110 protein-coding genes, 1 tRNA gene and 1 riboswitch are annotated in these 110,778 nt (G+C 72.1%); of the genes, 57 read left to right on the top strand and 54 right to left on the bottom strand.

Features of this window, described 5'->3' with window-relative positions; all coding sequences use genetic code 11:
• The first annotated feature begins 3 nt into the window (after positions 1-3).
• Positions 4-852 carry an alpha/beta fold hydrolase gene (locus ACIHAD_RS09950; protein ID WP_397353996.1) on the top strand — a complete coding sequence of 283 codons (849 nt, stop codon included), beginning with the start codon at positions 4-6 and terminating at the stop codon, positions 850-852.
• An 84-nt stretch (positions 853-936) separates the two neighbouring features.
• Here the strand turns inward: ACIHAD_RS09950 and ACIHAD_RS09945 are convergent, their stop codons facing one another.
• On the bottom strand, positions 937-1,650 hold the full coding sequence (locus tag ACIHAD_RS09945) for a PaaI family thioesterase (protein ID WP_397353995.1): 714 nt from the start codon (positions 1,648-1,650) through the stop codon (positions 937-939).
• A 445-nt stretch (positions 1,651-2,095) separates the two neighbouring features.
• Between ACIHAD_RS09945 and ACIHAD_RS09940 the strand changes: the two genes are divergently transcribed.
• The gene (locus tag ACIHAD_RS09940; RefSeq protein WP_397353994.1) at positions 2,096-2,689 is read left to right on the top strand and encodes an AAA family ATPase; all 594 of its coding nucleotides are present in this window, start codon (positions 2,096-2,098) and stop codon (positions 2,687-2,689) included.
• Positions 2,690-2,734: 45 nt separating this feature from the next.
• Positions 2,735-3,079: a YciI family protein gene (locus ACIHAD_RS09935; RefSeq protein WP_397353993.1), complete on the top strand. Its 345-nt coding sequence runs from the start codon at positions 2,735-2,737 to the stop codon at positions 3,077-3,079.
• A 26-nt stretch (positions 3,080-3,105) separates the two neighbouring features.
• On the opposite strand, the gene glnA is transcribed toward ACIHAD_RS09935, so the two are convergent.
• Positions 3,106-4,467, bottom strand: a complete 1,362-nt coding sequence (glnA, locus tag ACIHAD_RS09930; RefSeq protein ID WP_397353992.1) for a type I glutamate--ammonia ligase — start codon at positions 4,465-4,467, stop codon at positions 3,106-3,108.
• A gap of 152 nt (positions 4,468-4,619) precedes the next feature.
• Here glnA and ACIHAD_RS09925 point away from each other — a divergent pair, with 152 nt between their 5' ends.
• Entirely contained in the window at positions 4,620-5,165 is a 546-nt protein-coding gene (locus tag ACIHAD_RS09925; RefSeq protein ID WP_397353991.1) for an EF-hand domain-containing protein, read from the top strand.
• Between the two features lie 8 nt (positions 5,166-5,173).
• A complete protein-coding gene (locus ACIHAD_RS09920) occupies positions 5,174-6,154 on the top strand; it encodes a terpene synthase family protein (RefSeq protein ID WP_397353990.1) in 981 nt (326 codons plus the stop codon).
• Positions 6,155-6,173: 19 nt separating this feature from the next.
• On the opposite strand, the gene ACIHAD_RS09915 is transcribed toward ACIHAD_RS09920, so the two are convergent.
• Entirely contained in the window at positions 6,174-7,139 is a 966-nt protein-coding gene (locus tag ACIHAD_RS09915) for a DUF5937 family protein (protein WP_397353989.1), read from the bottom strand.
• Positions 7,140-7,198: 59 nt separating this feature from the next.
• On the opposite strand from ACIHAD_RS09915, the gene ACIHAD_RS09910 reads away from it, so the two are divergent.
• The 4 genes from ACIHAD_RS09910 to ACIHAD_RS09895 all read left to right on the top strand — a co-directional run bounded on the left by ACIHAD_RS09910 (position 7,199) and on the right by ACIHAD_RS09895 (position 13,711).
• Positions 7,199-8,392 (top strand): MDR family MFS transporter, encoded by a 1,194-nt coding sequence (locus ACIHAD_RS09910; RefSeq protein WP_397353988.1) that lies wholly within the window; start codon positions 7,199-7,201, stop codon positions 8,390-8,392.
• Between the two features lie 117 nt (positions 8,393-8,509).
• Complete coding sequence (locus ACIHAD_RS09905) at positions 8,510-10,390, top strand: sensor histidine kinase (RefSeq protein WP_397353987.1); 1,881 nt, start codon at positions 8,510-8,512, stop codon at positions 10,388-10,390.
• Positions 10,391-10,439: 49 nt separating this feature from the next.
• Positions 10,440-11,906 carry a BTAD domain-containing putative transcriptional regulator gene (locus ACIHAD_RS09900; RefSeq protein WP_397353986.1) on the top strand — a complete coding sequence of 489 codons (1,467 nt, stop codon included), beginning with the start codon at positions 10,440-10,442 and terminating at the stop codon, positions 11,904-11,906.
• A gap of 32 nt (positions 11,907-11,938) precedes the next feature.
• Positions 11,939-13,711, top strand: a complete 1,773-nt coding sequence (locus ACIHAD_RS09895) for an NAD+ synthase (RefSeq protein ID WP_397353985.1) — start codon at positions 11,939-11,941, stop codon at positions 13,709-13,711.
• A 192-nt stretch (positions 13,712-13,903) separates the two neighbouring features.
• Here ACIHAD_RS09895 and ACIHAD_RS09890 read toward each other — a convergent pair whose 3' ends face one another.
• The 3 genes from ACIHAD_RS09890 to ACIHAD_RS09880 all read right to left on the bottom strand — a co-directional run bounded on the left by ACIHAD_RS09890 (position 13,904) and on the right by ACIHAD_RS09880 (position 17,516).
• Positions 13,904-14,521, bottom strand: a complete 618-nt coding sequence (locus ACIHAD_RS09890; protein ID WP_397353984.1) for a TetR/AcrR family transcriptional regulator — start codon at positions 14,519-14,521, stop codon at positions 13,904-13,906.
• A gap of 7 nt (positions 14,522-14,528) precedes the next feature.
• The gene (locus tag ACIHAD_RS09885; protein WP_397353983.1) at positions 14,529-16,070 is read right to left on the bottom strand and encodes an MFS transporter; all 1,542 of its coding nucleotides are present in this window, start codon (positions 16,068-16,070) and stop codon (positions 14,529-14,531) included.
• Between the two features lie 219 nt (positions 16,071-16,289).
• A complete protein-coding gene (locus ACIHAD_RS09880; RefSeq protein WP_397353982.1) occupies positions 16,290-17,516 on the bottom strand; it encodes an MFS transporter in 1,227 nt (408 codons plus the stop codon).
• 135 nt (positions 17,517-17,651) lie between these two features.
• Between ACIHAD_RS09880 and panB the strand changes: the two genes are divergently transcribed.
• The gene (gene panB, locus ACIHAD_RS09875; protein ID WP_397353981.1) at positions 17,652-18,479 is read left to right on the top strand and encodes a 3-methyl-2-oxobutanoate hydroxymethyltransferase; all 828 of its coding nucleotides are present in this window, start codon (positions 17,652-17,654) and stop codon (positions 18,477-18,479) included.
• A gap of 81 nt (positions 18,480-18,560) precedes the next feature.
• Here the strand turns inward: panB and ACIHAD_RS09870 are convergent, their stop codons facing one another.
• Complete coding sequence (locus tag ACIHAD_RS09870; protein ID WP_397353980.1) at positions 18,561-19,496, bottom strand: serine/threonine dehydratase; 936 nt, start codon at positions 19,494-19,496, stop codon at positions 18,561-18,563.
• A 48-nt stretch (positions 19,497-19,544) separates the two neighbouring features.
• On the bottom strand, positions 19,545-20,717 hold the full coding sequence (locus ACIHAD_RS09865) for a trans-sulfuration enzyme family protein (protein ID WP_397353979.1): 1,173 nt from the start codon (positions 20,715-20,717) through the stop codon (positions 19,545-19,547).
• A gap of 60 nt (positions 20,718-20,777) precedes the next feature.
• Here ACIHAD_RS09865 and ACIHAD_RS09860 point away from each other — a divergent pair, with 60 nt between their 5' ends.
• The 6 genes from ACIHAD_RS09860 to ACIHAD_RS09835 are packed head-to-tail and all read left to right on the top strand — an operon-like array spanning position 20,778 to position 26,295.
• Positions 20,778-22,214, top strand: a complete 1,437-nt coding sequence (locus tag ACIHAD_RS09860) for a PLP-dependent aminotransferase family protein (protein ID WP_397353978.1) — start codon at positions 20,778-20,780, stop codon at positions 22,212-22,214.
• A gap of 13 nt (positions 22,215-22,227) precedes the next feature.
• Entirely contained in the window at positions 22,228-22,941 is a 714-nt protein-coding gene (locus ACIHAD_RS09855; protein ID WP_397353977.1) for an alpha/beta hydrolase, read from the top strand.
• Positions 22,942-22,987: 46 nt separating this feature from the next.
• Complete coding sequence (locus ACIHAD_RS09850) at positions 22,988-23,869, top strand: ABC transporter ATP-binding protein (protein WP_397353976.1); 882 nt, start codon at positions 22,988-22,990, stop codon at positions 23,867-23,869.
• Entirely contained in the window at positions 23,866-24,585 is a 720-nt protein-coding gene (locus ACIHAD_RS09845; protein ID WP_397353975.1) for an ABC transporter permease, read from the top strand. Before ACIHAD_RS09850 ends, ACIHAD_RS09845 begins: the two co-directional genes overlap by 4 nt.
• 19 nt (positions 24,586-24,604) lie before the next feature.
• Positions 24,605-25,693, top strand: coding sequence for a sensor histidine kinase (locus ACIHAD_RS09840; RefSeq protein ID WP_397353974.1), 1,089 nt, complete (start codon positions 24,605-24,607; stop codon positions 25,691-25,693).
• Positions 25,690-26,295 carry a DNA-binding response regulator gene (locus ACIHAD_RS09835; protein ID WP_397353973.1) on the top strand — a complete coding sequence of 202 codons (606 nt, stop codon included), beginning with the start codon at positions 25,690-25,692 and terminating at the stop codon, positions 26,293-26,295. The genes ACIHAD_RS09840 and ACIHAD_RS09835 overlap by 4 nt, the downstream gene beginning before the upstream one ends.
• On the opposite strand, the gene npdG is transcribed toward ACIHAD_RS09835, so the two are convergent.
• Positions 26,292-26,945: an NADPH-dependent F420 reductase gene (gene npdG / locus ACIHAD_RS09830; protein WP_397353972.1), complete on the bottom strand. Its 654-nt coding sequence runs from the start codon at positions 26,943-26,945 to the stop codon at positions 26,292-26,294. The genes ACIHAD_RS09835 and npdG overlap by 4 nt on opposite strands.
• 101 nt (positions 26,946-27,046) lie before the next feature.
• On the opposite strand from npdG, the gene ACIHAD_RS09825 reads away from it, so the two are divergent.
• Positions 27,047-27,625 carry a hypothetical protein gene (locus ACIHAD_RS09825; protein ID WP_397353971.1) on the top strand — a complete coding sequence of 193 codons (579 nt, stop codon included), beginning with the start codon at positions 27,047-27,049 and terminating at the stop codon, positions 27,623-27,625.
• Positions 27,626-27,645: 20 nt separating this feature from the next.
• On the opposite strand, the gene ACIHAD_RS09820 is transcribed toward ACIHAD_RS09825, so the two are convergent.
• Positions 27,646-28,587: a LysR family transcriptional regulator gene (locus ACIHAD_RS09820; protein WP_397353970.1), complete on the bottom strand. Its 942-nt coding sequence runs from the start codon at positions 28,585-28,587 to the stop codon at positions 27,646-27,648.
• A gap of 73 nt (positions 28,588-28,660) precedes the next feature.
• Here ACIHAD_RS09820 and ACIHAD_RS09815 point away from each other — a divergent pair, with 73 nt between their 5' ends.
• Both ACIHAD_RS09815 and ACIHAD_RS09810 read left to right on the top strand, forming a co-directional pair.
• Positions 28,661-28,912 carry a hypothetical protein gene (locus tag ACIHAD_RS09815; RefSeq protein WP_397353969.1) on the top strand — a complete coding sequence of 84 codons (252 nt, stop codon included), beginning with the start codon at positions 28,661-28,663 and terminating at the stop codon, positions 28,910-28,912.
• Positions 28,909-29,556, top strand: coding sequence for a cyclase family protein (locus ACIHAD_RS09810; protein WP_397353968.1), 648 nt, complete (start codon positions 28,909-28,911; stop codon positions 29,554-29,556). The genes ACIHAD_RS09815 and ACIHAD_RS09810 overlap by 4 nt, the downstream gene beginning before the upstream one ends.
• Before the next feature lie 7 nt (positions 29,557-29,563).
• Here ACIHAD_RS09810 and ACIHAD_RS09805 read toward each other — a convergent pair whose 3' ends face one another.
• Positions 29,564-29,740 (bottom strand): hypothetical protein, encoded by a 177-nt coding sequence (locus tag ACIHAD_RS09805; RefSeq protein WP_397354668.1) that lies wholly within the window; start codon positions 29,738-29,740, stop codon positions 29,564-29,566.
• 32 nt (positions 29,741-29,772) lie between these two features.
• Here ACIHAD_RS09805 and map point away from each other — a divergent pair, with 32 nt between their 5' ends.
• Entirely contained in the window at positions 29,773-30,621 is an 849-nt protein-coding gene (map, locus tag ACIHAD_RS09800) for a type I methionyl aminopeptidase (protein ID WP_397353967.1), read from the top strand.
• A gap of 24 nt (positions 30,622-30,645) precedes the next feature.
• On the opposite strand, the gene ACIHAD_RS09795 is transcribed toward map, so the two are convergent.
• The 4 genes from ACIHAD_RS09795 to ACIHAD_RS09780 form a co-directional block, all read right to left on the bottom strand.
• Positions 30,646-31,035: a sensor histidine kinase gene (locus ACIHAD_RS09795; RefSeq protein ID WP_397353966.1), complete on the bottom strand. Its 390-nt coding sequence runs from the start codon at positions 31,033-31,035 to the stop codon at positions 30,646-30,648.
• A gap of 206 nt (positions 31,036-31,241) precedes the next feature.
• Positions 31,242-33,218 (bottom strand): cytochrome c oxidase assembly protein, encoded by a 1,977-nt coding sequence (locus ACIHAD_RS09790; RefSeq protein ID WP_397353965.1) that lies wholly within the window; start codon positions 33,216-33,218, stop codon positions 31,242-31,244.
• The gene (locus ACIHAD_RS09785; RefSeq protein WP_397353964.1) at positions 33,215-33,802 is read right to left on the bottom strand and encodes a copper resistance protein CopC; all 588 of its coding nucleotides are present in this window, start codon (positions 33,800-33,802) and stop codon (positions 33,215-33,217) included. Before ACIHAD_RS09785 ends, ACIHAD_RS09790 begins: the two co-directional genes overlap by 4 nt.
• A gap of 44 nt (positions 33,803-33,846) precedes the next feature.
• Positions 33,847-35,127 (bottom strand): helix-turn-helix domain-containing protein, encoded by a 1,281-nt coding sequence (locus tag ACIHAD_RS09780; RefSeq protein ID WP_397353962.1) that lies wholly within the window; start codon positions 35,125-35,127, stop codon positions 33,847-33,849.
• 61 nt (positions 35,128-35,188) lie between these two features.
• Between ACIHAD_RS09780 and ACIHAD_RS09775 the strand changes: the two genes are divergently transcribed.
• From ACIHAD_RS09775 to ACIHAD_RS09760, 4 genes are all read left to right on the top strand, one after another.
• A complete protein-coding gene (locus ACIHAD_RS09775; RefSeq protein WP_397353960.1) occupies positions 35,189-35,323 on the top strand; it encodes a hypothetical protein in 135 nt (44 codons plus the stop codon).
• A 253-nt stretch (positions 35,324-35,576) separates the two neighbouring features.
• Positions 35,577-38,375, top strand: a complete 2,799-nt coding sequence (locus ACIHAD_RS09770) for a BTAD domain-containing putative transcriptional regulator (RefSeq protein WP_397353959.1) — start codon at positions 35,577-35,579, stop codon at positions 38,373-38,375.
• On the top strand, positions 38,372-40,363 hold the full coding sequence (locus tag ACIHAD_RS09765; protein WP_397353957.1) for a BTAD domain-containing putative transcriptional regulator: 1,992 nt from the start codon (positions 38,372-38,374) through the stop codon (positions 40,361-40,363). The genes ACIHAD_RS09770 and ACIHAD_RS09765 overlap by 4 nt, the downstream gene beginning before the upstream one ends.
• Positions 40,254-41,036: a tetratricopeptide repeat protein gene (locus ACIHAD_RS09760; RefSeq protein ID WP_397353955.1), complete on the top strand. Its 783-nt coding sequence runs from the start codon at positions 40,254-40,256 to the stop codon at positions 41,034-41,036. Before ACIHAD_RS09765 ends, ACIHAD_RS09760 begins: the two co-directional genes overlap by 110 nt.
• Positions 41,037-41,038: 2 nt before the next feature.
• Here the strand turns inward: ACIHAD_RS09760 and ACIHAD_RS09755 are convergent, their stop codons facing one another.
• Complete coding sequence (locus ACIHAD_RS09755) at positions 41,039-42,676, bottom strand: PucR family transcriptional regulator (protein ID WP_397353953.1); 1,638 nt, start codon at positions 42,674-42,676, stop codon at positions 41,039-41,041.
• A gap of 95 nt (positions 42,677-42,771) precedes the next feature.
• Between ACIHAD_RS09755 and ACIHAD_RS09750 the strand changes: the two genes are divergently transcribed.
• Genes ACIHAD_RS09750 through ACIHAD_RS09740 form a run of 3 tightly spaced genes read left to right on the top strand, consistent with a single transcriptional unit; the run spans position 42,772 to position 46,644 of the window.
• Complete coding sequence (locus ACIHAD_RS09750) at positions 42,772-44,985, top strand: xanthine dehydrogenase family protein molybdopterin-binding subunit (protein ID WP_397353952.1); 2,214 nt, start codon at positions 42,772-42,774, stop codon at positions 44,983-44,985.
• Positions 44,969-45,202, top strand: a complete 234-nt coding sequence (locus ACIHAD_RS09745; RefSeq protein WP_397353951.1) for an EF-hand domain-containing protein — start codon at positions 44,969-44,971, stop codon at positions 45,200-45,202. The genes ACIHAD_RS09750 and ACIHAD_RS09745 overlap by 17 nt, the downstream gene beginning before the upstream one ends.
• A gap of 59 nt (positions 45,203-45,261) precedes the next feature.
• Positions 45,262-46,644: an NCS2 family permease gene (locus ACIHAD_RS09740; protein ID WP_397353950.1), complete on the top strand. Its 1,383-nt coding sequence runs from the start codon at positions 45,262-45,264 to the stop codon at positions 46,642-46,644.
• Here the strand turns inward: ACIHAD_RS09740 and ACIHAD_RS09735 are convergent.
• A complete protein-coding gene (locus ACIHAD_RS09735; RefSeq protein ID WP_397353949.1) occupies positions 46,641-47,597 on the bottom strand; it encodes an excalibur calcium-binding domain-containing protein in 957 nt (318 codons plus the stop codon). The two genes, ACIHAD_RS09740 and ACIHAD_RS09735, sit on opposite strands and share 4 nt — an antisense overlap.
• Positions 47,598-47,763: 166 nt before the next feature.
• Between ACIHAD_RS09735 and ald the strand changes: the two genes are divergently transcribed.
• Positions 47,764-48,879 (top strand): alanine dehydrogenase, encoded by a 1,116-nt coding sequence (ald, locus tag ACIHAD_RS09730; protein ID WP_397353948.1) that lies wholly within the window; start codon positions 47,764-47,766, stop codon positions 48,877-48,879.
• An 86-nt stretch (positions 48,880-48,965) separates the two neighbouring features.
• Here ald and ACIHAD_RS09725 read toward each other — a convergent pair whose 3' ends face one another.
• On the bottom strand, positions 48,966-49,667 hold the full coding sequence (locus ACIHAD_RS09725) for a DUF3105 domain-containing protein (RefSeq protein ID WP_397353947.1): 702 nt from the start codon (positions 49,665-49,667) through the stop codon (positions 48,966-48,968).
• A gap of 120 nt (positions 49,668-49,787) precedes the next feature.
• On the opposite strand from ACIHAD_RS09725, the gene ACIHAD_RS09720 reads away from it, so the two are divergent.
• Together ACIHAD_RS09720 and ACIHAD_RS09715 are read left to right on the top strand one after the other, a co-directional pair.
• Positions 49,788-50,417, top strand: a complete 630-nt coding sequence (locus ACIHAD_RS09720; RefSeq protein WP_397353946.1) for a DUF305 domain-containing protein — start codon at positions 49,788-49,790, stop codon at positions 50,415-50,417.
• Between the two features lie 56 nt (positions 50,418-50,473).
• The gene (locus tag ACIHAD_RS09715) at positions 50,474-51,895 is read left to right on the top strand and encodes a phytoene desaturase family protein (RefSeq protein ID WP_397353945.1); all 1,422 of its coding nucleotides are present in this window, start codon (positions 50,474-50,476) and stop codon (positions 51,893-51,895) included.
• A 7-nt stretch (positions 51,896-51,902) separates the two neighbouring features.
• Here the strand turns inward: ACIHAD_RS09715 and ACIHAD_RS09710 are convergent, their stop codons facing one another.
• The 6 genes from ACIHAD_RS09710 to ACIHAD_RS09685 all read right to left on the bottom strand — a co-directional run bounded on the left by ACIHAD_RS09710 (position 51,903) and on the right by ACIHAD_RS09685 (position 59,629).
• Positions 51,903-52,952, bottom strand: a complete 1,050-nt coding sequence (locus tag ACIHAD_RS09710; RefSeq protein ID WP_397353944.1) for a threonine aldolase family protein — start codon at positions 52,950-52,952, stop codon at positions 51,903-51,905.
• The gene (locus ACIHAD_RS09705; RefSeq protein ID WP_397353943.1) at positions 52,949-53,578 is read right to left on the bottom strand and encodes an SDR family NAD(P)-dependent oxidoreductase; all 630 of its coding nucleotides are present in this window, start codon (positions 53,576-53,578) and stop codon (positions 52,949-52,951) included. Before ACIHAD_RS09705 ends, ACIHAD_RS09710 begins: the two co-directional genes overlap by 4 nt.
• Positions 53,575-55,638: a DUF6421 family protein gene (locus tag ACIHAD_RS09700; protein ID WP_397353942.1), complete on the bottom strand. Its 2,064-nt coding sequence runs from the start codon at positions 55,636-55,638 to the stop codon at positions 53,575-53,577. Before ACIHAD_RS09700 ends, ACIHAD_RS09705 begins: the two co-directional genes overlap by 4 nt.
• Positions 55,639-55,708: 70 nt before the next feature.
• Positions 55,709-56,365 carry a response regulator gene (locus ACIHAD_RS09695; protein WP_397353941.1) on the bottom strand — a complete coding sequence of 219 codons (657 nt, stop codon included), beginning with the start codon at positions 56,363-56,365 and terminating at the stop codon, positions 55,709-55,711.
• 70 nt (positions 56,366-56,435) lie between these two features.
• Positions 56,436-58,166, bottom strand: coding sequence for a serine/threonine protein kinase (locus tag ACIHAD_RS09690; protein ID WP_397353940.1), 1,731 nt, complete (start codon positions 58,164-58,166; stop codon positions 56,436-56,438).
• Positions 58,166-59,629, bottom strand: coding sequence for a hypothetical protein (locus ACIHAD_RS09685; protein WP_397353939.1), 1,464 nt, complete (start codon positions 59,627-59,629; stop codon positions 58,166-58,168). Before ACIHAD_RS09685 ends, ACIHAD_RS09690 begins: the two co-directional genes overlap by 1 nt.
• Positions 59,630-59,731: 102 nt before the next feature.
• Between ACIHAD_RS09685 and ACIHAD_RS09680 the strand changes: the two genes are divergently transcribed.
• Positions 59,732-61,762: a hydantoinase/oxoprolinase family protein gene (locus tag ACIHAD_RS09680; RefSeq protein WP_397353938.1), complete on the top strand. Its 2,031-nt coding sequence runs from the start codon at positions 59,732-59,734 to the stop codon at positions 61,760-61,762.
• On the top strand, positions 61,759-63,459 hold the full coding sequence (locus tag ACIHAD_RS09675; protein WP_397353937.1) for a hydantoinase B/oxoprolinase family protein: 1,701 nt from the start codon (positions 61,759-61,761) through the stop codon (positions 63,457-63,459). Before ACIHAD_RS09680 ends, ACIHAD_RS09675 begins: the two co-directional genes overlap by 4 nt.
• Here ACIHAD_RS09675 and ACIHAD_RS09670 read toward each other — a convergent pair.
• The 9 genes from ACIHAD_RS09670 to ACIHAD_RS09630 form a co-directional block, all read right to left on the bottom strand.
• Entirely contained in the window at positions 63,402-64,040 is a 639-nt protein-coding gene (locus ACIHAD_RS09670; protein ID WP_397353936.1) for a Uma2 family endonuclease, read from the bottom strand. The two genes, ACIHAD_RS09675 and ACIHAD_RS09670, sit on opposite strands and share 58 nt — an antisense overlap.
• Entirely contained in the window at positions 64,037-64,675 is a 639-nt protein-coding gene (locus tag ACIHAD_RS09665) for an adenosylcobinamide amidohydrolase (protein WP_397353935.1), read from the bottom strand. Before ACIHAD_RS09665 ends, ACIHAD_RS09670 begins: the two co-directional genes overlap by 4 nt.
• Positions 64,672-65,448 carry an ABC transporter ATP-binding protein gene (locus tag ACIHAD_RS09660; protein ID WP_397353934.1) on the bottom strand — a complete coding sequence of 259 codons (777 nt, stop codon included), beginning with the start codon at positions 65,446-65,448 and terminating at the stop codon, positions 64,672-64,674. Before ACIHAD_RS09660 ends, ACIHAD_RS09665 begins: the two co-directional genes overlap by 4 nt.
• Complete coding sequence (locus ACIHAD_RS09655) at positions 65,445-66,491, bottom strand: FecCD family ABC transporter permease (RefSeq protein ID WP_397353933.1); 1,047 nt, start codon at positions 66,489-66,491, stop codon at positions 65,445-65,447. Before ACIHAD_RS09655 ends, ACIHAD_RS09660 begins: the two co-directional genes overlap by 4 nt.
• Positions 66,492-66,493: 2 nt before the next feature.
• Positions 66,494-67,459 (bottom strand): ABC transporter substrate-binding protein, encoded by a 966-nt coding sequence (locus ACIHAD_RS09650; protein ID WP_397353932.1) that lies wholly within the window; start codon positions 67,457-67,459, stop codon positions 66,494-66,496.
• 71 nt (positions 67,460-67,530) lie between these two features.
• Positions 67,531-67,638, bottom strand: a riboswitch (cobalamin riboswitch).
• Between the two features lie 69 nt (positions 67,639-67,707).
• Positions 67,708-68,565, bottom strand: a complete 858-nt coding sequence (locus tag ACIHAD_RS09645; protein ID WP_397353931.1) for a Gfo/Idh/MocA family protein — start codon at positions 68,563-68,565, stop codon at positions 67,708-67,710.
• A 346-nt stretch (positions 68,566-68,911) separates the two neighbouring features.
• Complete coding sequence (locus ACIHAD_RS09640; protein WP_397353930.1) at positions 68,912-70,105, bottom strand: cytochrome P450; 1,194 nt, start codon at positions 70,103-70,105, stop codon at positions 68,912-68,914.
• A complete protein-coding gene (locus ACIHAD_RS09635) occupies positions 70,102-71,058 on the bottom strand; it encodes a phosphotriesterase (protein WP_397353929.1) in 957 nt (318 codons plus the stop codon). The genes ACIHAD_RS09640 and ACIHAD_RS09635 overlap by 4 nt, the downstream gene beginning before the upstream one ends.
• Positions 71,043-71,810 (bottom strand): phytanoyl-CoA dioxygenase family protein, encoded by a 768-nt coding sequence (locus ACIHAD_RS09630; protein WP_397353928.1) that lies wholly within the window; start codon positions 71,808-71,810, stop codon positions 71,043-71,045. The genes ACIHAD_RS09635 and ACIHAD_RS09630 overlap by 16 nt, the downstream gene beginning before the upstream one ends.
• Before the next feature lie 59 nt (positions 71,811-71,869).
• Between ACIHAD_RS09630 and ACIHAD_RS09625 the strand changes: the two genes are divergently transcribed.
• Both ACIHAD_RS09625 and ACIHAD_RS09620 read left to right on the top strand, forming a co-directional pair.
• Entirely contained in the window at positions 71,870-72,796 is a 927-nt protein-coding gene (locus tag ACIHAD_RS09625; RefSeq protein ID WP_397353927.1) for a TIGR03621 family F420-dependent LLM class oxidoreductase, read from the top strand.
• The gene (locus tag ACIHAD_RS09620; RefSeq protein WP_397353926.1) at positions 72,789-73,373 is read left to right on the top strand and encodes a histidine phosphatase family protein; all 585 of its coding nucleotides are present in this window, start codon (positions 72,789-72,791) and stop codon (positions 73,371-73,373) included. Before ACIHAD_RS09625 ends, ACIHAD_RS09620 begins: the two co-directional genes overlap by 8 nt.
• A gap of 99 nt (positions 73,374-73,472) precedes the next feature.
• On the opposite strand, the gene ACIHAD_RS09615 is transcribed toward ACIHAD_RS09620, so the two are convergent.
• Genes ACIHAD_RS09615 through ACIHAD_RS09600 form a run of 4 tightly spaced genes read right to left on the bottom strand, consistent with a single transcriptional unit; the run spans position 73,473 to position 75,697 of the window.
• Entirely contained in the window at positions 73,473-74,255 is a 783-nt protein-coding gene (locus ACIHAD_RS09615) for a hypothetical protein (RefSeq protein WP_397353925.1), read from the bottom strand.
• 43 nt (positions 74,256-74,298) lie between these two features.
• Complete coding sequence (locus ACIHAD_RS09610) at positions 74,299-74,580, bottom strand: hypothetical protein (protein ID WP_397353924.1); 282 nt, start codon at positions 74,578-74,580, stop codon at positions 74,299-74,301.
• A gap of 58 nt (positions 74,581-74,638) precedes the next feature.
• Positions 74,639-74,875, bottom strand: a complete 237-nt coding sequence (locus tag ACIHAD_RS09605; RefSeq protein ID WP_397353923.1) for a DUF397 domain-containing protein — start codon at positions 74,873-74,875, stop codon at positions 74,639-74,641.
• A complete protein-coding gene (locus ACIHAD_RS09600) occupies positions 74,876-75,697 on the bottom strand; it encodes a helix-turn-helix transcriptional regulator (RefSeq protein ID WP_352323686.1) in 822 nt (273 codons plus the stop codon).
• Between the two features lie 232 nt (positions 75,698-75,929).
• On the opposite strand from ACIHAD_RS09600, the gene ACIHAD_RS09595 reads away from it, so the two are divergent.
• Positions 75,930-76,424, top strand: a complete 495-nt coding sequence (locus ACIHAD_RS09595) for an ATP-binding protein (protein ID WP_397353922.1) — start codon at positions 75,930-75,932, stop codon at positions 76,422-76,424.
• A gap of 77 nt (positions 76,425-76,501) precedes the next feature.
• Entirely contained in the window at positions 76,502-78,919 is a 2,418-nt protein-coding gene (locus tag ACIHAD_RS09590; RefSeq protein ID WP_397353921.1) for a helicase-associated domain-containing protein, read from the top strand.
• Here the strand turns inward: ACIHAD_RS09590 and ACIHAD_RS09585 are convergent.
• Entirely contained in the window at positions 78,913-79,929 is a 1,017-nt protein-coding gene (locus ACIHAD_RS09585; RefSeq protein ID WP_397353920.1) for an ABC transporter substrate-binding protein, read from the bottom strand. The genes ACIHAD_RS09590 and ACIHAD_RS09585 overlap by 7 nt on opposite strands.
• An 84-nt stretch (positions 79,930-80,013) precedes the next feature.
• Here ACIHAD_RS09585 and ACIHAD_RS09580 point away from each other — a divergent pair, with 84 nt between their 5' ends.
• Genes ACIHAD_RS09580 through ACIHAD_RS09570 form a run of 3 tightly spaced genes read left to right on the top strand, consistent with a single transcriptional unit; the run spans position 80,014 to position 82,900 of the window.
• Positions 80,014-81,087 carry a FecCD family ABC transporter permease gene (locus ACIHAD_RS09580; protein ID WP_397353919.1) on the top strand — a complete coding sequence of 358 codons (1,074 nt, stop codon included), beginning with the start codon at positions 80,014-80,016 and terminating at the stop codon, positions 81,085-81,087.
• Positions 81,084-82,091 (top strand): FecCD family ABC transporter permease, encoded by a 1,008-nt coding sequence (locus ACIHAD_RS09575; protein ID WP_397353918.1) that lies wholly within the window; start codon positions 81,084-81,086, stop codon positions 82,089-82,091. Before ACIHAD_RS09580 ends, ACIHAD_RS09575 begins: the two co-directional genes overlap by 4 nt.
• On the top strand, positions 82,091-82,900 hold the full coding sequence (locus ACIHAD_RS09570) for an ABC transporter ATP-binding protein (RefSeq protein ID WP_397353917.1): 810 nt from the start codon (positions 82,091-82,093) through the stop codon (positions 82,898-82,900). Before ACIHAD_RS09575 ends, ACIHAD_RS09570 begins: the two co-directional genes overlap by 1 nt.
• Here ACIHAD_RS09570 and ACIHAD_RS09565 read toward each other — a convergent pair.
• A complete protein-coding gene (locus ACIHAD_RS09565; protein ID WP_397353916.1) occupies positions 82,897-83,577 on the bottom strand; it encodes a TetR/AcrR family transcriptional regulator in 681 nt (226 codons plus the stop codon). The two genes, ACIHAD_RS09570 and ACIHAD_RS09565, sit on opposite strands and share 4 nt — an antisense overlap.
• A gap of 50 nt (positions 83,578-83,627) precedes the next feature.
• On the opposite strand from ACIHAD_RS09565, the gene ACIHAD_RS09560 reads away from it, so the two are divergent.
• Entirely contained in the window at positions 83,628-83,774 is a 147-nt protein-coding gene (locus ACIHAD_RS09560; RefSeq protein ID WP_397353915.1) for a hypothetical protein, read from the top strand.
• Positions 83,775-83,783: 9 nt separating this feature from the next.
• Here ACIHAD_RS09560 and ACIHAD_RS09555 read toward each other — a convergent pair whose 3' ends face one another.
• A complete protein-coding gene (locus tag ACIHAD_RS09555) occupies positions 83,784-85,037 on the bottom strand; it encodes an ArgE/DapE family deacylase (protein ID WP_397353914.1) in 1,254 nt (417 codons plus the stop codon).
• Between the two features lie 20 nt (positions 85,038-85,057).
• On the opposite strand from ACIHAD_RS09555, the gene ACIHAD_RS09550 reads away from it, so the two are divergent.
• Together ACIHAD_RS09550 and ACIHAD_RS09545 are read left to right on the top strand one after the other, a co-directional pair.
• Positions 85,058-86,023: an endonuclease/exonuclease/phosphatase family protein gene (locus ACIHAD_RS09550; RefSeq protein WP_397353913.1), complete on the top strand. Its 966-nt coding sequence runs from the start codon at positions 85,058-85,060 to the stop codon at positions 86,021-86,023.
• A gap of 74 nt (positions 86,024-86,097) precedes the next feature.
• Positions 86,098-86,418, top strand: a complete 321-nt coding sequence (locus tag ACIHAD_RS09545; RefSeq protein WP_397353912.1) for a GroES family chaperonin — start codon at positions 86,098-86,100, stop codon at positions 86,416-86,418.
• Here the strand turns inward: ACIHAD_RS09545 and ACIHAD_RS09540 are convergent.
• Both ACIHAD_RS09540 and ACIHAD_RS09535 read right to left on the bottom strand, forming a co-directional pair.
• Positions 86,413-87,342: a hypothetical protein gene (locus ACIHAD_RS09540; RefSeq protein ID WP_397353911.1), complete on the bottom strand. Its 930-nt coding sequence runs from the start codon at positions 87,340-87,342 to the stop codon at positions 86,413-86,415. The genes ACIHAD_RS09545 and ACIHAD_RS09540 overlap by 6 nt on opposite strands.
• A gap of 72 nt (positions 87,343-87,414) precedes the next feature.
• Positions 87,415-87,870 (bottom strand): TIGR02611 family protein, encoded by a 456-nt coding sequence (locus ACIHAD_RS09535; protein WP_397353910.1) that lies wholly within the window; start codon positions 87,868-87,870, stop codon positions 87,415-87,417.
• Between the two features lie 148 nt (positions 87,871-88,018).
• Here ACIHAD_RS09535 and ACIHAD_RS09530 point away from each other — a divergent pair, with 148 nt between their 5' ends.
• The 3 genes from ACIHAD_RS09530 (at position 88,019) to ACIHAD_RS09520 (ending at position 91,098) form a co-directional block, all read left to right on the top strand.
• Positions 88,019-88,924, top strand: a complete 906-nt coding sequence (locus ACIHAD_RS09530) for a phosphotriesterase (RefSeq protein WP_397353909.1) — start codon at positions 88,019-88,021, stop codon at positions 88,922-88,924.
• Between the two features lie 267 nt (positions 88,925-89,191).
• The gene (locus ACIHAD_RS09525) at positions 89,192-90,319 is read left to right on the top strand and encodes a histidine kinase (protein ID WP_397353908.1); all 1,128 of its coding nucleotides are present in this window, start codon (positions 89,192-89,194) and stop codon (positions 90,317-90,319) included.
• 128 nt (positions 90,320-90,447) lie between these two features.
• Complete coding sequence (locus tag ACIHAD_RS09520) at positions 90,448-91,098, top strand: response regulator (protein ID WP_397354643.1); 651 nt, start codon at positions 90,448-90,450, stop codon at positions 91,096-91,098.
• A gap of 62 nt (positions 91,099-91,160) precedes the next feature.
• Here ACIHAD_RS09520 and secY read toward each other — a convergent pair whose 3' ends face one another.
• Positions 91,161-92,450, bottom strand: coding sequence for a preprotein translocase subunit SecY (gene secY / locus ACIHAD_RS09515; protein WP_397353907.1), 1,290 nt, complete (start codon positions 92,448-92,450; stop codon positions 91,161-91,163).
• 85 nt (positions 92,451-92,535) lie between these two features.
• Here secY and ACIHAD_RS09510 point away from each other — a divergent pair, with 85 nt between their 5' ends.
• Positions 92,536-93,132, top strand: a complete 597-nt coding sequence (locus tag ACIHAD_RS09510; RefSeq protein ID WP_397353906.1) for an AAA family ATPase — start codon at positions 92,536-92,538, stop codon at positions 93,130-93,132.
• On the opposite strand, the gene ACIHAD_RS09505 is transcribed toward ACIHAD_RS09510, so the two are convergent.
• Positions 93,074-93,694 (bottom strand): TetR/AcrR family transcriptional regulator, encoded by a 621-nt coding sequence (locus ACIHAD_RS09505; RefSeq protein WP_397353905.1) that lies wholly within the window; start codon positions 93,692-93,694, stop codon positions 93,074-93,076. The two genes, ACIHAD_RS09510 and ACIHAD_RS09505, sit on opposite strands and share 59 nt — an antisense overlap.
• Positions 93,695-93,745: 51 nt before the next feature.
• Between ACIHAD_RS09505 and ACIHAD_RS09500 the strand changes: the two genes are divergently transcribed.
• The gene (locus ACIHAD_RS09500; RefSeq protein ID WP_397353904.1) at positions 93,746-96,019 is read left to right on the top strand and encodes an excinuclease ABC subunit UvrA; all 2,274 of its coding nucleotides are present in this window, start codon (positions 93,746-93,748) and stop codon (positions 96,017-96,019) included.
• Here ACIHAD_RS09500 and ACIHAD_RS09495 read toward each other — a convergent pair.
• Positions 95,928-96,707: a putative hydro-lyase gene (locus ACIHAD_RS09495; protein WP_397353903.1), complete on the bottom strand. Its 780-nt coding sequence runs from the start codon at positions 96,705-96,707 to the stop codon at positions 95,928-95,930. The genes ACIHAD_RS09500 and ACIHAD_RS09495 overlap by 92 nt on opposite strands.
• A gap of 76 nt (positions 96,708-96,783) precedes the next feature.
• On the opposite strand from ACIHAD_RS09495, the gene ACIHAD_RS09490 reads away from it, so the two are divergent.
• Both ACIHAD_RS09490 and ACIHAD_RS09485 read left to right on the top strand, forming a co-directional pair.
• The gene (locus ACIHAD_RS09490) at positions 96,784-98,415 is read left to right on the top strand and encodes a sodium:solute symporter family protein (protein ID WP_397353902.1); all 1,632 of its coding nucleotides are present in this window, start codon (positions 96,784-96,786) and stop codon (positions 98,413-98,415) included.
• Positions 98,412-98,573, top strand: a complete 162-nt coding sequence (locus tag ACIHAD_RS09485) for a hypothetical protein (RefSeq protein ID WP_397353901.1) — start codon at positions 98,412-98,414, stop codon at positions 98,571-98,573. The genes ACIHAD_RS09490 and ACIHAD_RS09485 overlap by 4 nt, the downstream gene beginning before the upstream one ends.
• A gap of 118 nt (positions 98,574-98,691) precedes the next feature.
• Here ACIHAD_RS09485 and ACIHAD_RS09480 read toward each other — a convergent pair whose 3' ends face one another.
• Positions 98,692-98,934, bottom strand: coding sequence for a hypothetical protein (locus ACIHAD_RS09480; protein WP_397353900.1), 243 nt, complete (start codon positions 98,932-98,934; stop codon positions 98,692-98,694).
• On the bottom strand, positions 98,934-99,149 hold the full coding sequence (locus ACIHAD_RS09475; RefSeq protein ID WP_260477503.1) for a DUF6158 family protein: 216 nt from the start codon (positions 99,147-99,149) through the stop codon (positions 98,934-98,936). The genes ACIHAD_RS09480 and ACIHAD_RS09475 overlap by 1 nt, the downstream gene beginning before the upstream one ends.
• Before the next feature lie 105 nt (positions 99,150-99,254).
• Here ACIHAD_RS09475 and ACIHAD_RS09470 point away from each other — a divergent pair, with 105 nt between their 5' ends.
• Positions 99,255-100,187, top strand: a complete 933-nt coding sequence (locus ACIHAD_RS09470; protein WP_397353899.1) for a LysR family transcriptional regulator — start codon at positions 99,255-99,257, stop codon at positions 100,185-100,187.
• Between the two features lie 303 nt (positions 100,188-100,490).
• On the opposite strand, the gene ACIHAD_RS09465 is transcribed toward ACIHAD_RS09470, so the two are convergent.
• A complete protein-coding gene (locus ACIHAD_RS09465) occupies positions 100,491-101,018 on the bottom strand; it encodes a histidine phosphatase family protein (protein WP_397353898.1) in 528 nt (175 codons plus the stop codon).
• Positions 101,019-101,256: 238 nt separating this feature from the next.
• On the opposite strand from ACIHAD_RS09465, the gene ACIHAD_RS09460 reads away from it, so the two are divergent.
• Positions 101,257-101,330: transfer RNA gene (locus ACIHAD_RS09460), tRNA-Ile, on the top strand.
• Between the two features lie 424 nt (positions 101,331-101,754).
• On the opposite strand, the gene ACIHAD_RS09455 is transcribed toward ACIHAD_RS09460, so the two are convergent.
• Together ACIHAD_RS09455 and ACIHAD_RS09450 are read right to left on the bottom strand one after the other, a co-directional pair.
• Positions 101,755-102,246 carry a tyrosine-type recombinase/integrase gene (locus tag ACIHAD_RS09455; RefSeq protein WP_397353897.1) on the bottom strand — a complete coding sequence of 164 codons (492 nt, stop codon included), beginning with the start codon at positions 102,244-102,246 and terminating at the stop codon, positions 101,755-101,757.
• Between the two features lie 661 nt (positions 102,247-102,907).
• Positions 102,908-103,207, bottom strand: coding sequence for a hypothetical protein (locus ACIHAD_RS09450; protein ID WP_397353896.1), 300 nt, complete (start codon positions 103,205-103,207; stop codon positions 102,908-102,910).
• 257 nt (positions 103,208-103,464) lie between these two features.
• On the opposite strand from ACIHAD_RS09450, the gene ACIHAD_RS09445 reads away from it, so the two are divergent.
• The 3 genes from ACIHAD_RS09445 to ACIHAD_RS09435 all read left to right on the top strand — a co-directional run bounded on the left by ACIHAD_RS09445 (position 103,465) and on the right by ACIHAD_RS09435 (position 106,726).
• Positions 103,465-103,905 carry an integrase core domain-containing protein gene (locus tag ACIHAD_RS09445; RefSeq protein WP_397353895.1) on the top strand — a complete coding sequence of 147 codons (441 nt, stop codon included), beginning with the start codon at positions 103,465-103,467 and terminating at the stop codon, positions 103,903-103,905.
• Positions 103,906-104,238: 333 nt separating this feature from the next.
• Positions 104,239-104,700 carry an RICIN domain-containing protein gene (locus ACIHAD_RS09440; RefSeq protein ID WP_397353894.1) on the top strand — a complete coding sequence of 154 codons (462 nt, stop codon included), beginning with the start codon at positions 104,239-104,241 and terminating at the stop codon, positions 104,698-104,700.
• A 787-nt stretch (positions 104,701-105,487) separates the two neighbouring features.
• The gene (locus ACIHAD_RS09435) at positions 105,488-106,726 is read left to right on the top strand and encodes a hypothetical protein (protein WP_397353893.1); all 1,239 of its coding nucleotides are present in this window, start codon (positions 105,488-105,490) and stop codon (positions 106,724-106,726) included.
• Positions 106,727-106,779: 53 nt separating this feature from the next.
• On the opposite strand, the gene ACIHAD_RS09430 is transcribed toward ACIHAD_RS09435, so the two are convergent.
• Both ACIHAD_RS09430 and ACIHAD_RS09425 read right to left on the bottom strand, forming a co-directional pair.
• Positions 106,780-107,268 carry a M1 family aminopeptidase gene (locus ACIHAD_RS09430; RefSeq protein WP_397353892.1) on the bottom strand — a complete coding sequence of 163 codons (489 nt, stop codon included), beginning with the start codon at positions 107,266-107,268 and terminating at the stop codon, positions 106,780-106,782.
• Positions 107,153-107,470, bottom strand: a complete 318-nt coding sequence (locus ACIHAD_RS09425; RefSeq protein WP_397354642.1) for a hypothetical protein — start codon at positions 107,468-107,470, stop codon at positions 107,153-107,155. The genes ACIHAD_RS09430 and ACIHAD_RS09425 overlap by 116 nt, the downstream gene beginning before the upstream one ends.
• Between ACIHAD_RS09425 and ACIHAD_RS09420 the strand changes: the two genes are divergently transcribed.
• Entirely contained in the window at positions 107,403-107,564 is a 162-nt protein-coding gene (locus ACIHAD_RS09420) for a hypothetical protein (protein ID WP_397354666.1), read from the top strand. The two genes, ACIHAD_RS09425 and ACIHAD_RS09420, sit on opposite strands and share 68 nt — an antisense overlap.
• 213 nt (positions 107,565-107,777) lie before the next feature.
• Here ACIHAD_RS09420 and ACIHAD_RS09415 read toward each other — a convergent pair whose 3' ends face one another.
• Together ACIHAD_RS09415 and ACIHAD_RS09410 are read right to left on the bottom strand one after the other, a co-directional pair.
• The gene (locus tag ACIHAD_RS09415; RefSeq protein ID WP_397353891.1) at positions 107,778-107,981 is read right to left on the bottom strand and encodes a hypothetical protein; all 204 of its coding nucleotides are present in this window, start codon (positions 107,979-107,981) and stop codon (positions 107,778-107,780) included.
• A gap of 13 nt (positions 107,982-107,994) precedes the next feature.
• Positions 107,995-109,689, bottom strand: coding sequence for an RHS repeat domain-containing protein (locus ACIHAD_RS09410; protein WP_397354641.1), 1,695 nt, complete (start codon positions 109,687-109,689; stop codon positions 107,995-107,997).
• 21 nt (positions 109,690-109,710) lie between these two features.
• Between ACIHAD_RS09410 and ACIHAD_RS09405 the strand changes: the two genes are divergently transcribed.
• Positions 109,711-110,193: a transposase gene (locus tag ACIHAD_RS09405; RefSeq protein WP_397353890.1), complete on the top strand. Its 483-nt coding sequence runs from the start codon at positions 109,711-109,713 to the stop codon at positions 110,191-110,193.
• A 40-nt stretch (positions 110,194-110,233) separates the two neighbouring features.
• Positions 110,234-110,778: helix-turn-helix domain-containing protein (locus tag ACIHAD_RS09400; RefSeq protein ID WP_397353889.1), on the top strand; the 545-nt coding region annotated here is incomplete at its 3' end.

Below are 110,778 nucleotides of genomic sequence, written 5' to 3'. Positions count from 1 at the left end.
GCTATGAGATTCGACGAAGTGGACGGGCTGCGCGTCGCCACGTTCGGCACCGGCCCCCGCAAGGTCATCGCGGTCCACGGCATCAGCGCCTCGCTCATGGCCTGGGGCGCGGTCGGGCGGCGGCTGCCCGAGGAGTGGTCACTGATCGCGATGGACCTGCGCGGCCGCGGGCACAGCGCCTCCCTGCCCGGCCCGTACGGGCTGCCCCGGCACGCCGAGGACGTCCTGCGCGTCGCCGAGCACGTCGGCGCGGGCCCGGACGCGGTGCTGGCCGGCCACTCGATGGGCGCGTACGTGGCCGTGCTGGCCGGGGCCGCGCGCGACTTCGCACGGGTCGTCCTGGTGGACGGCGGCCTCCCGCTCCCGCTGCCCGAGGGCGTGGACCCCGACGCCGCCCTGGAGGCCACGCTCGGGCCCGCGCTGGCCCGGCTGCGCCGCACGTTCGCCTCACCGCAGGAGTACGTGGACTTCTTCAAGGCCCACCCGGCCTTCGCCGCCCACTGGAGCCCGGACGTGGAGGCGTACGTGCGCTACGACCTCACCGGCCCCGAGGGCGCGATGCGCTCGCGGGCCGTCGGCGAGGCCGTGATGGCGGACGGGCGCTGGATGCGCCTCGAGAGCGCCGCGATCGGCACCGCCCTGGAGGCGATCAAGGCGCCGACGCACCTGCTCAGGGCGCCGCGCGGCCTGCTCGACCAGGACACCGGCATGCTGCCCGACGAGATCGCCCGGCCGTGGACGGCCCGCCTGCCCGGCCTGCGCGACGAGGTCGTGCCCGACTGCAACCACTACACGATCCTGTTCGACGAGGCGCCGGTGACGACCGTCCTGGCCCGGATCACCGGGTCCTGACCCGCTCCGGCGAGCCGTCCGGGCGTCGCCGCACACGAAGAACGGCCCCCCGAGCCGAGCTCGGAGGGCCGTCGTCGGCACAGGTCAGCGTGGAGCGATCCACGTGGCGCGGGCGGCGGCCACCAGCGTGCCGTCGTCCTCGTAGATGCCGCTCTCGCCGTACATCTTGCGGCCGTCGCGGCCGGTCGGACGGGCCACGACGGAGTAGCGGCCACCCGGCAGCACCGGGCCGTTGATCTGCACGACCAGGCGGCCGAGCAGGGCCGACTCACCGGGGCCGAAGTGCGCCCAGCCGGTGATGCAGTCGAGCACCGCGCCCACGATCGAGGCGGGCACGCCGTCCTCGCCGCTCACCGTGAACGGCACCCGCCACCCGGCGGCCACCAGGTCGGAGCCCTCCACCGGGCCGGGGAAGATGCGCAGGCCGTCGCCGGGCTCACGCAGACCGCAGGCGAAGCACTCGGCGAACGGGTGGGCCTTCAGGCCGACGAACCCGGCCTCGGCGCGGGCGGCGTCGGTGAACGGCACGAAGCCGGGCCCGGCCAGGATCTCGGCGACGGGGATGGCCTCGACCAGGACCTTGTCGCCGTCGGACAGCGAGACGCTGTTGGCGACGTGCTCCAGGCGCAGTTCGGTCTCCAGGGGCGTGGGCGCGTGCAGCGTGACCTCGACCGCTGATCGGCCGCCGTTCAGCGCCTCTGCCATGGTGCCCGCGATCCAGCCGCCGTTGGCGACTCCCACCGGGCCCCGGAAACGCTCGGGAACGGTCAACACGGTCTGCAGGGCAGCCGTCGTCATGCCACACCCTCCAATGTCGCCCTAGAAGGCGAGAAGTCCGGAAATATCGTAAAGAGTAGGCCGATTTTACTGGACTCCCGGATTACCACGATGTTGGGGGTCCCTCAGCGGCGGCCGACTCATGCCATAACGCCACAGGCGTGGCCGAAACTTCCCCGGCCGCCCCCGGCCGTCCCCGCCCAGGGTCGGCGCCGTCCATGGCACGGATGTGACTCGGGGGTGAGGAACAACGAAAATCGGCCCCAACCCGGAGTCGTATCCGTATCCGGGGTGAGGCCGATCAAGGCGTCGCCAGTACCTTATCCCGTGATTTCCCCGCCCCGGGCCCATTCCCGGTGAATCCCGTCGGACCGTTCCGGCCGCCGGGCCCGCTCGCCACGCGCCCGCGCGCCCTATGCTGGCGCGACAGGGGTCGAAAGCGAATCCGATCGGGCGGGGTGGGTCTGTGCAGCGGGCGACGTTACGGTTTCCGCCCGGGTCGCTGGTCGTGCTGACCGGGCTGCCCGGCGCCGGCAAGACCACGCTGCTGCGCCGCCTCTACGGCCTCCACGGCGCCGAGAGCGCGCCCGTCGTCGCCGACGCGGTCGTGGTGATCGACTCCGGGCAGTCCCGGCTCCACTGGGCCGGCCGCATCGCCTGGGCCCCCCGGCCGGTCCGCCGCGCCGTGGTGTTCGCCACCCACGTGAGCCGCATCAGCCGGGCGCTGGCCGAGGGGCGGGCGGTCCTCGCGCACAACCGGGGTTGTGCCACGTACGTGCTGAAGGGGTTCGCCTGGCTGGCCCGCAGGCGGCGTGCCGGCTTCCACCTGCTGCTGCTCGACGCGCCGCCCGAGGCGGCGGTCGCCGGGCAGCACGCCAGGGGCCGGGTGGTCGCGCCCCGCACGTTCGCCCGCCACCGCCGCAACTGGGACAGCCTGCTGGCCCGGGTGACCGGCGGCGACCCGGCGCCGGCCGTCAGCGCGCACGTCGTCACCCGCGCCGAGGCCGGCCTGCTGGAGCACATCGTCTTCGACAGCGCCGACCGCGCCCCCGCCGACTGAGACCCGTTTCACCGAGGAACGCGGACGCACGAGGGAGGACCCGCCATGAAGCAGTACCTGCTCACCCTGTTCGAGCCCGACGGCCCGCCGCCCGAGCCCGCGGTCCTGGAGCCGATCATGCGCGACATCGGCGCGGTCGAGGCGGAGATGCGCGCGGCCGGCGTGTGGGTCTTCTCCGGCGGCCTGGCACCGGCGGAGCAGGCGTCGGTGATCCGGATGCGCGCGGAGGAGACGTTCACCACCGACGGCCCCTACACCGAGGGCAAGGAGCACGTCGGCGGCTTCACCGTCATCCGGGCGCCCGACCTGGACGGCGCGCTGGAGTGGGGGCGCCGGCTCGCGCGCGCCGTGGGCGTGCTCCCGGTCGAGGTGCGCGAGTTCAAGGGCTGAACCGGGCGGGTCTCCCCCGCCCGGCCTCACAACACCGGCAGGTAGCGGCCCAGCTCGAACTCGGTGACCGTACGGCGGTATTCGCGCCACTCGGCCCGCTTGTTGCGCAGGAAGAAGTCGAAGACGTGCTCACCCAGCGTCTCGGCCACCAGCTCGCTGCGCTCCATGACGGCGATGGCCTCGTCGAGCGAGCCGGGCAGCGGCCGGATGCCCAGCGCCCGGCGCTCGGCGCTGGTCAGGGTCCAGACGTTGTCCTCTGCCGCCGGCGGCAGCTCGTAGCCCTCCTCGATGCCCTTGAGCCCGGCGGCCAGCACCAGTGCGAAGGCCAGGTACGGGTTGCACGCCGAGTCGAGCGACCGGAACTCGATGCGGGTCGAGCCGCCCTTGTGCGGCTTGTACATGGGGACCCGGACCAGCGCCGAGCGGTTGTTGTGCCCCCAGCACACGTAGGAGGGCGCCTCGCCGCCCTGCCCCGCGATGGCCTCGGCGCCGCCCCACAGCCGCTTGTAGGAGTTGACCCACTGGTTGGTGATGGCGGTGATCTCGGCGGCGTGCCGCAGCAGGCCGGCGATGAACGAACGGCCGATCTTCGACAGCCGGTAGTCGGTGCCGGCCTCGTGGAAGGCGTTGCGGTCGCCCTCGAACAGCGACATGTGGGTGTGCATGCCCGAGCCCGGGTGCTCGGTGAACGGCTTGGGCATGAACGAGGCCCAGATGCCCTGCTCCAGGGCCACCTCCTTCATGATCAGCCGGAACGTCATGATGTTGTCGGCCGTGGTGAGCGCGTCGGCGTAGCGCAGGTCGATCTCCTGCTGGCCGGGGGCGCCCTCGTGGTGGCTGAACTCGACGGAGATGCCCATCGACTCCAGCATCATGATCGCCTGGCGCCGGAAGTCGTGGCCGGAGCTGTGCGGCGTGTGGTCGAAGTAGCCGCCGGAGTCGATCGGCTCGGGCCGCTGGCCGGCCTCGGGACGGTTCTTCAGCAGGAAGAACTCGATCTCGGGGTGGGTGTAGAAGGTGAAGCCCATGTCGGCGCACTTGGCGAGCGTGCGCTTGAGCACCCAGCGCGGGTCGGCGTGCGAGGGCGTGCCGTCGGGCATGAGGATGTCGCAGAAGATGCGCGCCGCGCCCGGCGTCTCGCTGCGCCAGGGCAGGATCTGGAACGTCGAGGGGTCGGGCTTGGCCAGCATGTCGGACTCGTAGACGCGGGCGAAGCCCTCGATCGCCGAGCCGTCGAAGCCGATGCCCTCGGCGAAGGCGCCCTCCAGCTCGGCGGGCGCGATCGCGACGGACTTGAGGAAGCCGAGAACGTCGGTGAACCAGAGCCGGATGAACCGGATGTCGCGTTCCTCTAGCGTGCGGAGCACGAACTCCTGCTGGCGGTCCAAGGCATCCCCTCGTTGATGACAGTGCGGGTCTTCTATCAGCATGCCGTGCCCGTGTTTCGCACACGTTACGGGGGGTGCCGGTGCGAGCCTCACTGACAAAGGGGCCGCCCAGATCTACTGTGATCACGCAGTGAGTCTCGGGGGAGGCATTGGTGGCTATCGACCTGCTCAATCACAAGCTCGATCGGGCGTTCGACCACATCGACGCGAACGGCAACGGCGTCGTCGAGAGGGAGGACCTGCTGGGGCTGGGCGCGCGCCTGCTGGTGGGTTTCGGGGAGTCCCCCACCTCGGTCACCGGCAACCGGCTCGTCGACAGCTTCGACGGCATCTGGTCGACGCTGTCGCGGGCGCTCGACCGCGACGGCGACTCCGGCATCGCGCGCACCGACTTCCGCGACGGGATGACGGCCGCGTTCGTCACGGGCGACCGCTACAAGCCGGTGTTCCGGCCGGCGACGGTGGCGGTGGCCCAGCTCTGCGACGGCGACGGCGACGGCCTGATCCGGCCGGGCGAGTTCCGTACGATGCTGAGCGCGTTCGGCACCGCCTACGACGACGTGGACGAGGCGTTCGACCGGCTCGACCGGGAGGGCAGAGGCGCGCTCACCGTCGACGGGCTGATCCTCGCGGCCGAGGACTACTACCGCAGCTCAGACCCGAACGCCGCGGGCAACTGGCTCTTCGGTCCGCTGTGAACACCACCGTGAGCACCACCGTGTTCGCCACGGTGCGCACCGCGCTCCGCTCGGTCCTGCACTGGAAGCCGATGCTGCCGCTGCCGCGCAAGGGCGGCTCGCCCGCACTGGCGCTGCTGCCGCTGGTCGAGCGGGTGCCGGCGATGGCGGCGCCCTGCCGGATGCACCCCGCCGTGTACGCCATCGAGGCCGCGGTCATCGACTGGGCCAGGCGGACGGGCCTGCGCGCCGACGCCGGGGTGGGCTTCCACCGCATGGCCGGACGCGCCTTCGCCGAGTTCGACGCCGCCGCGGCCGCGCTGTTCGCCCAGTGGCTGACCTGGCTGTTCCATCTCGACGACGAGCTGGACGAGGGGTCGTGCCCGCTGGACATCTTCGGCGGCATGCTCAACGGCGCCGCCCGGCATCCGCTGGAGGCGGCCTTCGCCGACCTGTGGCGGGTGACCAGCGCGCGGATGAGCGACCACTGGCGGGCCCGTTTCGCGGTCAACCTGCGGCGCCAGGCGGACGCGTGCCGCACCGAGGCCGACAACCGGGCCGCCGGGCGCATGCCGACGCTGGAGGAGTACCCGGCGCTGCGCAGGGGGACGGTGGGCCCCTACCTGTACGACCTGGTGGAGCCGTGCCTGCGGGTCGAGGTGCCGGCCTGGGTGGTCGAGTGCGAGCCGTGGCGGGAGCTGGTGGACGCCTGCAGCGACGTCACGGCCTGGTGCAACGACGTGGCCTCGCGGCCCAAGGAGCGCGGCGACGTGCACAACCTGGTCGTGCTGGCGGTCCGGCAGCTCGGGCTGAGCGAGCGCGAGGCCGTCGCCTGGGTGCTCGACCGGATCGTCGGACGCTGCCAGGACATGAACCGGGCGGCCAGGCGGCTGCCGCTGGACGACCTCCCGCCCAAGGCGGCCAGGGACGTCAGCAAGGTCGCCTGCGCCTACCTGGCCGCGCCGCGCGCCCACCTGGACTGGCTGCTGGAGACGTCCCGGTACACCTGAGCCGGTCAGGGAGAGCCGGTCAGGGGGCGGCGCCGGCGAGCATGTCGCCCGCCGCCGTCCGGCGGTAGACGACCTGCTTGCCGAGGCGCAGGCCCACCGTCAGCCCGCCGTCGCTGAGCACCCCGAGGTGCTGGCTGACCGCGCCCGGGGTGAGCGACATCCGGGTGGCCAGCGCCGAGGTGGTGCTCGGCTCGGCCAGCGCGAGCAGGATCTGCGCCCGGCTGCGCCCGATGAGCGCGGCCAGCGCGCCGGGGGCGGGCGGCGGCCCCTGCTCCCACAGCGTGCCGACACCGAGCACCGGATAGACGAGCATCGACTGGTACGGAGCCGACATCACGGCCACCGACGGCCAGTAGAACGCGCTCGGCACCAGCAGCAGCCCGTCGCCGTGCAGGCCGCCCGCGTGGCACCAGGGCCGGTCGATGAGCAGTCGCTCCCCCGTCCACTCCACGGCGGGGCCGAGCCCGGCGAACAGCTCCCTGGCCCCGCCCTGGGCGAGCTGGCGCGAGCGGCGCAGCACGTCGCGTTCGAGCAGCCCGTAGACGCGCGGCCAGAACTCCTCGAAACACTCCCGCCAGTACGTCTCCAGCGCGTCGGCCACCCGGGCCACGCCCGCCGCCGGGTCGGCCATGAACCGGTCGAGCAGCGCCCGGTCGGTGCCGGCGATGGTCGCGGCCTCCGAGCGGGCGCGTTCGGGGGGCGTGCCGCGGACCATCGCCAGCTCGGCGGCGAAGTCGGGCAGCGGCGTCTCCGGCGGCGGGGTGATGAAGTCGGCCAGGTAGCCGGTCGGCGGCACCAGCGCGAACAACTCGTCGAGGTCGAGCCGGGCCAGCCGGGGGCGTACGGCCTTGATCCACGGCAGGTGGATCGACTGCCTGGAGGGGTCCTGGAGGGTGCGCAGGCTCGCGACCAGCTCCCACATGGGCGAGAACGCGAACCGGATGCGCGCGACGTCCTCCGGCTTCAGGACCCAGGTGACCGCCATGGTTTTAGTCTGCACTAAATCGATGGCGGCTCGGCCACCTGGACACGACCCTTTTATCCGTGTCCAGCACCACTGTTGAGAAGCCCTCTTTCCTTCGTTCCCAGATCGGCGGACTGCCGCGCCCCTTCTGGGCCCTGTGGAGCGGCACCCTGGTCAACCGTCTGGGCACCCTGGTCATGCCGTTCACCGGCGTCTACCTGACCCACTCCCGCGGCATGTCGGTGACCGCCGTGGGCCTGGTCATGGGCGTCTACGGCGCGGGCTCGCTGCTGTCGCAGATCCTCGCGGGCGTGCTCACCGACCGCGTCGGCCGCCGGGTCACGCTGTCGGGCGGCATGCTGGCCACCGCCGCCACCATGCTGGCGCTGGGCTACAGCACCTCGCTGCCGGCGATCGTCGCCTCCATGTTCGTGCTCGGGCTGGTGATCGACATCTACCGGCCGGCGTCCACCGCCCTGGTGGCCGACCTGGTGTCCCCGTCGGAGCGGGCCCGCGCGTACGGGCTGCTGTTCTGGGCGATCAACCTGGGCTACGCGGTCGGCATGACGGCGGGCGGCTGGCTGGCGAGCGTCGGGTTCCTCTGGCTGTTCTGGATCGACGCCGTCTCCTGCCTGGTCTTCGCCGCGCTGGTGTGGCGGGCGGTGCCCGAGACCAGGCCGCGGGCGCGCGAGTCGGCCGGCGGGTTCGGCGTCGTGCTGCGCGACCGGGCGATGGTCGCCTTCACGCTGGTCGTGCTCGGCAACGCGCTGGTCTACCTGCAGACCGTCACCATGCTGCCGGTCGCGATGACCTCGGTGGTGAAGCTGACGCCGGCGCAGTTCGGCCTGGCCATGGCGCTGAACGGGGTGCTGATCGTCGTCGTGCAGCCGCTGGTCTCCGGCTGGCTCGGCCGCAGGGACGCCTCCCGCACGTTCGCGCTCGGGCTGGCGGTCATGGGGGCCGGGTTCGCGATGACGGCCTTCGTCACCACCACGTTCTGGCTGGCCGTCACGATCGCGGTGTGGACCGCGGGCGAGATCATCACCGCGGGCATCTCCGGCACGATCGTGGCCGCGCTCGCGCCCGGCCACCTGCGGGGACGGTACTCGGGGCTGTTCGGGTTCGCCTGGTCGCTGGCCGCGGTGCTGGCGCCGCTGATGGGCGGGCCGCTGCTCGCGGCCGGGTCGCAGGCGCTGTGGTTCAGCGTGGGCGGCGTCGCGCTGGTCTCGGCGGCGGGCATGCTGGCCCTCGGACCGGCGATCAGGCGGCGCTGACCCCCGGCGCGAGGTCGCGGGTGGCGGCACACGGAATCCGCCGCCGTTGAGAGAATTTTGATCGGATGTTGGCTGCTTCCCGATAATTTCCTGCCGATCACGGAAGGAAATGGTGGGATGCGCCACGCAGGCTGGGCGCGCCGGGCGCTGACGAGGCTGGCCACGCCCCGCGTCGCGATCGGGATCGCCACGTTCGCCGTCGTGCTGGAGCTGGCCGACATCTGGGTGACCGCGCAGTTGCCGCCGTCGCCGTACACGCCGTTGCCGTTCGCGCCCGAGGACGTGGCGGGCACGGCCTTCCCCGTCTTCGGCGCGATCCTCGTGCACAGCAGGCCGCGGCTGGTCATCGGCTGGCTGCTGTGCCTGGGCGGGGCGAGCGCGGCGGCCGACATCCTGTCGGCCAACCTCTACCTGCTGCTCGACGGCCGGCCGGGGCCGCGATGGCCGATCGTCAACCTGACCTGGAACGTCTGCGAGCTCACCCTGGGCGTGCTGCTGCCCCTGCTGTACCCGGTGGGCAGGCTGCTGTCGCGGCGCTGGCGGCCGGTGGTCGCGCTGGCCCTTGCCGGGCAGGCGCTGGACTGGGCCGGGCTGCTGACCGGCCGGCCGGAGCTGCGCGAGGCCGGGCACGGCACGCTCTCGGCGAGCATGGTGCTGGCCTTCGCCTCGCTGGTCGTGCGCTTCCGGCGCGGCGACGCGGTCGAACGGCGGCAGCTCCTGTGGCTGCTGGTGGCGCTGCCGGGCCTGCTGGTGCCCTGGATGCTCGGCGAGGACGTCTGGTGGGTGGCCTCGCTGGCCATCCCGCTGATCCCGGCGGCCATCGCCGTGGCGGTGCTGCGCTACCGGTTGTTCGGCATCGACACGCTGATCAGCAGGGCGCTGGTGGGCACCGGCCTGGCCATCGTGATCACCCTCGTGTACGTGGCGGTCAGCGCGGCCCTCAGCGTGTTCCTGTCGGAGGTGGACCGGATCGCCGGGGTCCCCGCGGCCCTGTTCGCCGGGGCGTTCTTCCAGCCGATGCGCCGCGGCCTGCAACGCGGCGTGGACCGCCTGCTGTACGGCAGCACCGGCGTGCCCGGCACGCTGGCCCGGCGGCTGCGTCACCGGCTCCAGCACACCGACCCGGTGCACGGCCTGCTGGCCACGCTGGACGTGCTGCGCGAGGGCCTGTCGGTGACCGGCGTCGCGGTCGAGGCCGACGGCGCGGTCACCACGTCCGGCGTGGTGGACACGGCGGCAAGGACCGTCCCGCTGGTGTGGCACGGCGAGCCGGTCGGGCTGCTGCTGATCGGGCCGACGGACCGGCGCAGGTTCCCCGCGGCCCACGACGAGCGGGTGATCGCCACGATCACGCCGTACATCGCCGACGCCGCGCACGCCGTACGGCTGACGGCGGCGTTGCAGCGCTCGCGCGAGCGCATCCTGACCGCGCGGGAGGAGGAACGGCGGCGGCTGCGCCGCGACCTGCACGACGGGCTCGGCCAGTCGCTCACCGGCATGGCCATGTCGATCAACGCCGCCCGGCTGACCATGCACAGCGCCCCCGAGCAGGCCGACCGGCTGCTGGCCGGGCTGCGCGCCGGCATGGACGCCGTGACCGGCGACATCCGGCAGCTCGTCTACGGCCTGCGCCCGCCCGCCCTGGACGAGCTGGGCCTGGCCGGCGCGGTCGAGGAGCTGGCCGGGACGCCGATCGAGACATCGGGCGAGCTGACCGGCCTGCCCGCCGCGGTCGAGGTCGCCGCCTACCGCATCGTGCAGGAGGCGCTCACCAACGCGCGCAAGCACGCCGCCGCCTCCCGGATCACGGTGGCGCTGCGCCGCGACGACCGCCTGTGCGTCACGGTCGGCGACGACGGGATCGGCCTGCCGCCGGACGCGCGGCCCGGCGTCGGGCTCGGTTCGATGCGCGAACGGGCGGCCGAACTCGGGGGCACCTGCGCCGTACGGGCGGGACCGGGAGGCGGCACAGTTGTCCACGCCGAACTCCCCCTGTGACAATTCGCCATATCCCCGGACGTATTCTCCCTCTACGCTTACCCCTGACATGCTGACATTCACCGCACTGGGACCGTTCCACGCCTGGAGCGACGGCGTCCCCCTCGACCTCGGCGGCCAGCGGCAGCGGGCGGTGCTCGCCCGTCTGCTCGTGGCGGGCGGCCGCGCCGTGCCCGTGCACACCCTCATCGACGAGCTGTGGCCGGGCGATCCGCCCGCGCAGGCCCTGTCCACCATCCAGGGCTACGTCTCGCGGCTGCGGCGCGCGCTGGAACCCGGCCGCGCGCCGCGCGAGGAGGCCGAGGTGCTGGTCTCGGCCGCGCCCGGCTACGCGCTGCGGGCCGCGACCGAGCAGGTGGACTCGTGGCGGTTCGAGAGCCTGGTGAAGAAGGAGGGGCCGCCCCCGCAGGTGTGGGCCGCCATGGAGAGCGCGCTCGGGCTGTGGCGTGGACCGGCGCTGGCCGAGTTCGCCGAGCTGACCTGGGCGGCGACCGAGGCGGGCAGGCTGGAGGAGCTGCGGCTGATCGCCGTCGAGCGGCGCGCCGGCGCCGGGCTCACGCTGGGCCGGGCCACCTCGCTGGTGGCCGACCTGGAGGCGCACGCCTCGGCCCACCCGCTGCGCGAGGAGGCCTGGCGGCTGCTGGCCCTCGGCCTGTACCGGATGGGCCGCCAGGGCGACGCGCTGGCCGCGCTGCGCCGGGCCCGCGCGGTGTGGCGGGACGAGCTGGGGCTCGACCTGTCGGCCGGGCTGCGCCGGCTGGAGGCCGACATGCTGGCCCAGCGGCTGGAGGAGCCGCCGCCCCCGCCGTCCGCCGCTTCGGCTCCGGCCGCCGCCGGGGAGCGGGTGCTGCGCGTGCTGGTGGCCGACGACCAGGCGCTCGTACGGGCGGGGCTGCGCGCCATGCTCGACAGCGAGGACGGCGTGGCGCTGGCCGGCGAGGCGGCCAACGGCGAGGAGGCCATCGCGGGCGTGCGCGAGCACCGGCCGGACGTCGTGCTGCTCGACATCCAGATGCCGCACCTGGACGGCCTGGCCGCCGCCCGCCGGATCCTGGCCGGGGAACGCCCGCCCAAGGTCGTCATGATGACCACGTTCGGCAGCGACGAGAACCTGTACGCGGCGCTGCGCGCGGGCGTCAGCGGCTTCGTGCTGAAGACCTCGGCCCCCGAGCAGTTCCTGGCCGCGATCAGAGCCGCCGCCGCCGGGGACGCGCTCATCGACCCGGCGGTCACCACCCGGCTGATCTCGGCGTTCGCCGGACGTACCGACCCGGCCTCGCCGCCGGCGCTGGCCGGACTCTCCGACGCCCGGCTCGACGTGCTCAAACTCGTCGCGCGCGGGCTGACGAACCGGCAGATCGGCCAGACGCTCGCGCTGCCCGAGGAGGAGGTGTCGGTGCTGGTGAAGTCGCTGCTGGACCATCTCGGGCTGTTCGACCGGGCGCAGCTCGTCATGGCGGCCTACGAGTCCGGTCTGGTCACTCCAGGGGACATGGGGCACTTTTCGTCGCTTTGACGATAAAAATCGGGTAGTACTAGGCTAATGACGTGGCACAACTGCGCATAGCCCTGGCACAGACGAACCCGACCGTCGGCGACCTGGCCGCCAACGCCGAGCGGCTGGTCGCGTGGACCCGTGACGCCGCCGAGCGGGGCGCTCACCTGGTCGTCTTCACCGAGATGTTCCTCACCGGCTATCCCGTCGAGGACCTGGTGCTGCGCACGTCCTTCGTGGACGCCGGCATCAGGACCCTGGAGGAGGTGGCGCGCAGGCTCGACCGCGAGGGACTGGGCGACCTCCCTGTGGTCGTCGGCTACGTCGACCGCGCCGGCCTGGCGCCCCGGGTGGGCCAGCCCAAGGGCGCGCCGCTGGACGCGGCCGCGCTGCTGCACAAGGGCGAGGTCGTCGTCCGCACGGCCAAGCACCACCTGCCCAACTACGGCGTGTTCGACGAGTACCGCTACTTCGTGCGCGGCGACCGGCTGCCCATCGTCCGGCTGCACGGCGTGGACGTGGCGATCGCGGTCTGCGAGGACCTCTGGCAGGAGGGCGGGCCGGTGTCCGTCGTCGGCCAGGCCCGCGCCGGGCTGCTGGTCGTGCCGAACGCCTCTCCGTACGAGAAGGAGAAGGACGACGTACGGCTGGAGCTGTGCGCCCGCAGGGCGCGCGAGGCCGGCTGCGCGCTCGCCTACGTCAACCAGGTCGGCGGCCAGGACGAGCTGGTCTTCGACGGCGACTCGATCATCGTGGACGCCTCGGGCGAGCTGGTCGCGCGGGCCGGCCAGTTCCGCGAGGAGCTGCTGGTCGCGGACCTCGACCTGCCGGTCGCCGACGCCGAGCCCGGCACGTTCCCCTACGACGCGCTCGACGGCACCACGATCACCGTCGAGCGCCGGGTGCTGTCGCAGCAGCCCGTCGAGCCCTACCCGGCGGCGCCCGCCCGCGTCGCCGAGCGGCTCGACCTGCACGCCGAGGTGTACTCGGCCCTGGTGCTGGCGGTACGCGACTACGTGGCCAAGAACGGCTTCCGGTCGGTCATCCTGGGCCTGTCGGGCGGCATCGACTCGGCCCTCACGGCGGCCATCGCCTCCGACGCGATCGGCCCGTCCCGGGTGAACGTCGTGCTCATGCCCTCGCGCTACTCCTCCGACCACTCGCTGGCCGACGCCGAGGACCTGGTGGCCAGGCAGGGCATCAACTCCAGGATCGCGCCGATCGCCGAGATCGTCACCGCCTTCGAGAAGGAGGTCGAGCTGTCCGGCCTGGCCGCGGAGAACCTCCAGGCCAGGGTGCGCGGCATGATCCTCATGGGCCTGTCGAACGAGAACGGCCACCTGGTGCTCACCACCGGGAACAAGAGCGAGCTGGCGACCGGCTACTCCACCCTCTACGGCGACTCCGCCGGCGGCTTCGCCCCGATCAAGGACGTGCCCAAGACGATGGTGTGGGAGCTGGCCAAGTGGCGCAACGCGCACACCTGCGAGGGCTTCCTCATGTCCGTCGAGCAGCCGATCCCGGAGAACTCGATCACCAAGGAGCCCAGCGCCGAGCTCCGCCCCGACCAGCGCGACACCGACTCGCTGCCGCCGTACGAGGTGCTGGACCGGCTGCTGGACGACTACGTGGAGAAGGACATGGGCTCGCAGGAGCTCATCGCGGCCGGGCACGACCCCGCGCTGGTCACGCGGGTGATCAGGCTGGTGGACCTGGCGGAGTACAAGCGCCGCCAGTACCCGCCGGGCCCCAAGATCACGCCGAAGAACTTCGGCCGCGACCGCCGCCTGCCCATCACCAACCGCTGGCGCGAGACGACGACCTGACCCGCCCACCCGCCCGCCCCCGACCACACGGCCGTCCACGGGCTCGGCCATCTGGAGGCGGCGATGGCCACGCTGGCGGCGCTCACGCCATTCCCTCCGCCCGGTCACCACCCGCGACGAGCCGCCGGGGCCGCGCGAGCTCGACGTCATCGTCAACGGCCGCGCGGCGGCCACCGTGCCCTTCGGGGCGTCTCAGGGCCTGGCGCGGTCTCCGGCCAGGCCCTGCAGGACCGTGTCGACCACCCGCTCGGCCAGGTCGGCCGGGAGGTCGCCGGCCGGCCCCCACTTGGACTGCCACATCATCGTGCCGGAGAACAGGGCCATCGCCAGCTCGACGTCGAGGCCGGGCCTGAGCTCGCCGGTGGCGACGCCGCGCTCGATCACCGAGCGCAGCGCCTGCCTGCGCGGCTCGACGGCCCGCTTCACGAAGCGTTCCATCAGCCGCGGATAACGATCGGCCTCGCTCATCGCGATGTTCATCACGCAACGGGTGCGGGCCTGGCCCGCCTCGCTGCGCATCGCGTCGAGCAGGGAGATCAGGTCGTCGCGCACGGAGGTGCCGGACAGCGGCGGGAGCGGCGCCTTCAGCGTGGAGAGCGCGTCGACGACCAGGTCCTCCTTGTTGGACCAGCGCCGGTAGATGGTGGTCTTCCCGACGCCCGCCCTCGACGCGATGGCCTCGATCGACAGCTCCGACACCCCCATGCCCTCACCGATCAGGTCGAGGGTCGCGTCGATGATCGCCTTCTCGGCCTTCTCGCTGCGCGGACGGCCCGCCGGGCGGGCAGTCCCTGAATCCTGGATCGTCATCGCGGCCTCACACTACCGCTGGTTCCTTCTGTTCCGCCTGCTGGACCGGGCGCGCCTTGCCCGGCATCCACTTCGCCACCACCGCGACGCCCACCAGGCCGATCACGGCCGACACCGTCGCCGTGACGTGCATGCCGTCGACGAAGGCGGTGAAGGCGGGCTTCACGAGCGCCTGGCCGCGCTCGCCGAGCTGCCCGGCGAAGGCCATCGTCGCCATGATGGACTCACCGGCGGCGTGCGGGGCGCCGGCTGGCAGCGCCGAGGCGATCTCGCCGCGGTAGCTGCTGGACAGGACCGAGCCGAGCACGGCCACGCCGAGCGCGCCGGCGACCTGGCGGACGGTGTTGCTCATGGCCGAGCCGACACCGGCCTTCTCCCTGGGCAGCGCCTCCATGATGGCGGTGGTCGCGGGCGGCATGATGTTCGCCATCGCCGCGCCCTGGACGAAGAAGATGATCTCGATCAGCACCACGGGCGTGTCCACGTCCATCAGGGCGTAGCTGCCCAGCGCGGCGGTCACCACGAGCATGCTGACCGTGGCCGACAGCTTGGCGCCGAAGCGCTGGTGCACCCGCTGGCTGAGCGGGGCGAAGATGAGCTGCGCGGCGGCGAACGGGATCATCAGGGCCCCCGCCTGGATCGGGCTGAAGCCCAGCACGATCTGCAGGTAGAAGGTCAGGAAGAACATCCCGCCCATCATCGCGAAGAAGACGATGCCCATCATGCCGATGGCCGAGCTGAACCGTACGTTGCTGAAGTTGCGCACGTCGAACACCGGGTTGTCGATGCGCCGCTCCCACCACACGAACACGCCCAGCACGAGCACGCCGACCACCGTCGGGACGATCACTTCCGCGCTCGCCAGGGTGCCCAGGTCGCCGCCGCGGATGATGCCGTAGACGAGCGCCACCAGACCGATGATCGACAGCACCACGCCCACCGGGTCGAGCCTGGACGGCTTCGGGTCACGCGACTCGGGCACGACGACGCCGATGAGCACCATGCTGATCACCACGATCGGCACGTTGACCAGGAAGACCGAGCCCCACCAGAAGTGCTCGATCAGCAGGCCGCCGGTGATCGGGCCGATCGCCACCGCGAGCCCCACGCCACCGGCCCAGATGCCGATGGCCTTGCCACGCTCGCCGGGCGGGAACACGTTCGAGATGATCGCCAGCGTGGCCGGCATGATCGCCGCGCCGCCGATGCCCATCGCCGCCCGCGCGAAGATCAGCTGCATCGGGTCCTGGGAGTACGCGCTGGCCAGCGAGGCCAGGCCGAACAGCGCCATGCCGATGAACAACATGCGCTTGCGACCGGTACGGTCGCCGATCACGCCGAAGGTGAACAACAGTCCGGCGAACACCAGCGTGTAGGAGTTGATCGCCCACTCCAGCTGGCCCTGCGTCGCGCCCAATCCGGCTTGGGGGTCGGCGATGGTCTTCATCGCCACGTTGAGGATCGTGTTGTCCAGCACGACCGCCAGGAGGCTGAAAACCAGCACTCCCAGGATCCCCCACCTGCGTGGATGCCCCGCGTTCGGGTCCATGGAATCATCCTTAATTTCGATACGTCCGAGTTTCGCAACGACACCGTATCGCAAGTCATTCCGATACGCAACGGTCCCGTTTCGTAACTTCCGCCTGACGGACGGAGTGCGCGGAGGGAAACAGCGGGGAAACCCCGGTTCATCCCGCCCACAGGCCGTGGCGGACATCGCTGACAGACCCACCGGCCCCACGACCGGCGGGCTCGAACCGACCCCGGGTCAGCTCTTGGTCACCGCCGGAGGCAGGGCGGGCTCCTCGACCGGGGCCGGCATGACCGCGACCGGCGGACGCCGCCGCCACAGCGGGAGCGCGACCACCACCATGACCACCCCGACCAGCCCCGCCACCACGAACGCCCACGTCGGCCCGCTGCCGTCGATGATCGCCCCGGCGATGGGCGAGGACGCGGCCCCGCCGATGAGCAGGGCGGTGCCGTGCAGGCCCATCGCCTCGCCTCTGGCCGCGGCGGGCACCCAGCGGCTGAGCACGTCGACCGTGGAGGACAGGGCCGGGGCGCACAGCAGGCCGGCCGGCAGCATCGCCAGGATCAGCCACCGCCAGTCGCCCCCGGCCAGGCCCACGGGGATGGTCAGCAGGCCCATGCCCGCGATGAGCACCAGCGGCGAGAAGCCGCGCGACAGCCCGCCGTAGACGAAGCCGCCGACCAGCGAGTAGAGGCACCAGATCGCCACGGCGAGGCCGACCCACTCCGTCTCGCCCGCGGTGTTGATGGTGGCCACCAGCCCCAGCTCGGTCGCCGTGAGGATGAACGTGGCCGCCGCCGTCGTGCCGAGCAGCGCGACGAACCCCGGCGTGAGCCAATTGCGCCGCGGCACCTTCACCACCGGCTGCTCCAGCTCGACCGCCGACCGGGTGGGCGGGTTGAAGGCGATCAGGCCGAGGCCCGCCGCCGTGATGCCGACGCCGATGACGACCAGCGTCGTCGTGCTGCCCAGCGTGGTGATGCCGGCCGCGGCGAGCGCGGGACCGGTCATGTACGACAGCTCGACCAGCATCGAGTCGAGCGTGAACCCGGTACGCCGCTGCTCCGGCGGCACCAGCGCGGCCAGCGACTGCCGGGTCAGGCTGAAGACCGGCAGGTTGAGCAGGCCCGCGACCGCCGCCGCGACGGCCAGCGCGGGCATGGGCAGCGCCCACGCGCACGACCAGAACACCGCCTGGGCCAGGGTGGTGACCACGAGCACGGGACGCACCCCGTGGCGGTCGACGAACCGGCCCGACAGCGGCGAGCCGATCGCCATGCCGACCGTGCTGGCCATGGTCACCACACCCGCCTCGACGTAGCCCAGGTGCAGCCCGAAGACCACGTGCAGGGTGAGCGCCATCCCCATGGCGGTGGCCGGGACGCGCGCGAGCATCCCCACCAGCAGCAGGGTGCGGACGCCTGGGAGCCGGAAGAGCCGGCGGTATTGGTCGAGAGCCATGGTGTGTCGTTTACCTCCGCGTCGATTGTGTCAAGAGGCACCGACAGTTTCGCCACCGGATTTCCCCGCGTGACATCATCGAAGGAGTCCGGGGACGTCACTGGGACGCCTCGAGACGTTTTCTGGAGGTTGTCCATGTCTTCGACCACGCTGTACGGCGGCGTATCCGGGCGCAGGGTCACCGTCCGCGACCTCGCGGCGGCCAAGGAGCGCGGGGAGCGGTGGCCCATGATCACCGCCTACGACGCGATGACGGCCAGGGTGTTCGACCAGGCGGGCGTGCCCGTCCTGCTGGTCGGCGACTCCGCGGCCATGGTCGTCTACGGCTTCGACTCCACCCTGCCGGTCACCCTCGATCATCTCGTCCCGCTCACCGCGGCCGTGGTGCGGGGGTCGTCGCGGGCGCTCGTGGTGGCCGACCTGCCGTTCGGGTCGTACCAGGGGTCGCCGCAGCAGGCGCTGGAGTCGGCGGCCAGGTTCATGAAGGAGGCGGGGGCGCACGCGGTCAAGCTGGAGGGCGGGCGGCGGGTGCTGCCGCAGGTCGAGGCGCTGGTCTCGGCGGGCGTGCCGGTCATGGCCCACCTCGGGCTCACGCCGCAGTCGGTCAACGCGCTCGGCGGCTACCGGGTGCAGGGGCGCGGCCAGTCGGGCGACGAGCTCATGGCCGACGCCAAGGACCTGGAGCGGGCCGGGGCGTTCGCGGTGGTGCTGGAGTGCGTGCCGGCCGATCTGGCGCATCGGGTGACCACGTCGTTGTCGGTCCCCACGGTCGGCATCGGGGCCGGGCCCTCGACGGACGCGCAGGTGCTGGTGTGGCAGGACCTGATGGGGCTGACGCCGACCCCGGCCAAGTTCGTCAAACGCTACTCCGACCTGGCCTCGGAGATGGACCGCGCGGTGCGGGCCTTCGCCGACGAGGTCACCTCGGGCGCCTTCCCGGCGCCCGAGCACACCTACAGCTGACCTCCGGCGCCTACCCGCGCGCCGAACAAGCCCGGAACAAGCCCCGGGCGCCTACCCGCGCCCGGGGCACCTAGGACGGGCTCACCCCGCCGCGCCGGACAGCGTGGCGGGGTCGGTGTTGGAGCCGCAGACCACGACGGCCACCCGCTCCCCCTCCGACGGCCGGTAGGCGCCCGACAGCAGCGCCGCGTACGCCGCCGCGCCCGCCGGCTCGGCCACCAGCCGGTGCCGCTCCCACAGGGCCCGGCGGGCCGCGACGATCGCGTCGTCGTCCACCAGGACGCTCTCCACCCCGCCCCCCGACAGCACCTCGAACGCCAGCCCGCCGAGCTGCGTGGCGCCGAGCGCGTCGGCCGCCACACCGCCCACCCGCACCGGCACCGGACGGCCCGCGCGCAGCGCCTCGTGCAGCGTCGGGATGGCGTACGGCTCCACCGCCACGATCCGCGGCGCGTCGCCCCCGGCGCGGGCCCCCAGGGTGATCCCGGCCGCCAGCCCGCCGCCGCCCACGGCCACCACCACCGTGTCCACGCCTCCGGTCTGCTCCATGATCTCCAGCCCGGTCGTGCCCTGCCCGGCCAGCACCTCGGGCTGGTCGTAGGCGTGCACGGCCAGCGCGCCCGTCTCGGCGGCGCGCTTGGCGGCGGCCTCCGCGGCCTCGGAGTAGATGGCCCCGGTCTGGGTGGTGTGCGCGCCGAGCGCCTTGAGCCCGGCCACCTTCACCGGGCTCGTCACCTCCGGCACGAAGATCTCGGCCCGCACGCCGAGCGCCCTGGCGGCGTGGGCGACGGCCAGCCCGTGGTTGCCGCCGCTGGCCGCGATGATCCCGGCGGGGGGCAGCGCGCCGGCCGACAGGATGCGGTTGAACGCCCCCCGCACCTTGAAGGAGCCGGAGTGCTGCAGCAGCTCCAGCTTCAGGAACAGGCCCGGCGAGATCTCCAGGACGGGCGTGCGCAGCACGTGTCCCTGGATCCGGCCGGCCGCGTCGAGGACGTCCTGATGAGTGACGGCGGTCACGGTTCTCCCTTGGGTCGTACGCCCGCGGTCGGCGAGCATGACCCGACGCTATCCGAGCGCCTGGACGACGTCCGCCCAGAGGTCCTCGGGATGCTCGATGCCCACGGCGAGGCGCACCATTCCCTCGCCCACGCCGTGCCTGGCCAGCTCCTCGGGGCCGAGCGAGCGGTGGGAGGTGGTGGCGGGGTGCATGACGCGGGTCTCGACGCCGCCGAGCGAGGGCGCGAGCTGCGCCAGCCGTACGGACTTCATGAACGCCTCCCCCGCCGCCCGCCCGCCGGTCAGGTCGAAGGAGAACACGCCGCCGAAGGCGGGCAGCAGCTTGCCGGCCAGCTCGTACGACGGATGCGTGGGCAGCCCCGGCCAGTGGACGGCCGCCACGGCGGGGTGCTCGGCGAGCCGGCGGGCCAGGAGGTCGGCGTTGGCGCAGTGGCGTTCCATGCGCAGCGGCAGCGTCTGGAGGCCGCGCAGCGTCAGCCACGCCGTGAACGGCTCGGCCGCGGCCCCCAGCTCGGTGGCGAAGTGCCAGACCTTCCCGTGCAGCCCCGGGTCGGCGAAGACCGCGATGCCGCCGATCACGTCGCTGTGCCCGGACAGGTATTTGGTGGTGGAGTGCACGACGACGTCGGCGCCGTGCTCCAGGGGGCGGCAGAGCACGGGCGTGGCGAAGGTGTTGTCCACCACCGACAGGATGCCCAGCTCGCGGGCCGTGGCGCACATCACGGGCAGGTCGGCGACCAGCGCCATCGGGTTGCTGATGGTCTCCAGGTAGAGCAGCCGCGTCTCGGGCCGCACGGCGGCGCGCAGCGCGTCGGGGTCGTTCTCGGGCACGTGGGTGACGGTCATGCCGAACCTGGCGACCAGGTCGTTGATCATCGTGGCGGTGCCGCCGTACAGGGAGCGCTGGGCGATCAGGTGGTCGCCGGGCTTGAGCAGGGCGAGCAGGACGGTGTTGATCGCGCCCATGCCGGAGGCGGCGGCCAGCGCCGCGGCGCCGCCCTCCAGCCCGGACACCGCCAGCTCCAGCGCGCGGACGGTGGGGTTGGTGTAGCGGCCGTAGACGAAGGCACCGTCGGGGCGGCCCATCGCCGCGCCCATCACCTCGGGGTCGTCGAAGGCGAATCCGGCGCTCTGGTAGATGGGCATGCCGAGCGGCCGGCTGCCCTCGACCGCGGGCTGAGGCAGGTGTACGGCACGCGTCTCGGGGCGAAAATCACTCATGTCGTCAAATATCCCCCGCATTGGTGTCCAACAGCAGAGCCAATACGCAAGAATTGGTCCGTGAAGAGAGCCAATCCCGACGACCTCGTCCACCTGCTGGGCCGGTGGGCCTCCGGACGCGGGCCGCTCTACCTGCTGCTCGCCGCCCGGCTGCGGGCGCTCATCGACGACGGCGTGCTCCCGCCCGGCGAGTCGCTGCCGCCCGACCGGGTGCTGGCCGGCCGGCTCGCGGTCGGCCGCGGCACGGTGGTCGCCGCCTACGAGCTGCTCCAGCAGGAGGGCCGGGTGACGCGCCGCCAGGGCAGCGGCACCCGCGTCGCGCCGGGCGACCCGCCGGCCGCCAGGACCGCCGACGGCGTGGCGGCCAACCCGCTGTTGCTGCACCTCCTGCACGCGCCCGACGACGTCCGGCTGCTGACCTGCGCGGCGCCGGACGACCCGCCCCAGGCGCTGTTCGAGGCGTACCAGGAGGCGGGGGCGCGGGTGGCGGGCCTGCGCGACCTGGGCTACCAGCCGGCCGGCGACCCGTCGCTCCGGGAGGCGCTGGCGGCCTGCTACAGCGCGCGCGGCCTGCGTACCACGGCGGATCAGATCATGGTGACGACGGGCGCGCAGCAGGCGCTCACGCTGCTGGCCGGGCTGCTGGTCGCGCCGGGCGACACCGTGCTGACCGAGTCGCCGACGTACCCGGGGGCGCTGGAGGCGTTCCGGCACGCGGCGGCCGTCGTCAAGCCCGTCGGCCTGGGGGACGACCAGGCGCGGCGGGCGGTGCGCGAGCGGCCCGCGCTGGTCTACTGCGTGCCCACCGCGCGCAACCCCGACGGCGCGATCATGGACGACGCGGCCCGCAGGCGGCTGGCCGCCCTGGCCGCCGAGCACGACGTGCCGCTGATCGACGACGAGGTCTGCGCCGAGCTGTGCTTCTCCGGCGGGACGCCCGCGCCGGTGGCCGCGTTCGGCGGGGGCGAGCGGGTCGTCACCGTCGGCTCGCTGAGCAAGCTGGTGTGGGGCGGGCTGCGGGTGGGCTGGATCCGCGCGGCGGCGCCGCTGGTCTCGCGGCTGGCCAGGCTGCGGGCCGTGCACGATCTCGGCGGCGAGGTCTTCAGCCAGCTCGCCGCCGTCGCGCTGCTGCGCCGCCTCGACGAGGTGCGCGAGGCCCGCGTACGCGCCCTGCGCCGGCGGCACGACCACCTGTGCGCCGAGCTGCGCGCGCGCCTGCCGTCCTGGACGTTCGAGCCCGCCCGCGGCGGCCAGACCGTCTGGGTGCGCCTTCCGCGCGGCGACGCCGGCTCCTTCGCCCAGGTCGCCCTCCGGCACGGCGTCGCGGTGCCGCCGGGCGGCTCCTTCGACCCGCTGGGCGGCCACGCCGACCGGTTGCGCCTGCACTTCCTGTTCCCCGAGGAGGAGCTGACGCGGGCGGTGTCCGACCTCGCGGCGGCCTGGGCGGCCTACGACGGCACCGGCAAACCCGTGTCCCGGCACGCCCTCGTCGTCTGACAGGGTGGAGGCCATGGAAACGACCTTCGTGCTGGTGCACAGCCCTTCCGTCGGGCCCTCGACGTGGGCTCCGGTGGCCGAGTCGCTGGGGCGGCGCGGCCGGGCGGCCGTCGTCCCCGACCTGACCGGCGTGTCCGCCGGCGGGGCGCCTTACTGGCCGCGCGTGGTCGCGGCCGTGCGCGCGGCCGTGCGCGCGGCCGTGCGCGCGGCCGTTCACTCCGACGGGCCGCTCGTGCTGGTGGCGCACAGCAACGCCGGGTTCTTCGTGCCGGTGATCAAGGAGGGGCTGGGTGACCGGGTGGTGGCCTGCGTGTTCGCCGACGCGCACGTGCCGCCGTCCCAGGGGCTGGTCAGGACCGCCGAGGAGGGGTTCCTGCCGTTCCTGCGCGGCCTGGCGGGCCCCGACGGCATGCTGCCGCGCTGGACCGACTGGTGGGACGAGGAGGACATCGTGGCCATGCTGCCCGACCCGGCCCAGCGCGTGCTGGTGACGGGCGAGCAGCCGCGGCTGCCCCTCGACTACTACACGCAGCCCATCCCTGTGCCCGCGGGCTGGGACGCGGTCAGGTGCTCGTGCCTGTGGTTCGGGCCGCCGTACGAGGAGGTGGCCCGGGACGCGGCCGGGCGCGGCTGGCCGGTGACCCGGCTGCCCGGCCTCCACCTGCACCAGGTGCTCGACCCCGAGGGCGTCACGGACGCGCTGCTGAAGCTCTCCAGGAAGTCGTGAATTCTTCACTGTCGGCCCCCTGACCCGTCCGGTCATGGTCGGACACATGATCGAGGTGAACGAGCTCAGGAAGAGTCACGGGACGTTCGAGGCGGTGAAGGGGATCTCGTTCCAGGTGGGCGAGGGCGAGATCTTCGCCCTCCTCGGCAGGAACGGCGCGGGCAAGACCACCACGGTAGAGGTGCTGGCCGGCTTCCAGCGGCCGGACGGCGGCACCGTACGGGTCGCCGGCCTCGACCCCTGGTCCGACCGCGCGGCCGTACGGCAGCGCGTCGGCATCATGCTCCAGGAGGCCGGGTTCTTCCCCGACCTGACGGTGGCCCAGACGGTCGCGGTCTGGCGCGACTTCACCCCCGCGCCGCGTCCGGCCGGGGAGGCGCTCGACCTGGCCGGCCTGACGGACAAGGCCGGGACCAGGGTGCGCCAGCTCTCCGGCGGCGAGAAGCGCAGGCTCGACCTGGCGCTGGCCCTGCTCGGCCGCCCCGACGTGCTGTTCCTCGACGAGCCCACGACCGGCATGGACCCCGAGGCCCGCGCGAACACGTGGGAGGTCGTGTCCGGCCTGGCCGCGCTCGGCACCACGATCCTGCTCACCACCCACTACCTGGAGGAGGCCCAGCGCCTGGCCTCGTCCATGGCGATCATGGACAGGGGCGGGATCGTCGCGGCGGGCGGGATGGCCGAGACGCTGGCCGCGCGGGGCGGACGGGTGACGTTCCGGCTGCCCGCCGGGGTCGTCGCGGACGACCTGCCGCTGCCGGTCACGGTGGACGGCGGCACCGCCGTCTGCCCTGCCGAGGACCCCGACCTGGCCGCGCAGACGCTGCTGACGTGGGCGGCGGGGCGCGGGCTGCGGCTGCCGGGCCTGGAGGTCCGCGCGGCCACCCTCGAAGACCTCTTCCTCGACCTGCCCAGGAGCGCCCGATGAGCCTGACCGCCACCTACCGTCTCGGCACCCGCCTGTTCTGGCGCGACAGGGCCATGCTGGCCGCCTCGGTGATCACCCCGGTCGGGCTGGCCGTGGGCATGCCCGCGCTGATGCGGCAGGTCACCTCGGGCGGGGTGCCGTTCGCCACCGCGGTGTTCCAGAGCTCGCTGGCGATCGTGCTGGCGCTCACGGCGTTCATGAACATCGCGGTCGCCCTGACCAACCGGCGCGACCAGCTCGTGCTCAAGCGGCTGCGGGCCGGGCTGCTGACCGACGGGCAGATCCTGGCCGGCCAGATCGCGAGCACGGCCACGCAGACCTTCCTCGTGATCGTGCTGTGCGCGGTGGCCGTGCGGTTCGCGGCCGGGGTCCCGCTGCCGGAGGACCCGCTGCTGTTCGCCGCCATGACGGCCGCGGGCTCGGCCGTGCTGGCGCTGCTGGGGGCGGCGTACACGGCGGCGATCCCGCGCGGCGAGCTGACCGGCGCGTTCACCATGCCGGTGTTCCTGGTCGCCGGGGTGTCGGCGGGCGCGATGGGGCCGATCCCGCTGCCCTCGTGGCTGAGCCCTGTGCTGGACCTGCTGCCCACCTCGGCCGTGGTGCACGCCGTGAAGACCGGGGAGGCGCTGGTGCCGGCGCTCGTCCTGGCCGGTTGGGCGGTGCTCGGCGTCGTCGCGATCCGGCTGTGGTTCCGCTGGGAACCGCGCCGGTCCTGACTCGGCCATAATCGCAGCTGTGGTGATCTCGTCCTCGGCGCAGAGGCTCGCGCGCGTACTCATCACGGGCGTCTCGGTCGTCTACTCGCTCATCGGGCTGCTCTACTTCATGGGCGGCCCGGCGACCGGGCTGCTCGCGGCGGCCGTGATGGTCGCCGTCGTCTCCACCCACTACGTCAACATGCGGGCCGCCCTGCGCGGCGGGCGCCCGCCGCTGTTCCCGGCCACGCTGCCGCTCCAGGCCGTCGTCACCTACGCGGGCGACCACCTGCTGCCGAGCGGGTGGTCGTCGATCGCCGCCCCGCTGCTGGCCGGGACCCTGCTGGTGTTCGTCGCGCTGCGCTGGGCCGTGCCGCTGGTCGTCCTCATGATGGTGTACGAGGGCGCCAACATGTGGATCGCCCCCGGGCTGGCCGTGGTCACCCTGTTCTACGTGATCACGATTCCCATCACCGGCTCGATGATCTACGTCCTGGTCCGTCTCGTCCGCGTCGCCGCCGACCTGGAGGAGGCCAGGGCCGAGCTGGCCGACGCGGCCGTGCTCAAGGAACGCCTGCGCATCTCCCGCGACCTGCACGACGGACTCGGCCGCAGTCTCACCGCCATCGCGCTCAAGGGCGACCTGGCCGCCCGCCTGATGGACCGCGACCCCGCCTCCGCCCGCGGCGAGGTGGGCGAGCTGGTACACGTCGCCCGCGAGGCCGCCCAGGACGTCCGCCAGGTGGCCCGCGGCTACCGCGCGATGTCGCTGACCGGCGAGACCGACCGCGCGGCGGCGCTGCTGGAGTCGTCGGGCGTGAGCTGCCAGGCGCACCTGGCCGACGTGAGGCTGTCCCGCCGGGCGGAGGAGGCGCTGGCCTGGGGGGTGCGCGAGGCGGTCACCAACGTCCTGCGCCACAGCAGGGCCACTACCTGCACGATCACCACGTCGCTGCGCGAGGGCCTGGTCCGCCTGGAGGTGGCCGACGACGGCGTGGCGGGTGAGCCCTGCGAGCCCGGCGGGGGCCTGACGGGGCTGGCCGAGCGGGCCTCCCAGGCGGGCGGCACGTGCTCGGCCGTCCCCACCGACGGCGGCGGTTTCCTGCTGACCATGGAGGTTCCGGCGTGATCCGGGTACTGCTGGCCGAGGACATGCACATGATCCGCGCCGCGCTCACCGCCCTGCTCCGGCTGGAGCCGGACATCGAGGTCGTGGCGGAGGTCGTGCGCGGCGACGAGATCGTGCCGGTGGCCCTCGACGTCCGGCCGGACGTGGCCGTCGTGGACATCGACCTGCCGGTCACCGACGGCATCACCGCCGCCGCCGAGCTGCGCGAACGGCTCCCGTCCTGCCGGATCCTGGTGCTCACGGCCATGGGGCAGCCCGGCCACCTGCGCCGGGCGCTGGCCGCGGGCATCGAGGCGTTCCTGGTCAAGGACGCGCCGGGCGACCGCCTGGCCGAGGCCATCCGGCGCACCGCGGCCGGGCTGCGCGTGCTGGAGAGCGAACTCGTCTCCTCGGCCATGGAGTACGGCGAGAGCCCGCTCACCCCGCGCGAGACCACCGTGCTCAGGCAGACGGCCAGGGGCGCGACCGCCGAGGAGATCGCCGCCCGCCTGCACCTGTCCCCCGGCACGGTGCGCAACTACCTCACCGCGGCGATCACCAAGACGGGCGCCCGCAACAAGATCGACGCCGTCCGCGTCGCCGAGGACGCGGGCTGGCTCTAGACGTCGGTGACGCGCAGCCCGGCGTGGGCCTTGTAGCGGCGGTTGATCGAGATGAGGTTGGCGGTCAGCGCCTCGACCTGGTGGGCGTTGCGCAGCCGGCCGCCGTAGACGCCGCGCACCCCCGGGATCAGCTCGGCCAGCGCCCGCACGGTGTCGGTGGCCTCGCGGTCGTCACCCAGCACCAGCACGTCGAGGTCGACCTTCTCCACGGCCGGGTCCATCAGCAGCACGGCCGACACGTGGTGGAAGGCCGCCACGACCCGGCTCTCGGTGAGCACCGCGGCCGCCTGCTGGGCGGCGCTGCCCTCCTCCACCGGCAGCGCGTAGGCACCCTGCTTGTCGAAGCCGAGCGGGTTGACGCAGTCGACCACGATCTTCCCGGCCAGCTCGGCGCGCAGCGACTCCAGCAGCGCCTTGTGCCCCTCGTACGGCACCGCCACGATCACCACGTCGGCCTCGGCCGCCACGTCGGCGTTGGCCCCGCCGCGCGCGCCCGAGCCGATCGAGCCGGCCGCCTCCTGGGCCCGCTCGGCGCTGCGCGAGCCGATCAGCACCGTGTGCCCGGCCAGCGCGAACCGCCGCGCCAACCCCTTCCCCTGGTCGCCGGTGCCGCCGAGGATCGCGATGGAAAGCCCGTTCACATCTGTCATGGCTCCGATCATGCCAGCCCCGGCCTACCGCGGCGCAGGCCGGGGCGGGCGCCCCTGGCGAATCAACCACTTCGTCCACGTTCCTCGTGCACCATGGAGGCATGGACTCAGGTTCGGTGGCATTCCTGCGCGAGCTCCTGGCCACGACGGGCTGGCTCGAACGCACCCGCGAGCTGGGCCTGGCCCTGCGGACCACCCGCTCACCCGGCGGCCTGCTGCTCGTGGGCCCTCCTGACGACGAGCCGTGGCACGTCACCGCCCACCTCAGCGACGAGGCCAGGTTCTCCGGCCTGCCGCAGCTCTCCCCCACCCTGATCCGCTGGTCGCCGCCCGCCGACGCCCCCGCCCACCTGCGCGTCGGCCTCGACCGTCTGGAGCGGGCGGGCCGTGGCGAGACCCTGTTCGTGCTGTCGGAGCAGGCGGCGCCCGTCCCGCTGCTGGAACGGGTGGACGACGCCCGCCGTACCGGGGCGACCATCCTGGCGATCGAGGGCGCCGACTCCGAGCTGAGCGGGCTGGCCCACGACGCGATCGCCGTGCCGTCCACCGGGCTGATCACCTTCGACGGCGCCCAGCACCTGGTCAGCGCGGCGGCCGGTGAGATCGAGCGACGCGCGGGGCTGCGCGAGCGCCTGGCCCGCCTGCTGGAGAAGGTCAGCGGCCCCCGCCTGTCGGAATAGGGACCGACGGGTTCAGGGGGTCAGGGCTGGGCGGCGAGGCGGGGGCCCAGGGCCGCCCGCAGGCCCTCGGTGGCCTCCTCGATCGCGCCGATCACCACCGCCTGCACCGGGTCCGGCTCGCCCGAGCGCGTCCTGCTCACCCGCGTGACCGCGTCCAGCCGGCGCGCCCCCACCTCCCGTACCTCGCTCACCCGCACCCCGCCCTCCGGCACGTCGAGCAGGGCGAGCGTGGGGACGATCGCCACGCCGTGCCCGGCGGCCACCAGCGCGAGCACCGGCGCGAAGTCGGTGACGACGTGCGTCTTGCGCGGCTCGACCCCGTGGATCCCGGCGAGCCGGTCCAGCGCCTGCCCGCACGCCTGGTCCGGCTCGCCGGCCACCCAGGGCAGGCGCATCAGGTCGGCCGTCGACTCCGGCTCGGGCCAGTCCGGCGGCAGCACGACCCGGAACTCGTCCACGTACAGCGGCCGGACGGTCAGCGACGGCTGCGCCGGGACCGGCAGGCTCATGTCCCGCTCGGTGATGAGCAGGTCCACCGCGCCGAGGCGCAGCTCCTGGAGCGCGGGCTGGCCGTAGACCTCGTGGATGACCGGCGTGATCCGGGGGTGGCGCTCGGCCAGGGAGCGCATCGCGGGCACCAGCATCTGCTTGATGGCCGTGGGGAAGGCGGCGATCCGCACCGGCCCGGCCAGGCGTTCGGTGAACCTGGTCAGCTCCTTCCTGGCCTCGCTGAGCTCCTCCTCGACCCGCTCGGCGTACCCGGCCAGGACGCGGCCCGCCGGGGTGAGCGAGACGCGGCGCTGGGAACGGTCGATGAGCGCCAGCCCGACCTCGCGTTCGAGCTGGGCGAGCTGCTGGGAGACCGCGGAGGGGGTGAGGAAGAGCGCCTCGGCCGCGCGCATCACACCGCCACGCCGGGCGACCTCGTGCAGGACACGCAGGCGTCGAGGATCGATGTCCATGCAGGTCAGCTTACGTCCACCTTTAGCTTTCTTTATTTGTGCTTTAAGCCCAAAAATCCAGACAATATCGGCCATGGATCTCCTCCTCGACGCCGTCGGCTGGGCCGGAGCCGCCCTGCTGCTGGCCGGGTACGCCCTGGTCTCGTCCGCGCGGTTGTCCGGCGACGGCGCGATGTACCAGCTGATCAACCTTCTCGGCGCGCTCGGGCTCATGGTCAACAGCGCCTACAACGCCGCCTGGCCCTCGACCGGCCTCAACCTCGTCTGGGCCGCCATCGGGACGGTCGCCCTCGTCAGACTCGCCCGGGTGGGAGCCGCCAAATGATCGTCGAACTCAGCCACCGCATCACCGAGGGCATGACCACCTATCCCGGCGTTCCCGGGCCGACGCTGGGCACGCACCTGAGCAGGCAGGACTCGCGCAAGGTGTACGCCCCGGGCACCGAGTTCGAGATCGGCGTGATCACGCTGGCCGCCAACACCGGCACCTACCTGGACACGCCGCACCACCGCTACGCGGGCGGCCACGACCTGTCGCAGGTGCCGTTGAGCCGTCTGGCCGACCTGCCCGGCCTGCTGGTGGCCGCCTCAGGAGGGGGCCGTGAGGTGGTGCTCGACACCGCGCTCGACGTACGCGGCCGGGCCGTGCTGATCCACACGGGCTGGGACCGCCACTTCGGCACCGACGCCTACTTCCGCGACCACCCGTACCTGGCGCCGGAGTCGGCGGCGTGGCTGGCCGAGCAGGGCGCGGCGCTGGTCGGCATCGACTCGCTCAACATCGACGACACCCCGCCGCACGGCGAACGCCCCGCCCACACGATCCTGCTGGGGGCGGGGATCCCGCTGGTCGAGCACCTGACGGGCCTGTCGGCGCTGCCCGGGGAGGGCTTCAGGTTCCATGCCGCGCCCCCGATGATCGCGGGCATGGGCACCTTTCCCGTACGCGCCTACGCCGTGGTGCCGTAGGCGGGCGCTACTCGTCCTCGTGCTCGGCTTCGTCCCACGCCTTGTTGCGGTCGGCGGCGCGCTGCAACGCGCCCGCCGCCTCCTGCTCCGAGGCGTAGGGACCCATCCGGTCCTTGTTGGGGCAGCCCTGGTCGGGCTCGACGCGCATGTGCTTGAGACAGAACCACCACTGGCCTTCGCTCACGAGGTCAATTCTGCCCCGTAGACTCGTGTTTCATGACGACACTGCTCCAGCCCGGGCGAGTCTCGCCCGTCCGGAAGGTCCCCGCCAACATCGAGCGGCCGGAGTACGTCGGCAAGAAGCGCCCCACGACCGGCGAGTCCGACGTGAAGACCCCCGAGATCATCGAGCGCATGCGCGTGGCGGGCCGCATCGCCGCGCAGGCCCTTGAGGAGGTCGGCCGGCACATCGCCCCCGGCGTCACCACCGACGAGCTCGACCGCATCGGCCACGAGTTCCTGATCGACCACGGCGCCTACCCCAGCACGCTGGGCTACAAGGGCTACCCGAAGTCGCTGTGCACCTCGATCAACGAGGTCATCTGCCACGGCATCCCCGACGACACCGTGCTGCGCGACGGCGACATCGTCAACATCGACATCACCGCCTACATCGGCGGCGTCCACGGCGACACCGACGCCACCTACCTGGTGGGCGAGGTCGACGAGGAGTCGCGCCTGCTGGTCGAGCGCACCCGCGAGGCGATGACGCGGGCCATCAGGGCGGTCGCCCCCGGCCGCCAGCTCAACGTGGTCGGCCGCGTCATCGAGGCGTACGCCAAGCGCTTCGGCTACGGCGTCGTGCGCGACTTCACCGGCCACGGCATCGGCACGAGCTTCCACTCCGGCCTGATGGTCCCCCACTACGACGACCCGTCGCTGCGGGTGGAGCTGGTGCCGGGCATGACGTTCACCATCGAGCCGATGCTCACGCTGGGCACGATCGACTACGACATCTGGCCCGACAAGTGGACCGCGGTGACCAAGGACCGCAGGCGCACGGCCCAGTTCGAGCACACCATCGTGGTCACCGAGTCGGGCAGCGAGATCCTGACCCTTCCCTGACCGGCCCCGACCCGCCCAGGCCGGTCAGCGCCGCCCGGGGATCGCCCCGCTCACCGTCGTGCCCTCGCCCGGCACGCCGTTGACCGACAGGCTGCCGCCGAGCTCGGCGAACGCGGCCCGCATCCGGGCGATCCCGCGCCCCGCGCCCCCCTCGGCGAACCCCTGGCCGTCGTCGCTGACGGTCAGGCGCAGGCCGCTCGGGCCCGTGGTCACCGCCACCGCGACCGTACGGGCCCGGCTGTGGCGCTCGACGTTGGACAGCGCCTCCCGCATCGTCTCCATGACGCCGGCCGACACCCGCGAGGGCACGTCGGTCCCGGGCAGCGCCCAGGTCTCGACGGCCACCCCCGTCCGCTCCGACCACTGCGCCAGAAGGTCTTCCAGCGCCTCGGCCAGGCTCTGCCCCCCGCGCATGCGTGTCTCTTCCGCCAATGGTTTCGCCTTCCTCGGCACCCCGGGCCCGCGCCGATCCCCACTCCGGCGCCCCGCACGCGTCGCGCAATCCCCCCTCAAGGTCTGCGCACGCTAGCTGATGAGGTTATGCCCATCTCCCCTGTGAGACAGGCTACCTGGCGCTCCTGAGACCTGCGTGAGGAAGATAGGGTGCCATGGCCGAACCGCTACTCGCCCTTGTCAACGCGGTTGAGACGGGCGAGATAGGCGTTGTAGGAGTCGAGTTCGGTGTCGCGTCCGCCGCCCCGGTCGGCCTTGCGATCGTTGCGCCGGGCCTGCCGCTCGTCGTCGCGGTACCACTGCGCGGCGATGGCCAGCAGCACGAGCAACGTCGGGATCTCGCCGAAGCCCCACGCGATGGCCCCGCCGTCCTGCTGGGTCTGCAGGAGGTTGTCGCCCCACGTACGGCCGAGCTGCTCGTACCAGCCGGAGGCGATCACCGAGCCGGTCATCATCAGCGCGATGCCGAAGAAGGCGTGGAAGGGCATGGTGACGAAGAGCATCAGCAGCCGGCCGACGTACGGCAGCCTGCTCGGCCCCGGGTCGACGCCGATGATCACCCAGAAGAACAGCGAACCGCTGAGCAGGAAGTGGAGCGTCATCCAGATGTGCCCCAGATGCTCCTGCATGCCCGACTCGAACAGCGGCGTGAAGTAGAGCGCGTAGGTGGAGGCGATGAAGATGGCCGTCGCCACGACCGGATGGGACAGGACCTTGACCACCCGGCTGTGCAGGATCGTCGTGATCCACTCCCGGGGCCCCCTGTCGCCCCGCTTGGCCGCCGGCCTGAGCGCCCGCAGCGCCAGCGTGACCGGGCCGCCGAGGACCAGGAAGATCGGCACGATCATGGAGAGCGTCATGTGCTCGATCATGTGGACGTCGAACATGACCTTGGCGTAGCGGGCCAGGCCGCTCTGCGTGGAGAACACCAGCAGCGCGATGCCGATGAACCAGGCGGCGGTGCGCCCCCACGGCCAGGAGTCGCCGCGCCGCATCAGCCGGTAGACGCCGGCGCCGTAGAGCCCCGCGAGCACGGCGGCCACCGCCCCGAAGAACAGGTCGAACCACCACAGCGAGAACACGTTCGCGATCGTGAGCTCCGGCGGGACGGGGAAGCCGAGCAGCTCGAAGGCCCGGTCGGCGGGCACGCTGAACTCGGGGGGCGGCGTGCGCGACAGGGCGACGGCCAGCCCGACGGTGGCCAGCATGAGCAGCGTCTCGCCCCCGGCCAGCCGGGTGAACGCCCTGGGCCGGCCGGCCTCCAGGTCGACGAGCGTGCGCTGCCGGTGCCAGTAGCCGACGTAGCCGAGCAGCACGAAGGCGACGATCTTGGCCAGGGCCAGCAGGCCGTACTGGGTGGTCCACAGGTCCGAGACCGCGCCGAGCCGGGCGACCAGGCTGAACACACCGGACAGGCCGACCGCGGCGAAGCACCACAGCGCCATCGTGGAGAACCGGGCGGCGGCCACGGTGAGCTGCGGCCGCCCGCGCATCGCGTGCGCGGCCAGCACGACCAGGCCGCCCACCCACAGGGCGAGCGCGAGCAGGTGCAGCGACACCGCCGAGGTGGCCAGGTCGTGGTTGGGTGAGGAGGAGGTGTGGCCGGTCAGCGGCGGCGGCAACATCGTCACCAGCGCGAACACCAGCAGTCCGGCCGCGGCCCCGGCGGTGATCGCGCCGCGGGAGAACAGCGCGATGGCCACGCCGAACAGCACCACCAGCGTGAGCGCCACGCCCTGGGTGGTCTGGGTGGCGGTGCTGGTCAGGTATTCCCTGTTGAGGATCTGGGGGACCGTGCGGCCCCAGGAGTCGGCCGTGGTGAAGACGATGGCCAGGAACGCCGAGGCGGCCCAGCCGAGCGCCGTCCAGGACGAGGCCCTGACGTAGAGCAGGCCCGGCTTGCCCAGCATGCCCTTGTCGTTGGGCAGCAGCAGGGCGGCCGTCAGCAGCAGGCCGACGGTGAGCACGCCGGAGACGTCCATCAGCAGCTTGGACACCGGCAGGCCCCACCTGACCACCGCCCCGGCGTCGGGCAGCCCGGGGATGATCCTCGGGAAGGCCCTGCCGCCGGCGATCATGCCGATCACCAGGGCGGCGACCGCGGCCACCGCACCCGCGAGCGCGAGACGCGCCGTTCTGCTCATGGCTTCTTCTTCCGCGCGCTGAACAGGAACCCGATGCCGATGCCGACCAGCGCGCCGATCACGATGACCAGCCAGATCGGGAACCCGACCCCCTGCGTGGCCGCCTGCTCGGCCTCGGCGGCGGGAGCGGCCGGGGCGGAGGAGGCGGGAGCGGCCGTCGCCGTCGCCGGAGCCGCAGCAGTGGCCGGATCCGTGGCCGACGCGCTAGGGGAGGACGCCGGGGCCGCCTCGACCGTGAAGGGGATCTCGCCCTCGATCGGGTGCCCGTCGGAGGAGACGACCCGGTAGGCGACGGTGTACTTCCCGCCCGGCAGCGGCCCCTTGACCGCCTGCCGCACCACCGCGCCGTCGACCTCGGGCTTGCCCTCCTGGAAGACGGCCTCCCCCGCGCCCCGGACGATGACGAACGGCATGCGGACCGTGGCGCTGAACTCCAGCCTGACCTCGTCGAGGGCCTTGACCGTGGCGCCCTTGGCCGGGTCGCTGCTCTTGAGTGAGTCGTGGGCCAGCGCCGGCGTGGCGGTGCCGAGCACGAACAGGGCGGCGAGAATCGCGGTGAGTGCCGCGAGCGGGGAACTCTTCATGGCACCACCAAGGCTACCGACGCCACCGCCCGGTCCTGACCTCGCTACAGGCCGGCGCAGGCGAGAGCCCGCTGGTAGGCGTCCACGGCGCCGTCGGAGTCGCCCAGTTTCTCCATCGTCTCGGCGGTGGCGTACCAGGTGGCCGCCGACCGCCGCGAGTCGGGCAACGGCGCCAGCCAGCCGTGCACGGAGGCGACGTGCCGCCTGGCCTCGCCGGTTCGGCCGACCGCTCCGTAAATCCTGCCGAGCAGGAGGTCGGCCTCGGCGCCGAGCGCCGATCCTGACTGCGGCAGCATGTTCTTACCGGTCTTGGCGTGTTCGGCCGCCTCGTCCAGCTCGCCCGTCATGGCCTCGGCGAGCGCCAGCTCCACCAGGACACGGGCGCGGTCGATGGTGCTGGTGGAGGTCTGCTCGTGTTCGACGAAGGCGTGGCGAAGCGCGTCGCGGGCCGCGACGGCCTCGTTCGGCCAGGCCTTGAAGCGCCTCTGGATGAGCGCCACGCGCATGAGCGCGACGCTGCGCGGCTGGCCGTGTTCGAGCTGTACGGCCATGGCGCGCTCGGCGAAGGAGACCGACTCCTCGGCGTGGCCGGTGGAGGCCGCGGTGTTGGAGGCCATCCAGTTGGCGGCCACGAGCGAGCGCGGAGTGCCGAGGGCGTCGGCCGCGTTCAGCAGCTCGGCCGCGAACTGGCGGGCACGCAGCAGGTCGCCGCGCTCCATGTACGCCGCCAGCAGGCTGCCGCCCAGCTCCACGAGCAGATCGTTCCAGGCGGGTCGCGCGGTGCTGAGAACCTGCTCGCCGACCTCGACCGCCTCCGTGAGCCGCTCGCTCTCCCGGTAGGCGCGGCACAGGTGGATCGCGATCTCGACGCGCCGGTCGGGCGGGAGCTCCTCCTCGCGGAGCCTGAGCAGAATGGCGATGGCGCCGTCGAGATCGCCGCTGGCCTGCGTGGCGAGCGCGAGCCCGAATTCGGTGTCTTGACGAAGACCCGTCAACCCTGTCAGGTTATTGTTCGCCAGCAGCTCGGTGAAGCGTGTGCGGGCCTCGGAGACCTCACCGTTCTCGAGCGCGAGACGCGCGTAGCCGAGCGCCAGCTCGATGTCCTCCATCTGCTCGGCGGTCACGCCGTTGATCAGATAGGACAGCGAACAGTCCAGTTTCTGCGCCAGGAGCTCCAGGACCGCGGGGGTAGGGGTACGCTTGCCACTCTCGATCAAGGAGACGTAGCTGTCCGACAACTCGGGGTGTGCCAGCTGGGCCTGTGACAGGCCGCGCTGTCGCCGAACGGTCTTAATACGGAGTCCGACCAGGTCAGTTGTGGTCACAGTCGTTGCTCCCTGAGATGATGAAGTCCGAGCAACCCCACATAGGCGAGGGAGAACCCCCATGCGTATGCGTCTTGCCCTGTCCGCGCTGGCCACCGTGCTGATCGCCGCGGTGTCCGTTGGAGGCAATGTTACGGCCGCAAATGCCGAAACGTCTGCACTCTCCGCAAACCTGGACATGGTTCACTGCTGCTGAGCCCGCTCCTGGCAGGGGGGGCGCATTCGAGCACCTCAGGTTCCGAACCGCACTCGGACTCGCAGGCGCTTGCCCGTCAGGCAGCAGGGCAACGGTGCTCCCCGTCGATGTGCCCCCTCTTCCACCATCTGGCGCCGAGCGTACCCGACGCCGTCTACATTTGATCTACAGTCGTCCGACCGCTTTACCGTTCCAGGATTCTGATTACGCTGCCTTGATGAGGGCGACGTGGGGCCGTGAACGGGGAGGACGCGTGAGCGACGACATCTACATTCGCCTTCTCGGCCCCGTTCACGCCGAACGCGGATTTCAGCCTCTCGATCCCGGCCCGGCCCGTCAGCGCGCCACCCTGGCCATCCTCGCCTCGGCCGCCACCCGTCCCGTCCCCGTGAGCCGGCTCGTCGAGGGGATGTGGGGCGACGAGCCGCCCCGCAACGCCGAGCAGAGCGTCTACACCTACGTCGCCGGCCTGCGCCGCGCCTTCGAGCCGGGCCGCGGGCGGCGCGCCCCGTCGCGGCTGCTGCCGGGCACCGACGCCGGATACGTCTTCAACATCGGGCCCGGCCAGGTCGACTCCCTCTGCTTCGCCACGCGTCTCGACGACGCCCTCCGGTGCCGGCGCGACGGCGACGACCGCCGCGCCGTGCAGATTCTGGACGAGGCCCTGGCGATGTGGCACGGCACCGCGCTGAGCGGCCTGACCGGCCCGTTCGCCGAACGGGAACGCTCCCGCCTGGAGCTGTTACGGCTGACGGCGGTGGAACAGCGCTGCGAGAGCCTGTTGCACCTGGGCCGTCACCACGAGATCACCGACGACCTGCGCGACCTCGTCGTCCGCCACCCGCTGCGCGAGCGCACCCGCGAGCTGCTCATGCTGGCCCTCTACCGCTCGGGCCGCCAGGCCGAGGCGCTGGAGGTCTACGAGGAGGGCCGGCTGCTGCTCCTGGAGGAGCTGGGCCTGACGCCCGGCGAGGGGTTACGGAAGTGTCACCAGCTCGTGCTGCGCGGGGAGCCCGCGCCGTGGCGGGGGGACGGAGTGCCCCGCCAGCTCCCGCGCCACCTGGCCGGGTTCGTGGGCCGCTCGCGTGAGCTGGAGGAGCTGGAAAGGCGGCTGGCCCCCGGCGACGGGCGTCCCCCGACGCCGCTGGTGATCGTCTCGGGGCCACCGGGCGTCGGCAAGTCCACGCTGGCGGCCCAGGTCGCCCACCTGGTCCAGGACCGCTTCCCCGACGGCCAGCTCTTCGTCAACTGCCGTGGCGCGACCCCGGAGCTGCCCGCGCTGACCGCCCTCGACGTGCTCGGCCGGTTCCTGCGCGGCCTGGGGGTGGCGGCCGCCGCCGTGCCCGCCGACCCCGACGAGGCGGCGGCGATGTGGCGCAGCCTCCTGCACGGCCGCAGGGTCCTCGTCCTGCTGGACGACGCCGCCGACCTGGCGCAGATCCGCCCGCTGCTGTCCACCCCCTTCGGCACCGCGCTGCTGGTGACCGGCCGAGAGAGCATGGCCTGGGGCGAGGACTCCTATCAGCTCGAACTCGGCAGGATGTCCCCCGCGGAGTCCGCCGCGATGCTGGCGGGGCTGGCCGGCGAGGAGCGCGTGCGGGCCGGCGCGGGCGACACGGCCGAGCTCGTACGGCTGTGCGAGGGCCTGCCCCTGGCGCTGCGCATCGCGGGGGCACGCCTGGCCGTACGCCCGGACTGGACCATCGCCACCATGGCCGGCCGGCTGGGCGACGAGCGGCGGCGGCTGCACGAGCTCGTCGCCGGCGACCTGGCCGTACGCTCCAGCCTGGCGGCCGGCTACACCGCCCTCGAACGCGGCCCCCGCCCCCTCGACCGGCTGGCCGCCCGCATGCTGTCCCTGCTGGGCCTGCTGCACGTGCCCGAGATCACCGCCGAGGCCGCCGCGGCGCTGCTCGACGCCGACCCCGCGGACGCCGACCTGGCCCTGGAACGACTGGCCGACGCCCACCTGCTGGACCGTCCCCGGCCCGGCCGCTACCAGCTCCACGACCTCGTCCGGCTGTTCGCGGGCGAGCTGCGTCCCCCGGATCCCAAGAAGCCGGTGCTGCGCGCGCTCGCCTACTACACGGCCTCCGCGCGGCTTGCCTGCGGCGTCATGGACCCCCACCGAGTCCAGCGCGGCAGGGCTCCCGAGGCGGCTCCGCACCTGGTCACCGGCCCGGAGGAGGCGACGGCCTGGTTGCAGGAGGAGGAGGGTGTGCTGGAGACCGCGGCCCGCCAGGCGCTGGCCGCCGACGACGACGACATCGCGGCGATGGGGGTGGCGCTCACCCTCGCGCTGGAATGGCCCTGTCAGCGGAGCTTCCGGACGCGGGAGATGATCGAACTCAGCTCGGCGGCGCTGAGGGTGTGCGAACGGCTCGGCGACGTGGAGGGCATGATGCACACGCGGGGCCTGCTCGCCAACACCCTGCGCATGCGGGGGCGGCACGAGGAGGCCGTCGAGCACCTGCGGGCCGAGCTGGCCCTCGCCAGGCGGCTCGGCGACGCCTTCTCCGAGCAGCGCGCGCTGGGCAACCTCGCCAACACCTACTTCAACGACGGCCGGTACGAGCAGGCGATCGTCCTCGCCGGACAGCAGCTCGCGATCGCCGACCTCATCGGCGCGCGGGTCGGCGCCCGGTACGCCATGCTCATCATCGGCGAGGCCCACCAGGCGTGTGGGCGGGCGGAGGAGGCCCGCGAGATCCTCGTCCGGGCCTTGGCCGAGGCCGAAGAGGTGGGCGACAGGACGCACCAGGCGCAGCTGCGCGCCGTCCTCGGCCGGGTGCACCTCGGCCGGGGCGAGCCGGAGCACGCCCTGCCCCACTACCTCATCGCCCTGGAGCTGATCGAGCGGGCCGGTTACCGGGTGGGACGGTTGCGCGACCTCGTCGGGCTGTCGCGCACGTACCGGGCCATGGGCGAGCTGGACCTGGCGCTCGCCCACGTCACCGAGGCGGTGGCCGGGGCCGCCGGACTGGCGGAGTGGGAGACGGAGGCCAGGGAAGAGCAGGCCGCCGTGCACGAGGCCCGCGCGAGGCGCAGGTGATCGGCGGCATCGGCATCCGCCTGCTGGGCCCGGTGACCGGCCTGCTCGACGGCGAAGAGGTCGATCTGGGGCCCGCGCGTCAGCGTGCCGTCATCGCGATGCTCGCCTCTCCCCCGGGCCGGGTCGTCACGATGGGGCAGCTCCTGGAGGGCCTGTGGGGAGAGGGCCCGCCTCCCAGCGCCGAGCAGAGCGTCTACACGTACGTGGCCGGGCTGCGGCGCGCGCTGGAACCGGGGCGGGAGCCCGGCCGGCGTTCGACGGTCCTCGTCGGGGAGGCCGGAGGGTACCGGCTCCTCCTCGCCCTCCGCCATGTGGACTCCTGCCTGTTCACGGAGCTGGTGGACGAGGCGCGCCTCCTCGACGCCGCCCGTGGCGACGAGGCCCTGGGCGTGCTGGACCAGGCCCTGGCCCTGTGGCGCGGCGTGGCCCTGAGCGGCCTGGCCGGGCCCTTCGCCGAGGCCGAGCGCTTCCGGCTGGAGGAACTGTTCCTGAGCGCCGCCGAAGCCCGCGCCGAGACTCTGCTCCGTCTCGGCCGGCCGGGCGAGACCGTCCCCAGCCTGCAGGAGCTGGTCGGACGCCATCCGCTGCGGGAGCGCCTCCACGAGCTGCTCGTCCTGGCCCTGCACGGCTCCGACCGCCAGGCCGAGGCGCTGCTGGCCTATGAGAAGGCCAGGCGCACCCTCGACGACGAGCTGGGCGTCCTGCCGGGCGAGGGCCTGCGCGCGGCGCACAGGCTGGTCCTGTCCGGTTCCGGGGAGCCGTCATCCGCCCGTCCCGCCGTGCCCCGGCAGTTGCCGCGCGATCTCATCGGGTTCGTCGGCCGGTCGAAGGAGGTGGCGCGGCTGAAGTCGCTGCTGGCGCCGGAGGACGGGCCGTCCCATCCGGTGGTGGCCATCTCGGGGCCGCCGGGTGTGGGCAAGTCGGCGCTCGCCGTGCACGTGGGGCACTCCGTCCAGGACCGGTTCCCGGACGGCCAGCTCGCCGTCGGCCTGCGCGGCGGCACGCCGGGCGTCTCCCCGCTGCCGGCGCGCGAGATCGCCGGACGGCTGCTGCGCGGCATCGGCGTGCCGAACGAGGACATCCCCCTCGACGTGGACGAGGCGGCGGCGATGTTGCGCAGCAGGCTGCACGGCAGAAGACTGCTGGTGGTCCTGGACGACGCGGCCGGTCTGGCGCAGATCAGGCCGTTCCTCGGCATGCCGCTGGGCGTCACCATACTCGTCACCAGCAGGGAGTCCTTCACCGCGGGCGACGACTGCGTGCAGCTCCGGCTCCGTCCGCTGCCCGAGCGCGAGGCCGTGGCCATGTTCTCCACGCTGGCCGGCGACGATCGGGTGACGGCCGACGCCCGCCACACCGCCGCCCTGGTCAGCCTGTGCGACGGCCTCCCGCTCGCGCTGCGGATCGCGGGCGCGCGCCTGGCCGACCATCCCGAGTGGACCGTGGGCACGCTTGCCGAGCGGCTCACGGACGAACGCGGGCGGCTGCGCGAGCTGACCGCCGGGGACCTGGCCGTACGCTCCAGCCTCAGCGGAGCGCGCGCTCGACCGGCTGGCCGATGCTCACTTGGTCGACCGGCTCAAACCGGGCCGGTACCAGCTGCACGACCTCGTCAGGCTCTTCGCCGGCGAGCTGCGCCCCGAGGACTGGAAGCGACCGCTGACGCGGACGCTCGCCTACTTCGCCGCCTCCGCGCGGCTGAGCAGCGTCACCATCGATCCGCATCGGGTTCAGCTCGCCCGGCACGTGGACGGGCCCAGGCACGAGTTCACGGACGCCGAGGAGGCGCAGGCCTGGCTGCTGGAGGAGACGCACGTCCTGAGCGCGGCGGCCGTCCAGGCCCTGAACTCGACGGACGACGAGATCGCGGAGCTGGGCGTGACGCTGGCCTTCGCGCTGAAGTGGCACCAGCAGCGAGCCCTCGCGAGCCAGGAGATCGTCGAGCTCAACACGCTGGCGCTGGGGGTCTGCGAGCGGCTCGGCGATGAGGCGGCGGCGCTCATCGCCCATGGCAACATCGCCAACGGCATGCGCCTGACGGGCAGGACCGAACAGGCGGTCGTCCACCTGAAGGTGGAGCTGGAGCTCGCGACCCGCCTCGGTGACGCCTTCGGGGAGCTGCGCGCGCTGGGCAACCTCGCCAACGCCTACGTCACCGGCCAGCGTTTCGAAGAGGCGCTGCCCTACGCCGAGCGCCAGCTCGCCGTGGCGCGCGAGGCGGAGTCGCAGGTGGGCGTCCGCTTCGCCCTGCTCATGCTGGGCATGGCCCATCAGGGCACCGGCCGCGCCCTCGAGGCGAGCCGGGCTCTCACGGAGGGCCTGGCCATGGCCCAGGAAGCCGGGGACACCACCCATGAGGGGCTCTTCCGCCTGTCGCTCGGCGAGGTGCTGGTCGAGCTCGACGACCCCGAGCGTGCTCTGGAGCACATCCGGGCGGCCACCGCCATGCTCTACGCGGGGGGCTACAGGTTCCGGGTGAACGGCCTCGTCAAGCTGTCGAAGGCCTCGCGCGCCCTGGGCAAGCTCGACGACGCGCTGGACTACGTGACGCAGGCCCTGGATCTCACGCGGCGGCACGGCTACACGACCTGGGAGCAGCGGGCCGAGGCCGAGCTGGCGGCCGTGCGCGAGGCGATGCGGACGGCGAGCCGGGAGACGTGAGGTCAGCGGGGCGGGGTGGTGTCGCGGAGGGCGAGGAAGAAGTCGACGCGGTCGGCCATCGACGACAGGTCTCTGCCGGTCAGCTCCTCGATCCTGCGGATGCGGTAGCGGACCGTGTTGACGTGCACGTGGAGCCGTTCGGCGCAGGCGTTCCAGGAGCCGGAGCAGTCGAGGAAGACGTCGAGCGTGCGGAGCAGGCCGGACTGGTGGCGGCGGTCGTAGGAGAGCAGGGGGGACAGCAGGCGGTCGGCGAAGGAGCGGCGCACGTCGCCCGGGACGGTGGCCAGGAGCAGCGCGTGGGTGTAGATCTCGTCGCTGGTGACCACGCCGCCGTCGCGGGCCTCGGCCAGCCGCCTGGCGTGCCCGGCCTCCTCCACGCCGCCCTTGAGCGCGGCGGCGCCGGCCAGCGCGCCGCTCACGCCGACGCTCAGGCGGAGGCCGGGCAGCGCGGCCAGCACCGCGGCCCCGGCCCGCAACCGCGCGGCCAGCTCCCCGGCGCTCCTCCCCCGCAACGCGACCACGGCCACCGCCCCACCGGGCCCGGCCGCCGCTCCCTCACCGCCGCGTCCCAACCCCTCGCCGCCGCGCGCCTGACCGTGGCCGGGAGGCGTCACGCCTTCGCCGCCGGCCGCCGCGACACCGGCGATGTCGACGACGCCACTGGTCCCGTCGGTGCCGTCGAAGGTGGTCGCGGCGACGACCTCGCGGGCGAGCAGCTCCTCCACGATCTGGCCGCCCAGCGCGGCGGGCGCGGGGCCGCGGGTGGCCCCCGGGCGCGGCGCGGTGGCGCTGACCACCGCGTACGGTTCGTCCGCCTCCATCCCGCACGTGCGTAGCCGGGCGTTGAGCTCGGCCACGTCGGACTCGGCCAGGGCCGCCGCCACGAGCTGCCCGGCCAGGCGGCGCTCGACCCGGCGGCCCTCCTCCAGGCGGCCGCGTTCGAGCGCCACGCAGGCGGCCAGCTCGTAGCCGAGGTCGGCGCGGCCGAGCAGGTCGCCGTCGCAGGCCAGGACCCAGCCGGCCGCCCGGTGCCCGCGGCCGACGGCGAAGAGCGTCGCGCCGCCGGCGAGGGCGGGCAGCCGGGACGCGGTCAGGTACGCCCTGGCCAGCTCCACGGGCTCGGCGGCCGTACCGACGATCACCTCGCCGGACGCGGACAGGACGGCGCCGGTGACGCCCAGCTCGGCGGCGGTCAGCTCGAACAGCCCGCGCAGGTCGGCGCCGTCGGCCAGGGCCGCCACGAGCCTGCGGTGACGCCCGAGCGCGTCGCGCACGTCGCCGGACAGCCGGGGCGCGGCCAGCTCGGCCAGCGTACGGAAGGAGACCTCGACCGGCACCTCGACCAGCGGCAGCCCGGCCCGCCGGCAGGCCGTGACCAGGTCGGCGGGCACGTGCCCGAGCCGGGCCTCGCCCGCGCCGAGGGCGGAGACCCCGGCCTCGACCAGGGCGGCCACGAAACGGGCCGAGTCGGCGGCGGTGTCGCGCCACATCAGCCCGGTCAGCACCAGCTCGCCGCCGCACAGGTAGCGCCCCGGCTCGGGCAGGTCGGTGATGTGGACCGTGCCGAACTCGCGCTCCGGGTCGCCGGCCAGCAGCCTGAGACCCAGCTCGTCGATCGCCAGCAGGTCACTGATGCGCACTTGGAGGAATATACAAGGCCGTTGTGTCAAGGGATGACCGGGATTTCACGTCATGGGCATAGGAGGGCGGGCCGGGCCGGTGCTCTACTCGGAGGATGACGGAGACGGTCCACTCCACCAGGTCCGAACGCGTCGGCGGCTCCGAGGGGGTCGGAACGAGCGCGCGGCGGCCGGACGCGACGCTGAAGGTGACCGGCGAGTTCGCCTACGCCTCCGACCTGTGGCTGGAGGGCATGGTGTGGGGCGTGACGCTGCGCAGCCCGCACCCCTCGGCCTGGATCCGCTCGATCGACGTGGGCCCGGCGCTGCGGATCCCCGGTGTGCTGGCCGTCCTGACGCACGAGGACGTGCCCGGCGAGAAGTTCTACGGGCTCGACCACAAGGACCAGCCCGTGCTGGCCATCGACCAGGTCCGGCACCAGGGCGAGCCGGTGGCGCTGGTGGCCGCCGACCATCCGGAGACCGCGCGCAGGGCGGCGGAGGCCATCGTGGTCGGCTACGAGCCGCGCCCGGCGGTGACCGATCCGCGCGCGTCACGCGAGTACGTCAGGCGCCAGCCGGTACGCAAGGGCGACACGTTCGAGGCGGAGGTCGTCGTCACCGGCGAGTACGAGGTCGGCATGCAGGACCAGGCGTTCCTCGGCCCGGAGTCGGGGCTCGCGGTCCCGGCCGAGGACGGCGGCGTGGACCTGTACGTCGCCACCCAATGGCTGCACGTGGACCGCGACCAGCTCGCCCCCTGCCTGGGCCTGCCGCCGGAGAAGGTACGGCTGACGCTGTCGGGCGTCGGCGGCGCGTTCGGGGCCCGCGAGGACCTGTCGATGCAGGTGCACGCGTGCATGCTGGCCCTGCGCCTGAACCGCCCTGTCAAGATCGTCTATGGCCGTGAGGAGTCGTTCTTCGGCCACGTGCACCGCCATCCGGCCAGGATGCGCTACGAGCACGGCGCGACGCGCGACGGCCGGCTCGTCTACGTCAAGGCCGACATCCTGCTGGACGGCGGCGCGTACTGCTCCTCCTCCCCCGCCGTGGTCGGCAACGCGGCGTCACTGGGGGCGGGGCCGTACGAGGTGCCGAACGTGTGGATCGACGCCGCGGGCGTCTACACCAACAACCCGCCGTGCGGGGCGATGCGCGGGTTCGGGGCGGTGCAGGCGTGCTTCGCCTACGAGTCGCAGATGGACCGGCTGGCCGAGGCGTGCGGCCTGTCGCCGGTCGAGATCCGGGCGCGCAACGCCGTCTCCCAGGGCTCGGCGCTGGCCACGGGCCAGGTGATCGACTCCCCCGCGCCGCTGGCCGGCATGCTGCGCGAGCTGGAGGCCATGCCGCTGCCCGCCGCCCGCGCGGAGGCGGACCTGCGGGCGCTGCCGGGCGGCGTCTCCCAGACCACGCACGGCGAGTCGGTGCGGCGCGGCGTCGGCTACGGCGTCGGGCTCAAGAACATCTGCTTCTCCGAGGGCTTCGACGACTACTCCACGGCCAGGGTGCGGGCCGAGCTGGCCGGCGGCGTGCCGCGGGTCACCGTGCACACCGCCGCCGCCGAGGTGGGGCAGGGCCTGGTCACCGTCCAGGCCCAGATCGCGCGCACGGAGCTGGGCATCGAGGAGGTGAGGGTGGCGACCGCCGACACCGCCGTGGGCTCGGCGGGCTCGTCGTCGGCCTCGCGGCAGTCGTACATGACGGGCGGTGCGGTGAAGGCGGCCTGCGAGGCGGTGCGCGAGCGGTTCAAGGGGCTGCCGCCGCGGGAGGCGCTGGCCAGGTTCGGGCCGATCGAGGAGACCCGCGAGTACCGGCACCGGCCCACGTACCCGATGGACCCGGTGACCGGGCAGGGCGACTCGCACACGCAGCTCGCGCTGTGCGTGCACCGCGCGGTGGTGGACGTGGACACCGAGCTGGGGCTGGTCAAGGTCGTGGAGCTGGCCGCGGTGCAGGACGTGGGCCGGATCATGAACCCGCAGGCGCTGGAGGGCCAGATCCACGGCGGCACGGCCCAGGGCCTCGGGCTGGCGCTCATGGAGGAGATCCAGGTACGCGAGGGCAGGGTGCTGAACCCGTCGTTCACCGACTACCTGATCCCCACCATGCTCGACATGCCCCCCATGCAACTGAAAATCCTGGAAAATCCAGACCCGTCCGCGCCGTACGGCCTCCGCGGCGCCGGCGAGCCGCCCACGCTCTCCTCCACCCCGGCCGTCGTCGCCGCCGTACGCGCCGCCACCGGCCTCCGGTTGACTCGCGTTCCGATCAGGCCGGAAGATATCGCCTTGTCCAATCACGGGGAGGTATCCGATGGCAAGCGGTCGTGAAGCCGCCGAGGCGGAGTTCAGTCGCTTCGACACCGACGGCGACGGTCTGCTGACCGCGGCCGAGATCAGGCAGGCCAACGAGGCGCTGGGGGTCCACGGCGCCTCCGAGGAGGAGATCGAGGCGTTCGTCAAGGCCGCCGACACCGACGGCGACGGCCGGATCGGGCTGGAGGAGTTCGTCGGCCTGGTCGGCCACGGGCGGCACGAGAAGGCGTGATCATGTCCCCCGCCGGGTAGGTGACCCGCACTCCCCTCGATCATGATGAGGGGGACTGCGTGGTGCTCGACAGACTCTTCGAGCTGACCGGGCGGGGGACGACCGTCGGACGCGAGGTCCGCGGCGGCCTGACCACCTTCATGGCGATGGCCTACATCATCCTGCTCAACCCGATCATCCTGGCCGGCGCGAAGGACGTCACCGGCGCCCGGCTGTCCATCGCCGAACTGACCACCTCGACCGCGCTGGCGGCAGCGATCTCCACGCTGCTCATGGCGTTCGTCGGCAACGCGCCGTTCGCCCTGGCCGCCGGGCTCGGGCTGAACGCGGTGGTCGCCTACCAGGCCGCGCCGCACATGACCTGGCCGCAGGCGATGGGCCTGGTCGTGCTGGAGGGCGCGGTCATCATCGTCCTGGCCGTGACCGGCCTGCGCACCCTGATCATGAACGCGATCCCGCTGGCGCTCAAGCACGCGATCAGCGTCGGGATCGGCCTGTTCATCGCCCTGATCGGCCTGGTGGACGCGGGTTTCGTCGCCCGGGGCACCGGCACGCCCGTGCAGCTCGGCGCGACGGGCCACCTCACGGGCTGGCCGGTCGCGCTCTTCTGCGCCGGCCTGCTGCTGATGATCGTCCTGTACGTGCGCAGGACCCCGGCCGCCATCCTCATCAGCATCGCGGTCACCGCGGTCCTGGCCGTGCTGGTCAACTCGGTGGTCCCCATCCCGCCCGGGGAGTGGGGCGTGGTGGTCCCGCACATGCCCGAGTCCCTGGTCGCGGCGCCGAGCTTCGGGCTGGTGTGGCAGTTCGACCTGTTCGGCGGGTTCGTCAGGGCGGGCGCGCTGACCGCGACCGTGGTGCTGTTCACGCTGGTGCTGTCGGGCTTCTTCGACGCGATGGGCACGATCATCGGCGTCAGCGACGAGGCCGGCCTGGTGGACCAGATGGGACGGGTGCCGCGCCTGGGCCGCATCCTGACCGTGGACGGCGTCGCCGGCATGGTCGGCGGTTCGGTCAGCGCCTCGGCCAACACCGTCTTCGTCGAGTCGGCCGCCGGTGTGGGCGAGGGGGCGCGCACCGGGCTGGCCAGCGTCGTGACCGGCGCGCTGCTCGGGCTGACGCTGCTGTTCACGCCGATCGCCGCGGTGGTCCCGGCGGCCGCGGCGGCGCCCGCGCTGGTGCTGGTCGGGGCGCTGATGATGACGCAGTCCAAGAACGTGCCGTGGACCGACATCGAGCTGGCCGTACCGGCGTTCCTGACGATCGCGCTGATGCCGTTCACGTACTCGATCACGAACGGGGTGGGGGCCGGGGTGATCTCCTACACGCTGATCAAGGCGGCCCGGGGTCGCTTCGCGGAGATCCCGTGGTTGTTGTGGGCCGTCTCGCTGGTCTTCCTGGCCTACTTCGGGATCGACGGCCTGCGGGCCCTGTTCGGTTAGCGGATGTCACCGCTGTTGCAGGCCACGCCGTTGCCGTCGAGGTCGGGATACCAGGAGTACTCCTCATGCGTGCCGCGCGTGTAGGGGCCGTCGCCGGCGGCCTGGGCCTCCTTGCAGTTCGCGTAGCGCCTGTCGGGGACGCGCCCGACGCCCGCGGGGGCGGTCGAGCCGGTGGTCGAGCCGGTGGTCGAGCCGGTGGTCGCGCCGGTGGTCGCGCCGGTGGTCGCGCCGGTGGTCGCGGTGCCCTGGCCCGTGTCCGCGGGCTGCTGGGGTTGCGGCTGCTGGTCGGTGGCCGGCTGGGACGGCTGCGGCTGCCCGGGCTGGGACGGGACGGGGTCCGGCTGGGACGCGGGCGTGCCGAGCATGCGGATCACCAGCGCGTCGGCGTCCTCCTTGGTGAAGCCCACGACGCTCAGGCTGTCGCCGTCCATGCTCTGCGTGACGACCGGCGCGGCCAGGACCGTCTTGGGCGTCTGCTCGCCCTCGGGCGCCAGCACGATCGCGACCTGCCGCTGCGTGGGCTGGAGCTCGTCGATGAGCCGGACCAGCCGGTCCTTGAAGACGGGCGCGACGGCGATGCGCACCGAGTACGAGTTGTCGGCCGCCCGGACGGCCTCGATCCGCTGCACGGCGCCGACCGTGACGCCGTCCTCCAGGAGGTAGCAGGTGGTCTGCTGCTCGTCGAGCACGGCCGGGTCGCCGGGGCAGGGCGCGGTCTTGGTCTCCTTGACCGGCGCGAAGTGGATGGGCGTGGCCAGGCGCTGCGGCGGCGCGCCGCCGAGGAGCGGGCTGTCGGGGCTGCGCGTCATCAGGACGGCGACCGTGCCGAGCACGCCCGCGACGGCGACGACGAGCACCAGCGAGACGGTCAGCACGATGGTGGTGAGACGGCTGGCCCTCGGCTCCTCCGGTTCTTCCGCCTCCGCGGGAGGCGCTGCTACCGGTTTGTCCATCGTTGACGACCCCATCCTGACGTTCGGGCTGCCGGTGAGCCTATCGAGGACGGGCAGCAGCGGGGTAATCAGCCGAAAATTCCTCACCTATCTGTGAGATCGGAGGAAAAATGGAAATGAGAACGCAGATTGTCGAGAACTTTCCACGCGAACGAGGGATGACCCCATGAAGGTCGGAGTTCCCCGCGAGGTCAAGAACAGCGAATACCGCGTCGCACTCACCCCGGCGGGCGTCCATGAACTGGTACGTCACGGGCACCAGGTCCACGTCGAGCGGGAGGCGGGCCTCGGCTCGGCCATCCCGGACGACGACTACGCCGCGGCGGGCGCCGTCATCGCGCCGCACGCCGACGAGGTGTGGGCCGCGTGCGACCTGATCATGAAGGTGAAGGAGCCGGTGGCCGAGGAGTACCACCGGATGCGCAAGGGCCAGATCCTGTTCACCTATCTCCACCTGGCCGCCTCGGGCCCCCTGACCAGGGCCCTGCTCGACTCGGGCGTCACGGCCATCGCGTACGAGACCGTGCAGAACAGGGACGGCTCGCTGCCCCTGCTCGCCCCCATGTCGGAGGTGGCGGGACGGCTGGCGCCGCAGGTCGGGGCCTACCACCTGATGCGCTCGCAGGGCGGCAGGGGCGTGCTCATGGGCGGCGTGTCCGGCGTGCGGGCGGCGAACGTGGTGGTGATCGGCGCCGGGGTGTCCGGCATGAACGCCGCCGCCATCGCGCTCGGCATGCAGGCCGAGGTGCTGCTGCTCGACCGCAACATCGACAAGCTCCGCCAGGCGGACATGATCTACCAGGGCCACTGCCAGACGGTCGCGTCGAACACCCTGGAGATCGAGAAGGCCGTCCTGGAGGCGGACCTGGTCATCGGCGCGGTCCTGGTGCCGGGGGCCAAGGCGCCCATGCTGGTCACCGACGACCTGGTGAGCCGGATGAAGCCGGGCTCGGTGCTGGTGGACATCTCGATCGACCAGGGCGGCTGCTTCGAGGGCTCGCGGCCGACCACGCACGCCGAGCCGACGTACCGGGTGCACGAGTCGGTCTTCTACTGCGTGGCCAACATGCCGGGGGCGGTGCCGCACACCTCGACGTTCGCGCTGACCAACGTGACGCTGCCGTACGCGCTGGCCGTCGCGGGCAAGGGCTGGCGCGAGGCGGTCCGTACGGACGCGGCCCTGGCGGCGGGCGTGAGCACCCACGAGGGACGCCTGACCAGCCGGCCGGTGGCCGAGGCGCACGGCCTGGAGTGGTCGCCGCTGGAGGAGGTGCTGGCCTGAGCGCCCGGCCGACGGAGCTCCGGCGAGCCGGACACACGTCGAGGGCCCGGCCGGAGCCGGGCCCTCGACGTGTGCGCAAGCGGGTGTTACTTGGACTGGCTGGGCGAGGGAGCGAGCGTCTCCATCGGGGTGTTGCCGGTCGGCTCGGGCGGCAGCGGGGCCTGGTCGGCCGTGGTGGTGATGGCGTCCTGGCCACCGCACACGGCGCCCGGCTCGGGGGTGTCGGCCCCGTTCTGGAACTTCTTGATGAAGGCCTTGAGCTTGGGGTCGGAGGGGTCCTGCAACTTGAGCTGGTGGCCCCACGTCGAGGCGACCAGCGGCGCGGGCAGGCCCGGGTAGGGGCTGACCAGCATGTAGTCCTGCTGACCCGTGGAGGTCGCCACTTCCTTCAGCGCGTCGAGCTGCGCCTTGGGCAGGTCGGGGCGGTAGGTGATCCAGACCGCGCCGTGCTCCAGCGAGTGCACCGCGTGCTCGTTGTGGATCGGCTTGTCGTAGACCGCGCACTGCTGCCAGTAGTTGTTGTGCTCGCCGCCGACGGGCGGGGTCTCCTTGTACGTGACCGTCTTGGCGACGTGCTGCCCGGCCTCGTACTTGTAGCTGGACACCGCGTCGAGCGAGGTCGCGCGGGCCTGGTTGACCAGGTAGAACCCGACCACGCCGACGAGGACCACGACGATGAGACCGCCCGTCCCCCACATGAGCAGTGCGGCGCGGCGTTGTTTGCGCTGCTGCTCGGCCCGCATCTTCTGCAGATGCTCGCGCCTCGCCTGCGCCTTCTCCTTCGTCATCGTCCCTCCATCGGCGTACTGACTTCGGTCACCCTATGCCCTACCGGCGTATGCGGAGAATAAGAGCCGCATAAGCGTCGGATCACAGCTTTGCGCAGGGGTGGGTACGCTGGACGGGCCATGGAAAAGCCCGCCGGAAAACCCGTTCTGATCGTCTGCGCCGTGCTGGTGCTCCTCGCCGCGGCGTTCCTGCTGTTCGGCAGGGACGGCACCCCCGGCGACTCCTCGCCCGAAGCCGGGTTCGCCCGCGACATGGCCACGCATCACGCGCAGGCCGTGGAGATGGCGTTCGTCATCCGGGACAAGGGCCCGGCCAAGGAGATCAGGAACCTCGCCTTCGACATCATCACCACGCAGTCCAACCAGCGCGGCATGTTCCAGGGCTGGTTGCAGCAGTGGGATCTCGCCCAGGCGACCGACCAGCGGCCGATGGCCTGGATGGCGGGTCACGGCCACGGGGCCACGCCCACCGCGCCGGGCGCCATGCCGGGCATGGCCTCGCCGCAGGAGCTGGCCAAGCTCAAGGAGCTGCAGGGCGTCCAGGCCGAGGTGTTGTTCCTCCAGCTCATGATCCGCCACCACGAGGGCGGCGTGGAGATGGCCGAGGGGCTGCTCAAGCTGTCCAAGCGGGACGAGGTGGTCGGCATGGCCCAGAAGATCGTCCAGGGGCAGAGCGGTGAGATCAAGCTGATGACCGACCTGCTCAAGCAGCGCGGCGCGCAGCCGTACCCGTCGATCCTGACCTCCTGAATCCCGCGCGGGGCCGCGTGAGAGGCTGGAGCCCGGAGCGGGGAAGGGCGGGCGCCGTGATCACCGCAAGAGCCGAGACCGTCGTCGTGGGCTCGGGGCCCAACGGGCTGATGGCCGCCGTCCTGCTGGCCCGCGCCGGGCGCGAGGTGCTGCTGCTGGAGGCGGGCGACCGGTTCGGCGGCGGGCTGCGCTCCGGCGAGCTGACGCTTCCCGGCCGGGTGCACGACCTGGGCGCCACCGTGATGGCGATGGCGCTGGCCTCGCCCGCGTTCCGGGCGCTCGGCCTCAAGGGGGTCGAGTTCGCCCATCCTCCGGTGGCCGCGGCCCATCCGCTCGACGACCGTCCGGCCGTGCTCCTGCACCGGGACGCCGCCCGTACGGCCGAGGGCCTGGGCCGCGACGGCCGGGTGTGGCGGGCGACCGCGGGCGCGGCGGCGCGGGCCGGGTTCCCGCTCATGGAACTGCTGCTCAGCCCGCTCGGGCCCTGGCGGGCCGGGCCGGGCACGTTCGCGCGGGCGGCCGGGTTCGGCGCGGCGGCCGTGCTGCCTGCCACGACGTTCGGCCGGAGGGCGCTGCGGACGGTCGAGGGCCGGGCGCTGCTGGCCGGCCTGTCCGCTCACTCCATGCTCGACCTGCGCTCCCCCACCAGCGCCGGCTACGGGCTGGTGCTCGGGGCGCTGGCCCACCTGGTCGGCTGGCCGGTCGTGCGCGGCGGCTCGCAGGTGCTGGCCGACGCCCTGGTGGCCGAGCTCAGGTCACTGGGCGGCGAGGCGGTCACCGGCCACCGGGTCGAGCGGCTCGACGAGCTCGACGCCCGGACGGTGGTGCTCGACGTGACGCCCCGGCAGTTCCTCGCGATGGCCGACCTGCCCGCCGGGTATCGCCGCGGCCTGAGCCGCTACCGGTACGGGCCCGGCGTCTTCAAGCTGGACTGGGCGCTCGACGGGCCGGTGCCGTGGCGTGACCCGGAGGTCGCGCGGGCCGGGACCGTGCACCTCGGCGGCACGCTGGAGGAGATCACGCTCGCCGAGGCCGAGGTCGCCGCCGGACGGCACTCGCCCCGCCCGTACGTGCTGGTCGTGCAGCCGTACGCGGCCGATCCGACCAGGGGCGGGCACACGCTGTGGGCCTACTGCCACGTCCCCAACGGCTCGTCGGCGGACATGACGGACGCCGTCGAGACCCAGATCGAGCGCTACGCGCCCGGCTTCCGCGACCGGGTGCTGGCCAGGCACGCGACGGGCCCGGCCGATCTGGAGGCGGCCAACCCCAACCTGGTCGGCGGCGACATCGGCGGCGGGCTCAGCAGCCTGGTCCAGTTCGTGCGGCGGCCGGTCTGGTCGCCCGCGCCGTGGCGCACCCCGCTGCCGGGGGTGTTCCTGTGCTCCTCCTCCACACCGCCGGGGCCCGGCGTGCACGGGATGGGCGGCTGGCAGGCCGCCCGCCTGGCCACCCAGGCGGAGCGGCACGCCTCCTGACCGCCGGTCAGGCCCGCATCTCCTCGGCGACCGCCGCCGCGAACGCGTCGACGTCCGCCTCGGTGGTGTCGAAGGCGCACATCCAGCGCACCTCGCCGGTCGCCTCGTTCCAGGTGTAGAAGCGGAAGCGCTTCTGCAGCCGCTCGGTCACGTCCTTCGGCAGGATCGCGAAGACCGCGTTGGCCTCCACGGGCCGGGGCACCGTGACGCCCGGGATGCGCGACACGGCCTCGGCCAGCCGCCGTCCCATGGCGTTGGCCTGCCGGGCGTTGCGCAGCCACAGGTCGCCCGAGAGCAGCGCCTCGAACTGGGCCGAGACGAACCGCATCTTGGACGACAACTGCATGAACGTCTTGCGGATGTAGTCCACGCCGGTGGCCGCCTCCGGGTTGAGCACCACGACGGCCTCGCCGTACAGCAGGCCGATCTTGGTGCCGCCGAAGGACAGGACGTCCACGCCCGCGTCGGTGGTCAGGGCCCGCATCGGCACGTCGAGCGCGGCGGCGGCGTTGGTCAGCCGCGAGCCGTCGAGGTGGACGAGCAGGCCGAGCTCGTGCGCGTGCGCGCAGATCGCGGCGATCTCCTCGGGTGTGTAGACCGTCCCCCACTCGGTGGTGTTGGAGATCGACACCACCTTGGGCTGGGCCCGGTGCACGTCCCCGAAGCCCCACGCCTGGCGGTCGATCAGCCCGGGGGTGAGCTTGCCGTCGGGCGTGGGCACGGTGAGCAGCTTGATGCCGCCCGCCACCTCGGGGGCGCCGCCCTCGTCGGTGTGGATGTGCGCGCTCTCGGCGCAGACGACCGCCTCCCAGTGGGCGGTCATCGCGCGCAGCGAGACCACGTTCGCCGCCGTGCCGTTGAAGACCGGCCAGGCCCGCGCCCGGTCGCCGAAGTGCCGCTGGAAGACCTGCTGCAGCGCCTCGGTGTAGACGTCGTCGCCGTAGGCGATCTGGTGACCGCCGTTGGCCTGGACGATGGCCTGGAGGATCTCCGGGTGCACGCCGGCGTAGTTGTCGCTGGCGAACGCCTTGAGCTGGGGGTCGTGCCGGGGGATCAAGAAGTGAGGTCCAATCGGGTGCCGTTGATGTCTGCGGCGGGGCGGTCGTAGAGGCCGGCGATCGCCTCCGCCAGGTCGCCGACGTCGGTGAAGCCGGGGAACTTCGCCTCCGGCTTCGCGGCCCTCATCGCGTCGTTGACCAGGGCCTTCACCACCAGTATGACCGCTGCCGCGTTCGTGCCGGACAGCGCGTCGGCCAGGGAGAGCGTCCACGCCTCCGAGGCCGCCTTGGCCGCCGAGTAGGCCGCGCCGCCCGCCGTGGGGCGCTGGGCGGCCTTGGCCGAGACGATGACGAACCGGCCGTTGTCGCTCTTGCGCAGCAGCGGCTCGAAGGCCAGCGACACGTGCTGGAGGGTGCGGATCAGCAGGTCGTGCAGGACGTCCCAGTCCTCCAGGCGGGTGTCGGCGAACGTGCGCGAGCCGCGCCAGCCGCCGACCAGGTGGACCACGCCGTCGACCCGGCCGTGCTCGGCGTCGATGCGCGCCGCCAGGTCCTGGACGGCCGCGCGGTCGAGCAGGTCGACGTCCTGCTTGTCGACCCCGATCACGGTGTGCCCCTGCTTGCGGAAGTGCTCGGAAACGGCCTCACCCGTGGGGCCGCCGGCCCCCGTCACCAGGATGATCATGCGCGGATCCCCTTAGTCGAATCGACCACGTCTGTCAGCTTACGGCGCAGGGCCTCGTAGAACATGCTGAGCGGGAACTCGTCCGGCAGCACCGCGTCCACCTTGGCCTTCTGCTCCTCCGGCAGCGCCTGCACGCCCTTGGCCCACACCGAGCCGGGGGCCGGCGGCACGTACGCGCTGACCAGCTCGTGGGCGGCCAGCCAGTGCGCCAGCTTGGACCGGTCGATGCTGTCGCGGTACAACTTCTCGACCTCGCCCCGCAGGTCGGCCACGCCGTCGGCGACGCGCTCCCAGTCGATCGTGAGCCGGTTGTCGGTCCAGCGCACGATGTCGTTGCGGTGCAGGTAGGCGAAGAGCAGCTGGCCGCCGAGCCCGTCGTAGTTGCGCACCCGGTCACCGGTGACCGGGAACCTGAACAGCCGGTCGAACAGGATCGCGAGCTGGACGTACCGGGCATGCGGCACGCCCTTGCCCTCCAGCTCCACGGCCTCGCCGAACGCGGTCAGGTCGCAGCGCAGCTCCTCCAGCGAGTACAGCCAGTACGGCATCCGCTGCTTGATCATGAACGGGTCGAACGGCAGGTCGCCGTGGCTGTGCGTGCGGTCGTGGATCAGGTCCCACAACACGAACGTGTCCTGGGCGAGCTGCTGGGAGTCCAGCAGCCGGGCGGCGTCCGGCGGCAGGTCGAGCCTGAGCGTGGCGGCGGCCGCCGCCGAGACCCGCCGGAACCTGGCGGACTCGCGGTCGGCGAAGATGCCGCCCCAGGTGAAGCGGGCGGGCGCCTGGCGCACCGCGACCGTCTCGGGGAACAGCACGGCCGAGTGGGTGTCGTAGCCGGAGGTGAAGTCCTCGAACGCGATCGGCACGAACATCGGGTTGTCGTAGCCGCCCGCCTCCAGCCGGGCCAGCCAGTCGGGCCAGATGGTCCGGATCCAGACGGCTTCGAGGTTGCGGTCGAGGTTGCCGTTCTGGGTGTACATGGGGAACACCACGACGTGCTCCAGGCCGTCCACACGCTGGGTGTCGGGGTGGAAGAGGTCCAGGGCGCCGAGGAAGTCGGGCACGCCGAGGTCCTGCTCGGCCCAGGCGGCCAGGTCGTCCTGGACGGCCTGGAGGTACGCGGCGTCATGAGGGAAATGGGGCGAAATTTCGCCCACGCGGCGGCCGATCTCGGCGACCAGCGCCTTGGCCCGCTCCTTCTCCCGCGGCACCGAGCCGTCCTTGACCTGCAGCGGACGCAGCTCCTCCACGGCCTCCTTGAGCCGGGCGAACAGGGCGGCCTTGGCCTCGTCCCGGGATCCGGCGCCCTCGTCGCCGCCGGGGACGCGGGCGGCCCAGGTGATCACGTTGCCCCAGAGCCTGCGGTGGTCGTAGTCCTCGATCGAGTCGTCGCCGAACAGGTCGGAGTCGGCGAACACGACGACCCGGCCCTTGCCGTGCCGCAGGGCGACGGCCAGCGGCGCGCCCGCCGGGTCGGCGGTGGCCGAGGTGGCGAACAGGACCGTCGCCTGCTCGGGGGCGCTCAGCACGCCCGAGCGGTAGAAGCAGGCCCGCTGGACGCCTGCCAGCACGCCGTCGCCGGTGGCGCGCTCGGCCAGCACCCAGGTCGCGACCTCGCGGTGGGCGTTCCTCGGGTCGCGCACGGTCGTGTGACCGACGCCCACCCCGAAGCGGGAGAGCAGCTCGGCGACGTTGTTGCCGTACTTGTCCTGCTCCTCCTCGGCCAGCACCACGAGCCCGCCGCCCTCGGCCACGAACGACTCGACGGCGTCCAGCTCGGCGGCGGCGAAGACGGGGCTGCCCTGGCCGGTGGTGCGCTCCCACCGGTCGCCGGACGGGTGGGCGATCACCAGCACGTCCTGGCCGGCCAGCGTCGCGGCCGTCAGGGAGCCCTCGGTGTGGGCGAGCACGTCGTGCCCCAGATGGCGCAGCGCGGCGGCCGCGCGCGCGTAGCTGTTGTCGTCGGGGTGGGAGGGGTTGATGGTCTCGGCGACGTCGCGGCGGATGGTCCACGACTCGTTGTGGGCCTCGTCGAACAGCACTCGGGGGAACGATGGCATGAAATATCTCCTGTTACTACCGCCTTCTCACGGAAAATATACACATACGTACCCCCCTGTCCGTCAAACCTCAGGCCGCACCCGGGCGTACGACGCCTGATTCGTAGGCGAAGACGACCGCCTGGGCCCGGTCCCGCAGGCACAGTTTCATCAGCACCCTGGCCACGTGCGTCTTGACCGTGGCCTCGCCGACGTACAGGTCTCTGGCGATCTCGGCGTTGGTCAGCCCCCTGGCCAGCAGCCGCAGCACCTCCAGCTCGCGCGGCGTCAGCTCGGCCAGCATCGGCGAGGGCGTGGGGTCGGCGCGCCCGGCGAACGTGGCGATGACCCGGCTGGTCACGGCCGGGTCGAGCAGCGCGTCGCCGGAGTGCACCACCCTGATCGCCTCCAGGAGCTGCTCGGGCGGCGACACCTTGAGCAGGAACCCGCTGGTTCCGGCGCGCAGCGCGGCGTAGAGGTTCTCGTCGGTGTCGAACGTGGTCAGCGTGATGACCTTGGGCGGCGAGGGGGTGTCGAGCAGTTCCCTGGCCGCGGCGAGCCCGTCGAGCCGGGGCATGGAGATGTCCATGAGGACGATGTCGGGTCTCGTGCGGCGGGCCACCGCGATGGCCTCGCGTCCGTCGCCGGCCTCGCCGACGACCTCCATGCCGGGGTCGCTCTCGACGACCATGCGCAACCCGGCCCTGACCATCGCCTGGTCGTCGGCGATGACGATTCGTATGCCCACACGCGGAGGGTAGACGCCGGATGCCCGGCTTGGACACCCAGGTCAAGCCGGGCACAAGTCAGTTACAAGTCTACGAAGGGCGCACACTCTGCCTGATACGCGTCTGGACGGCGTCGTCGCAGGTGTTCTTGGCACAGAAGTACATCACGAGCATGGTCTTGGGCCGGCGGTCGATGACGTAGCTGACGAATCCGAGCCGGGTGCCACTGGCCGGGTCGTGCAGCGCGCCGTCGAAGCGGGTGGCCGGGCTGTTGCCCGCCTGGTCCTGGACCGGCTTGCCCAGATCCACCTGGCCGGGCAGCAGGTTGTCCATCTTGCTCTTCATCTGCTCGGAGTCGCCGCCCGCGTCGAGGGTGTCGGAGACCTGGACGTACACGCCCACGGCGCTGTCGGGGTCGTCGGCGACGATCTGGGACACGGCCGACCAGTCGGCCCCCGGACCGGCCACGAACAGCGACTCGAACTCGGTGGCGTACGGCGAGGCCACGGCGAACAGGTCCTGGTGGGTGCGCGCGGTCCAGTCGCCGGGGTAGTCGAAGGCGAGCGGCGCGGCGGCGCTGGCGGCGTAGCGCGACCAGGTGTCGCCGCGGTGGTTGAAGACGATCATCGCGACCAGCGCCAGCGCGGCCACGGCGGCCACCAGCGTGACGGCCACGAGCGGCAGCCGCCCCGGACTCCTGGCCGGAGCCGTGGGGTGGGTGGGGGCCGCATTGTGCGGATTGGCCGTGTGCGGCCCGGAGGGCTGTCCCAGGCCGTGCGGGCCGGTCCGCGGCACCGCGTACGGGCTCTGCCGCGAGCCGGTCTGAGGGGCCGCCTGAGGCCCGGTACGGGGGCCTGTGACCGGCCCTGGAACCGGCCCCGGAACGGGTCCCGGAACCGGCGCCGCGTGCGGGCCCGTGCGCGGGACGGCGTGCGGCACCGGGTGGGGCCCCGACGGGTGCCTGCCGCCCGGCTCGGCCTCCTGGCCGCTGATCGCGTCGCGCAGCGCGGTCACGAACTCCACGCAGGTGGCGTAGCGCTGCTCGGGCGACTTGGCCAGCGCGCGCGACATCACGGTGTCCACCTGCGGCGGCAGCTCGGGCCGGAGCTGCGACAGCGGCGCGGGCTGCTCGGCCAGGTGCGCCCACAGCAGCGCGATGTCGTTCTCCCGCTGGAACGGCAGCCGCGCGGTCAGCGCCTCGTAGACCACGCAGGCCAGCGCGTACTGGTCGCACCGGCCGTCGATGTGCTCCTTGTTGATCTGCTCGGGCGACATGTACCGGGGCGTGCCGATGAACTGGTCGGTCTGGGTCAGGCCGGAGATCGACGAGCGGTGCTTGGTGATGCCGAAGTCGGTCAGGTAGACGTGGTCGCCGGCCAGCAGGATGTTGGCCGGCTTCACGTCGCGGTGGATCAGGTCGTGGGCGTGCGCGGCGTCGAGCGCGGCGGCCGTCTGGACGAAGATCTGGCTGGCCTGGGCGAGCGGCAGCGGGCCCCGGTCGTAGATGAGCCTGCGCAGGTCGAGGCCGTCCACGTAGCGCATGGCGATGTACAGGACGCCGTCGTCGTCGGCGTTGGCCTCGTAGATGGGGATGATGTTGGGGTGCTCGATGCTGGCGACCGTCCTGGACTCCAGGATGAACCGCTGGCGGAACCTGTCGTCCACGGAGAGCACCGGGTTGAGGATCTTCAACGCCACGCGGCGGCTGAGCCGGGGGTCGAGCGCCAGGTAGACGACGGCCATGCCGCCCTTGCCGACGATGTCCTCGATGTAGTACCCGGCCACCTCCTGGCCGATGAGCGATCTGTCGTTCAAGTGCATCACGTCTCGATGGGGTGGCCGCAGTAGCCGCAGAAACGGTGGGCCGGGCCGAGCCTCATGCCGCACGAGGTGCAGTACTTGACCGGCGGGGTGTCGGGGGCGGTCATCACCTGCTGCTGCTGCGGGACCATCTGGAACGGCTGCGAGCGCCGTACGACGACGGTCTGGCTCCCGCCCTCGTCGTACGGCGGGGCCGCCGCCAGGGGCTCCGGCAGCTCGATCGGTCTCGGCGGCGTCCGCCGCCGCCACAGCAGGTACACCCCGCCGGCCGCGGCGATGAGCAGCACCCCGGCCGCCATCAGGAACGGCCACAGCGGCGTGGACCGCGACGTGGGCGCCACCGCCTGCTTGGTGCCCTGGTCCTCGGGCCCGCCCCGCTTGGCCAGGGACGTCTTGAGCAGCGTGGCGGCCACCACGTTGCCGGGATAGAGCTCCAGCACGCGCTGGAAGCCCGGCGCGGCCTCGGTGTAGTACTTGGTGTGGTAGCGGGTCAGCGCGGCCTCGAAGGCGGTGTCGATCGCGCCCCTGCGCGGCGCGACCTTGGCCGCGGCCAAGGTGGCGGTGATCTCCCTGACGCCCAGCATGGTGGCCTCTTTGCCGCCGCCGATGAGCATGCCGATGACGTGCCCGTCCTTGTCGCCGATCACCGGCGCCCCGGCCAGGCCCTGGTCGACCAGCGCGCCCAGCTTCACCGGCTCGTCGACCTTCTTCTCCGGGTCGGCGAAGGGCCTGCCTGTCGCGCCGGCCTGGCCGCCCTTGGACAGGTGGGCGATCTGCACGGTCTCCTGGACGTCGGGCCCGGGCCGGCCCAGGAAGCCGGCCACGTTGGTGGGCGAGCCCTCCTGCTCGGGCACCTTGTCGGCGAGCGGCGCGGTCGGCACGCCGACGCCGCCGGAGGCGGGGGTGAGCGGGATCAGCACGGCGGGGGTGTCGGGGGTCTTGCCGGCCTTGATGCACTTGTACTTCAGGCCCGCGCTCGGCGGCGAGACGTTGGGGAACACCGTGATGTCGGTGGTGACGTCGATGATGCAGGTGGCGGTGCTGGTCTTCGGCGGGTAGCACTCCTGCAGATGGTGGTTGAGCTGGTCGTCCTTGAGGGTGTGCTTCTTGTAGTCGAGCGGGATCTTGACCTTGTGGTGCTCGGCGAAGATCTTGTTGGCGGCGTAGATCGCGACGTCGTCCGGGTTGACGGCGTTGCGCCTGAGCGTGACGACGTCGCCCTCGGGGTTGACGACGGTCCCCGTGCCGGACGCGAACGGGATGTCGTAGGAGCGCTCCACGTGTTTCAGTTCGCCGATGTGGTCGAGCAGGGTGATCTCGACGTGGGACACCGCCTCCACCCGCACGACGGCCGGCGTCACCAGGTCGGTGATCCCGCTGGGATGGTTGTGGGCGGCGGCGGGGATCGCGAGCAGCACGAGCGCCGCCGCCACGCTGCCCGCCAGAGCCGTGATGCGCGCCATCTTCGCTCCAAACACTGAATAGGTCCAGGTTCCCAATCAGATGCCGTAAGTCAAGGGATCGATACATAGACAAGCGCTTGCTCGGGGACTTAACGTACCGGGATGGGGTTCGCGATCGGCGTCGATGTCGGCGGCACCTTCACTGACGTGGTCCTGAGCGGCCCCGGCGGCGTCACCGCCGTGGCCAAGTGTTTGAGCACCCACGACGACCCCATCGCCGGCATACTCACCGGCGTTACTCGCGCGCTCGGGCCCGTGGACCCCGCCCTGGTCACCCGGGTCGTGCACGCGACCACGCTGGCGACCAACGCGGTGCTCGAACGTACGGGCGCGCGGGTGGCGTTCGTGACCACCCGGGGCTTCCGCGCCACCGTCCCGCTCGGCCGCCACGCCCGCGTGGAGGAGGACCGGTACGACCTGCGCTTCACCCCGCCCCCTCCCCCGGTCGCGCCCGGCGACTGCTTCGAGGTGGACGAGCGCGTCTCGGCCCGCGGCGCCGTGCTGAGGCCCCTGGACCCCGCCTCGGTACGGCGGGCAGCGGTGGAGATCGCCCGGCGCGGCATCACCTCGGCGGCCGTCTGCCTGCTGCACTCCTACGCCGAGCCCGCCCACGAACGGCGGGCCGCGTCGATCCTGCGCGAGCACGTGCCGCACGTGGTGGCCTCCTGCGAGATCTGGCCCGAGATCCGCGAGTACGAGCGCGCCACCACCACCATCATGTCCGCCTACATCGGCCCGCTGATGGCCTCCTACCTGTCGCGCCTGCGCGAGCGCCTGGCCGCGGTCGGGATCACCGCGCCCGTCCACGTCATGGAGTCCGGCGGCGGGGTGATCTCGGCCGAGCTGGCCGCCCGGCGCGCGGTGTCCACCATCGAGTCGGGCCCGGCCGCCGGGGTGCTGGCGGCGGCCGGGACCGGGCTGCCGGACGTGATCTCGTTCGACATGGGCGGCACGACGGCCAAGGCGTGCGCGGTTCGCGGGGGACGTCCGGAGATCACCCATGAGTTCCACGTGGGCGGCAAGGGCAGCTTCGGCGGGCGGCGGGCGGGCACCGGCGTGCCGATCAAGACGCCGGCCGTCGACCTGGCCGAGGTCGGCGCGGGCGGGGGCAGCGTCGCGTGGCTGGACCCGGCGGGCGGGCTGCGCGTCGGGCCGCGGTCGGCCGGCTCCTCCCCCGGGCCCGCCTGCTACGGGCTCGGCGGGAGCGACCCGACGGTCACCGACGCCGACCTCGTGCTCGGCTACCTCTCCTCGGCCTCGATCCCGCTCTCGGCGCCGCTCGCGGCCAAGGCCCTGGACCGGCTGGCCGGGCCGCTCGGCGTGTCGCGGGAGGAGGCGGCGCACGCCGTGCACGAGATCGTGAACGCCTCCATGGCCGCGGCCGTACATGTGGTGACGGTCCAGCGCGGGATCGATCCCCGGAGGTTCGCGCTGGTGGCGTTCGGGGGCGCGGGGCCGATGCACGCGGCCGGGGTGGCGCGGCGGTTCGGGATCGCGACGGTGGTGGTGCCCGCGCACTGCGGGGTGGCCTCGGCGGCCGGGCTGCTGGCCGGGTCACTGTCGACGGACCGGGTGTTGTCGCGGCTGGACGCGGCCGACCCGGAGCAGATCTTCGCGGAGCTGGCCGCCGACGCCGCCGCCGACCTGGGCCTCGCGCAGGTGCGGGTGACGCGGTCGGTGGACGTGCGGTTCACGGGGCAGTCGCACGACCTGACCGTGGACTGGTCGGACTCGCGGGAGGAGCTCGCGTCGCGGTTCTTCGCGAAATATGCCCAGGTGTATGGGATTGTCCAGCGGGGTGAGATCGAAGTGGTCAGCTACCGCGTCCGCGTCACCGACGCCGCCGCGCCCACCCCCGCCGCGCCCACCTACGCCGCGCCGGCGTCTCCCGGCCCGGGCAGCGGGGGCGGGGGCGGGCGCGGCGGCGTGGCGGAGGGCCGGAGGAGGGCGTACTTCCCCGAGGCCGGGGGGTGGCTCGACGTGCCCGTGCACACCCGCAGGACCCTGGACCGCGTGCGCGGCCCGGCGATCGTGGAGGACGCCGAGTCCACGATCGTGGTCCCGCCCGGCTGGCAGGCCGCGCACGACGACGTGTCGGGCGCCGTGCGCCTGACCGGGGAGGGCGCCGCGTGAACGACGCGCTGACCGCCGAGGTGCTGAGGAACGCGCTGGTCGTGGCCGCCGAGGAGGCCAGCATCGTGGTGGTGCGGTCGGCGTACTCGACGTTCATCGTGGAGGGCTCCGACGCCTCGGCGGCGATCCTGGACGCCGGGGGCCGGCTGATCGCGCAGTCCATGGCGACCACGCTGATGAACAGCATGGCCCTGAAGGTCGCCCTGCCCGAGCTGCTGAAGGACATCCCGCCGCACACCATGCGGCCCGGCGAGGCGTACGCGCTCAACGACGCCTACCGGGGCGGCGTGCACACCAACGACCTGCTGGTCTACCGGCCGGTGTTCGCCGGCGGGGTCCCGGCGTACTTCACCGCCACCATGATCCACGTCTCCGACCTGGGCGGGTTGTCGGCCGGCGGCATGGCCCCGCTGGCCACCGACGTCTTCCTCGAAGGGCTCCAGCTCCCGCCGGTCCGCCTGGCCACCCGGGACGGCCTCGAACCGGCCGTGGAGGCCGTCCTGCGGGCCAACAGCCGGACGCCCGACAAGGTCATGGGCGACGTACGGGCGCTGGTGGCCGGGACGGCGGTGGCCGCCGCCCGCGTGGAGGCCCTGACGGCCGAGTACGGCGAGGAGGGCCTGGCCGCGGGCGTGGAGGACTACCTGCGCCACACCGAGACCCGGACCCGCGCCGCGCTGGCGGAGCTGCCCCGGGGGCGGTTCGAGGCGTCGTACCCGATCGACGACGACGGGGTGCGTCCGGGGGTGGCGCACCACGTACGGGTCGCCGTCACGCTCGGCGGCGACGCGGCCGTCCTCGACTTCACCGGCACCGGGCCGCAGGTGCCCGCCGCGATCAACGCCTCGGCCTCGCAGTCGCTCGCGGCGGCCGTCTTCGCGGTGCGCTGTTTCCTCGACCCCACGATCCCGATGAACGACGGCTGCCTGCGCGCGATCGAGGTCGTCCTGCCGGAGGGCTCCCTGCTCAACGCCCGTTCCCCGCATCCCTGCGGCGGCCGGTACGTCCCCATCTACGCCGCCATGGAGGCCGTGTTCCAGGCGATGTCGGACGCGATGCCCGAACGCGCGATCGCGGCCAGCGGGATCCTCCAGCCGTTCTCGATCGCGGCGGTGGGGGCGCCGTACTGGATCCACCTGTCCTACGACTTCGGCGGGGTGGGCGCCCGGCGGGGGCTGGACGGGCCCGACGCGACGGGCGTGCACTTCGGCATCGGCCGCAACTCGGTGCCGCAGGCCGAGCCGGTGGAGAGCCGCTGCCCGCTGATCGTGGAGTCGGTCGGGACGATCGCCGACTCCGGCGGCCCCGGCCGGTTCCGTGGCGGGCTCGGCTCGCGTACCGTCTACCGCTTCCTGGCCGACTGCCACGTCACCACCCGCGGCGACCGCCTGCGCCTCCCGCCCCCGGGCCGGGACGGCGGCCTGCCGGGCCGCGTCGGCGGCTTCCACAAGCGCCACCTGAACGGCCGGGTGGAACGCCTGGCCTCGAAGGTGAACAACGTACGGTTCGCGGCGGGCGAGGCGTTCATCGTGGAGACGACGGGCGGCGGCGGCCTCGGCCCGCCGTCGGAGAGGGACCCGGCGGCGATCCTGGCCGACCTGGAGTCGGGCCACGTCACCGCCGAAGGCGCCGCGAAGGACTACGGCTTCGAACTCCGCGGGGCGACCAGGACGGCCGGATCGAAGCTCACCGGATAGGGCGCCGAGAGAGTGGCCGTGGTGCCCGCCTCATGCGCGACGGGCCCCTTGTAGGAGTCGTCGTCGAGCTCGTAGACGTAGAGCGTCGGCCCTTCGTCGGGCTCAACGCGCCAGTAGACCGGAATCCCTGCTGCCGCGTAGGACAGCACTTTGCTCGCACCGTCGAACGTTCGGGTGTGCGGGCCCACGACCTCCACGGCCAGCAGCACGTCGCCGGGCGCGAGCGGCGCCGACTCGCAGGCTCTCTCGGGCACCACGACGAGGTCGGGGATGTGGAAGCACCCCTCGCCGGCGCGAACGCCGACGCCAGGCAAGGGCTCCAGCCCGAGCGTGGCCGCGTCGTTGAGAATCACCAGCAGCCGGCTGATCACTCGCTGGTGATCGGGGGTGGGAGGAGGACTCACCACCAGGCTCCCGTCGACGCGCTCGTAACGGTTCCCGCCGTTGGGAAACGTATGGAGGTCATCGTCCGGGCCGGGAAGAACGGTGCACCTTGCGGGGGGTTCGATCGGCGTTGCGGTCACCCACTCAGTATCGGGAGTCACGCCCTCGTCGACATCGTACTTCCCGAAGTTGGTCACCTGTAGTCACCGGGGCGCCACGCCTCGGCGCCGCGGCGGACGGCCGTGTGGACGGCGCGGGCCGCGCGGGCGCCCCACTCCGAGCGGGGGCCGCCGAACACCTGCTCCGGCCCGTCCTGCGGGACGACCACGCAGACGGCGTCCGAGGCGGTGCCGGTGCAGGGGTAGCCGGCCTCGATCAGCGCCTGGGTCTTGGCCTCGGTGACCGTCATGACCAGGTTCACCAGGGCGGCGTCGGTCATGGCGACGGGCAGGACGGTCACGATGTTGACGGTCCCCGCCCGCATGGGGGCCAGCTCGGGGTCGGCGGTGCCCTCGGGGGCGGCGGCCCAGGTGGGGACGCGCAGCCCGACGGTGGCCACGGCCTCCGTTCCCCCGTCGGCGGCCCGGACGTACCGGTCGACGGAGGCGGCGGTCAGCATGCCGACGCCGGGGCCGGGCGGGCCCAGCTCGACCAGGTGCTCGACCGGGTCCATCCGCGCGTAACCGGCCACGACCTGGGCGTTCAGCACCCATTCGCGGGGGCCGATGCCGCCACCCAGCATGGCCGAGGAGATCATGCGGAAGCCGGGCCCGAACTCCCACAGCAGTGACCCCAGCCGGGCCCCCTCCTCCACGCGATAGGTCAGCTTCACGTCCCACCTCGCACCAGATGCACCACGGGCCGGCCGTCCGGGCCCGGCTCGATCTTGACACGGGCGTCGAAGTGCCGTCCGATCAGCGCCTCGGTGAGCACCTGGTCGGGACGGCCCGCGGCGGCGGCGCGGCCGTCGGCCAGCAACATCAGGGAGTCGGCGTACAGGCCGGCGACTGTCAGGTCGTGCAGGGTGGTGACGACGGTCAGGCCGTCGGCGCGCCGCAGGCGGTCGACCAGTTCGAGCACCTGCTGCTGGTGGCCCAGGTCGAGCGCGGTGGTGGGCTCGTCGAGCAGCAGCACGGGGGCCTGCTGGGCCAGCGCCCTGGCCAGCACGACGCGCTGGCGCTCGCCGCCGGACAGCTCGCCGACGCGGCGTCCGGCGAAGGAGGTCAGGTCCAGCCGGTCCAGCACGGAGGAGGTCACCTCGCGGTCGTGCCCGCTCTCCCGTCCCAGGTAGGGGATGTACGGGGTGCGCCCCAGCAGGGCGTAGTCGAAGACCGTCATGTCGGGCGGCAGGGCGGGCGTCTGCGGGGCGTAGGCCAGCAGCCTGGCGCGCTCGCGGGGCTTGAGCCCGGCGGCCGGGCGCTCGTCGAGCACGACCTCGCCCCGGTGCGGGACGATCGCGCCCATGACGGTCTTGAGCAGCGTGGACTTGCCCGCGCCGTTGGGCCCGATGATCGCCAGCCACTCGCCGCGCCGCACGTGCGCGTCCACGCCGGTCAGCACGTCGCGCTCGCCCAGGCGCACCGACAGGGCCCGTACGCCGATCATGTGGCCACCCGCCTGGTCATGCGCAGGACGCCGACGAAGAACGGCGCCCCGACGAACATCGTGACCACCCCGATGGGCAGCTCGGCCGGCGCGATCACGGTACGGGCGATGAGGTCGGCCGCCACGAGGAAGGCCGCGCCGCCGATGAGCGACAGCGGCAGCACGATCCGGTACGACCCGCCCGCCAGCCGCCGGACGACGTGCGGCACGACCACGCCGACGAACCCGATCAGCCCGCTGACCGCGACGGCCGACGCGGTGGCCAGGGAGGCGGCCACGAGGACGGTCAGGCGTACCCGGCCGGCCCGTACGCCGAGGCTGCCGGCCTCCTCGTCGCCGACGCTGAGCACGTCCAGCATCCGGCCGTGCAGCAGGAGCAGGACGGACGAGACCGCGGCGTACGGCAGGACCAGCACGAGCTGGTCCCAACCGCCGCCGACGTCGCCGAGGATCCAGGAGTAGATGCGCTCCAGCTCCTCGACCTTGAGCTGCTGGACGAACGTCTGGATCGCGGTCAGGAACGACGTGACCGCCACCCCGGCCAGCACCAGCGTGGCGGTGCCGCCGCCGGTGCCGCCGGAGCGGCCGGCCGCGTTGCCCAGCGTGTAGGCCAGGAACACCCCGCCCACCGCCCCCGCGAAGGCCGCGACGGGGATGCTCGCGCTCGCGCCGGGCAGCAGCACGATGGCCAGCGTCGTGGCCAGCCCGGCGCCGGAGGCGGCCCCCAGCAGGTACGGGTCGGCCAGCGGGTTGCGGAACACCCCCTGGTACCCGGCGCCGGCCATGGCCAGCAGGCCGCCCACGACCGCGGCGACGAGCACCCTGGGCAGGCGCAGCTCGTACAGCAGGCCCTGCTCGACCGGCGCGAGGCCCGAGTCGGCCGAGACGAACGGCAGCCAGTCCACCACCTGGAGGACCACCTGCCACGGCGAGATGTCCGCCGCGCCGCCGAGCAGCCCGGCGACCATCGTGAGGGCCAGCACGACCAGGGCGCCCACCACCCAGACGGGCCGCGCCCTGGAGGGCCGCGCCTTGCCTGTCACGGTCAGCCCGTGCCGCCGGCCTTGGCCACGGCCGCGCCGATCGCCTCGGCCAGGTCCACGACGCGCGGGCCCCAGCGGGAGGCGAGGTCGTCGTCGAGCTGGATCACCTGGTCGTTCTTGACGGCCGAGAGGTTCTTCCAGCCGGGCCGCTTGGCCAGCGTCTCCTTGCTCTGCTGGCAACACTTGACGTCGGCCAGGAAGATCAGCGCCGGATCGGCCTGGGCGACGAACTCGGCCGACAGCTTGGGGTAGCCGCCCGCCGCGTCCGGGGCCTGGTCGGCGATGTTGGTCAGGCCGAACATGGCGTAGACCTGGCCGATGAACGTCTTGGACGTGGCGGCGTACGGCGTCTGGTCGAGCTCGTGGTAGTAGGTGAGCTTCTTGTCCTTGGGGGCGTCGGCGGCCAGTTTGTCCATGGCGGCCTTCATGCCGGAGACGACCTCGTCGGCCTTGGCCTTGTTGCCGGTGGCCGCGCCGATCTCGGCGATCTCCTCGTACGCCTCGTCCAACCGGGTCGCGGCCGGTTCGAGCAGGACGGGGACGTTCACCTTGGCCAGCTCGGCGACGATCTTGTCCTGGTCGTTGGAGAGGATCACCAGGTCGGGCCTCTTGGCGATGATGGCCTCGACGTTCGGCTTGAAGCCGGACAAATCGCTCTTGGGGGCCTCGGGCGGGTAGTTCGACTGGTCGTCCACCGCGACGACCTGGGGGCCCGCGCCGACCGCGAACAGCGTCTCGGTGTGGGTGGCCGAGAGCGAGACGATGCGCTCCGGCTTCTTGGCGAGGGTGACCTTGCCGTTGCCGGCCTCGACGGTGACCGGGAAGTCCCCGGTGCTCGCCGCCGCGGTCGAGGAGGGGGGTTCGGAGGGGGATTCGGAGGGGGCGACATTGGCGCCGGTCTGGCCACATCCGGCCAGGACGAGCGTTCCCAGCAGCGCGCCCGCGAAGGCCGTGCGTACGGGCCTCACGAGTAGTCCTTTCACACTGTCGGAACCGAGAGACCCGCGATGAGCGACGGATCACCCTTTTCCACGAGGGTTGATGACGTCGGCGCAGAGGCAGGCGACCTGGCTATGACAGTTGCGGGACAGCGCCGGATTCGCACCGGACTTCGCTGCAGCACTGCGCGTCGGACAAACGTTATCAATGCCGCAGAAGTCCTCGACGTCAAGGGTGCGCGGGCTCAGCGGACCAGGACGGCCCAGAGCGGGTCGCATCAGGCGGCGAGCTGCGCCTCCGCGGCCGCGATGATCTCCTGGAGCCGCAGGCCGTGCGCCGCGTCGAGCGGGTGGCCGCCGCCGCTCCGGACGGTCTGGGCGAACTCCTCCGCCACGGTCTCGAAGGGGTCCTCGTCGCCGGGCAGCAGGACGGCGTTGCCGGTCCTGCCGTACACCTCGACGGTCGAGGGCGGCAGGTCGCCGACGGCCGCCATGCACAGGGACGCCTCGCTGACCGCACCGCCCTCGTGCTCCAGCAGCAGGCCGGTCCAGCCGAGCGGGTTGCCGTGCGCGCGCACGCCGACGACCCGGCCGAGCGCGGCGTCGAGGAGGTCGATCACGTGCGGGCCCACGTCCAGCAGGGCGCCGCGCTCCAGCCGCCACGGGGTGGCGAACGGGTTGTCGCCTAGCAGCGCGCCGGAGATGTTGGCGGCGTGCCCGCCGAACGGCCGGATCTCGGCGCACCGGGCCAGGAACGTGCGGGTCGGGGTGGCGTAGCGCATGGTGAGCATCATCTGCGAGGGCACGCCCGCCTCCGCCACGGCCTCGGCCACGCGCATGGCGCCCTCGACGGAGTCGGCGAGCGGCTTCTCCAGCAGCAGCGCCTTGCCCGCGTGGGCGGCGCGGACGGCCAGCTCGGCCTGCACGCCGGGCGGCACGCTGAACGCCACGGCCTCGCAGGCGTCGAACAGCTCCTCGACCCGCTCGTACACGGGGGCGCCCAGCCTGGCGGCCTGCTCGGGGCGGCGGGCCCAGACGCCGGCCAGCCGGGTGTGCGGGCCTCTGGCCAGCATCGGCGCGTGCGCCATCTCCGCCCAGGGCCCCGCCCCGATCAGCCCGACCGCGACCGGCTCCATCCATCCCCCTTGGTCCGCTTTTCTCACGACATTAGATCCCTTTCCCCAGCCCCCACCCACCGGCCCCCTTGGTCGGGCCCGGCAGCAAGTGATCCACCGCCCACCACGGGGTGAGGGGAGTGATGGGTCGGGCATGCCCCCCTGTGGTCGGGCACCTCGGCGGTGGCGCGTTCGGCGGTGGCGGTGGCGCGGGCGGAGGCCGCGCGCAGGTCCAGCACGCCCATCCGGGCGCCCTCGTCGGCCGGCCGGGTCGCGCACGCCGCGCCGATGCCCGACCCCGCGCCCGTCACCAGCGCCACCCGCCCGCCGAACCGCCCGTCCAGCCGTCCGGCCGGGCGGGGCGGGGTCACCACTCCACCTCCAGCGCGCTCAGCCCCCGGCCCACCAGCGACCTGCGGTAGGCGACGGGCGCGTCCGGGGCGAGCCGCAGGCCGGGCAGGCGGCGCCCGAGGACGTCGAGCGCGGTGCGCAACTGGAGGCGGCCGAGCGCCGCCCCGACGCAGAAGTGGATGCCGTACCCGAAGACCAGGTGGTCGGCGGCGTTGGGACGGTCGATCAGGAAACGTTCGGGGTCGGGGAAGACGGTCTCGTCGTGCCCGGCGGAGTCGGTGGACAGCAGGACGAGCGAGCCCGCCGGGATCCTCACGCCGTGCAACGCGACGTCCCGGACGGTGTGGCGGAACGAGCCCAGCGACGCGCCGTCGATCCGCATGCACTCCTCGACCGCCCCCGGGATCAGCGCCGGGGGCACCGGCCAGGCGTCCTCGCGCAGCAGCCGCAGGACGCTGTTGCCGAGCTGGTTCGGGACGGTGTCGTTGCCGCCGAGCAGGATCGTGGAGATCAGCTCGACGACCTCCCGGTGGGTCAGCTCGTCGCCGATCAGCGAGGTCATCAGGGACGTGAAGTCGTCCCGGGGTTCCTTGGCGCGGGCGGCCACCAGGCGGTCGACGTAGTCGAGGTAGGCCAGGAAGCTGTCGGCCAGCTCAAGCTGGCGGGCGGGCGGCTGCGGCGACAGGAACAGCATGAACCAGTCCTTGACGTGCGCCTGCACGAACGCCTCGTCGGCCTCGGGCACGCCGATGAACCGGGCGGTCAGCTTGATCGACGGCTCGTGGCCGATCTCGCCGACGAAGTCGGCCCGGCCCCGGGGGGCGACCCGGTCGAGGACGTCCTCGTTCAGCCGCCGGAAGCGCTCCTCCATGGCGGCGACGGCGCGCGGCGTGAAGGCCCGGGAGACCGAGCGGCGCAGGCGGGTGTGGTCGGGCGGGTCCACGTTGGCCACGAAGCTGGACAGGAACGAGCCGTGCTCGCCCAGCCTGGCGCGGGTCTGCGGGGTGAGGCTGCGGGAGATCGTCAGCGACCCCTCGGAGGAGAAGCGGGCCGGGTCGCCGTACGCGGCGCGCACGTCGGCGTGGCGGGTCAGCACGTACGCGCCCAGGTGCTCGCTGCGGAACACCGGGCGTTCGGCGCGCAGGCGGCGCAGGAAGTCGTACGGCGCGGCGACGTGCCAGTCGGAGGCGACGTCGAAGTCCTCGGTCATCGCAGGATCCTCCGGGGGTTGTCGACGAGCATCTGGTGGAGCTGGTCGCCGGTGACGCCGCGTTCGCGCAGCGCGGGCACGACGTCGCGGGAGATGTGCAGGAGGTGGTAGTTCGGGTGGCGCCGCCGTACGACATCGGGGTCGAACCGGTCGTTGAAGCAGTACGAATCATGACCCAGCACCATTTTTCCGGCGTGGCCGCGTTGGCACATCGCCGCCACCACCGCCACGCGGTCCTCGAACGGGCTGATCGTCTCGATGCCGAACCGGTCCATGCCCAGGTAGGAGCCGCCCGCCACCAGCTCCTCCAGGTACGCCACGTCCGTCGAGTCGCCGGCGTGCCCGATCACCACCCGCTCCAGGTCCACGCCGAGCGAGCCGAGCAGCCGCTGCTGTTCCAGCCCGCCCCTGGAGGCGCTGTGCGAGTGCGTGGTGATCGGCGTGCCGGTGGCCAGGTGGGCCTCGGCCACGGCCCGGAACACCCGCTCGCACCCCTTGGTCATGCCGAGGTGGTCGGAGGCGCACTTGAGCATGGCCGCCTTGACGCCGGTCCGCCCGATCCCCTCCTCGATGTCGCGGACGAAGAACTCGGCCAGCCGGTCCGGGCCGCCGAACAACGCCCCCGGCCCCCGGTTCCCGAAGTACGGCGGCAGCGCGTCGTAGGTGTAGAGCCCCGTGGCGGCCACGATGTTCACCGAGGTCAGCTCGGCCACCCGCTGGACGGCCGGGACGTACCGGCCGAGCCCGACGACGGTCAGGTCGACGATCGTGTCCACGCCCTCGGCCTTGAGGGCGTCGAGCTTGGCCGCCGCCTCCCGCGCCCGCCGCTCCGGGTCCCAGCCCTCGGGGACGTCCGGCCAGTTCCACAGGATCTCCGGGCTGAGCCCGAACACGTGCTCGTGCATCAGCGTCGCGCCGAGGTCGGCGACAGGCCCCTTCACGGTCTGAGGCACGGGAACCTCTCGTGCTCGAAGGGCCGGTTGACCTCCAGGCCGAGCCCGTCGGTCTGCCGGTACGGCAGCCCGGTGTAGAGGGCGTCGGCGTCGAAGTAGGTGACGGTGAACGACAGGCGCGCGGCGTCACGGCGGTTGGCGGGCGCGCCGTGGACGGTGAGCGCGTGGTGCACGGTGGCGTCCCCGGCCCTGAGGTCGAGCGGCGGCGACAGCTCCAGCTCTTCGATCCAGGGATGCTGGCTGAGCTGGTCGTCCCCGGCGCGGGTGAAGCTCCGTCCGAGCAGGCCGCAGCGGTGGGAGCGGCTGTAGAAGCGCAGCGACCCCATGTCGGCGGGCACGTCGGCCAGCGCCAGCCAGACGGTCAGCATGGCCGAGCGGTCCATGGGCATCCACGGGAAGTCCTGATGGAACTCGGTGGCGCCGTGCTCGCCGGGCTCCTTGACCAGCAGGTTGGTGACCTGCACGCGCACCGCCCGCACCCCGCCCAGCAGCCGTACGGCGTTGCGTCCCATGGCCGGGCTGGTGCTCAGCGCGCCGAACAGCTCGTCCTCGGCGGCGACGTCGCGCGACTGCCCGAAGGCCCGGTCCACCGGGGTCCGCCTGGACCGGCTCCGGCCCCGCAGGCGTTCGCGTGCCCGTTCGCGCAGCTCGGCGACCGTGGCGGGGTCGAGGAGCCGGCCCAGGCGTACCCAGCCGTGCTCGGCGAAGAACGCCGCCTCGTCGTCCGTCGCCTGGCGTACCGGGATCTCCATGGCCACCAGTGTGCCACTCCAAGCAAGCGCTTGGTAAGATCCGGGACGAGGAGGATGCCGTGCGACGGTTCAGGTTCGGTGCGGTGCTGCGCGGAGCCGGGTCCGGCCGGGCGTGGGCCGAGAAGGCCAGGCGGCTGGAGGCGTCCGGCTTCGACGTGCTGCTGGTCCCCGACCACCTGGTCGGCCCCCGGTTCGCGCCGGTCGCGGCCCTGACGGCGGCGGCCTGCGCCACCACCCGGCTGCGCGTCGGCACGCTGGTGTTCGCCAACGACTTCCGGCACCCGGCCGTGCTGGCCAAGGAGGCCGCCACCCTGGACGTGCTGTCCGGCGGACGGCTGGAGCTCGGCCTCGGCACCGGCTGGATGGCCGACGAGTACGAACGGGCCGGGCTGCTGCTGGACCCGCCCGGCGTACGCCTCGACCGGCTGCGCGAGGCCCTGGAGGTGATCAAGGGCCTGTGGGCCGACGGCCCGCTGACGTACGAGGGCGCGCACTACCGCCTGGCCGGGCTGGAGCAGGAGCCTCAACCGGTGCAGCGCCCGCGCCCGCCGATCCTGCTGGGCGGCGGCGGCCCCCGCATGCTGCGCCTGGCCGCCGAGCACGCCGACATCGTCAACCTCGGCACCCGCGTCAAGCCGGACGGCACCGGCCCCGACCCGCGCGACGCGGGCCTGGAGGCGTTCCTCGCCAAGCTGGCGCTGCTGCGGCGGAGCCCCCGCCACCACCTGCTGGAGGTCGGCACCAGCGTGATGCAGGTGGGCGAGCGCAAGCCGGAGGAGTCGTGGAGCGCCGCCGACAGCTCCGGGCTCGGCGAGACGCCGCAGGTGCTGCTCGGCACCCGCCGCGACATCGTGGACAAGCTCCGCCACTGGCGCGACGAGCACGGCGTGTCCTACTTCGTGCTGCACCACGAGCGCGACCTGCCCGCCTTCACCCCCATCGTCGAGGAGCTGGCGGGCCTGCCGGATGATGGACCTCATGGATGAGATGTTGTTGCTGAGGCACGGAGCCACCGAATGGAGCACGGTCGGCAAGCACACCGGCCGTACCGATCTGCCGTTGACGCCCGACGGGGAGGGCCAGGCCAGGGCGCTGGCGCCGTTGGTGAAGGAGGGCGGGTTCGGGCTCGCGCTGGTCTCCCCCGCGCAGCGGGCCCGCCGTACGGCGGAGCTGGCCGGTTTGACGGACTACGAGGTCGACCCCGACCTGTGGGAGTGGGACTACGGCGGCTACGAGGGCATCACCTCGACGGAGATCAGGAAGACCCGGCCCGGCTGGTATTTGTGGCGTGACGGCGTGATCCCCGGCGACGCCGAGCATCCCGGCGAGAGCGCCGCCGAGGTGGCAGCGCGCGCCGACCGGGTGATCGAGCGGGCCCGGCGGGCCGAGGGGCGGGTCGTGCTGGTGGCGCACGGCCATTTCCTGCGCGTGCTGGCCGCCCGCTGGCTCGGCCTCGACCCGGCGGACGGCCGCCTGCTGAGGCTCGACACCGGCACCTACTCCCGGCTCGGCTTCGAGCACTCCGAGCCGGTGCTGCTGAGCTGGAACTCGCCGGTCTCCTGACGGCCCGCGCCCGTCAGTCGCAGCCCAGGGTGGCGGCGGCGTGGATCAGGTCGCCGGCGAGGTGGTCGTCCTCGACCTCGCCGTAGAGGTACGGGTCCGTCATGGCTGCCGCCGCAGCCGACGCCGACCCGGCCGCGCCCCCCGCGCCAGGCGGCTGCCGGGAAACGGCGCGAGCAGGGTCTCGCGCCAGGGGCCTTCGAGGTAGCCGCGGGCCCGCCTGCCCCAGTCGAGCAGCCGGGGATCGGGCCGGACCTCGTCGTCGAGCCCCAGGGCGGCGTCGCGGGCCCGCTGGGTGGCCAGGTGGTCGTCCAGGGAGACGGCCCACATGGTGACCGCCTCGGTGTCGCAGAACAGCACCTCGTACAGGCCGGTCAGGGTGTGACCGTGCTCGGCCAGCAGCGGGGCGCGCTCGGTGCGGACGGCCTCCAGGTAGTCCAGCGCGGCGCCGGGTCGTACGCGGGCGCTCTCGAAGAGGTAGAACTCGGCGGCGGGGGCCTCGCCGAGCGGCGGGCAACCGGGCGCGGCGCCGAGCGGCCGGGAGAAGGCGGAGAAGCGCAGGTCGTCGATGTCGGACAGGAACAGGCGCTCGTCCACGCCCTGGTAGATGTCCATCATCTGGCGCCAGCCGCCGTCCCACCCGCCGTGGCAGTCCCACAGCGTGACGGCCTTGAACTGGGGGTGCCCGGTGATGCCCACGGCGTAGAAGGCGCCGACGAGGTCGATCTCGCGCGACCTGATGGACATGCCGGAGGTCAGGGCGGGCTCGGCGCGGCTCTCGTCCTCGCGTTTGTAGCGGGTCAGCCAGGTCAGGTACTCCAGCGGGCGCCGGGAGTTCATCGGCCGGAAGTCGACCTCTTCGAGCAGGTGGATCGCGCGCCGCACCACGCCTCCTCTACCAAGCATTTGCTTGGCACGAGGATAGCGATCAGGTCAGCGCCTGGGAAGGCTGCGGCCCCCTGCCGGTCAGCCACTCCAGCACCCGGCGGTGCCCGGAGGCGGCGTCCTCGAAGTGGCCCCAGTGCCAGTAGCGCGGCTGGTCGCGCAGCCCGGTCACCCAGGTGCGGTAGGAGATGGAGGCGCCCGCGGGCGCCACGCCGTACGTGCGGACCACGACCTTGCCGCCCGGCGCGAACAGCACGTCGTCGGCGATCGGGTAGAGATTCATCCGGTCGAGCATGTCCGACATCCTGACCGGCGGAAAGTCCACGCCGGTTACGCCACCGGCGCGCCCCCGTTAAGGGAGCGCGCCGGAGGTGAACAGGCTGTTACACGAGAAGGCCGTCGAACTCGCCGTCCTTCGCGCCGAGCACCAGGGCCCGGATCTCGTCGCGGGTATAGATGAGAGCAGGACCGTCGGGGAAGCGCGAGTTGCGGACCGCGATCCCTCCGTCGGGAAGCTCAGCGAGCTCCACGCAGTTGCCCTGCGAGTTGCTGTAGCGGCTCTTGCGCCAGGCGACCTGGGCGAGGTCGGCCGCGGGCATGCCGTTGTAGGTGTGGTTCATCTACATCTTTCTGAGAAGACCGCCGATGAGCTCGACGGTGCCCCCTGGCGTGGTGCTTTCCACGCACAGTTGCTCCATGGCGGTGAGGTACGGGTCGATGTCCTCACGTTTGTCCAGGTACAGGGCACCCCAGAGCTGCTCGACGTAGACAACGTCCGACAGGTCGGATTCGGGAAACCGCAAGATGCTGAACGCGCCCCCCTCGGCGGCGTGCTTGCCGAACCTGAAGGGCATCACCTGGAGGGTGATGTTGGGAAGGGCGGCGACTTCCAGCAGATGCTGGAGCTGCTCGGACATGACCTCCCGCCCGCCGATGGTCCGCTTGAGCGCCGCCTCGTCGATGACGGCCCACAGCTTGGGGCCGTCCTTCTGGGTGAAACGCTCCTGGCGCTGCATGCGCATGTGCACGCGGCGCTCGATCTTGTCCGGGCTCGCATCGGGGTTGCCGAGCTGGAAGACCGATCGCGCGTACGAGGCCGTCTGCAGCAGGCCGGGCACGAACTGCACCTCATAGGTACGGATCACGCTCGCGGCCTCCTCCAGGCCCACGTACGTCGTGAACCACGAGGGCAGCTCGGCGGAGTACTTGTGCCACCACCCGGGGGTGTTGGCCTCGCGGACCATCTCCAGCAGGGCACGGCGTTCGGCATCGTCGACGACGCCGTACAGGGTGAGCAGGTCTTCCACGTCACGTGTCTTGAACCCGACACGCCCGAGCTCCATACGGCTGATCTTGGACTCGGACGCCCGGATATGGAACCCGGCCTGGCCGCGGTCGAGCCCAGAGGCCTCGCGCAGGCGCCTGAGGCTCGCACCCAGCATGATGCGCCGAACGGTCGAGCCGGAGCCGGGCGGATCAATGGACACGTGCTGCTCCTTGTGTCGTTTCCTTGAAGACACAGTCTGTCACTTGGCGGCCGAAAGATCATGGGCCGCGGACAAGATCCCCTTTCCCCCATATTGACCACTTGAGGAGAACCGTAGCGCCTGCACGCATTGTCTGCACGTGCATTCGCTCTTGCACCTGCACGAGAGATTGGCGCAGAATGATCACGTGCAATCCACCACGGCGCCCGGCCAGTGGACCACGTTCGACTGGTGGCCGCCCGTCGGCTGGTGGCCGGAGGCGGCTCGCGACCTCCTGGTGACCGGCCCGTCCGCGAGCGCCACGTACGTGCTCCCTCCCACCGCCTCCTCGGTCCATTCCGCGCGCAGCTTCACCGCGGGGACCCTGTCCGGCTGGGGGCTCGGCGAGCTGGTCGAGAACATGGAGCTGGTGGTCTCCGAGCTGGCGACCAACGCCCTGCGCCACGGCCTGCGCCTCGACGAGCCCCGCTGCCAGCGTCCGGTCCACATGTCCCTGGTGCGCCGCGGCTCGCTCGTCACCAGCGCGTTCACCGATCCAGGCACCTCGGTGCCGGTGCTGCGATACCCTGGCCCCCTTGACACCGGCGGCCTGGGTCTCCACATCGTCGAATCACTCAGCCTCCGCTGGGGGTGGTCGGCACTCGCGCCCCACGGCAAGATCGTCTGGGCAGTCCTCTCCTGACGGAGGGGTGCTCTGCACTACCGTGGATGGTCATGGCTCACGGTGAGTCCCACGCGACCCCATGAGAGTGCTGACAGATGGAAGATCACCTGCTCGGCTGGCTGCGCACACTAGACGAAAACCGGCTTGCCCGCATCCTGGCCAACAGGCCCGACGCCATCGCGCCGCCCTGGCCCCGCCGGCTCGACACGCTGGCCCAGCGCCTGGGCAACGGCTTCGCCGTCATGGAGGCCATGCGGGGGCTGCCGCTGCCCGCCCTCCAACTGGCCGAGGCGGGCCTGACCATGAGCCGGCCGACGCCCGGGGGGCTGGCCGCCTTCCTCGGCGTCCCGGGTGAGACGGTGGCCCCCTGGCTCGACCATCTGTACGACCACGCGCTGGCCTGGCCCGACGCCGAGGGCGTGATCCATCTGGCCGAGGGCGTCGCACGCTGGTGGGCGGCGCCGCTCGGCCTGGGCGAGCCGCTGGAGCACTACCTCAACTCCTGGACGATCAGCAACGACGCCCTGCGCGCCCTGGCCCGCGTGCTCGGCCTGCCGGCCCACGGCAACAAGCGGCGCACGATCGCCCGCGTCATCGAGCTGCTGTCCGACCCCGGCCGCCTCGACCCGCTGACGGCCACCGCCCCCGACGGCACGCTCGCGCTGCTCGGCCGCCTCGCCTGGGACGGCCCCGCCCGCGACGTCGACGGCGGCCGGTTCGTCACCCCCGGCACGCCGGAGAAGTGGTGCGCCGACCACGGCCTGCTGTTCCGCCCGAGCTGGCACGTCGCCGAGATCCCCCGCGAGGTGGCGCTGTGCCTGCGCGGCCCCGGCTACCACCCGCCGTTCCAGCCCGAGGCGCCGGAGGTGGCCTCGATCCCGGTCGACCCCGAGGAGGTCGACCACCTGATGACGCTGGCCGCGCCGCACGTGGTGGAGCGGTGCGCGGCCCTGCTCGACAACACCTCCAAGACCCCGCTGCCGCTGCTCAAGACGGGCGGCGTGGGCGTACGCGAGGTCCGCAGGGTCGCCAAGGAGACCGGCTGCGACGAGGACGAGACCCGCCTGCTGCTGGAGGTCTGCGCGGTGGCCCGGCTGCTGGCCTGGGACGAGCAGTCGGGCGGCATGATCCCCACCGAGCGGTTCGACCGCTGGCGCCTCGACGAGGGCTCGGCCCGGCTGCGCGTGCTGCTGTCGGCGTGGTGGCGGATGGAACGTTCGTCCCTGCGCAAGGTCGACGGCAAGTACGCCACCGTGCTCGGCGACGACCCCTCGGGCAGCGCGGTGGCCAGGGTGCGCAGGGCCGTGCTGGCGGCGCTGGCCCACCTGCCCGCCGGCACCGCCTTCGCCGACCGCGACAGCCTCGTGCGCAACGTCCACTGGCACGCCCCGCTGCTCGACCAGGCGCTGCTGGCCGAGTGCGCGCCGGCCGTCCTGGACGAGGCCACGCTGCTCGGCCTGCTGGCCAACGGCGCGCTCACCGACCTCGGCCGCGCCCTGGCCGGGCTGACCGCGGACCCCGGCGACGAGAACGACGACGCCGTCCCGCAGGTCGAGCACGATCCCGTGCTGGCCGAGGCGTCCACCAGGGCGCTGGCCAGCGTGCGCAGGAGCGCGCTGTTCGGCCCCGACCTCACCGCGGTGGTGACCGGGCCGCCGTCGGCCGAGCTGGCGGCGCTGCTCGACCGGGTGGCCGAGCGCGAGTCGCGCGGCGCGGCCTCGGTGTGGCGCTTCACCACCGAGAGCGTGCGCGGCGCGCTCGACCACGGCTACGACGCCGACGAGCTGCTCGACGAGCTGGCCACGGTCGGCACGATCCCGCAGCCCCTTGAGTACCTGGTGCGCGACACCGCGCGCCGGCACGGCGAGGTGACGGTCTCCACGGTCGGCTGCGTCGTGCAGGCCGGCGACACCGGGCTGCTCGCCGAGATCGCCGGGCACCGGCGGCTGGCCCGGCTGGGCCTGCGGCTGCTGGCCCCCACGGTGCTGATCAGCGCGGCCCCGGCCGACCGCACGCTGGCCGCCCTGCGCGAGAACGGCTACTCCCCCGTCCCCGTCTCCGACACCGGCGCGATCACCATTCACCGGGCCAGGGCCGAGGAGCCGCACAACGGCAAGCTGATCCTGCTGCCCGGCGGGCAGGTGGCCGAGCTGTCGGAGTTCACCGCCGGCTCCGACGCGCACGCGCCGTACGTGCTCGCCGAACCCGCCCCCGACCCGCACGAGCACGCCCGCCGCCTGGTCGCGGCCGGCCGGGACGACTCCGACAAGCACGGCCGCACCTGGGCGGTCATCGGCCGGATGGCGACCAGGCTGCCGACCGCCCAGCAGTCGCTGCTCGGCTTCGTCGTCGACCGGGGGGTGCGGGCGGGCATCACGCTGGCCGACGGCCTGACGGCCACGATCAGCCACGGCGAGCTGCGCTCCGGGACGCTCGACGCCTGGTGCGAGGAGGCGGGCGACTACCTGGAGTTCCCCCTCGCCGAGATCGTCGAGGTGCGCGGAGCCTACTGAAGCTTCTCGGCCTTCTTCAGGTTCGACACCAGCTCCTCCAGGAACGTCGCGTAACCCTGGTAGCTGAAGGGGGCCTCGGCGCGCCACGGGTAGTACTGGCCGGCCTTGACCGCCGGGAGCTTGGCGAAGGTGGGCTTCTTCAGCATCTCCTCGGGCTTGAGCGACTGGGTGCGGGTGTCGTAGAGGATCACGTCGGCGTCGTAGGTGTCGGCGTTCTCCCAGCTCAGGGTCTGGAAGAAGCCGCCGTCGTCGACCTTCGAGGGCTTGACGACGTTCAGGCCGTTCTCGATGAGATGCACGATGTCGGGGTACTCGGGCGGGTTGACGACCCACATGGCGTCGGCGCCGCCGGACATCATGAGGATCTTGAGGTCCTTGAAGGCGGCCAGTTCCCTGGTCGCGGCCTCCATGCGGGCCTTGGCCTCGGGCACGCCCTTGAGGTCGGCGCCCAGGGATCTGGCCAGTTCCTCGTACCTGCCGATCACCTGGGTGGCGCTGCGGCCGGTGAGCAGGACGCCGGCGGTGGGGGCGACCTGCTCGATGGTCTCCTTCGACTTCTCCGGCACGTACCAGAGGGTGCCCTTGACGTACATGCCGCTGACCAGCAGGTCGGGCCGGAGGGAGATGTACTTCTCGACATTGAACTCGTCCCAGACGTTGCCCAGGCCCTCGACCTTGGTGATGTCGACGTCGCCGACCTGCGGGTCCCTCGATCCGTCGGCCAGCTTGTGCGGGCCGAAGACGGCGACCGGGCGCACGCCGAAGTCCCACAGCGCGGCGGCCGCGCCCACCTGGGCCACGACCCGGGAGGGGCGCTCGGGCAGGTCCAGCTTCTTGTCGCGGTCGTCGGTGAACGTCCAGCCCTGCGCGGCGGCGGAGGAGGCGGGCGCGGCGGACGCGCCGCCGCCCGCCGCCTCGGTGCCGCCGCCGCAGGCCGACAGTGTCAGGGCCGCCGCGAGCCCTGCCGTGGCGGCCAGGAAGCCCCTGCGCGCGAATACCGGTCCCGACATTCCATCTCCTAAGGTTAGGCTTGCCTTTGTAAAGAGACATTAGATTAGCCTTGCCTAAATTTGACCGTGACGAGAGGGGGTCGGGTGCGCCCGGCTGACGACACGGCGGAGCCCGCCACCGGGCGACCGGCCGCGACCGTGGAGGGCCCGCGACCCCGCCGGCCCGCGACCGTGCTGGTGACCGGCCTGGTCGTGACCGCGGGGGTGCTGGCGCTGGTGGCGGTGGCGAGCGTGGCGCTCGGGGCGCGGTCGGTGCCGTTCTCGACGGTGATCGACGCGCTGTTCGCCCCGGACGGCTCCAGCGACCACGTCGTCATCCGCGAGCTGCGCGTCCCGCGCACGCTGCTCGGCATCGGCGTCGGCGCGACGCTGGGCCTGGCGGGGGCGCTCATCCAGAGCCTGACCCGCAACCCGCTGGCCGACCCCGGGCTGCTCGGCATCAACGAGGGCGCCGCGCTCGGCGTCACGCTCGCGCTCGGCCTGTTCGGCCTGTCCGACCCCGCCGTGTACGTCTGGTTCGCCTTCGGCGGCGCCGCGGTGGCCTCCGTGCTCGTCTACGCGCTGGCCTCGGCCGGCCGCTCCGGTTCCGGCCCGGTCCGCCTGGCGCTGGCCGGCGTCGCGCTCGGCATGGTGTTCACGGCGGTGGCCTCGGCGATCCTGCGCATGGACGCGCAGACCTTCGACCGGATGCGGTTCTGGCTGACCGGCTCGCTGGCCGGGCAGAGCGCGGACACGCTGGTGCGGCTGGCGCCGTTCATGGTGGCCGGGCTGGCGCTCGGGCTGACGCTGGCCAGGCCGCTCAACATGCTCTCGCTGGGCGACGACGCCGGGCGCTCGCTGGGCGTCGCCGTCGGCAGGACGCGGGTCCTCACCGGCGTGGCCGTCACGCTGCTGTGCGGGGCCGCGACCGCCGCCGCCGGGCCGCTGTGGTTCGTCGGGCTGGTCGTGCCGCACGCCGTGCGCGCGCTGGTGGGCGGCGACCAGCGGTGGGGGCTGCCGTACTCGGCGCTGGCCGCGCCGGTGCTGCTGCTGGGAGCCGACGTCGTCGGGCGGCTGATCGCGCGTCCGGGAGAGGTGCAGGTGGGCATCGTGTGGGCGGTGATCGGCGCGCCGATCTTCATCCTGCTGGCCAGGCGCAGGCGGGTGGCGGCGCTGTGACCGTACGTCTCGGCCCCTGGTCCGTACGGCTCGCGCCCCGGTCCCTGCTCGTCTGCGCCGCCCTCGTGGCGGTCGGCTGCGGGGTGGCCGTGGCGGCGATCGCGACCGGCGAGTTCACCGTCTCCGTGCCCGACGTCCTGGAGGCCGTGTTCGGCCAGGGAACGCCGGTGGCAGAGCTGATCGTGAGCAGGTTGCGGGCCCCGCGTGTGGTCACCGGGCTGCTGGTCGGGGCGGCGTTCGGGGCGGGCGGCGCGATCTTCCAGAGCCTGACCAAGAACCCGCTGGGCAGCCCCGACTTCATCGGTTTCACCGCCGGCGCCTCGACCGGTGGCATACTCGCCGTCGTCGCGGGCGGCTCGGCCATGACGATCGCGGGCGGCGCGCTGGCCGGGTGCGTGGTCACCGCCGTCCTGGTCTACGCGCTGGCCTTCCGGCGCGGCGTGCAGGGCTACCGGCTGGTGCTGGTCGGCATCGGCGCCAACACGCTGCTGCTGGCGGTCAACAACTACCTGCTGACCAGGGCCAACATCAACGACGCGGCCACCGCGGGCGCGTGGCTCACCGGCAGCCTCGGCGGACGCGGCTGGGACCACGCGATCCCGGTCGCGGTGGCGCTGGCCGTCCTGCTGCCGGTGTGCGCTCTGGTGGCGCGGCCGATGCGGATGATCGAGATGGGCGACGACGCGGCGAAGGCCATGGGCGTCAAGGTCGAGGCCGTACGGGCCGTGGCCATCACCGCCGGGGTGCTGCTGACCGGCGTGGCCACCGCGGCCGCCGGGCCCGTCGTCTTCGTCGCGCTGGCCGCGCCGCAGATCGCCCGCCGCCTGACCCGCTCCCCCGGCGTCACCCTGGGCGCGTCGGCGCTCATGGGGGCCGTGCTGCTGACCGCCTCCGACCTGGTCGCCCAGCGGCTGCTCGCCCCGGCCCAGCTTCCCGTCGGGGTGGTCACCGCCGCGGTCGGCGGCACGTACCTCGCCCTGCTCCTGCGAAAGGACCGCCACTGATGGATGACCCCCGCCTCTCGGGCACCCACCTCACCCTGGCCTACGACCAGCGCGTCGTGGCCACCGGCCTCAGCGTGGCGATCCCGGACGAGTCCTTCACCGTGATCATCGGCCCCAACGCGTGCGGCAAGTCCACCCTGCTGCGCGCGCTGGCCAGGATGCTCAGGCCCAGGAAGGGGGCCGTGCACCTCGACGGGAGCGTGATCACCTCGCTGCCGTCGAAGGAGGTGGCGCGGCGGCTCGGCCTGCTGCCGCAGAGCTCGATCGTGCCCGACGGGATCAGTGTGGCCGACCTGGTGGCCCGCGGACGGTACCCGCACCAGCGGCTCATGCGCCAGTGGTCGCCGGCCGACGAGGCGGCCGTGGCCGAGGCCATGCGCGCGACCGACGTCGCCGAGCTGGCCGACCGGATCGTGGACGAGCTGTCCGGCGGGCAGCGGCAGCGGGTGTGGCTGGCCATGGCGCTGGCCCAGGAGACGCCGATCCTGCTGCTGGACGAGCCCACCACGTTCCTGGACATCTCCCACCAGATCGAGGTGCTCGACCTCTGCGCCGACCTGCACGAGGCCGGCCGGACCATGGTGGCCGTGCTGCACGACCTCAACCAGGCCTGCCGGTACGCCACCCACCTGATCGTCATGCGGGCCGGCGAGGTCGTGGCGGAGGGCGTGCCGGCCGAGATCGTCACGCCCGAGCTGGTCCGCCGGGTGTTCGACCTGCGCTGCGAGATCATCCAGGACCCGCAGTCGGGCACGCCGATGATCGTGCCCGAAGCGCGGCGGCGCGCGACCACCCCCGCGTCGGGCTAGAGCGCCCCTTCGTCGGGCCGGATCGCCCCCGCATCGGGCCGGACCGGCCGCGCGAGGGCGGCGGCCAGGGCGGTGACGCCCGCGACGGCGCGCTCGCGGCCGTACTCCTCGCGCAGCACCCCGGCCGCCTCCGCGCCCATGGCGGCCAGCACGGTGTGGGCCAGCACGTCGGCGTCGGCGCCGGGGCGGGCCTCGGCCAGCAGGATCGCCACGTGACGGTGCCAGAAGCGGTAGGCGCCGATGCGGTAGCGGGCGCCGGGGCTGGCCGTCTCGGACATGCGCACCAGGTCGAGGTGGGCGTAGAGGTAGTCGAGGTAGGCGGCCGTGAAGGCGGTCAGGCGTTCGGCGGCGGGGGCCCCGGGGCCGACGGGCGGCGGCCCGGACAACACGCGCTGCTGCAGGTCGCGCTCGCCGGCGTCCAGCAGCGCCACCGCCAGCCCCGACTTGTCGCCGAACCTGCGGAACAGCGTGCCCTTGCCGACGCCCGCCTCGGCGGCGACCGCGTCCATCGACACGGCCTCCACGCCCTTCTCGGCGAACAGCCGCGCGGCGGCGGCCAGCACCTTCTCCCTGTTGTGCGCCGCGTCCGCGCGTTCCCTGACCGGTTTGCCGGTCAGCAGCTCCAGCGGCTCGCTCGACGAACCGGACTGCGGTCCGTTGACTTTCCGGCCATCCACACATCCGGACTTTAGTCCATTTCGCTGGGAGGCCACAATGACCATCGACAATGACCATCACCCGCGAGGAGCTGAACGCCCGTCTGGGCAGCGCGACCGTGCTCGCGGCTCCTCCTACGCCCAGCGGCACCTGCCGGGGGCCGTCGCCCTGGAGGACCCGGGCCGGGGCCGGTCTGCCGGTCGAGTCGTCCCTGTGACGGGGGCGCTCAGAGGACGCCGCAGCGGCGGACCGCGAGCAGCGCCAGCGTGCGGGTGACCTCGCGCAGCTCGGCCAGCTCGACCTGCTCCCTGGGCGCGTGCGCGAACCGGACGTCCCCGGGGCCGTAGTGCAGGGTCGGGACGCCACCGGCCGCGTACAGGCGCAGGTCGCTCCCGTACGGCGCGGCGGCCTCGGCCGGACGGCGGCCCGCGACGTCGCAGACCGCCCGGTTCACCTCGCCGAGCAGCTCGTGCCCGGCGGGCAGCCGGCCGCTGGCGAACTGGCCGCCCGGCCAGGTCACCGCGGGCGGGTTGTCCCGCAGCCACGGGTGGACGGCCGAGGCGACGGCCTCCTCGAAGGCCGCCCGCGCCGCGGCCGGGTCCTCGTCCAGCCGCACGCCGAGGCGTCCCTCGGCGACCAGCAGGTCGGGCACGGTACTGGCCCAGTCGCCCGCCCGCACGGTGCCGACCTCGATCGGGTACGGCATCGGGTTGCCGCCGAAGATCTCCGGCACGTCCCGATTGCGCTCGGCCTCCAGGCGCCTGATCGCCTCGAACACCGGCCAGAAGACCTCGATCGCGTTGACGCCCTCGTACCTGGTCGCGCCGTGCGCGGCCCGGCCGGCGACCTCCAGGCGGAAGGTCAGCGCGCCGGCGTTGGCGGTGATGACCGCGCCGCTGGTGGGCTCGGTGATCACCGCGGCCTCGGCCGTGTGGCCCCTGGCCAGGGTGGCGAACGCGCCGAGGCCGCCGTCCTCCTCGCTGATCACGCAGTGCACGGCGAGCGGCCTGGCCAGGCGCACGCCCGCCCGCTTCAGCGCCCGTACGACGGCCAGGTTGGCCACCAGGCCGGCCTTCATGTCGCAGGCGCCCCTGCCGTGCAGCACGTCGCCGGTGATGCGGGCGGCGAACGGGTCGCTGCCCTCCCACTTGGCCAGGTCGCCCGTGGGGACGACGTCCACGTGGCCCTGGAGGGCGAGCGCGGGCACGCCCTCCCCCTCGGTCACGGCGGCGACGCCGTAGCCCTCCCGCCTGGGGGCCTCGGTGCCGGGGAAGCCCGCGCGGGCGGTGAGACCGGCGAGGTCGAGCTTCCAGACGTCCACGTCCAGGCCGGCCTCGGTGAGCAGGCGGGCGAAGCGGTGCTGGAGGTCGGACTCGGCGTCGGTGCCCGTCACGCTGGGGACCCGTACGGTCTCGGCCAGCAGGCCGACCGTCTCCGTCTCGTCGATGGCGTTGAGGACTCTGGCTTCCACGTCGCGCATGGAGCACACTTTCTCACGCCGTGAACTCCTTTCAGGACATGTGGCGAGACAGGGGCGTGCGTACCTGGGTGAGCTGGATCGCGGTGACGCCGTTCGCCGTGTGGGCGGCGGTGCGGGTGAGCGGGTTCGAGCCGGACTGGCCGTGGGTGCCGGTGGTCGCGTTCACGCCGCACGCGGCGGTGGGCGCGGCCCTGAGCCTGGCACTCGCCGGGCTGCTGCGGCGGTGGGCGGCGGGGGCGGTCGCGCTGGTCACGGTGCTGGCGCTCGGCGCCGCGGTGCTGCCGCGTGCCCTCCCCGACCGCGCCCCCGAGCCCGTCGCGGGCGGCGCGAGGCTGCGCGTGCTGGCCGCCAACCTGCTGGTGGGCAGGGCCGACGCGGTGGAGCTGGCCGGGCTGGTCAGGTCGCTGCGGCCGGACGTCCTGACGTTGCAGGAGTTCACGCCCCTCGCGAAGCGGCGGCTGGAGGCGGCGGGGCTGCGCGAGCTGCTGCCGTACGCGGTGACCCGGCCAGCCGAGGGCGCGGGCGGCTCGGCCGTGTACGCCCGCCATCCCCTCGCGGCCGGCGACCTGATCGAGCAGGGCGGGTTCGGGCAGGCCACGGCCGTGCTGACACACCCGGGCGGGGCCCAGGTGGAGATCGTCTCGGTGCATCCGTGCGCGCCCAAGCGGGTGGGGCGGCTGCGGTGCTGGCTGGCGGGGCTGGAACGGCTGCCGCGCGGCGGCGGACGGCTGCGCGTGCTGGCCGGCGACTTCAACGCCACCCTCGACCACCTCCCGGTCCGCGAACTGCTGGCCGCGGGCTACCGGGACGCGGCCGACGCCATGGGCCGCGGCCTGTCGCCGACGTGGGGCGGATGGGGTCCGCTGCCCGGCGTGACGATCGACCACGTGCTGGCCGACGGCCGCATGGCGGTGACGGACTTCCGGGTGCTCGCGCCGGTCGGCAGCGACCACCGCCCGGTGTACGCCGAGCTCCTGCTGCCCTGACCCGGCAGCGGGCAAGGCGGGACCTGGGACGATCGCGGGATGGCGGGCGTGCGGCGGCTCGTAAACTGTGACCCGTGGAAGCGCCCAAGTTCGAGATTCAGATGCTGCACGACCGAGTGATGATCCGGCTGGAGCAGGAGGCCGAGGAGCGGCGCAGCGGCTCCGGCATCGTCATCCCCGCGACCGTCAAGATGGCCAACCGGCTGTCGTGGGGCGAGGTCTGCGGCGTCGGCACGAACGTGCGCGCGGTCAAGGTGGGTGACAAGGTGCTGTTCAACCCGGAGGAGCAGTTCGAGGTCGAGGTGCACGCGCGGGTCTACCTCGTCATGCGCGAGCGCGACCTGCACGCGGTGGCCACCCAGGAGACCGACCACGGCACGGGCCTCTACCTATGACACGCGGGTCCTGGCGAAGCTGACCCACAGCTCGGCGGCCCAGGTGGCGGCGGGCACGTCCGCGAGCACGCGCGTCGTGCGGCCGGTCAGGTCGAGCACCGACAGGCGGCGGCCGGTCCCCGCCGTCGTGACGGCGATCAGGTGGGTGTCGTCCCACCATCCGAACAGGGCCTCCGGCTTGACGGCCACGCGCTGGGCGATCGTGCCGGTGGCCAGGTCGACCAGGCAGACCTGCTCCTTGAAGCGCGACGGGCACCACGTCGTCAGGCGCTTGCCCGAGGGCGCGTAGGAGTCCTCGGGGCCGGTCGGCAGGCCCACGTCCGCGTACGTGCGCAGCACCGTGCCGTCGGTGGGACGGTAGACGCGCAGGCCGGTGCCGTACATGCTGACGAGGTTGCCGTCGGGGCTCCACCAGAAGCCGGCCCGCCGGGCGAGCCCGGCGACGCGGACCGTGCTCGCGGTGCCCGCGCGCACGTCCACGACCGTGAAGCCGAGCACCTGCCACGTCCCGCCCACCTTCTGCTCGACGGTGAGCGCGACCTTCCTGCCGTCCCTGGACCAGGAGGCGTAGGAGGCCGTCATGGGCTTCTTGACGGTACGGATCCTGGCGGTCTTGCCGGTGGCCCGGTCGGTGACGATCACGGAGTCGTGGCCCGCCCGGTAGGAGGACGGCACCCCGGCCGTCAGGCGGCCGTCGGGCGAGACCGACACCTCCGACAGGCCCTTCTGGCGGGTGAAGGCGTCGCCGGTGGCCGAGCGGAGGTAGGTGTTGCCGGTGCCGAGGCCGTACGCGCTGAGCCGTACGGGATCACCCGACTTTTCCTGATATTTCATGCCACCGGTCCCCGGCAATGCCAGGTCGGCCTTGGCGGCGGCCGGGGCGAGGAACATCAGCGACAACGCGACGGCGAGGTGAGCGATCACGCCCGCAGAATAGGCAGGGAACGGCGGCGATTCCGGGAACGATAACGACCCGGTCTGAAAGCCCCCGCGGGGCTAGACGAACCTCTGCGCGATCTCCAGCAGATCGATGCCGAGGGTCAGCATCCCGAAGTAGACGATCACCGCGGCGGCGGCCACGGTCACCAGCAGCACGAGGATGCGCACCGTCCAGCCCTGCCGCTTGTACCACTGCGTCCAGGCGTGCAGCGTCTGCTTGCCGAACTCCAGCACCCGGTGGGCCCAGTGGAACTCGGTGGCCAGCACCGCCAGCCCGGCGAACACCACGAGCCAGCCCGGCCCGGGGAACGGCACCATGATCAGGCCGCCGACCACCATCACCGCGCCGATGACGCCCACCACGATCTTCAGCGTGAGCGCGCCCGCGCGGGTGGACCTGACGCCGTCGAGCCAGCCCTTCAGTCCGGTGCGGCGGGCGGGCATGGCGGAACGTTCGGCGGCCTCGTCCTTCAGCGCGTCGGCGTCGCCCGTCTCGGAGTTCTGGATCGGCACGTCTCCCCCGTGTCGTTCGGCTGCCCTCAGGATACGGCCCACACCGACAGGAAAGCTTGCAGACCACCAGCAGTTCGCCAAACGGGACTAAGGGTAAAATTTCCGGACACGGGGCACAGGATTCGGTAACTATCGGTTAATGTCTGCTATGCCCGAGGTCATCCTTCGCACCGTCACCGGCCCCATCCGCGCGGCCGCCGTGAACGGCGCCGTACTCCCCCACGAGCACCTGCGCAACGACATGCGCTGGGCGGTAGGCATCGACTCCGACCCCCACCGCTGGCTCGACGAGGAGACCACTGTCACCGCGGAGCTCCGCGAGCTGCGCCAGTCCGACGAGCTCAACCTGGTGGTCGACCTGACCTGTCTCGGCATGGGCCGCGACGCCGCCGCCCTGGCCCGCATCGCGGCGGGCAGCCGGGTCCCGGTCATCGCCTCGACCGGCTTCTTCGCCCAGCCGTTCACCGACGTCGGCGACGAGGACGTCGAGCAGCTCACCCGGCGCCTGATGACCGAGATCTCCAGCGGCGTGGACGGCACGGGCGTCTTCCCCGGTGTGATCGGCGAGGTCGGCAGCTGGGGCGCCGAGCCCACCGCCCGCGAGGAGCGCTGCCTGCGCGCCGCCGCCCGCGCCTCCCGGCAGTCGCGCCTGCCCGTCGCCACCCACGGCCAGAACGCCCTGGCGCTGCTGGAGATCCTGCTCGGCGAGAACCTGCCCGGCTCCCGCGTGGCCGCCGGCTACTCCGGCGACCTGGGCGGCGCCCGCAAGATCGCCGAGGCGGGCGCGTACGTGAGCCTCAGCGCCCTGGCGCTGGGGCCCGACCAGGCGGCCAGGATCGCGCTCGGCCTCATCGAGGACGGCCACGCCGACCGCCTGCTCCTCAGCACCGGCCTGAGCCGCGTGGCCCAGGTCCAGCGCTACGGCGGCTGCGGCTACGCCCACCTGTTCCACAGCCTGCTCCCCCGCCTGCGCGAGGCCGGCACCGGCGAGGACGTCATCCGCCTGATCACCCGCGACAACCCCCTGCGCTGGCTGACCGACGGAATGCACTGACCCCACCCGCCCCCGCCCGACCACACTCGTAAAGCCCGACCACGGCAACGCCCAGCAGGCACGACCATGCACCGGGGCCCAGCCGTGGTCACGCCCAGGCCGGCAGGCGAGACCTCGACCGCCACCGAACCGCCCCTCCGGCACTTCTCCCGGACCCTCCCGGCAAGATCGTCTCGAAGGGGCCGGACGGGCCGCGATAAAACCGTGCCGCCCGGAACTCGCTAGGATCGGGGCGACACGAGCCTGGCCGGGTGGGGGATGGTGAGCGTGCACACGCAACGCGGCGGGCGCCTGCGCAGGCCGTTCGCCGCGCTGCCGCGCCTGAGCCGGGTGGGTGACATCCCGGTCGTGGTCATGCTGGCCTGGGCCGGATGGCTGGCCGTCCCGTGGTCGTTCAGCGGCCTCGCCCAGGCCAGAGCCGCCGCAGCCGCCGCAGCCGCCGACACCGAACCCCCACCCTCGGCCCACACCTCCGACACACCCCCGCCCTCGCCCCACACCTACGCCACCGCACCCCACGCCCACACCGCTGCGGTCCCGCCGTCGGCGCTCACCTGCGGCACCGTGTCGCCGCCGCTCGCGCTCGCCCCTGAGGCCGGGCCGCTGTCCGCCGTGGTGGCCGGTGGTGCGGCTCCGGTTCTGGGTCCCTGGTCGGCGGGTGCGGCCTGGGGGATCCCGGCGGCCCCCGTCACCCATCCCGCCACCACCGTTCGCCCCGCCGCGACCACAGACGCCTTCGCGACCGGTACGTGCCCACTCCCGAACCACGCGACGGATGCCGTACCCGGGCGGGGGGACGTTGTTCCCGGTGGGGCGGGGGTCGTGGCGGCCGAGCGGGCGCGGATCGCCGGCGAGGTGCATGACGCCGCCGGTCACGGTCTGGCGGCCATCGCCATGCAGGCCGGGCTCGCGCTCGTCGCCCTCGACGACGACCCGGAGCAGGCGCGGGCCTCGCTCCGGGCGATCAGGGAGACCAGCACCACCGCCCTCGCCCACCTGCGCGCCGCGCTCGACGGCATCGACCCGCCGGCCGCCGACCTGCCCGGCCTCATCGCGGGCGTACGGGCCGCCGGGCTGCCCGTCGACGTCGAGCCCGCCGACCCCGCCGTGCCCGCCCACCTCAAGGGGGCCGTCTACCGGGTGGTCCGCGAGTCCCTCACCAACGTGCTCCGGCACGCCGGGCCGACCAGGGCCTCGGTGCGCCTGGCGCATGACCCGTACGCGTTCGTGCTGGAGGTCGCCGACCGCGGCGCGGGCTGGAACGGCGCGGACGAGGGCCGCGGGCTGGCCGGGATGCGCGCCCACGTCGCCGAGGCGGGCGGCCGGTTCACCGCCGGTCCCCGCGAGGGCGGCGGCTTCCAGGTGACCGCCCGCTTCCCCCGGCCCAAGGCATGACCCCCCACACCCCAGGCCCGGACGGGCCCGCGCACGACCTCGGTCCCGGCACGTACCCGCCGGGTCCGCCCTCCGAGCGCGCCCTGGGCTCAGGCGTGGGCGCGTACGGCCCGGCTCCCGAGGGGGCGGTGATCAGGGTGGCGGTCGCGGATGACCAGGCCGTGGTGCGGATGGGGTTGCGGGCGTTGCTGGAGCGGGAGCCCGGCATGGAGTGCGTGGGCGAGGCGGCCGACGGCGCGGCGGCGCTCGACCTGATCCGCCGCACCCGTCCCGACGTGCTGCTGCTGGACATCCGCATGCCCGGCACCGACGGCCTGGCCACGCTGCGCGCCGTGGCCGCCGATCCGGCGCTGGGCGGCACCCGGATCGTCGTGGTGACCACGTTCGCCGTCGACGAGTACGTCTTCGCCGCCCTCCAGGCCGGGGCGAGCGGCTTCCTGCTCAAGGACAGCGCGCCCGACGAGCTGGTCAACGCCGTACGGGTGGTGGCCGCGGGCGAGGCGCTGTTGTCGCCGTCCATCACCAGGAAGGTCATCGGCCTGTTCGGCCGCAGCGGCGCCGAGCCCGTCGCGGGCCTGGACACACTCACCCCGCGTGAGCGCGAGCTGGTGGCGTGGGTGGCGACGGGCCGGTCCAACGACGAGATCGCCAGAGAGCTGGTGATCAGCCCCGACACGGTGCGCACGCACGTCAGCCGCGCCATGGTCAAGCTGCGCGCCCGCGACCGGGCCCAGCTCGTGGTGTTCGCCATGCGGGCGGGCCTCGCCCTGCCCACCTGAGAGGCCGCCCACCTGAGAGGCCGCCCACCTGAGAGGCCGCCGGCCCTGGGGAAGGCCCGGGGCTACCTGAGGAAGCCCTCGTAGTTGCGCTGCTGGAGCTGGGCCTCGATCTGCTTGACCGTGTCCAGCCCGACGCCGACCATGATGAGCACGCTCGTCCCGCCGAACGGGAAGTTCTGCTGGGTGCCGGGGTCGCGCAGGATCGCGAACGCCACCAGCGGCAGCAACGCCAGCACGCCGAGGTAGACGGCCCCGGGCGCGGTCAGCCGTGACAGGACGTACGCCAGGTAGCGGGCCGTCGGCGCGCCCGGCCGGATCCCCGGTACGAACCCCCCGAACCGCCGCATGTTGTCGGCCACCTCGACGGGATTGAAGGTGATCGAGACGTAGAAGTAGGCGAAGGAGACGATCAGCAGCACGTACACGGTCATGTAGAGCGGATGGGTCCCGGTGCTCAGGTTGCGCGAGACCCACGCGCCCGCCTCCGCGCCGAGCAGCGGCGCGGCCAGCGTCGGCAAGGAGAGCAGCGACGAGGTGAAGATCACCGGTACGATCCCCGCCTGGTTGACCTTGAGCGGGATGTACGTGCTGCTCCCCCCGTACATGCGCCGCCCCACCATGCGCTTGGCGTACTGGACGGGCACCCGCCGCTGCGCCTGCTCGACGAACACCACCGCCGCCACCAGGCACAGCCCGGCCGCCAGCATCACCCCGAACCCGAACGGCGTGAGCACGAAGATCTTCGCCATGTACCCCGGGAACACCGCCACGACCTGGGTGAACATCAGGATCGACATGCCGTTCCCGATCCCCCGGTCGGTGATCAGCTCGCCCATCCACATGACGACGCAGGTGCCCGCGACCATCGTCACCACGATCACCGACACCGCCAGCAGCCCCTGGTCACGCAGCAGCGGACGGGCGCAGCCGGGCAGCAGGTTCCCCGAGCGGGCCAGGGCGACGATGGTGGTGGCGTTCAGCACGGCGAGGCCGACGGTCAGGTAGCGGGTGTACTGGGTGATCCGCGCCTGCCCGTTGGAGCCCTCCTTCCTGAGCGCGTCGAGGCGCGGCACCACGACGGCGAACAGCTGCAGGATGATGCTGGCCGTGATGTAGGGCATGACGCCCAGCGCGAACACCGAGAGCTGGAGCATCGCGCCGCCGCTGAGCATCTGCATCATGTCGAAGATGCCGCCGCTGGCCGAGCCCACGCACTGCCGTACGGCCACGACGTCCACGCCGGGGGCGGGCATGATCTGGCCGAGGCGGAACAGCACGATCAGTCCCAGGGTGAACAGCAGTTTCCTGCGCAGTTCCGGCACCCGGAACGCTCTGGCGAAGACGGTCAGCATGAGCAGGAAGTCTGTCCGCGGGCGCGCCGGGCGTCGTCCGTCCAGGCGAGGCACCCGTGTACGCAGATCCGCGTAGGTTGATCGCATGACGACCGTGTGGGTGATCAGCGGGCCGCCGGGGGCGGGCAAGTCCACGGTTGCGGCCGAGCTGCTGGCCCGCCTGTCGCCGGTGCCCGCGCTGCTCGACAAGGACACCGTCTACGGCGACCTCGTCGCGGAGGTTCTGCGGGCCCACGGCCGCGACCAGGGCGAGCGCGAGGGCCCCTGGTACGACCGGCATGTGAAGCACCACGAGTACACCGGCCTGACCGGGATCGCCGCGCAGATCCGCGGCCACGGCTGCCCGGTGCTGCTCGACGGCCCGTTCACCACGCAGGTGCACGACGCGGCGCGGTGGGCGCGGTGGGTCGAGGAGCTGGGCGGGCCGCCCGTACGCCTGCTGTGGGTGCGTTCGGACGGGCCGACGCTGCGCGCCCGGCTGGCGGCACGCGGCCTGGGCAGGGACGCGGGCAAGCTGGCCGCCTTCGCCGACTACCTGCAGAGCATCCGCGTGGACGAGCCCCCCGTCGTGCCGCACCTGGAGATCGACAACCGGCCGGGCGCGCCGCCGGTCGGCGACCAGCTCACGGCGGCGGGTATACCGCCGCCAACACGGCGGGCAGCCGGGGGACGAGCCGGGTGAACCGCCCCTCCTCGTAGGAGGCACCGGGCTCGTTGCTGAGCTGCTGGGAGACGAGCCCGGCGATCAGGCTCGCGGCCAGGGCGAGCCCGTCCTCGCCCGCGGCGTCGGGACGCAGCTCCCCGCGCTCGACGGCGGCCCTGATCAGGACGGCGAAGTGCTCGTGGACGGCCAGCGCGGGCGCGTACGACTCCGGCGAGGGCGCGAACCCCGGCACCGGCCGCCAGAACAGCAGCTGGGCCAGCACCTGGTTGTCCATGATCCACCGCGCCCCGGCCTCCAGGGACGGCCCCATGGCCGCCAGCCCCGGCTCGTACGGCTCGGCCCCCCGCCGCACGGCCTCCAGGTAGCCCTCCTGCCCGCGCCTGAACAGGGCGTCGTAGACCGCGTGCCGGGACGGGAAGTACTTGTACAGCGAGGGCGGCCGGATGCCGAGCCGCCTGGCCACGGTCGCCAGGCTCAGCCCCGCGACGCCCTCCTCCGCCATCACGTCGAGCGCGATGCCCAGGATCTCGGCCTGCGTCTCGGCTCGCCGTCGTGCTCGCCGGTCGGGAATGTCAGCCACATGGATTAGCTTAGGCTATAGGTAGTAGCCATAGCTATGGGGGTGTGTCACGTGTCGCGCGACATCGAGCTGATCGGCCTGCGGCAGAACAATCTCAAGGACGTCACGCTGCGGCTGCCCAAGGAGCGGCTGACGGTGTTCACCGGCGTGTCGGGGTCGGGCAAGTCCTCGATCGTGTTCGGCACCATCGCCACGGAGTCGCAGCGGCAGCTCAACGAGACCTTCAGCGCGTTCGTCAGGAACCGGCTGCCCAAGCACGAGCGCCCGCGCGCCGAGCGCATGTCCGGCCTGACCGCCGCCGTGATCGTGGACCAGAGGCCCGTCGGCGGCGGCGCGCGCTCGACCATGGGCACGATGACCGAGGTGCACGCGCTGCTGCGGGTGCTGTTCTCGCGGCGCGGTGAGCCGTCGGCGGGGCCCGCGACGGCGTACTCGTTCAACGATCCGCAGGGCATGTGCCCGGTCTGCGACGGCCTGGGGAAGAAGGTGGAGGCCGACCTCGGCAGGCTGCTCGACGAGGAGCTGTCGCTGAACGAGGGCGCGATCCGCATGGCCCCGCCCGGGTCGTGGGTGTGGCAGCTCTACGCCAGGTCCGGGCTGTTCGACCCCGACAAGCCGGTGCGCGCCTTCACGCCGGACGAGCGCGACCTGCTGCTGTACGGCGGCGGCTTCAAGGTCAGCCGGGGCCGGTACACCAACACCTACGAGGGCCTGGTCACCCGGTTCGAGCGCGTCCACCTCAAGCGCGACCTCGACCTGCTCGACAAGGCCGCGGCGCCGTACGTGCGCCAGGGCACGTGCCCGGAGTGCGGCGGCCGGCGGCTCAACGCGGCGGCGCTGGCCTCGCTCATCGGCGGCCGGTCCATCGCCGACCACTGCGCGATGGAGGTGACCGACCTCATCGGCGTGCTGGAGGGCCTGGACGACCCGGTGGCGCAGGCGGCGGTGGAGTCGTTGCGCAGGATCGATGCCATCGGGCTCGGCTACCTCAGCCTCGACCGGGAGACGCCGACGTTGTCGGGCGGCGAGGCGCAGCGGCTCAAGACCGTGCGCAACCTGGGCAGCAGCCTCACCGGCATGACGTACATCTTCGACGAGCCGAGCGTGGGGCTGCACCCGCGTGACGTCCACCTGCTCGGCGACCTGCTGGTGGAGCTGCGCGACAAGGGCAACACGGTGCTGGTCGTCGAGCACGACCGCGACCTCATCGAGCTGGCCGACCATGTGGTGGACATGGGGCCGGGCGCGGGCACGCGGGGCGGCCGGGTCGTGTTCGAGGGCACGGTGGCCGGGCTGACGTCCGGCGGCACGCTGACCGGCCGCATGATGCGGCGCGTCACGGGGCTCAAGGACGCCGTGCGCGCGCCGTCCGGCTGGATGACCGTCGAGGGCGCGAACGCCCACAACCTCAAGGACGTCACCGTACGGGTGCCGCTCGGCGTGCTCACCGCGGTCACCGGCGTGGCCGGGTCGGGCAAGAGCACGCTGATGCGCCGGGAGCTGGTCGCCCGCCATCCGCACGTGGTGCTCATCGACCAGTCGGCCATCGGCGGGTCGCCGCGCTCGACCCCGGCGACGTACCTCGACGCCATGGACCCGCTGCGGAAGCTGTTCGCCGAGGTCAACGGGGTGCGTCCGGGCCTGTTCAGCTTCAACTCGGCCGGGGCGTGCCCGGTGTGCAAGGGACGCGGCGAGATCACGACGGACCTGGCGTTCATGGACCCGGTGACCCGGGAGTGCGACGCGTGCGGGGGCAGCCGGTACAGCGAGGAGGCGCTGTCGTACACGGTGGAGGGCCGCACGATCGCGGACGTGCTGGCGATGACGGCCGAGGAGGCGGCGGGCCTGTTCGACCTGCCCGGCATCGGCGGGCTCGGCGCGCTGGGGCTCGGCTATCTGACGCTCGGGCAGCCGCTCAGCACGCTGTCCGGCGGGGAGCGGCAGCGGCTCAAGCTGGCGCACCGGATGCGCGAGCGCGGGCAGGTGTACGTCTTCGACGAGCCGACGTCCGGGCTGCACATGGCCGACGTGGACACGCTGCTGGCCCTGCTCGACCGGCTGGTGGACGAAGGCGACACGGTCATCGTCGTCGAGCACGACCTCGACGTGGTCAAGCACGCCGACTGGGTCATCGACCTCGGCCCCGAGGCGGGCCGGCACGGCGGTGAAGTGATCTTCGAAGGCACGCCGGCCGAACTCACCGAAGCATCCACCTATACCGCGAAATATCTGGTCAAGTCACTCGATAGTCGTCATCTCGGGCGTCCAGCACGGCCATGTGGCCCGGCAGGTGACCGATCGCGTACTCCACGCCGCTCGCCATGACCGCCGCCTGCGGCGTCACCCCGCAGGCCCAGAACAGCGGCACCTCGCCGGGCCGCACCTCCACCGGGTCCCCGAAGTCGGGCCGGTCCAGGTCGAGCACGCCGATCGCGGCCGGGTCGCCGACGTGCACCGGCGCGCCGTGCACCCGCGGGTACCTGCCGGTCACCTCGACGGCGGTCTGCACCAGCTCCTCCGGGACCGGCCGCATCGAGACGACGAGCGGGCCCGACAGCGTGGCGGTGGACTCGCACGGCACGTTCGTGCGGTACATCGGCACGTTCCGGCCCTGCTCCAGGTGCCGTACCGGGACCCCGGCGGCCAGCAGCGCCCCCTCGAAGGTGAAGCTGCAGCCGATGAGGAACGGCACGAGGTCCGCCCGCCACCGGCCGGTCACCTCGTCCAGGTCGGCCACCGGCTCGCCGCCGCGGTAGAGGCGGTAGCCGGGCAGGTCGGTCCGCAGGTCGCCGCGGAACAGGGTGGTCGACCAGGCGCCGGGCTCGCCCACGTCCAGCACGGGGCAGGCCTTGGGGTTGCGGTGGGCGAACAGCAGCAGCTCGTACCGCAGCCGGGCGGGCACGGCGATCAGGTTGGCCTGCGTCCAGCCGCGGCACCAGCCCGCCGTGGGCACCCGTTCACCTGCGCGGAAGCGGGCCCGCGCCTGCGCGGGGCTCAAGGTGGCGACGTCCACCCCTCGACACTATGGCGGCCGGTGCACGCGGTCCACAACGCGGCTATCGCGGCGTTTTCCGGGTAGCGGGCGGGTTGTGCGATTAGACGTCAACCTCCTCGATTACCTCCTCATCGCGGTCTACTTCGCCACCGTGCTCGCGATCGGGTTCGCCGCCCGCCGCCGGATCAGCTCCAGCCTCGACTTCTTCCTCGCGGGCCGGGGGCTGCCCGCCTGGATCACCGGGCTGGCGTTCGTGTCGGCCAACCTGGGCGCGATCGAGATCCTCGGCATGGCGGCCAACGGCGCCCAGTACGGCGCGATGACCGTGCACTACTACTGGATCGGCGCCGTCCCCGCGATGGTGTTCCTCGGCATCATGATGATGCCCTTCTACTACCGCTCGAAGGTGCGCAGCGTCCCGGAGTTCCTGCGCAGGCGCTTCAACGGCGCCACCCAGCTGCTGAACGCCATCATGTTCGCGGTCGCGCAGATCCTCATCGCCGGGGTGAACCTGTACGCGCTCGCCCTGGTCATGGAGGCCCTGCTGGGCTGGCCACTGCCGGTGTCGGTGGTCGTCTCGGCGCTGATCGTGCTCTCCTACATCACGCTCGGCGGCCTGTCCTCGGCGATCTACAACGAGGTGCTGCAGTTCTTCGTGATCCTCGCCGGGCTGATCCCGCTGACCGTGCTCGGCCTGGTCAAGGTCGGCGGCGTGTCCGGACTGTTCGACAAGGTACGGCAGAGCGCCCTCGGCGAAGGCGGCCTGCACACCTGGGCCGGGACCGCGGGCTCCAACCCGATGCAGGCCCACTGGATCGGGATCGTCTTCGGGCTGGGCTTCGTGCTCTCCTTCGGCTACTGGACGACGAACTTCGCCGAGGTGCAGCGAGCCCTGTCGGCCAGGAACACCAACGCGGCCCGGATGACGCCGATCATCGCGGCCTTCCCCAAGCTGTTCATCCCGCTGGTGACGGTGCTGCCGGGGATGATCGCGCTGGTGCTCTTCGGCGACCTGGGCAGGGGCCAGGACTACAACGACGCGATCCCGCTGCTCATGCGCGACCTGCTGCCGAACGGCGTGCTCGGCGTCGCGGTGACCGGGCTGCTGGCCTCGTTCATGGCGGGGATGGCGGCCAACATCAGCGGGTTCAACACGGTGTTCACCAACGACATCTGGCAGGCGCACGTACGTCCCGACCGGCCGGACGGCCACTACCTGAAGGTGGGACGCGTGGCGACCGTCGCCGGTGTGGCGCTCGGCGTGGGCACGGCGTTCATCGCGGCCGGCTACTCCAACATCATGAACTACCTGCAGGCGTTGTTCAGCTTCTTCAACGCGCCGCTGTTCGCGACGTTCGTCGTCGGGCTGTTCTGGCGGCGGATGACGCCGTGGGCCGGGTTCTGGGGGCTGCTGGCGGGGACGGCGAGCGCCTTCGCGTCGTACTTCGCGTACAAGGCCGGGGTGGTGAACTTCGGCACCGAGCTGAACGCCAGCTTCTGGGGCGCGGGCGTGGCCTTCGTCGTGGACGTGCTGGTGTCGATGATCGTCACGCTGGTCACCACGCCCAAGCCGGAGGAGGAGCTGCGCGGCCTGGTGTACGGCCTGAACGCCGTGGACCTGGAGGACGACGCCCTCGCCGGTGACAGGCGCTGGTACCGCTCGCCGGTGCTGCTCGGCACCGGCGCCGTGATCCTGGCCGCCCTGTTGTACGGAGTGATCCTGTGAGCGACATCCGGATGGTGATCGGCGGGTTGTTCCTGCTGTACGGCGTGATCCTGGTGGTGGCCGGGCTGCTGGGGGACGCGGTCAATCTGTGGACGGGGCTTGCCATGGCCGTCTTCGGTGCCGTCTTCGTACTGTGGGCCCGCATCCGCCCCATCTGACCGCCCCCGGGCCCGCTCCGGGGCTGCCTCTGAGGCCGCCTCTGGGCCCGCCTCTGGGCCGGTTCGGGCCCGAGGGCCCGGTCTGTTCCGCCCCCGGACCCAGTACCGGGCCCCGGCTTCAGTACTCGACCTCGAAGGTGTGGGGACCGAGGCCGTACCCGTCGCCGCGCGGGACGATGTACCCCTGGCCCGCGAGGGCGGCCAGGCTTTCGCGCACCTCGTCCCCCTCCAGGCCGGTCGCCCGGATCACCGCCTCCAGGCCGGCCACGCCGCCGTCGGACCCGATCGCCTGCGAGGCCACCGCCTCGTAGACGTGGATGTCGACGTCCGACAGCTCCTGCACGTCATGCCCCTCGGACATCACCGTTGCCTCGCCCCCTCCCTCAGCCTGGCCGGATCGACCTCGCGGTCGGGGAACCTGCGAAGGTATTCCGCCTCTAGCTCATTGGTACGGGAAGTGTGACGTGCCAGAGCATCGTCTGATCCATGGAAGAATGTGTCACTACGAGTGGCATGGAGTTGCCGCAGCTCGCGTACCACATCCTCGTCGCTGAGCTGGGCCGGATCTATTCCCATCGTCGTCATGGGTTCCCCCTACCCCAGACACCCCCGACAATATCTGTCACAATTCCTGACATATAGCCATTGTTTGGGAGCGATTCGTCGCCTTACCTTCCCGTTATGGACCTCGAGCTCAGGCACCTCAGGATCGTCCGCGCGGTAGCGGACGCGGGAAGTGTGAGCAAGGCCGCGTCCCTGCTCGGGCTGGCACAGCCGGCCCTCACCGCCCAGCTCAAACGTATCGAGAGGGTGCTCGGCGGCGCCCTGTTCGAACGTGACCGTCATGGGGCCCGGCCCACGCGGCTCGGCGAGCTGGTGCTCGCCCGGGCGCGCGTGCTGCTCCCCGCGGCCAAGGAATTGCAGGACGAAGCCGTACGATTCGCCCACACCCCCTCCCCCGGCTTCCGCATCGGCGCCACCAACGGCCCGATACTCGGCGGCCTGGTCGACCGGCTGGCCGCGGAGCGCACGGTCACCACGTTCACGTCCTGGTCAACGCACGAGCTGATCAACATGGTCGAGCTCGGCCGCCTCGACTACGTGCTGACCGGCGCCTGCGGCGACTCCGGAACCCCCACGGGAACGCTCCTGTGGGAGACGATCAGCCTCGACCCGGTCTTCTGCCTCGTCGGCGAGGACCATCCGCTCGCCAAGGAGAAGGAGGTGGAGCTGGCCGACCTGGCCGGCGAACAATGGGCCGTCACGCCGGGCGACGGCTGTTTCGCCGACTGCTTCGCCATGGCGTGCGCGCGGGCCGGCTTCACCCCCGGAACGATCTACGAGACGGACGTGCCGACCTGCACCCACCTCGCCCAGGTGGGCCGTGCCGTGGTGCTCTGCCAGGCGACCCACCAGGCCCTGCCGGGCCTGGCCATGGTCCCGCTCTCCGGCGCGCCACTGCGCTGGCGGCAGCTCCTCGGCCGCCACCCCACCGCCCCCGACGCCACCTGGGTGCTCGCCCAGGCCAAACAGGCGCACACCGAGGCCGTACGTCGCAGTCCGGTCTACTCCGATTGGCTCGTACGCAACCCGGCGTACGGCACGGCTCCTTAACACCCTGACAGGAGGGAAGCAGTACTCCTCGTCCCCCGGGCCCGCCGTTACCGTGACGACACCCCCAGTGGCAAGGAGACAATTCAGCTCGGCCCACCGGCGCTGATCGCGAACGCGGTCGGCGCATCAGCCATGTGCACCGAACCCCGCCAAGGGCCTCCCCCGCCCACGACGTACGTCATCGACCAGCCCCCGGCACACGCGTCCGGCCCGGCAACGAGACCACCTCCGTGGGCGACGCGGACCACCTCCCGATCCGGGCCCCACCTCACCCTGACCCGGCGCCCGCCTCCACGCAAGGCACTACGCCACCTCGTACTCCCACCCCTCCTGCCACCTGAACGGCGCGTCCACCAGTTCCTCCAGCGGAGTCCCGTCCAGCAGGTTCTGCAAGGCCCACCGATTGGCCGAATGGGACACCACCAACACCGTAGCCCCCCGCCACTCCTCCCGCAGCTCCCCGAGGAACCCGGCCATCTCCGCCACGACCTGCCGATAACTCTGCCCACCCGGCCACGGCGTGTCGATGTGCCGTCTGCGCAGGGCCGCGACCTCGCTCACCGGCCGCCCGTTGTAGCTGCCGTAGTCGCACTCCCTGAGCCGCGCGTCGAGCCGGACCTCCTTCCCACCCCCGAACGCCACCTCCACCGTCTCGACCGCCCTGCGCAGATCGGAGCAGTAGACGACGTCCACTCCCCGCCGCCGCACCCCGAGCTCGGCGGCCAGCTCCCGCCCCCGCTCGGACAACTCCCCGGGAAGCCACCCGGTGGCGACACCGGTCTCGTTGTCCACAGTGATGGAGTGAGTCTCGTACACCACTTTGACCGCCACGACGGCACCGTACCTCCCCTCCCAACCCCTCCCATTCCGCCCACAGCAAACACAACCCCCAACCGAGACCCGAATATGATCGACACGACTCCACCAACCTTGCCCGGCATGGAATGATGTCCGCGGGACCCCGTCCCCATCCGGCCGTGCGGCACCCCGGATCCGATGCTCTAGCCTTGACATGCGCGAGCCTCACCAAGATCCACCCGCCGCACACCGCATGTCACAACTGAATCCAGGGGCGGTAGCTCAGCCGGTCAGAGCATCGGACTCATAATCCGTGGGTCGTGGGTTCAAGTCCCACCCGCCCTACTCACCAACACCGCATCCGACCTGGGGTTTCTCGGTTCTCGCCACCCTCGGATCTTGCTGTCGATCATGGTTGGTTGCTCCATGGTTGCTCTTGTGTACGGACCGTGTACGGCGGTAGATCATTCAGACCGCCATCGTCAGTTCAGACCCCAAAGACCACCATCAGAACGCCAAGTTGGAAGCTCCGGCCAGCACCGCTGGTCAGCGCGGTCTCATGCCCAGTCAAGTCTTGTCCAAGTCAGCTCGTCTTGCCTGTCAGGCCTCTGGTGACCAACAGATAAAAGATCCGCTGGTTCTCACAGAGATGCGCTCGGCTCGTTCGCACCCATGATTGGGCACTGATGAGCTGCCAGTCTGTGTGACAGCCTTCAGGACAAGCAGGCAGGCCCGCCGACGAATCGGCGGGCCTGCCTGGGTTGGGGGCTCAGGTAGTGGTCGTGCCGGTGTGGTGCGGCAGGGTGATCAGCCGGGCGGTCTGGGCACCTGCGGCTGCGGTGTTGATGAGGGCGGCCGTGGATTCGGCTGCGGCGCGGGCCACCTCGGGGTAGACGCTGGTGTAGGTGTCGCGGGTGAAGGTGGACGATACGTGCCCGAGCGTCTCTTGCACGACCTTCAGGTCGACTCCGGCGGCGAGCATGATCGACGCTGCCCCGTGCCGTAGATCATGCAGCCGCACCGGCGGCAACCCCGCCTGGAAGGCCAGCAGGTAGAACTGGTCGCTGACCTGCTGCGGATGCAACGCCAGGCCGATCTCGTCGGTGAAAACGAACCCGCTGTCCGTCCACGCCTCCCCCGCGGCCAGCCGCTCAGCGGCTTGGCGTTTGCGGTGCGCTCGCAGCGCGGTGACGGTGTCGTGTCCAAGGCGATGGTGCGGTCGCTGGCCTCGGTCTTCGGCCTGCCCTGCACCGGCTCCCACCCCAGCTGAGTGATCTGCCAGTGCACCCCTGCCGTCCCGGCGGCCAGGTCGACGTCCTTCCACCGCAGCCCGACCGCCTCACCCCGGCGCAGCCCGCGCAGGGCGATCAGCCGGTACAGCGCGAACAGCCGATGGGTCGCCGCCTGGGCGAGGAAGGCGAACGTGTGCGAGGGCGTCCACACCATCACCGGAGACGGCCGCGGCACGGACGCATACACGTTGATCATGGCGGCGCGGCTCAGCCGCGCCCCGCACCGCCGCCGCTGCTCAACATCGAGCCGATCCTGCAGGTCGCGGTTCCAGGCGGCCACCCGCTCCTCGGTCCACACCAGCGCCTTGGGAGATGCGGCGTCAGGGAGTTCGACAACCGCAGCGGGGTTGAAGTCGATCAGCCGGTCCTGCTTGATCGCGATGTTCAGCGCGTGCCGGAGGGTCGCCCGGATGCGGTGCATGGTGGCCGGACCGACCGGCCGCCGGTACCGCACCGTCGCCCGCTGCTCCGGATCGGCGCTGGCGCGGGCGGCGGTGATGACGTCGTTGAACTCCTCGATCGCATCGAACATCCCCGCCACATCCGACACCCGCAACCGGTCCAACCGGATGTCGCCGAGGTAGGGGGCGAAGTACAGGCGGATGTGCGCCTCATACGACCGGCGCGTGGTCACATCGATCTTCCGCTTGCGCGCAGGAACTCCTGCATCCATTCAGCGACCGTGACGGTGGGGTTGAGGTCCTGGCGGGTGCGGACCTTGCGCCGCACCTCCACCGGCGGCAGCGCCTTGCTGTCCTTGAGCATGGAGAGCATGAGCTCAGTGATCTTTCTCTGGATGTGCGGGTCCTCATCCAGAGCCAGCAGTGCACGGGCGTGCTCCAGTTCAGCCTCGGCCTCCTCCAGTGTGGCGAACCCGCGCCGTCGCAGGGGATTGCGCCGAGATCCGTCGGCGTGCGCGGGTAGCTCCAACTGGAAGGCCCATCGGCCGTGGGTGCTGCTCCAGCGTTCCCCTCCCCCGGGGCGGCGCAGCTTCGGGCACGCCTTGCCCAGCCTCTTGCTGGCCCTGCACGCGCTTGTGTACACCAGGTGTTCGCCGACAGAGAGACCCAGCGCCCTTGAGACTGGTACCAAAACTCGTTCGCCGAACCGCTCCCGAAGATCACGAACTGGTACCAAAACTCATACGAATCGCGGTCCCAAAATTCGTTCGTGAAACCATCCTGGGCGTGACCGCCCATCGAACAGGCACTTGGACGGCCCAGCAAGCCCGCAAACTCATGAACCTCGGGCAGAGGGTCAGCTCGTTCCGTTTCCTCATTCGCGACCGGGATGCCAAATTCACCGAGGCCTTCGATGAGATCTTCGTCGGCGACGGTGTCACGGTGATGAAGACGCCGCCGCGGATGCCCCGCGCCAATTGCTACGCCGAATGCTGGGTGCGCACCGTACGAGCCGAATGCACCGACCTCATGCTCATCTACGATGAACGACACCTGCGATCAGGCCTGGAAGAGTACGCCGAGCACTCCAACGCACACCGTCCGCACCAGTCCCGTCGGCAACGCCCACCTGATCAAGGCGAGGGAGTTGTCGTGCCGATGGAGGGTCGGATTCAGCGTCGAAAGGTGCTCAGCGGAGCGATCAACGAGTATCACCGAGCGGCCTAGCCGGTCCAACGAAACGCGTGCTCAGGCCATGTGCATGAGTTTAGAAGCGGTACACCATCGATCTCTACACGGGCCGTCGCCTCGACCTCGACCTAGCCGCCTGACCCGCTCGGTCGGTCCTGCCGGTCTACGTGACCGGCAGGACCAACTGCGGTCGCGATGCCGACCGGCAGGACCGAGCTACTGCTGGCCGGCAGTAGAGCCACCCGACGGGACGGACAAGCTTTGTCCGGATGTGGCCACATGTGAAGGGGTGATTTCCGATACATGATCGGTTCTCATAGAGACGAGGGGCACAGGCCCCCTAAATCACCGGTTCGATAGGGAGATCACGTGGCCATTCCTGCTCGCGCCCATCTGATCAATAAGCACTCGGGGCTGGCCATCGACATCGAAGGGGCGAATCCCAACGAGTTCGCCCGCGTCGTGCAGTGGAACCTCACTGGAAACGCCAACCAGCGATTCGAACTCAGGCCTATCGCCGCCACGAAGGGCGGCGGCTTCTGGCTCAGCGCGGAACACTCGGGGGGCAAGGTAGTGTCGGCCCACCCGTCCTTCCCCGACCGAGTGACGCAGTACAACCTCTACGAACCCGACAGCGCCATGCGTTTCAATTTTCAGGAGTACGGGGGAAGCGAATTCGGGGCGGGCCTGTACTGGATTGTCAGCCAGTACCCCCCCAACAAGGTGCTAGCCGTAAAGGACGCCTCCACCACCCCAGGCACCCAACTGGTGCAGGCGGATTGGCGCAAGGGCGACGCCAGCCAATTGTGGCAGCTCCAGGCCGTCTCCTAGCGGATGCATGCGGCGGCTCTCATGCAGCCCCGGCAGTGTCCCCACACCGCCGCCTGCACGGCCGCGCTGGCCGCGGTCCGCGAGCGTGACCGGCAGGCGCGCCCCTACATGATCATGTCCTCCAAACCCTCGACGCACTCAGGCGTACGGACGCGGTGGCCGACGCGTCCCTGCGCCAGCGATGATCACCAATGGTGTGGTCCCGCGCCCTGGACTGTTCCGATCGCGACGAAGTCGCCGAAAAGATCCGCAGGACCGTCCTGGAGACGGCGGGAAGCGCCGGCCGTGCCGGAACTGTCATGGACATCAGGGATGTAGCACCGGACCGGCAGACCCGCTGCCTCGGCCGACGGCCGCGTTCCGGGACGGGCTGACCGCGGCACCCGACTGGGTGGCGGGTTGAGCGAGGGAGGTTTCCGTTCGCCTTGAACCCGAGCCCGACGGCCTGCGGATCATCGTCGTGGCTCCCGAACTTATGGCGGGGGACGAGAGCATGGTGGAGCTGTGGCACCCGTCAGGTTGACATGTCAGACGCGGTATGACCGCTCGCCGCCGCTAGCGCTCAGGAGGGAGCGCCGGGCTCAACCGTAGGCCCGGCGGCGACTCCCGCGGGACGGCGCTGAAGGTGGCGAACAAATCGTTCATCACCGACAGCGGGACGACATCAGACAGTTCATGAGCATCAGCGGCTGATCTTGGATGGCGTGGGGAACGCGCCCCTCCCGGCAGCGGAACTCGTGTGACACGGCGGCCGGGAGGAGCGCGTTCCCCACATTCCAGGCACATCGTGCGCTTCACAGAGAAAGGCGAAGAGTCAATGGCGTTTCCCATTACGGCGACAACCACGGGTCTGGCCTACACAGCCAACTCCGGTAACCGCACAGTGTCAGTGATCGACACTGTGAAGGGCGCCACTACGGCGAACATCCAAGTCAGTAGCAGTGGTTGGGCCAGCCCATCGGACATCGCGGTCAGCCCGGACGGCAGCCGCGCCTACGCAGCCAACCCCGACAACCGCTCCGTGTCGGTGATCGACACCACGACCAACACGGTCACCGCCACGGTCGCGCTCGCGGCGCCCGGCACAGTGCTCACCGTCTCCCCCGACGGCAAGAAGGTGTATGTGACCGGCCAGAGCACGGGGTCGGTCATAGTGATCGACACCGCGACCAACACCGTCAGCACCAAGATTCTGGTCTCCGGTCACCAAGGCATAGCCGTCACTCCCAACGGTAGCCGCCTCTACATCGGCCAATACACAGAGCGCGCCGTCCCGGTGATCGACACGGCGACCAACCAGGTCATCGCCACGGTGTCCACATCCGGTGGCTGCCAAGGCCTGGCAGCGCACCCCGACGGCACCCGGGTGTACGTGGCCGACAACGGAGGCCAACGTGTGTCCGTCATCAACACCGCCACCAACACGATCACCGCCTCCATCGCGATGGCATCGCCCCCCATCAGTGTGGCGGTCAGCCCCGACGGAACCGGCGTCTACGTCGGGCTTGACAGCGGCCCTGTGTCCTTGATCGACACCGCCGGCAACAAGGTCGTGGCCACCATCCCGATCTGGGACGCCGGCGCACTGGCGGTCTCCCCAGACGGCACGTTCATCTACGTCCCCGACTACTCAACCCACACGGTGTCGGTCATCGACGTGGCCAGCAGGGCGGTGACTGGCTCGTTCGCCGTCGGCACCAAGCCATGCAGCGTCGCGTTCGGCCCGGGGACTCCCCTCAGCACCGCCACGCCCACACTAGTCAAGGGCGCGCCCCTTAAGGTGCGCTACTCCACTGTGCCAGGCAATGTCACCAGCAAGAACTGGGTCGGCATCTACCCCGATGACGGCGGCGCGACCATTGGAAAGAAGAACTCCTTCACCTGGGCGTCCGCGCCCAACGCCGCCGGTAGCGTCACTTTGGACACCGGCAGTGTGCCCGGGCCGGGCCGTTACGCGGCCTGGTACTTGTACAACGACGGTTACACCACCATGGCCGCCAGCCCCCTCACCTTCACCGTGACCTGACCCCACCTGGGCCCACGACCGCGTGGGGGCTCCGGTGAGCGGTCACCGGGTCTCTACGCGTGTAGGCCGGGAGCTTGTAACCCGTTGTGTGTAAAGCTGATCTTGCTGCTGGTCTTGACTGCTTTACCTGATGCGGCCTGGGTATGCCTCGGCCAGCTCGTTGAGGGCGCGCCTGAAGGGTCATGCCGCCACGCCAGTAGACCGAGGCGTAGAAGAGGGAGGCGGGGGTCGGATCGCCGGGGACCGTTCGCCAGAACCGGGGGTGGTCGGCCGGGGTCGTAGATGGCGTTGGCCAGTTCGGCGGCGGTGCCGGTGCCCTCCTTCTCCGACCACAGCCACTCGGCGTAGGTCGCGAAGCCCTCGTTGAGCCAGATGTCGCGCCACTGGCCGACCGACACGCTGTCGCCGAACCACTGGTGGGCGTTCTCATGGACGACGACGCCGACGTCGGGCCCGGACTCGAAGAAGATCGAGTCGGAGACGGGATGCGACTGGGTCTCCAGCGCGAAGCCGACGTTCTCGTTGACGACCGAGCCGCCCATTGAGGAGAACGGGTAGCGGCCGACTAGGCTCGACTCCCAGTTGATGATCTCGGCCGTACGTTCGACGCTGGCCTGCCGAGGTGCGCCGGGAGGCGAGAACGCCGTTGCTGATCGCCTGCTTGCCCTCGGGAACGGTGACCGAGATGTCGAAGGTGGCCTTGTCCGCCGGGTGGTCGTTGCTCGGGTACCACCACCAGGCGATCTTCGGCTCGCCCAGCGCGAGCGCGCCGTCGGCCCGCCTGAGCCACGGCGTGCTGATCCCGGGCGTCGTGACGGAGCCGGGGGTGCCGGTGTAGGTCACCTCTACGACGAACGGCATGAGCCGGGGTAGGGCACGGACCGGGGTGATCTCCAGTTCGTGCGCAAATCACTGACCTGGACACACGTCGACGAGACCGGCTCGGCGAAATCCTCCACGGATATTCACATCCGGTTTGACCTGCGCGGATCGAATTATCGGCAGGCGCACAGCGCAAAGCTCCACGCCGACCTGGCGCTTGTCGGTCAGCTCACCTCTCGTGGTTGTCGTCATCATCGGCCCGTCTGACGTTCGTCAGCATCCTGATCGCGCCGACGATCGTGAGGACAAGGCCGACTACCAGGATGGGGAAGGCGCCCGGCGCCCGGGCCGGGTATGCGACCCACATCATGCCCACGGCGATTGTGTTCAGTGAACAGCCGATTGCGAAGATCGTGCGCCAGACGGCGATCACGCGCTCGTCCCCGTCATTGGGATGCCACCGTCACCGACTCGTTGCCCGTGATCGAGCTGTACGTGATGATCACACCTCTCTCCTTGCTGTCGGCGAGGTTGATCGCTGTCAGGGCGATGCCGACGGCAGCACCGAGGACCCCACATGCGACAAGCAGCACCGGGACCGCCATGCAGAATCCCGCAACAGTGCCTGTGAGCCCCAATGCCACGTTGAGTAGATTAACCTGCTGGTGGGACAAGTAGATGTCGCACGAGTAAGTGAGCGCATCGGTGAGATTCTTGGCCTTCTTACAGGTGTTGCCCTTGGCTCCGTGGTCGTCTTCAGAATAACACCCTCTCTCCCCGTACTTTTTGGCGCACGCTTCATACAGCTTGGGAACGTCTCTGCACTTGCCCATGTCGTTGCGGGCGTCGACCACGCACGGGCGCACGCTGTCCTGAACCCCCTTGCAGAACCAGTCATCTCGCTTATTGGCGTTTCGGCAGGTCAGGTAGTACTCGGCGTACTCCTTGCAGCCATCGTGCCCACGCTTGCCCGCGGTGCGGCAGTCTTCGTAGGACTCCGCCTCGTATTCACACGTGTCCTTGTTGTTTCGAGTCCGGCATTCCCGGTGTATCAATTCCTGGTTTGCGCACATCTCCCGGGCCCAGCCCCGATTGGAGCGGTTGGCCGTACGGCAGGACTCGTAGAGATCACCGCCATCGGCGCATTTGTCCTTGCCATAGCCACCCGCCACACAACTGGCGTAAACGACGGCGCCGTCCCGACACACACCTCGTCCGTTGCGGTCCTTACGGCAATCCGTGTAATTCTCCACATTGACCTTGCCAGAGTCGGGGTCGGTGTAGCCGGACTGGTAGCCGAGTGCGTGCGTGGCGCCGGTACGCGTGATCACTTCTCCGAACGGATCGTAGGCGACCGAGTCGGCCAACGCCGTGCCGTTGGCGGTGAACGTGCCAATCAGGTCACCGCGCAGGTCGGAGAAAGCCAGGATGGGCCCGGTTCCGTCACTGATGCCCAAGGTACGGCCGAAGGCGTCCCGTCCGAAGGCTGCGGTGATGACGTTGTTCGCGTCGGTGACGCAGGTCAGATTGTTGGTGAGGCCGTCGTAGGTGAAACGGCTGGACTTGCCATTCGCGGTGCGTATCTCGACCCGGTCCAGGGCGTCATAGTCGTAGGTGACGGTGTCGTCGCGGACAAGGCGGTCGAAGGCGTCGAACTTGGTGAGGCGGACGATCCCAGCTGAGTCCTCAGCCAGAGTGCCGCGCGGGGTGTAGCTGTAGGTATGACCGTCTCCTGAGGTGAGGCGGTTGCGTTCGTCATAGGTGTAAGTCTTGTCACCGGCCTTGACCCGGTTGCCGGAGGCGTCCCAGGCGTAGTCGGTCTTCGTGCCATCCGGAGTGGTCCAGGAGGTGAGCCTGTCGGACCAGTCATAGGTGTATGTGTTGACCCCGGACCCAGCTGTGCCCGCGGTGGTCTTCGACGTGAGGTTGTCGTCCAAGTCGTAGCCGTACTCGATGGAGGCGATCGCCCCTCCGGAGGACGTGGTGAGCTGATCCTTCGTCAGGCGATTCATTGCATCGTAGGTGTAGGAGCGGCGGGCTCCGGAGGCATTGAACGACATGGAGGTCAGGCGGGAGGCCTTGTCGTAGCCATAGTTGAGGTGCCCAGCAGATTCCGGACAGTCGGCTACATAAGCTGACAGAAGTCTGGAAGAGGTAGGTACGTGACGAGGCGTCGTAGGCAGTTCTCGCCGGAGTTCAAGGACGAGGCCGTCCGCATGGTGCTGGAGGGTGATCGGACGGTTGCGTCGGTGGCGCGCGAGTTCGGGATCAACGCCAGCACCCTGGGCAGCTGGGTGAACCGGCATCGGATCGTGAACGCTCAGGACGAGCAGCCGGGGCCGGTTGCCGGGCCGGACCGGGCCCGGATCCGGGAACTGGAGCGGGAGAACGCCGAGCTGCGCGAGAAGCTGATCTTCCTGAGAAAAGCGGCCTTAGATTCAGACGATCAACGCGGCGGGAAACAACGCCTGGCGATGCTCGGCCAAGAACGCGAACACGCTCCCCGCCGGAATCAGCTCCCGGCAGGTCTGCCACACATCCGGCCCGATCAGTTCCCCGCTCCACTCGCCCTGCATATCGACGAGTCTGACCCCTCGCCCACCGCACGACCAGAGCCCAACATCTTCAGCGGCGTTCTAGTGTGATGCGCCGGAAAATTCGGCTGTAAATGCGTAAGCTGTTTTCATGTCGCATCGAGGTCCACGTGCTGTCGAGGTGGTGCTCTCGGAGAAGGAGCGCATCGAGTTATCGCATCGAGCGGCAGGCGGGGCAGGCGCCCGAGCGGCCGAGCGTGCGCAGATCGTCTTGGCCTGCGCGGGTGGTGCGTCAAGTACCCGGGTGGCTGCCGAGCTGGGTGTGAACGTCGCGACGGTGCGCAAGTGGCGTTCTCGGTTCGCAGCTGACCGGCTGGCGGGCCTGGGGGACGAGCCGCGGCCGGGTCGGCGCAAGGCGGAGCTGGTCCTGTCCGAGGCCGAGCGTGCGCAGTTGACGCGCTGGGCCAGACGGGCGAAGACTGCGCAGTTCCTCGCGCTGCGCGCCAGGATCGTGCTGCGTTGCGCCGAGGGTGGCACGAACCATCAGGTAGCCGCCGAGCTCGGTATCGCGCCGGCGACGGTCAACCGCTGGCGGGCGAGGTTCATCGCCAAGCGCCTGGACGGCTTGCAGGACGAGCCGCGACCGGGCCGGCCGCCCTCGATCCTGCTCGACCAGGTCGAGGACGTCGTCATCGC

It is taken from the genome of Nonomuraea sp. NPDC052265, assembly GCF_044547985.1.
GTDB lineage: Bacteria > Actinomycetota > Actinomycetes > Streptosporangiales > Streptosporangiaceae > Nonomuraea.
Note: the sequence above shows the minus strand (reverse complement) of the source record. Positions and strands in the feature narration are given on the sequence as shown.

What these genes read in the sequence shown, in the direction of transcription:
- ACIHAD_RS09950 (WP_397353996.1), top strand. Translation starts at nt 4, where the DNA reads ATGAGATTCGACGAAGTGGACGGGCTGCGCGTCGCCACGTTCGGCACC.
- ACIHAD_RS09945 (WP_397353995.1), bottom strand. Translation starts at nt 1,650, where the DNA reads ATGACGACGGCTGCCCTGCAGACCGTGTTGACCGTTCCCGAGCGTTTC.
- ACIHAD_RS09935 (WP_397353993.1), top strand. Translation starts at nt 2,735, where the DNA reads ATGAAGCAGTACCTGCTCACCCTGTTCGAGCCCGACGGCCCGCCGCCC.
- ACIHAD_RS09915 (WP_397353989.1), bottom strand. Translation starts at nt 7,139, where the DNA reads ATGGCGGTCACCTGGGTCCTGAAGCCGGAGGACGTCGCGCGCATCCGG.
- ACIHAD_RS09905 (WP_397353987.1), top strand. Translation starts at nt 8,510, where the DNA reads ATGCGCCACGCAGGCTGGGCGCGCCGGGCGCTGACGAGGCTGGCCACG.
- ACIHAD_RS09900 (WP_397353986.1), top strand. Translation starts at nt 10,440, where the DNA reads ATGCTGACATTCACCGCACTGGGACCGTTCCACGCCTGGAGCGACGGC.
- ACIHAD_RS09890 (WP_397353984.1), bottom strand. Translation starts at nt 14,521, where the DNA reads ATGACGATCCAGGATTCAGGGACTGCCCGCCCGGCGGGCCGTCCGCGC.
- ACIHAD_RS09885 (WP_397353983.1), bottom strand. Translation starts at nt 16,070, where the DNA reads ATGGACCCGAACGCGGGGCATCCACGCAGGTGGGGGATCCTGGGAGTG.
- ACIHAD_RS09880 (WP_397353982.1), bottom strand. Translation starts at nt 17,516, where the DNA reads ATGGCTCTCGACCAATACCGCCGGCTCTTCCGGCTCCCAGGCGTCCGC.
- panB (WP_397353981.1), top strand. Translation starts at nt 17,652, where the DNA reads ATGTCTTCGACCACGCTGTACGGCGGCGTATCCGGGCGCAGGGTCACC.
- ACIHAD_RS09865 (WP_397353979.1), bottom strand. Translation starts at nt 20,717, where the DNA reads ATGAGTGATTTTCGCCCCGAGACGCGTGCCGTACACCTGCCTCAGCCC.
- ACIHAD_RS09855 (WP_397353977.1), top strand. Translation starts at nt 22,228, where the DNA reads ATGGAAACGACCTTCGTGCTGGTGCACAGCCCTTCCGTCGGGCCCTCG.
- ACIHAD_RS09850 (WP_397353976.1), top strand. Translation starts at nt 22,988, where the DNA reads ATGATCGAGGTGAACGAGCTCAGGAAGAGTCACGGGACGTTCGAGGCG.
- ACIHAD_RS09845 (WP_397353975.1), top strand. Translation starts at nt 23,866, where the DNA reads ATGAGCCTGACCGCCACCTACCGTCTCGGCACCCGCCTGTTCTGGCGC.
- npdG (WP_397353972.1), bottom strand. Translation starts at nt 26,945, where the DNA reads ATGACAGATGTGAACGGGCTTTCCATCGCGATCCTCGGCGGCACCGGC.
- ACIHAD_RS09825 (WP_397353971.1), top strand. Translation starts at nt 27,047, where the DNA reads ATGGACTCAGGTTCGGTGGCATTCCTGCGCGAGCTCCTGGCCACGACG.
- ACIHAD_RS09820 (WP_397353970.1), bottom strand. Translation starts at nt 28,587, where the DNA reads ATGGACATCGATCCTCGACGCCTGCGTGTCCTGCACGAGGTCGCCCGG.
- ACIHAD_RS09815 (WP_397353969.1), top strand. Translation starts at nt 28,661, where the DNA reads ATGGATCTCCTCCTCGACGCCGTCGGCTGGGCCGGAGCCGCCCTGCTG.
- ACIHAD_RS09810 (WP_397353968.1), top strand. Translation starts at nt 28,909, where the DNA reads ATGATCGTCGAACTCAGCCACCGCATCACCGAGGGCATGACCACCTAT.
- map (WP_397353967.1), top strand. Translation starts at nt 29,773, where the DNA reads ATGACGACACTGCTCCAGCCCGGGCGAGTCTCGCCCGTCCGGAAGGTC.
- ACIHAD_RS09795 (WP_397353966.1), bottom strand. Translation starts at nt 31,035, where the DNA reads ATGCGCGGGGGGCAGAGCCTGGCCGAGGCGCTGGAAGACCTTCTGGCG.
- ACIHAD_RS09790 (WP_397353965.1), bottom strand. Translation starts at nt 33,218, where the DNA reads ATGAGCAGAACGGCGCGTCTCGCGCTCGCGGGTGCGGTGGCCGCGGTC.
- ACIHAD_RS09785 (WP_397353964.1), bottom strand. Translation starts at nt 33,802, where the DNA reads ATGAAGAGTTCCCCGCTCGCGGCACTCACCGCGATTCTCGCCGCCCTG.
- ACIHAD_RS09775 (WP_397353960.1), top strand. Translation starts at nt 35,189, where the DNA reads ATGCGTATGCGTCTTGCCCTGTCCGCGCTGGCCACCGTGCTGATCGCC.
- ACIHAD_RS09750 (WP_397353952.1), top strand. Translation starts at nt 42,772, where the DNA reads ATGACGGAGACGGTCCACTCCACCAGGTCCGAACGCGTCGGCGGCTCC.
- ACIHAD_RS09745 (WP_397353951.1), top strand. Translation starts at nt 44,969, where the DNA reads ATGGCAAGCGGTCGTGAAGCCGCCGAGGCGGAGTTCAGTCGCTTCGAC.
- ACIHAD_RS09735 (WP_397353949.1), bottom strand. Translation starts at nt 47,597, where the DNA reads ATGGACAAACCGGTAGCAGCGCCTCCCGCGGAGGCGGAAGAACCGGAG.
- ald (WP_397353948.1), top strand. Translation starts at nt 47,764, where the DNA reads ATGAAGGTCGGAGTTCCCCGCGAGGTCAAGAACAGCGAATACCGCGTC.
- ACIHAD_RS09725 (WP_397353947.1), bottom strand. Translation starts at nt 49,667, where the DNA reads ATGACGAAGGAGAAGGCGCAGGCGAGGCGCGAGCATCTGCAGAAGATG.
- ACIHAD_RS09720 (WP_397353946.1), top strand. Translation starts at nt 49,788, where the DNA reads ATGGAAAAGCCCGCCGGAAAACCCGTTCTGATCGTCTGCGCCGTGCTG.
- ACIHAD_RS09705 (WP_397353943.1), bottom strand. Translation starts at nt 53,578, where the DNA reads ATGATCATCCTGGTGACGGGGGCCGGCGGCCCCACGGGTGAGGCCGTT.
- ACIHAD_RS09700 (WP_397353942.1), bottom strand. Translation starts at nt 55,638, where the DNA reads ATGCCATCGTTCCCCCGAGTGCTGTTCGACGAGGCCCACAACGAGTCG.
- ACIHAD_RS09690 (WP_397353940.1), bottom strand. Translation starts at nt 58,166, where the DNA reads ATGCACTTGAACGACAGATCGCTCATCGGCCAGGAGGTGGCCGGGTAC.
- ACIHAD_RS09685 (WP_397353939.1), bottom strand. Translation starts at nt 59,629, where the DNA reads ATGGCGCGCATCACGGCTCTGGCGGGCAGCGTGGCGGCGGCGCTCGTG.
- ACIHAD_RS09680 (WP_397353938.1), top strand. Translation starts at nt 59,732, where the DNA reads ATGGGGTTCGCGATCGGCGTCGATGTCGGCGGCACCTTCACTGACGTG.
- ACIHAD_RS09660 (WP_397353934.1), bottom strand. Translation starts at nt 65,448, where the DNA reads ATGATCGGCGTACGGGCCCTGTCGGTGCGCCTGGGCGAGCGCGACGTG.
- ACIHAD_RS09645 (WP_397353931.1), bottom strand. Translation starts at nt 68,565, where the DNA reads ATGGAGCCGGTCGCGGTCGGGCTGATCGGGGCGGGGCCCTGGGCGGAG.
- ACIHAD_RS09640 (WP_397353930.1), bottom strand. Translation starts at nt 70,105, where the DNA reads ATGACCGAGGACTTCGACGTCGCCTCCGACTGGCACGTCGCCGCGCCG.
- ACIHAD_RS09630 (WP_397353928.1), bottom strand. Translation starts at nt 71,810, where the DNA reads ATGGAGATCCCGGTACGCCAGGCGACGGACGACGAGGCGGCGTTCTTC.
- ACIHAD_RS09620 (WP_397353926.1), top strand. Translation starts at nt 72,789, where the DNA reads ATGGATGAGATGTTGTTGCTGAGGCACGGAGCCACCGAATGGAGCACG.
- ACIHAD_RS09605 (WP_397353923.1), bottom strand. Translation starts at nt 74,875, where the DNA reads ATGAACCACACCTACAACGGCATGCCCGCGGCCGACCTCGCCCAGGTC.
- ACIHAD_RS09600 (WP_352323686.1), bottom strand. Translation starts at nt 75,697, where the DNA reads ATGCTGGGTGCGAGCCTCAGGCGCCTGCGCGAGGCCTCTGGGCTCGAC.
- ACIHAD_RS09590 (WP_397353921.1), top strand. Translation starts at nt 76,502, where the DNA reads ATGGAAGATCACCTGCTCGGCTGGCTGCGCACACTAGACGAAAACCGG.
- ACIHAD_RS09585 (WP_397353920.1), bottom strand. Translation starts at nt 79,929, where the DNA reads ATGTCGGGACCGGTATTCGCGCGCAGGGGCTTCCTGGCCGCCACGGCA.
- ACIHAD_RS09570 (WP_397353917.1), top strand. Translation starts at nt 82,091, where the DNA reads ATGGATGACCCCCGCCTCTCGGGCACCCACCTCACCCTGGCCTACGAC.
- ACIHAD_RS09560 (WP_397353915.1), top strand. Translation starts at nt 83,628, where the DNA reads ATGACCATCACCCGCGAGGAGCTGAACGCCCGTCTGGGCAGCGCGACC.
- ACIHAD_RS09555 (WP_397353914.1), bottom strand. Translation starts at nt 85,037, where the DNA reads ATGCGCGACGTGGAAGCCAGAGTCCTCAACGCCATCGACGAGACGGAG.
- ACIHAD_RS09530 (WP_397353909.1), top strand. Translation starts at nt 88,019, where the DNA reads ATGCCCGAGGTCATCCTTCGCACCGTCACCGGCCCCATCCGCGCGGCC.
- secY (WP_397353907.1), bottom strand. Translation starts at nt 92,450, where the DNA reads ATGCTGACCGTCTTCGCCAGAGCGTTCCGGGTGCCGGAACTGCGCAGG.
- ACIHAD_RS09510 (WP_397353906.1), top strand. Translation starts at nt 92,536, where the DNA reads ATGACGACCGTGTGGGTGATCAGCGGGCCGCCGGGGGCGGGCAAGTCC.
- ACIHAD_RS09480 (WP_397353900.1), bottom strand. Translation starts at nt 98,934, where the DNA reads ATGTCCGAGGGGCATGACGTGCAGGAGCTGTCGGACGTCGACATCCAC.
- ACIHAD_RS09475 (WP_260477503.1), bottom strand. Translation starts at nt 99,149, where the DNA reads ATGGGAATAGATCCGGCCCAGCTCAGCGACGAGGATGTGGTACGCGAG.
- ACIHAD_RS09470 (WP_397353899.1), top strand. Translation starts at nt 99,255, where the DNA reads ATGGACCTCGAGCTCAGGCACCTCAGGATCGTCCGCGCGGTAGCGGAC.
- ACIHAD_RS09430 (WP_397353892.1), bottom strand. Translation starts at nt 107,268, where the DNA reads ATGGGCGGCTCGGTCGTCAACGAGAACGTCGGCTTCGCGCTGGAGACC.